Origin of the sequence: Haloarcula mannanilytica (assembly GCF_005406125.1) — an archaeon.
GTDB lineage: Archaea > Halobacteriota > Halobacteria > Halobacteriales > Haloarculaceae > Haloarcula > Haloarcula mannanilytica.
In genome coordinates this window covers 56,050-167,488 of the sequence record NZ_BIXZ01000004.1, presented here as the reverse complement: position 1 = coordinate 167,488, position 111,439 = coordinate 56,050, and the positions used below count along the sequence as shown (strand labels likewise).

Annotated in this window: 113 protein-coding genes and 3 tRNA genes (2 of these 116 running past the window's edge); 60 read left to right on the top strand and 56 right to left on the bottom strand. The window is 61.6% G+C overall.

What is annotated here, in order from left to right; genetic code table 11:
* Window positions 1-1,372 carry the 5' portion of a hypothetical protein gene (locus tag Harman_RS12970; RefSeq protein ID WP_137684214.1) on the bottom strand. Its footprint begins 8 nt before the window's first position, so only the first 1,372 of its 1,380 coding nucleotides appear in the window; the start codon lies at window positions 1,370-1,372; its stop codon lies beyond the left edge, outside the window.
* A gap of 136 nt (window positions 1,373-1,508) precedes the next feature.
* Here Harman_RS12970 and Harman_RS12965 point away from each other — a divergent pair, with 136 nt between their 5' ends.
* The 4 genes from Harman_RS12965 to Harman_RS12950 all read left to right on the top strand — a co-directional run bounded on the left by Harman_RS12965 (window position 1,509) and on the right by Harman_RS12950 (window position 4,481).
* Complete coding sequence (locus Harman_RS12965) at window positions 1,509-2,372, top strand: cytochrome c oxidase subunit 3 (RefSeq protein WP_137684213.1); 864 nt, start codon at window positions 1,509-1,511, stop codon at window positions 2,370-2,372.
* Window positions 2,373-2,413: 41 nt separating this feature from the next.
* Window positions 2,414-2,656 (top strand): DUF7385 family protein, encoded by a 243-nt coding sequence (locus Harman_RS12960; protein ID WP_137684212.1) that lies wholly within the window; start codon window positions 2,414-2,416, stop codon window positions 2,654-2,656.
* 54 nt (window positions 2,657-2,710) lie between these two features.
* Window positions 2,711-3,346: a PGF-CTERM sorting domain-containing protein gene (locus tag Harman_RS12955; protein WP_137684211.1), complete on the top strand. Its 636-nt coding sequence runs from the start codon at window positions 2,711-2,713 to the stop codon at window positions 3,344-3,346.
* 94 nt (window positions 3,347-3,440) lie between these two features.
* Window positions 3,441-4,481: an NAD(P)-dependent alcohol dehydrogenase gene (locus Harman_RS12950; RefSeq protein ID WP_137684210.1), complete on the top strand. Its 1,041-nt coding sequence runs from the start codon at window positions 3,441-3,443 to the stop codon at window positions 4,479-4,481.
* 86 nt (window positions 4,482-4,567) lie between these two features.
* Here Harman_RS12950 and Harman_RS12945 read toward each other — a convergent pair.
* The 3 genes from Harman_RS12945 to Harman_RS12935 form a co-directional block, all read right to left on the bottom strand.
* A tRNA-Thr gene (locus Harman_RS12945) sits at window positions 4,568-4,641 on the bottom strand.
* A 78-nt stretch (window positions 4,642-4,719) separates the two neighbouring features.
* Complete coding sequence (locus Harman_RS12940; protein WP_137684209.1) at window positions 4,720-5,133, bottom strand: universal stress protein; 414 nt, start codon at window positions 5,131-5,133, stop codon at window positions 4,720-4,722.
* Between the two features lie 32 nt (window positions 5,134-5,165).
* A complete protein-coding gene (locus Harman_RS12935; RefSeq protein ID WP_137684208.1) occupies window positions 5,166-6,161 on the bottom strand; it encodes a class I SAM-dependent methyltransferase in 996 nt (331 codons plus the stop codon).
* Between the two features lie 75 nt (window positions 6,162-6,236).
* On the opposite strand from Harman_RS12935, the gene dph5 reads away from it, so the two are divergent.
* A complete protein-coding gene (gene dph5 / locus Harman_RS12930; RefSeq protein ID WP_137684207.1) occupies window positions 6,237-7,016 on the top strand; it encodes a diphthine synthase in 780 nt (259 codons plus the stop codon).
* A gap of 24 nt (window positions 7,017-7,040) precedes the next feature.
* On the opposite strand, the gene artA is transcribed toward dph5, so the two are convergent.
* Window positions 7,041-8,042, bottom strand: coding sequence for an archaeosortase A (artA, locus tag Harman_RS12925; RefSeq protein WP_137684206.1), 1,002 nt, complete (start codon window positions 8,040-8,042; stop codon window positions 7,041-7,043).
* A 146-nt stretch (window positions 8,043-8,188) separates the two neighbouring features.
* Window positions 8,189-10,885 carry a DUF7282 domain-containing protein gene (locus Harman_RS12920; protein ID WP_137684205.1) on the bottom strand — a complete coding sequence of 899 codons (2,697 nt, stop codon included), beginning with the start codon at window positions 10,883-10,885 and terminating at the stop codon, window positions 8,189-8,191.
* A 455-nt stretch (window positions 10,886-11,340) separates the two neighbouring features.
* On the opposite strand from Harman_RS12920, the gene Harman_RS12915 reads away from it, so the two are divergent.
* Entirely contained in the window at window positions 11,341-11,976 is a 636-nt protein-coding gene (locus tag Harman_RS12915) for a hypothetical protein (protein WP_137684204.1), read from the top strand.
* 95 nt (window positions 11,977-12,071) lie between these two features.
* Here Harman_RS12915 and Harman_RS12910 read toward each other — a convergent pair whose 3' ends face one another.
* From Harman_RS12910 to Harman_RS12895, 4 genes are all read right to left on the bottom strand, one after another.
* On the bottom strand, window positions 12,072-14,756 hold the full coding sequence (locus tag Harman_RS12910; protein WP_137684203.1) for a DUF7282 domain-containing protein: 2,685 nt from the start codon (window positions 14,754-14,756) through the stop codon (window positions 12,072-12,074).
* Window positions 14,757-15,172: 416 nt separating this feature from the next.
* Window positions 15,173-15,925 carry a VOC family protein gene (locus Harman_RS12905; protein ID WP_137684202.1) on the bottom strand — a complete coding sequence of 251 codons (753 nt, stop codon included), beginning with the start codon at window positions 15,923-15,925 and terminating at the stop codon, window positions 15,173-15,175.
* Between the two features lie 71 nt (window positions 15,926-15,996).
* On the bottom strand, window positions 15,997-16,437 hold the full coding sequence (locus Harman_RS12900; protein WP_137684201.1) for a TIGR04206 family protein: 441 nt from the start codon (window positions 16,435-16,437) through the stop codon (window positions 15,997-15,999).
* 107 nt (window positions 16,438-16,544) lie between these two features.
* Window positions 16,545-17,654, bottom strand: a complete 1,110-nt coding sequence (locus Harman_RS12895; protein WP_137684200.1) for an OBG GTPase family GTP-binding protein — start codon at window positions 17,652-17,654, stop codon at window positions 16,545-16,547.
* A 158-nt stretch (window positions 17,655-17,812) separates the two neighbouring features.
* Between Harman_RS12895 and Harman_RS12890 the strand changes: the two genes are divergently transcribed.
* The 5 genes from Harman_RS12890 (at window position 17,813) to rpl12p (ending at window position 20,924) form a co-directional block, all read left to right on the top strand.
* Window positions 17,813-18,013 carry a VNG_1110C family protein gene (locus tag Harman_RS12890; RefSeq protein ID WP_137684199.1) on the top strand — a complete coding sequence of 67 codons (201 nt, stop codon included), beginning with the start codon at window positions 17,813-17,815 and terminating at the stop codon, window positions 18,011-18,013.
* 127 nt (window positions 18,014-18,140) lie between these two features.
* Window positions 18,141-18,629 (top strand): 50S ribosomal protein L11, encoded by a 489-nt coding sequence (locus Harman_RS12885; RefSeq protein WP_137684198.1) that lies wholly within the window; start codon window positions 18,141-18,143, stop codon window positions 18,627-18,629.
* A 243-nt stretch (window positions 18,630-18,872) separates the two neighbouring features.
* Window positions 18,873-19,511, top strand: coding sequence for a 50S ribosomal protein L1 (locus Harman_RS12880; RefSeq protein ID WP_137684197.1), 639 nt, complete (start codon window positions 18,873-18,875; stop codon window positions 19,509-19,511).
* Between the two features lies 1 nt (window position 19,512).
* Window positions 19,513-20,559 (top strand): 50S ribosomal protein L10, encoded by a 1,047-nt coding sequence (locus tag Harman_RS12875; RefSeq protein WP_137684196.1) that lies wholly within the window; start codon window positions 19,513-19,515, stop codon window positions 20,557-20,559.
* Between the two features lie 17 nt (window positions 20,560-20,576).
* Window positions 20,577-20,924: a 50S ribosomal protein P1 gene (rpl12p, locus tag Harman_RS12870; RefSeq protein WP_137684195.1), complete on the top strand. Its 348-nt coding sequence runs from the start codon at window positions 20,577-20,579 to the stop codon at window positions 20,922-20,924.
* Between the two features lie 266 nt (window positions 20,925-21,190).
* Here the strand turns inward: rpl12p and Harman_RS12865 are convergent, their stop codons facing one another.
* From Harman_RS12865 to Harman_RS12855, 3 genes are all read right to left on the bottom strand, one after another.
* Window positions 21,191-25,000, bottom strand: coding sequence for a DUF7289 family protein (locus Harman_RS12865; RefSeq protein WP_137684194.1), 3,810 nt, complete (start codon window positions 24,998-25,000; stop codon window positions 21,191-21,193).
* A 387-nt stretch (window positions 25,001-25,387) separates the two neighbouring features.
* The gene (locus Harman_RS12860) at window positions 25,388-26,416 is read right to left on the bottom strand and encodes a tyrosine-type recombinase/integrase (protein ID WP_137684193.1); all 1,029 of its coding nucleotides are present in this window, start codon (window positions 26,414-26,416) and stop codon (window positions 25,388-25,390) included.
* Window positions 26,413-26,637: a hypothetical protein gene (locus Harman_RS12855; protein ID WP_137684192.1), complete on the bottom strand. Its 225-nt coding sequence runs from the start codon at window positions 26,635-26,637 to the stop codon at window positions 26,413-26,415. Before Harman_RS12855 ends, Harman_RS12860 begins: the two co-directional genes overlap by 4 nt.
* Window positions 26,638-27,049: 412 nt before the next feature.
* Between Harman_RS12855 and Harman_RS22145 the strand changes: the two genes are divergently transcribed.
* The 4 genes from Harman_RS22145 (at window position 27,050) to Harman_RS12830 (ending at window position 31,166) form a co-directional block, all read left to right on the top strand.
* Window positions 27,050-27,373, top strand: coding sequence for a helix-turn-helix transcriptional regulator (locus Harman_RS22145; protein ID WP_137684191.1), 324 nt, complete (start codon window positions 27,050-27,052; stop codon window positions 27,371-27,373).
* Window positions 27,374-27,777: 404 nt separating this feature from the next.
* On the top strand, window positions 27,778-28,878 hold the full coding sequence (locus tag Harman_RS12840) for a hypothetical protein (RefSeq protein WP_137684189.1): 1,101 nt from the start codon (window positions 27,778-27,780) through the stop codon (window positions 28,876-28,878).
* Window positions 28,871-29,800, top strand: a complete 930-nt coding sequence (locus tag Harman_RS12835) for a hypothetical protein (RefSeq protein WP_137684188.1) — start codon at window positions 28,871-28,873, stop codon at window positions 29,798-29,800. Before Harman_RS12840 ends, Harman_RS12835 begins: the two co-directional genes overlap by 8 nt.
* Window positions 29,801-30,101: 301 nt before the next feature.
* Window positions 30,102-31,166, top strand: a complete 1,065-nt coding sequence (locus Harman_RS12830) for a hypothetical protein (RefSeq protein ID WP_137684187.1) — start codon at window positions 30,102-30,104, stop codon at window positions 31,164-31,166.
* Between the two features lie 287 nt (window positions 31,167-31,453).
* Here the strand turns inward: Harman_RS12830 and Harman_RS12825 are convergent, their stop codons facing one another.
* The 10 genes from Harman_RS12825 to Harman_RS12785 form a co-directional block, all read right to left on the bottom strand.
* Window positions 31,454-32,443, bottom strand: a complete 990-nt coding sequence (locus tag Harman_RS12825) for a hypothetical protein (protein ID WP_137684186.1) — start codon at window positions 32,441-32,443, stop codon at window positions 31,454-31,456.
* Complete coding sequence (locus Harman_RS12820; RefSeq protein WP_137684185.1) at window positions 32,436-33,269, bottom strand: hypothetical protein; 834 nt, start codon at window positions 33,267-33,269, stop codon at window positions 32,436-32,438. The genes Harman_RS12825 and Harman_RS12820 overlap by 8 nt, the downstream gene beginning before the upstream one ends.
* The gene (locus Harman_RS12815; protein ID WP_137684184.1) at window positions 33,266-33,820 is read right to left on the bottom strand and encodes a hypothetical protein; all 555 of its coding nucleotides are present in this window, start codon (window positions 33,818-33,820) and stop codon (window positions 33,266-33,268) included. The genes Harman_RS12820 and Harman_RS12815 overlap by 4 nt, the downstream gene beginning before the upstream one ends.
* A 21-nt stretch (window positions 33,821-33,841) precedes the next feature.
* Entirely contained in the window at window positions 33,842-34,003 is a 162-nt protein-coding gene (locus Harman_RS21250) for a hypothetical protein (protein ID WP_160140692.1), read from the bottom strand.
* Complete coding sequence (locus tag Harman_RS12810) at window positions 34,003-35,838, bottom strand: hypothetical protein (protein ID WP_137684183.1); 1,836 nt, start codon at window positions 35,836-35,838, stop codon at window positions 34,003-34,005. Before Harman_RS12810 ends, Harman_RS21250 begins: the two co-directional genes overlap by 1 nt.
* Before the next feature lie 39 nt (window positions 35,839-35,877).
* Window positions 35,878-36,276, bottom strand: a complete 399-nt coding sequence (locus Harman_RS12805) for a hypothetical protein (protein ID WP_137684182.1) — start codon at window positions 36,274-36,276, stop codon at window positions 35,878-35,880.
* Window positions 36,273-36,644 carry a hypothetical protein gene (locus Harman_RS12800; protein WP_137684181.1) on the bottom strand — a complete coding sequence of 124 codons (372 nt, stop codon included), beginning with the start codon at window positions 36,642-36,644 and terminating at the stop codon, window positions 36,273-36,275. Before Harman_RS12800 ends, Harman_RS12805 begins: the two co-directional genes overlap by 4 nt.
* A gap of 476 nt (window positions 36,645-37,120) precedes the next feature.
* Window positions 37,121-37,942, bottom strand: coding sequence for a hypothetical protein (locus tag Harman_RS12795; RefSeq protein ID WP_137684180.1), 822 nt, complete (start codon window positions 37,940-37,942; stop codon window positions 37,121-37,123).
* 425 nt (window positions 37,943-38,367) lie between these two features.
* Window positions 38,368-38,745, bottom strand: a complete 378-nt coding sequence (locus tag Harman_RS12790) for a hypothetical protein (protein WP_137684179.1) — start codon at window positions 38,743-38,745, stop codon at window positions 38,368-38,370.
* Window positions 38,746-38,920: 175 nt separating this feature from the next.
* A complete protein-coding gene (locus Harman_RS12785; RefSeq protein ID WP_235007208.1) occupies window positions 38,921-40,738 on the bottom strand; it encodes a hypothetical protein in 1,818 nt (605 codons plus the stop codon).
* Window positions 40,739-40,890: 152 nt separating this feature from the next.
* Here Harman_RS12785 and Harman_RS12780 point away from each other — a divergent pair, with 152 nt between their 5' ends.
* Complete coding sequence (locus tag Harman_RS12780) at window positions 40,891-41,112, top strand: hypothetical protein (protein WP_137684178.1); 222 nt, start codon at window positions 40,891-40,893, stop codon at window positions 41,110-41,112.
* Window positions 41,109-41,312 carry a hypothetical protein gene (locus Harman_RS12775; RefSeq protein WP_137684177.1) on the top strand — a complete coding sequence of 68 codons (204 nt, stop codon included), beginning with the start codon at window positions 41,109-41,111 and terminating at the stop codon, window positions 41,310-41,312. The genes Harman_RS12780 and Harman_RS12775 overlap by 4 nt, the downstream gene beginning before the upstream one ends.
* 146 nt (window positions 41,313-41,458) lie before the next feature.
* On the opposite strand, the gene Harman_RS12770 is transcribed toward Harman_RS12775, so the two are convergent.
* Window positions 41,459-41,530, bottom strand: a tRNA-Ala gene (locus Harman_RS12770).
* A gap of 152 nt (window positions 41,531-41,682) precedes the next feature.
* Between Harman_RS12770 and Harman_RS12765 the strand changes: the two genes are divergently transcribed.
* From Harman_RS12765 to Harman_RS12745, 5 genes are read left to right on the top strand one after another with little or no spacing between them, the layout of a single operon-like run.
* Window positions 41,683-42,270, top strand: coding sequence for a DUF7287 family protein (locus tag Harman_RS12765; RefSeq protein WP_137684176.1), 588 nt, complete (start codon window positions 41,683-41,685; stop codon window positions 42,268-42,270).
* A complete protein-coding gene (locus Harman_RS12760) occupies window positions 42,271-42,855 on the top strand; it encodes a DUF7288 family protein (RefSeq protein ID WP_137684175.1) in 585 nt (194 codons plus the stop codon).
* Window positions 42,843-43,790 carry a DUF7261 family protein gene (locus Harman_RS12755; protein ID WP_137684174.1) on the top strand — a complete coding sequence of 316 codons (948 nt, stop codon included), beginning with the start codon at window positions 42,843-42,845 and terminating at the stop codon, window positions 43,788-43,790. Before Harman_RS12760 ends, Harman_RS12755 begins: the two co-directional genes overlap by 13 nt.
* Window positions 43,783-44,241, top strand: coding sequence for a DUF7266 family protein (locus tag Harman_RS12750; RefSeq protein WP_137684173.1), 459 nt, complete (start codon window positions 43,783-43,785; stop codon window positions 44,239-44,241). The genes Harman_RS12755 and Harman_RS12750 overlap by 8 nt, the downstream gene beginning before the upstream one ends.
* On the top strand, window positions 44,234-44,980 hold the full coding sequence (locus Harman_RS12745) for a DUF7289 family protein (protein WP_137684172.1): 747 nt from the start codon (window positions 44,234-44,236) through the stop codon (window positions 44,978-44,980). Before Harman_RS12750 ends, Harman_RS12745 begins: the two co-directional genes overlap by 8 nt.
* A 1-nt stretch (window position 44,981) precedes the next feature.
* Here the strand turns inward: Harman_RS12745 and Harman_RS12740 are convergent, their stop codons facing one another.
* Window positions 44,982-46,394, bottom strand: a complete 1,413-nt coding sequence (locus Harman_RS12740) for a DUF7289 family protein (RefSeq protein WP_137684171.1) — start codon at window positions 46,392-46,394, stop codon at window positions 44,982-44,984.
* A 247-nt stretch (window positions 46,395-46,641) separates the two neighbouring features.
* On the opposite strand from Harman_RS12740, the gene Harman_RS12735 reads away from it, so the two are divergent.
* The 5 genes from Harman_RS12735 to Harman_RS12715 all read left to right on the top strand — a co-directional run bounded on the left by Harman_RS12735 (window position 46,642) and on the right by Harman_RS12715 (window position 49,694).
* Window positions 46,642-47,112 carry a 30S ribosomal protein S15 gene (locus Harman_RS12735; protein WP_008313088.1) on the top strand — a complete coding sequence of 157 codons (471 nt, stop codon included), beginning with the start codon at window positions 46,642-46,644 and terminating at the stop codon, window positions 47,110-47,112.
* Window positions 47,113-48,237, top strand: a complete 1,125-nt coding sequence (locus tag Harman_RS12730; RefSeq protein ID WP_137684170.1) for a hypothetical protein — start codon at window positions 47,113-47,115, stop codon at window positions 48,235-48,237.
* Window positions 48,234-48,464, top strand: a complete 231-nt coding sequence (locus tag Harman_RS12725; RefSeq protein ID WP_137684169.1) for a KEOPS complex subunit Pcc1 — start codon at window positions 48,234-48,236, stop codon at window positions 48,462-48,464. The genes Harman_RS12730 and Harman_RS12725 overlap by 4 nt, the downstream gene beginning before the upstream one ends.
* Entirely contained in the window at window positions 48,457-49,098 is a 642-nt protein-coding gene (locus Harman_RS12720; RefSeq protein ID WP_137684168.1) for a 30S ribosomal protein S3ae, read from the top strand. The genes Harman_RS12725 and Harman_RS12720 overlap by 8 nt, the downstream gene beginning before the upstream one ends.
* A gap of 107 nt (window positions 49,099-49,205) precedes the next feature.
* Complete coding sequence (locus tag Harman_RS12715; protein WP_137684167.1) at window positions 49,206-49,694, top strand: universal stress protein; 489 nt, start codon at window positions 49,206-49,208, stop codon at window positions 49,692-49,694.
* Window positions 49,695-49,730: 36 nt separating this feature from the next.
* On the opposite strand, the gene Harman_RS12710 is transcribed toward Harman_RS12715, so the two are convergent.
* From Harman_RS12710 to Harman_RS12700, 3 genes are all read right to left on the bottom strand, one after another.
* Entirely contained in the window at window positions 49,731-50,174 is a 444-nt protein-coding gene (locus tag Harman_RS12710; protein ID WP_137684166.1) for a plastocyanin/azurin family copper-binding protein, read from the bottom strand.
* 77 nt (window positions 50,175-50,251) lie between these two features.
* Window positions 50,252-51,397, bottom strand: a complete 1,146-nt coding sequence (locus Harman_RS12705) for a 5-(carboxyamino)imidazole ribonucleotide synthase (protein ID WP_137684165.1) — start codon at window positions 51,395-51,397, stop codon at window positions 50,252-50,254.
* A 24-nt stretch (window positions 51,398-51,421) separates the two neighbouring features.
* Complete coding sequence (locus Harman_RS12700) at window positions 51,422-53,395, bottom strand: flippase activity-associated protein Agl23 (protein ID WP_137684164.1); 1,974 nt, start codon at window positions 53,393-53,395, stop codon at window positions 51,422-51,424.
* A gap of 136 nt (window positions 53,396-53,531) precedes the next feature.
* Here Harman_RS12700 and ribH point away from each other — a divergent pair, with 136 nt between their 5' ends.
* A complete protein-coding gene (ribH, locus tag Harman_RS12695; protein WP_137684163.1) occupies window positions 53,532-53,945 on the top strand; it encodes a 6,7-dimethyl-8-ribityllumazine synthase in 414 nt (137 codons plus the stop codon).
* Window positions 53,942-55,102: a pyridoxal phosphate-dependent aminotransferase gene (locus tag Harman_RS12690; protein WP_137684162.1), complete on the top strand. Its 1,161-nt coding sequence runs from the start codon at window positions 53,942-53,944 to the stop codon at window positions 55,100-55,102. Before ribH ends, Harman_RS12690 begins: the two co-directional genes overlap by 4 nt.
* A 95-nt stretch (window positions 55,103-55,197) precedes the next feature.
* On the opposite strand, the gene Harman_RS12685 is transcribed toward Harman_RS12690, so the two are convergent.
* Entirely contained in the window at window positions 55,198-55,464 is a 267-nt protein-coding gene (locus Harman_RS12685; protein WP_235007207.1) for an ATP synthase subunit C, read from the bottom strand.
* Between the two features lie 222 nt (window positions 55,465-55,686).
* On the opposite strand from Harman_RS12685, the gene Harman_RS12680 reads away from it, so the two are divergent.
* The gene (locus Harman_RS12680; protein WP_235007206.1) at window positions 55,687-56,112 is read left to right on the top strand and encodes a hypothetical protein; all 426 of its coding nucleotides are present in this window, start codon (window positions 55,687-55,689) and stop codon (window positions 56,110-56,112) included.
* Here Harman_RS12680 and Harman_RS12675 read toward each other — a convergent pair whose 3' ends face one another.
* Both Harman_RS12675 and Harman_RS12670 read right to left on the bottom strand, forming a co-directional pair.
* Window positions 56,113-56,544 carry an adenylyltransferase/cytidyltransferase family protein gene (locus tag Harman_RS12675; RefSeq protein WP_137684160.1) on the bottom strand — a complete coding sequence of 144 codons (432 nt, stop codon included), beginning with the start codon at window positions 56,542-56,544 and terminating at the stop codon, window positions 56,113-56,115.
* Entirely contained in the window at window positions 56,541-57,038 is a 498-nt protein-coding gene (locus Harman_RS12670) for a Mov34/MPN/PAD-1 family protein (RefSeq protein ID WP_137684159.1), read from the bottom strand. Before Harman_RS12670 ends, Harman_RS12675 begins: the two co-directional genes overlap by 4 nt.
* 94 nt (window positions 57,039-57,132) lie before the next feature.
* On the opposite strand from Harman_RS12670, the gene Harman_RS12665 reads away from it, so the two are divergent.
* Complete coding sequence (locus Harman_RS12665) at window positions 57,133-59,046, top strand: DHH family phosphoesterase (protein ID WP_137684158.1); 1,914 nt, start codon at window positions 57,133-57,135, stop codon at window positions 59,044-59,046.
* A 38-nt stretch (window positions 59,047-59,084) separates the two neighbouring features.
* Here Harman_RS12665 and Harman_RS12660 read toward each other — a convergent pair whose 3' ends face one another.
* Both Harman_RS12660 and Harman_RS12655 read right to left on the bottom strand, forming a co-directional pair.
* Complete coding sequence (locus Harman_RS12660; RefSeq protein ID WP_137684157.1) at window positions 59,085-60,710, bottom strand: phospholipase D-like domain-containing protein; 1,626 nt, start codon at window positions 60,708-60,710, stop codon at window positions 59,085-59,087.
* Between the two features lie 42 nt (window positions 60,711-60,752).
* Complete coding sequence (locus Harman_RS12655) at window positions 60,753-62,027, bottom strand: HEAT repeat domain-containing protein (protein ID WP_137684156.1); 1,275 nt, start codon at window positions 62,025-62,027, stop codon at window positions 60,753-60,755.
* 133 nt (window positions 62,028-62,160) lie between these two features.
* On the opposite strand from Harman_RS12655, the gene Harman_RS12650 reads away from it, so the two are divergent.
* From Harman_RS12650 to Harman_RS12585, 14 genes are all read left to right on the top strand, one after another.
* On the top strand, window positions 62,161-63,783 hold the full coding sequence (locus Harman_RS12650; RefSeq protein ID WP_137684155.1) for a uracil-xanthine permease family protein: 1,623 nt from the start codon (window positions 62,161-62,163) through the stop codon (window positions 63,781-63,783).
* A 2-nt stretch (window positions 63,784-63,785) separates the two neighbouring features.
* On the top strand, window positions 63,786-64,205 hold the full coding sequence (locus Harman_RS12645; RefSeq protein WP_137684154.1) for a hypothetical protein: 420 nt from the start codon (window positions 63,786-63,788) through the stop codon (window positions 64,203-64,205).
* Window positions 64,206-64,251: 46 nt separating this feature from the next.
* A complete protein-coding gene (locus Harman_RS12640) occupies window positions 64,252-64,902 on the top strand; it encodes an AIR carboxylase family protein (RefSeq protein ID WP_137684153.1) in 651 nt (216 codons plus the stop codon).
* A gap of 159 nt (window positions 64,903-65,061) precedes the next feature.
* A complete protein-coding gene (locus tag Harman_RS12635; RefSeq protein ID WP_137684152.1) occupies window positions 65,062-65,475 on the top strand; it encodes an NADH-quinone oxidoreductase subunit A in 414 nt (137 codons plus the stop codon).
* Entirely contained in the window at window positions 65,468-66,160 is a 693-nt protein-coding gene (locus Harman_RS12630; RefSeq protein WP_137684151.1) for an NADH-quinone oxidoreductase subunit B, read from the top strand. Before Harman_RS12635 ends, Harman_RS12630 begins: the two co-directional genes overlap by 8 nt.
* Before the next feature lie 3 nt (window positions 66,161-66,163).
* Window positions 66,164-67,846, top strand: coding sequence for an NADH-quinone oxidoreductase subunit D (locus Harman_RS12625; protein ID WP_137684150.1), 1,683 nt, complete (start codon window positions 66,164-66,166; stop codon window positions 67,844-67,846).
* Window positions 67,846-68,889, top strand: coding sequence for a complex I subunit 1/NuoH family protein (locus Harman_RS12620; protein WP_137684149.1), 1,044 nt, complete (start codon window positions 67,846-67,848; stop codon window positions 68,887-68,889). The genes Harman_RS12625 and Harman_RS12620 overlap by 1 nt, the downstream gene beginning before the upstream one ends.
* Before the next feature lie 43 nt (window positions 68,890-68,932).
* A complete protein-coding gene (locus Harman_RS12615; protein ID WP_004518194.1) occupies window positions 68,933-69,394 on the top strand; it encodes a NuoI/complex I 23 kDa subunit family protein in 462 nt (153 codons plus the stop codon).
* Between the two features lie 246 nt (window positions 69,395-69,640).
* Window positions 69,641-69,910: an NADH-quinone oxidoreductase subunit J gene (locus Harman_RS12610; RefSeq protein ID WP_004591678.1), complete on the top strand. Its 270-nt coding sequence runs from the start codon at window positions 69,641-69,643 to the stop codon at window positions 69,908-69,910.
* On the top strand, window positions 69,907-70,305 hold the full coding sequence (locus Harman_RS12605) for a proton-conducting membrane transporter (protein WP_137684148.1): 399 nt from the start codon (window positions 69,907-69,909) through the stop codon (window positions 70,303-70,305). Before Harman_RS12610 ends, Harman_RS12605 begins: the two co-directional genes overlap by 4 nt.
* Window positions 70,302-70,604, top strand: a complete 303-nt coding sequence (nuoK, locus tag Harman_RS12600; protein WP_004518191.1) for an NADH-quinone oxidoreductase subunit NuoK — start codon at window positions 70,302-70,304, stop codon at window positions 70,602-70,604. The genes Harman_RS12605 and nuoK overlap by 4 nt, the downstream gene beginning before the upstream one ends.
* 3 nt (window positions 70,605-70,607) lie before the next feature.
* Window positions 70,608-72,704, top strand: coding sequence for an NADH-quinone oxidoreductase subunit L (nuoL, locus tag Harman_RS12595; protein ID WP_137684147.1), 2,097 nt, complete (start codon window positions 70,608-70,610; stop codon window positions 72,702-72,704).
* Window positions 72,705-74,240, top strand: coding sequence for a complex I subunit 4 family protein (locus tag Harman_RS12590; protein ID WP_137684146.1), 1,536 nt, complete (start codon window positions 72,705-72,707; stop codon window positions 74,238-74,240). It begins immediately after the preceding gene.
* A complete protein-coding gene (locus Harman_RS12585; RefSeq protein ID WP_137684145.1) occupies window positions 74,241-75,791 on the top strand; it encodes an NADH-quinone oxidoreductase subunit N in 1,551 nt (516 codons plus the stop codon).
* A 52-nt stretch (window positions 75,792-75,843) separates the two neighbouring features.
* Here the strand turns inward: Harman_RS12585 and Harman_RS12580 are convergent, their stop codons facing one another.
* Complete coding sequence (locus Harman_RS12580; protein WP_137684144.1) at window positions 75,844-76,791, bottom strand: MBL fold metallo-hydrolase; 948 nt, start codon at window positions 76,789-76,791, stop codon at window positions 75,844-75,846.
* A 148-nt stretch (window positions 76,792-76,939) separates the two neighbouring features.
* Between Harman_RS12580 and Harman_RS12575 the strand changes: the two genes are divergently transcribed.
* The 5 genes from Harman_RS12575 (at window position 76,940) to Harman_RS12555 (ending at window position 79,516) form a co-directional block, all read left to right on the top strand.
* Window positions 76,940-77,209, top strand: a complete 270-nt coding sequence (locus tag Harman_RS12575) for a DUF7553 family protein (protein ID WP_137684143.1) — start codon at window positions 76,940-76,942, stop codon at window positions 77,207-77,209.
* A gap of 48 nt (window positions 77,210-77,257) precedes the next feature.
* A tRNA-Val gene (locus Harman_RS12570) sits at window positions 77,258-77,332 on the top strand.
* 230 nt (window positions 77,333-77,562) lie between these two features.
* Window positions 77,563-78,312, top strand: coding sequence for a pirin family protein (locus Harman_RS12565; protein ID WP_137684142.1), 750 nt, complete (start codon window positions 77,563-77,565; stop codon window positions 78,310-78,312).
* 135 nt (window positions 78,313-78,447) lie between these two features.
* Complete coding sequence (locus Harman_RS12560) at window positions 78,448-79,008, top strand: NAD(P)/FAD-dependent oxidoreductase (RefSeq protein ID WP_137684141.1); 561 nt, start codon at window positions 78,448-78,450, stop codon at window positions 79,006-79,008.
* A 94-nt stretch (window positions 79,009-79,102) separates the two neighbouring features.
* Window positions 79,103-79,516 carry a DoxX family membrane protein gene (locus Harman_RS12555; RefSeq protein WP_137684140.1) on the top strand — a complete coding sequence of 138 codons (414 nt, stop codon included), beginning with the start codon at window positions 79,103-79,105 and terminating at the stop codon, window positions 79,514-79,516.
* A gap of 24 nt (window positions 79,517-79,540) precedes the next feature.
* Here the strand turns inward: Harman_RS12555 and Harman_RS12550 are convergent, their stop codons facing one another.
* The 4 genes from Harman_RS12550 to Harman_RS12535 all read right to left on the bottom strand — a co-directional run bounded on the left by Harman_RS12550 (window position 79,541) and on the right by Harman_RS12535 (window position 82,344).
* Entirely contained in the window at window positions 79,541-80,155 is a 615-nt protein-coding gene (locus Harman_RS12550; RefSeq protein ID WP_137684139.1) for a TetR/AcrR family transcriptional regulator, read from the bottom strand.
* Between the two features lie 94 nt (window positions 80,156-80,249).
* Window positions 80,250-80,600 carry a TRAM domain-containing protein gene (locus Harman_RS12545; RefSeq protein WP_137684138.1) on the bottom strand — a complete coding sequence of 117 codons (351 nt, stop codon included), beginning with the start codon at window positions 80,598-80,600 and terminating at the stop codon, window positions 80,250-80,252.
* Window positions 80,601-80,651: 51 nt separating this feature from the next.
* Window positions 80,652-81,029 (bottom strand): hypothetical protein, encoded by a 378-nt coding sequence (locus Harman_RS12540; protein WP_137684137.1) that lies wholly within the window; start codon window positions 81,027-81,029, stop codon window positions 80,652-80,654.
* A gap of 73 nt (window positions 81,030-81,102) precedes the next feature.
* A complete protein-coding gene (locus Harman_RS12535; protein ID WP_137684136.1) occupies window positions 81,103-82,344 on the bottom strand; it encodes a hypothetical protein in 1,242 nt (413 codons plus the stop codon).
* Window positions 82,345-82,465: 121 nt separating this feature from the next.
* Between Harman_RS12535 and Harman_RS12530 the strand changes: the two genes are divergently transcribed.
* Window positions 82,466-82,909 carry a DUF6653 family protein gene (locus Harman_RS12530; protein WP_137684135.1) on the top strand — a complete coding sequence of 148 codons (444 nt, stop codon included), beginning with the start codon at window positions 82,466-82,468 and terminating at the stop codon, window positions 82,907-82,909.
* A gap of 90 nt (window positions 82,910-82,999) precedes the next feature.
* Here Harman_RS12530 and Harman_RS12525 read toward each other — a convergent pair whose 3' ends face one another.
* A complete protein-coding gene (locus Harman_RS12525; RefSeq protein ID WP_200830892.1) occupies window positions 83,000-84,046 on the bottom strand; it encodes a phytoene/squalene synthase family protein in 1,047 nt (348 codons plus the stop codon).
* A gap of 111 nt (window positions 84,047-84,157) precedes the next feature.
* Between Harman_RS12525 and Harman_RS12520 the strand changes: the two genes are divergently transcribed.
* Window positions 84,158-84,427 carry a hypothetical protein gene (locus Harman_RS12520; protein ID WP_235007205.1) on the top strand — a complete coding sequence of 90 codons (270 nt, stop codon included), beginning with the start codon at window positions 84,158-84,160 and terminating at the stop codon, window positions 84,425-84,427.
* 145 nt (window positions 84,428-84,572) lie between these two features.
* Window positions 84,573-85,907 carry a glycoside hydrolase family 68 protein gene (locus Harman_RS12515; RefSeq protein WP_137684133.1) on the top strand — a complete coding sequence of 445 codons (1,335 nt, stop codon included), beginning with the start codon at window positions 84,573-84,575 and terminating at the stop codon, window positions 85,905-85,907.
* Window positions 85,908-85,964: 57 nt separating this feature from the next.
* On the opposite strand, the gene Harman_RS12510 is transcribed toward Harman_RS12515, so the two are convergent.
* The 3 genes from Harman_RS12510 to Harman_RS12500 all read right to left on the bottom strand — a co-directional run bounded on the left by Harman_RS12510 (window position 85,965) and on the right by Harman_RS12500 (window position 90,856).
* On the bottom strand, window positions 85,965-88,076 hold the full coding sequence (locus Harman_RS12510; protein WP_137684132.1) for a GH32 C-terminal domain-containing protein: 2,112 nt from the start codon (window positions 88,074-88,076) through the stop codon (window positions 85,965-85,967).
* Between the two features lie 954 nt (window positions 88,077-89,030).
* Window positions 89,031-89,165 (bottom strand): hypothetical protein, encoded by a 135-nt coding sequence (locus Harman_RS21975; RefSeq protein WP_268812801.1) that lies wholly within the window; start codon window positions 89,163-89,165, stop codon window positions 89,031-89,033.
* Between the two features lie 194 nt (window positions 89,166-89,359).
* Complete coding sequence (locus Harman_RS12500) at window positions 89,360-90,856, bottom strand: hypothetical protein (RefSeq protein ID WP_137684130.1); 1,497 nt, start codon at window positions 90,854-90,856, stop codon at window positions 89,360-89,362.
* 210 nt (window positions 90,857-91,066) lie between these two features.
* On the opposite strand from Harman_RS12500, the gene Harman_RS12495 reads away from it, so the two are divergent.
* Complete coding sequence (locus Harman_RS12495; protein ID WP_137684129.1) at window positions 91,067-91,252, top strand: hypothetical protein; 186 nt, start codon at window positions 91,067-91,069, stop codon at window positions 91,250-91,252.
* Here the strand turns inward: Harman_RS12495 and Harman_RS12490 are convergent.
* Entirely contained in the window at window positions 91,249-92,343 is a 1,095-nt protein-coding gene (locus Harman_RS12490; protein WP_137684128.1) for a rod shape-determining protein, read from the bottom strand. The genes Harman_RS12495 and Harman_RS12490 overlap by 4 nt on opposite strands.
* A gap of 139 nt (window positions 92,344-92,482) precedes the next feature.
* Window positions 92,483-92,968 carry a FlaD/FlaE family flagellar protein gene (locus tag Harman_RS12485; protein WP_137684127.1) on the bottom strand — a complete coding sequence of 162 codons (486 nt, stop codon included), beginning with the start codon at window positions 92,966-92,968 and terminating at the stop codon, window positions 92,483-92,485.
* 173 nt (window positions 92,969-93,141) lie between these two features.
* Between Harman_RS12485 and Harman_RS12480 the strand changes: the two genes are divergently transcribed.
* Together Harman_RS12480 and Harman_RS12475 are read left to right on the top strand one after the other, a co-directional pair.
* Window positions 93,142-94,044: a ParA family protein gene (locus Harman_RS12480; protein WP_137684126.1), complete on the top strand. Its 903-nt coding sequence runs from the start codon at window positions 93,142-93,144 to the stop codon at window positions 94,042-94,044.
* A complete protein-coding gene (locus tag Harman_RS12475) occupies window positions 94,041-95,018 on the top strand; it encodes a chemotaxis protein CheW (RefSeq protein ID WP_137684125.1) in 978 nt (325 codons plus the stop codon). Before Harman_RS12480 ends, Harman_RS12475 begins: the two co-directional genes overlap by 4 nt.
* Window positions 95,019-95,046: 28 nt before the next feature.
* Here the strand turns inward: Harman_RS12475 and Harman_RS12470 are convergent, their stop codons facing one another.
* The 4 genes from Harman_RS12470 to msrA all read right to left on the bottom strand — a co-directional run bounded on the left by Harman_RS12470 (window position 95,047) and on the right by msrA (window position 98,621).
* Window positions 95,047-96,192 (bottom strand): NAD(P)/FAD-dependent oxidoreductase, encoded by a 1,146-nt coding sequence (locus Harman_RS12470; RefSeq protein WP_137684124.1) that lies wholly within the window; start codon window positions 96,190-96,192, stop codon window positions 95,047-95,049.
* A 66-nt stretch (window positions 96,193-96,258) separates the two neighbouring features.
* Window positions 96,259-97,233, bottom strand: a complete 975-nt coding sequence (gene mvaD / locus Harman_RS12465; protein WP_137684123.1) for a phosphomevalonate decarboxylase MvaD — start codon at window positions 97,231-97,233, stop codon at window positions 96,259-96,261.
* Window positions 97,234-97,337: 104 nt separating this feature from the next.
* Window positions 97,338-97,874, bottom strand: a complete 537-nt coding sequence (locus Harman_RS12460) for a cob(I)yrinic acid a,c-diamide adenosyltransferase (RefSeq protein ID WP_137684122.1) — start codon at window positions 97,872-97,874, stop codon at window positions 97,338-97,340.
* A 78-nt stretch (window positions 97,875-97,952) separates the two neighbouring features.
* The gene (gene msrA, locus Harman_RS12455) at window positions 97,953-98,621 is read right to left on the bottom strand and encodes a peptide-methionine (S)-S-oxide reductase MsrA (RefSeq protein WP_137684121.1); all 669 of its coding nucleotides are present in this window, start codon (window positions 98,619-98,621) and stop codon (window positions 97,953-97,955) included.
* 90 nt (window positions 98,622-98,711) lie between these two features.
* On the opposite strand from msrA, the gene Harman_RS21545 reads away from it, so the two are divergent.
* The 3 genes from Harman_RS21545 (at window position 98,712) to Harman_RS12445 (ending at window position 99,561) form a co-directional block, all read left to right on the top strand.
* Window positions 98,712-98,882, top strand: a complete 171-nt coding sequence (locus tag Harman_RS21545) for a DUF7838 family putative zinc beta-ribbon protein (RefSeq protein ID WP_004591646.1) — start codon at window positions 98,712-98,714, stop codon at window positions 98,880-98,882.
* Window positions 98,883-98,950: 68 nt separating this feature from the next.
* Window positions 98,951-99,154 (top strand): DUF7511 domain-containing protein, encoded by a 204-nt coding sequence (locus Harman_RS12450; RefSeq protein ID WP_137684120.1) that lies wholly within the window; start codon window positions 98,951-98,953, stop codon window positions 99,152-99,154.
* A 38-nt stretch (window positions 99,155-99,192) separates the two neighbouring features.
* The gene (locus Harman_RS12445) at window positions 99,193-99,561 is read left to right on the top strand and encodes a response regulator (protein ID WP_137684119.1); all 369 of its coding nucleotides are present in this window, start codon (window positions 99,193-99,195) and stop codon (window positions 99,559-99,561) included.
* On the opposite strand, the gene Harman_RS12440 is transcribed toward Harman_RS12445, so the two are convergent.
* From Harman_RS12440 to Harman_RS12405, 8 genes are all read right to left on the bottom strand, one after another.
* Window positions 99,558-103,442, bottom strand: a complete 3,885-nt coding sequence (locus Harman_RS12440; protein ID WP_137684118.1) for a PAS domain S-box protein — start codon at window positions 103,440-103,442, stop codon at window positions 99,558-99,560. The two genes, Harman_RS12445 and Harman_RS12440, sit on opposite strands and share 4 nt — an antisense overlap.
* Window positions 103,443-103,518: 76 nt before the next feature.
* Window positions 103,519-104,940 carry an aminomethyl-transferring glycine dehydrogenase subunit GcvPB gene (gene gcvPB / locus Harman_RS12435; RefSeq protein ID WP_137684117.1) on the bottom strand — a complete coding sequence of 474 codons (1,422 nt, stop codon included), beginning with the start codon at window positions 104,938-104,940 and terminating at the stop codon, window positions 103,519-103,521.
* 160 nt (window positions 104,941-105,100) lie between these two features.
* Complete coding sequence (gcvPA, locus tag Harman_RS12430) at window positions 105,101-106,444, bottom strand: aminomethyl-transferring glycine dehydrogenase subunit GcvPA (protein WP_137684116.1); 1,344 nt, start codon at window positions 106,442-106,444, stop codon at window positions 105,101-105,103.
* Between the two features lie 108 nt (window positions 106,445-106,552).
* Entirely contained in the window at window positions 106,553-106,936 is a 384-nt protein-coding gene (gene gcvH, locus Harman_RS12425) for a glycine cleavage system protein GcvH (RefSeq protein WP_137684115.1), read from the bottom strand.
* A complete protein-coding gene (gcvT, locus tag Harman_RS12420) occupies window positions 106,933-108,024 on the bottom strand; it encodes a glycine cleavage system aminomethyltransferase GcvT (protein ID WP_137684114.1) in 1,092 nt (363 codons plus the stop codon). Before gcvT ends, gcvH begins: the two co-directional genes overlap by 4 nt.
* A 109-nt stretch (window positions 108,025-108,133) precedes the next feature.
* Window positions 108,134-109,051, bottom strand: coding sequence for a metal ABC transporter permease (locus tag Harman_RS12415; protein WP_394347821.1), 918 nt, complete (start codon window positions 109,049-109,051; stop codon window positions 108,134-108,136).
* 107 nt (window positions 109,052-109,158) lie between these two features.
* Window positions 109,159-109,896, bottom strand: a complete 738-nt coding sequence (locus Harman_RS12410) for a metal ABC transporter ATP-binding protein (RefSeq protein WP_137684112.1) — start codon at window positions 109,894-109,896, stop codon at window positions 109,159-109,161.
* Entirely contained in the window at window positions 109,893-110,924 is a 1,032-nt protein-coding gene (locus Harman_RS12405; RefSeq protein WP_200830891.1) for a metal ABC transporter substrate-binding protein, read from the bottom strand. Before Harman_RS12405 ends, Harman_RS12410 begins: the two co-directional genes overlap by 4 nt.
* 280 nt (window positions 110,925-111,204) lie before the next feature.
* Here Harman_RS12405 and Harman_RS12400 point away from each other — a divergent pair, with 280 nt between their 5' ends.
* On the top strand, window positions 111,205-111,439 hold the 5' portion of the coding sequence (locus tag Harman_RS12400) for an NYN domain-containing protein (protein ID WP_137684110.1). 212 nt of this gene lie beyond the right edge of the window; only the first 235 of its 447 coding nucleotides appear in the window; it begins with the start codon at window positions 111,205-111,207; its stop codon lies beyond the right edge, outside the window.

Sequence of the window (111,439 nt, the reverse complement as noted above, 5' to 3'; positions counted from 1 at the left end):
GTGGTAGTGCTACCTCCGGCTGGGAGACAACCCAGAGACTCGTCATCGTGTAGAACACCATAACCGCAATGAAGGGGTACTGCGACCGGATCGCCTGTAGCCGCGCGGGAAACAGGTCGTAGGCTGCGGCGTGGGCCACCCAGATGGCGACCAGGTGGCCGACGATGACCGACGTGAGCGCAATCGCGCCGAACCACTCGGGCAGTTCGAGGGTCGGCACCGTCGCCGGGTCGGCGAACGGCGACGCGAGCGCGACGGCCAGCGAGGGCGCAAGTACGAGGAAGTACCCGAGGTAGTGCGCGAAGTGGTAGCCGACGGCGATAGCGATAAGGGGCGGTGCGAACCGCTGAGCGAGGACTGCCGGGGTGAGGTACGTGTCTGATATGTCACTGGAGAGCCGGACCGCGAGCCGGTACACGCCGAGGAAGAAGCCGAAGCCGATTGCGAGTGCGACCGGATACAGGAGGTGCGGCGGGACGCCGGGCTCGACGAGTGGCGTCGTCAGGTCACGCCAGGCGGGCGTCGTGACCAGCCCGTCGTAGGTGGTGACCCACAGCAAGGCGACCACGAACGCCACTTCGTCCGGGCCGTCGACCAGCCGCGGCGTCGAGAGGTCCATGCCGGGGAGCCGAAGCCGAAGCCCGTCTTCGCCGCGGCCGATGGGCGCAAACCGGCCGTAGTAGCGGAACACTCGTTCGACGGGATCAGCCTGGGTGAACCAGTCGTCGGGGCCGAACACGAGCGCGCCCGCAAGCGTCACCACGGAATAGCCGGCGACGGCCGACGCGAGCAGTCGCGGCTGGTCGGCCAGCGGGCTGACGACCTCAAGCCAGACCAGCACGAGCAGCCCGGCGACGGCGGGCCAGGAACCGACGCGGTCGGGATAGGACCGGTCCAGCGTCGGCAGGAGGTCGGCGAGCGTTTTCAGTGGATTGAGTGTCGCCCAGGCGTTGCCAAGGAGGTACGTCGTCATCGCAAGCCCCGCCCACCAGCCGACCCAGACGAGCAGTATTGCGAGGTTCGTCCGGGCGGTCGTCGGGCCGACGAAGCCGATTACGAGAACCGCGGCGAGTCCGACGACTCCGATGAGTTGCCCAACGAGTCCCAGGACTCGCTCGAACTCACCCGACAGCGGCCGCCCCCAGCCGTGAATACGCTCAATAAAGGCGCGGTCGGTGACGAACGAGGCCAGCAAGAACGACGCACCGACGGCTGCGCCGCCGGTACTCAGGAACAGCCACGTCGGGATGGTCAGTGACTCCCGACCGCCGCCGGCGAGACTGCCGCCGTGGGCACTCGCCGTTCCCGTCGCGGCCAGCAGTCCCAGCCCACACACCGCCAGCGCGGCCCTGTGACGCCTCCCGAATGTCATCGTCGGCAGTTGGGCCTTCGCCCCCGTGTAGCTTCCGGGATGTCCGCGAGTCGCCCGGCCAGACACCGGGCCAGTGGCGGGACACGCCGCGGAGAATTGGATGGGCTTTTAGTATTCCATTCGTAAGGTGGCTAGTATGAGTGTCTCCGATGAACACGCGGACGACGGGCACGGGGAGCATCACCTCCCGGCGACGGAGGACTGGCCCCACGGGTTCGGCGAGGCCAGCTGGTGGCCGTTCGTGACGGCGATCGGCGCGTCGGGTATCTACGTCAGCGCGGCCCTGTTCGTGCTCTCGATGGGCGAGAACGCACTTGTCAGCCAGACGGTTGGGGCGGGAGCGACGGCCGGGAGCGTCGGTATCTTCCTGGTCGGCCTCTACGGCTGGCTCTACCACGCCTTCGTCTCGGACTTCTGGGAACGCGGCACGGACTATCACTCCGATAAGACGCTGAAGTTCGCGATGCTGTTGTTCCTCGGAACAGAGATCGCCACTTTCGGCGCCGGTTTCGTCTACTACTTCATCGTTCGCGGCGGCGAAGTCTGGACGCAGGCGTCCATTCCGCACGTGTTCGGCTCGCTGGTCATCATCAACACGCTGATCCTGATCGTCAGTTCGGTGACACTCCACTTCAGTCACATCGCGCTCCGGAACGGGAACCGGAGCCGGTTCATGCAGCTACTGGGTGCGACGCTGCTGCTTGGCATCGTCTTCATCGGCGGCCAGGTGTACGAGTACTACGAGTTCATCGTCCACGAGGGCTTTACCATCACCGGCGGTATCTACGGCTCTGCCTTCTACGGCCTGACCGGGCTCCACGGCCTGCACGTGACGATGGGCGCCGTCCTGCTGGGCATCGTCTTCGTCCGCTCGTACTACGGCCAGTACTCGGCTGAGCGACACACGTCCGTCTCGACGGCCTCGATGTACTGGCACTTCGTCGACATCGTCTGGATCTTCCTCGTCGTCGTCCTGTACATGGGCGCGAATCTGGTGTAAGTCGCCGACGAGTTTTTGCCGGCCGACGCGTGTGCACACGCATGGAGGAGTTAGATGTCAGCGGGAGCTTCGATGTCCACGAGTACCGACACGGGCTCAAGCTCCTGAAAGACGACCGCGGGACCATGACGTTGTCGAACCGATCGGGGTTCGGCTGTCCGGCCTGTGGCAACGAGTTCGAGACGCTCTTTATCAGCGAGAAACGGACGAACACGTTCGGAAACCCCGATTCGCCCTTCTGTCTGGTCCGGACCGACGATCAACTGCTGGTCCTCACACACTGAACGGCGTATCTGCGGGTAACAAGGCTTATCCTGCCTGATCCGATTCGAACACGTATGCGAAAAGCGATCCCTGCAATCGGTCTCGCCGTCCTCGTCGTCCTGTCGGGCTGTGTGACAGCCACCGTCGACTCGACGGTCGCTGCCGACGGCACGGTCTCGGAATACGATCTGACGCTCGAGATGTCCCCGTCAGTGTACGACGGGTTCCAGAGCCAGGCCCAGCAGGAGGGGTATGATTCAATCGAAGGGTATCTCCTGGCCGACGTGAACACCAGCCGGATGGAGAACCACACGTACGACCAGAACTTGGAGGGCGAGAACGTCACGCTCTCCCTGACGTTCACGAATTGGACCCCCGGCCCGGAAAGCGACGTGTCGACCAATGTCAGCGATGGAAACGTCACTTACGAGGACCGAACGTTCCTCACTGCGGATGAAGAGTCAGACGTGGCCTTCGGCGACGGCGTTGCCGTCGAGTACCGACTGACGATGCCCGCCGACATCACGTCCTCGAACGCCGACCTCGTGCGGAACGACACCGCTGTCTGGGAGTACGCGTCCGACGAACCGGTCGACGAACCGATTCGCGCGACCAGCCCCGCGCCATCGTCGGCCTTCGGCCCCGGTATGGGGATTCCTGTCGCCGTCGTGGCACTGCTCGGGGCTGCGCTGTTGGCCCGTCGGGACTAAACTCCGCCGACGATAGCAGACCAGAACACTGGCGGTCGATATATTCGATTTTTTATACTGTACGTTTATTGCCGTTTCGCCCGGACACAGAACGATGCGCGCAGCCAGACTTCACGAATACACGCATGACATGTCGAACGGGCTCTCGATAGACGAGGTGGATGCGCCACAGGTCACGTCGGGGGACGATGTCATCGTCGAGGTCGAAGGGGCCGGCTGGTGCCAGACTGACAATCACATAATCGAGGGGATGTGGGAGGAGTACGTCCCACAGGAGCTCCCGATGACACTGGGCCACGAGAACGCCGGAACAGTCGTCGAGACCGGCGACGACGTTGATATCGTCTCTGCGGGCGACCAGGTCATCTGTCACCCGGTCCAGACCTGTGGGACCTGCCGCCCGTGTCGACAGGGCGAAACGATGTACTGCGAGAACGACGCGTTCAACGGCCTGACGACCGACGGCGGCTTCGCCGACCAGTTGCTGACCAGCGACCGGTCGGTGATTCCGCTGCCCGAGGGCGTCGACCCGGCGGATATCGCACCCCACGCCGACGCCGGCATCACGGCCTACCACGCAGCGAAGAAGGCCGTCGACGGGCTCAATCCCGGCGACACCGCGGTCATCATCGGTATCGGCGGCCTCGGCCACATCGGTCTCCAGTGCCTCGATGCGATGTGTGCCGCCGACCTCGTCGCCGTCGACATCAAACAGTCCGCCCGCGATCTCGCAGCGAACCTCGGTGCGCACTACACCATCGATCCCGAAAGCGAGGACGTAGCCAGCGAGGTTGAGACCATCAGCGACGGTGTCGGAGCCGCGCAGATACTGGATTTCGTCGGGGCCGACGAGACGACGGCACTCGCACCCGACATCTGTGCCGCGGGCGGCGACCACCACATCATCGGGTACGGGGGCCACATCCACGAACCCGCGCAGGCACTCGTCAACGGCGAGTTCGCCTATCAGGGCAACATCGTCGGCCAGTACACCGAACTCCAGGAACTGGTCGCGCTCGTCGACCGCGGCGCGGTCGACCTCCACACGACCCGGTACGACCTCGACGACGTGAACACCGTTGCACAGAAACTCGAAGACCGAGAGATCGACGGCCGCGCGGTCATCACGCCCTGAGACGGGCTTTTATCGGTCGCTTCGGTGGTGCCCGTGTGGACGCGGGACACCGGACAGTTGTCGCTACTCGTGTTGTTCCAGTAGAAAGCCGGTGGAGGGATTTGAACCCTCGGCCTAATCCTTACGAAGGATTCGCTCTGCCAGTCTGAGCTACACCGGCGCGTCGCTCGCGTACATCACTGTTTGGACGCATAACCGCAATAAGGATTGCGAATCGGGGCCACCGAGGGGGACGTTCTCACTCCGCTCGGGACCCGACGACGGTGACCGGGTCATCCGCCTCAAGCAGGACTTGCTGGGAGACGCTCCCGAACACCGCTTTTCCGGTCGGCGACCGCTTTCTGGACCCCATAACGATCTGGTCGACATCGAACTCGTCGGCCAGGTCGGTGATGCCGTCCGCAGGCGGCTGCTGGCCCTCGGCCAGTTCGACCTCGACATCGTGGTCTCCGAGGTAGTCACGCACGAGACGGACCGTGGAGATGCGCTCGACGTTGCGGATTTCCTCGGGCGCTTCCGCCTCCTCCTTGGTCAGGGCGTGGGTGATGATAGCCTTGATCTCGGTATCGGAGGCCGGTAGCTCCGCGACGAAAGCGGCCTGGCCGCGGGCGCGGTCTTCGTCCGCGTCGACGGGGACAAGTATCGTGTACATACTCCGGTTGGATATATTCGCAAGGCGTATCGTTAAGCAGTTCGGTCCGTGCGTGTCAGCCGAACGTCGAGAACGACGTTGTGTTCTTTCGGAGCGTACGACCGGACGGTGTGTCTCGTCTCGACCGTCACGTCGTAGACCGGCTCCGCGGCCGCCCTGATCGCTCGCTCGCCGGGACCGAATAGGTCCTCTTCGTGCTGGATGTCGTAGTAGTGGAGGACACACTCCTCGCCCGCCAATCGGACAGCGGTCTCAAGGAATTCGTCTGCGCTATGGGGGAGATTCATCACGACACGGTCGGCCCACCCCTCGTAGTTGTCGACGACCTCGCGCACGTCGCCACAAATGCCGGTCACGCGGTCGGCGACGCCGTTGCGTTCCGCGTTCGCCCGGAGATACTCTATCGCCGTCTCGTTGATGTCGGTGCCGACGCAGGTCGCCCCGCGCTTGGCGAACGGGATCACGAACGGACCCACACCGGCGAACATATCGAATGCCTGCTCGCCCGTTACGACCTGCTCAGTGACGCGATGGCGCTCCGTCGCCAGTCGCGGCGAGAAATACACTTCTGCGAGGTCGAGATCGAACGTACAGCCGTACTCCCGATGGGTGACTTCCGTTCCGTCGCCAGCCAGCACGTCCCAGTCACGGACCCGCTGTTCGCCTTTGATCTTCGACGCGCGGTTCAGCACGGCTCGCACCGGCAGGTCCGAGTCCATGATCGCATCCGCGATCAGCTGCGCCCGTTCGTCGTTGTCCTCGTCGATGATCGTCACATCGCCGATGCGCTCGTAGCTTGGGTCGAAGTCGAGCCCGTCGGCAGGCATCGTTTGGCCCTCCCGAACCGGCGGGTCGAACTCCACGACGGTAAGGTCCGACGGCACCGCTGTGGGGTCAGTGACGGGGACGTACAGTTGCCCCTCGACGACCGTGATGTCGTAGCCGTCGTCGACGAGGTTTGCCTCGGCGAGGCGCTGGCGCGTCTCCTCACCGGCCTCGCGGGGAACGCGAACGCAGGGAACGCCCATACACTCTCTCCCCGACCGCGGGCGGTAAGCCTGACGCTTCGCGCCCTTTATCCCCGACGGCGACCCACACCGGATATGCTCACATTCGTCGGGCTGGGCCTCTACGACGAGCGCTCGGTCACGGTCGCCGGCCGCGACGCCATCCGGGACGCCGACCGCGTGTTCGCCGAGTTCTACACGAGCCGGCTGGTCGGGACCGACCTCGAAACGCTGGAGGACGCGCTGGAGACGACTATCGAAATCCGGGACCGGGCCGGAATCGAGCAGGACCCAGAGCCGATTCTTGCAGCCGCTGAGAGCGAAGATGTCGTCTTCTGTACCGCCGGCGATACGATGGTATCGACGACCCACACCGACCTCCGGCTTCGAGCTGCCGACCGCGGCATCGAAACCAGAATCGTCCACGGGACGACTGCGCAGACGGCCGCCGGATCGTTGACTGGCCTGCAGAACTACCGCTTCGGGAAGGCCACGACGCTGCCCTTCGAGGACGCTCATGGCGGCGACGGCGTTCCCGATAGCGTCGTCGCCACCATCGAGGACAACCGAGACCGGGACCTGCATACGCTCGTGTATCTGGACATCAAGGTCGACGATCCCCACTGGGACGACAGCGACGACACGTACATGACCGCCAGCCACGCCGCCGACCTGCTGTCGGAGTCGTTCCCGGACACGCTCGGCGTCGTCGTCGCCAGGGCCGGCAGCCCGGACCCGCTAGTGGTCGCCGATACGCTCGATGAACTCGCCACCCAATCGTTCGGGGAGCCACTGCACCTCCTCGTAATCCCCGGCTCGCTACACCCGCTCGAAGCCGACGCCTTAGAGTCACTCGCTGGGGCCGATCTAGAATAGCGTCGGCTGGTCCTTCGGCGCAGTTCAGTCGTCGCCGGGTGTCGCGGTGTTTGGCTCAGACTGGTTTTCGTCAAATGCTGTCCCGAGGTCGTACTCCGTGCCAGTCACCAGAAACAGGAGGTCCTCGACAATCACGGTGAGTTCCGGTAGCTCCCGCATCAGGACCCACGTGAGGGCGACGAGGACGATGACGGACCCGAACTGAGCGAGCATCCGGTCGACGATGTAGTACGACACCAGCTGAGCGTCGCTGAGACCGAACAACGTCATGACCGTCTCCGGGAAGAACTGGGCCTTCTGGAGGCCGAACGCCAGCGCGATCCCGAGGTTCCGGATCAGATTCAGCACGTAAATGATACCGACAGCAGCGACCAGCACGCGGAGCTTCCGCCGCCACGGGGCCGCGACCGCCAGTATCCCGCCGGCGAAAATTGAGATGCTGCCGATACCTGTACACGCCAGGATGATGGTGTACGTTATCGGGCGGTCAGTCTCGTCGAACCAGAACGTGTTCTCGTAGGGGTACTGCTTCGACGTGATCTCGACGCCGTTGTACGAGAGTCCGTCGACGACCACCGGGTCATGGCCGACCAGCGTCATCAGGAACGCGACCTGGTCGGTAACGACCTCGATAATGGTCTGGCGGAGCGGGCCGATAGTGAGGAAAGGGACGTAGATGACGCCCATAATACCGATAGCCCGGGTCAACACCAGCAGCGACTCCCGGCCGTTCCAGAGCAGGTAGCCGGTGTACAGCGACAGCGGCACCGCGATGACGCTCCCCAGCCCCTCGACGACGCTTTTCTGTATCAGTATGAAATGGGGGGCCAGGACGAGCCAGTACGCCGCAAACAGCACCCAGCCGACCGTCCCGACGGGACGGGCCAGCCGTGCGTCGTACTGGGCGACGGCGACGCTTCCCAGAAATGCCGCGAGGACGAGCCACATCAGCGGCTCGGAGACTGTGACCGGGTCAAACGACAGTCCAGCGATATCGACGCCCGCTTGCAGGACTGTCTTACTCATTGCCCGTACGTAAGCCAAACCGTCGTATATGTTTTGTCGTTGCGCTACTGTGCGGTGTCGTCGTCAGACCGCCTGTCGGTAGCGCCGCCGCTATCGACGTAGCGCGCGAAAGAAAGAACGGTGTTCAGGGACCGGAGCTGTTCCGGTTAGTTGTTGCGTCGGACGGCGAGGAGTGCAGCAGCGACCAGCGCGACGAGCGCCAGGACTGCCGTGAAGCCGGGACCGTCTGCAGCGGTGGTGGTCGCTTCGTCCGTGTCTGCGGGCGTATCCGCAGGCGTGTCAGTGTCCGCGGGCGTGTCCGCAGGCGTGTCGGTGTCTGCGGGCGTGTCGGTGTCCGCGGGCGTGTCCGTCGGCTCCTCAGCGGAGACGGTCACGTTCGCACTGTCCGTCACGGCAGAGCCGTTGGCAGTGTACGGACCGTCAGTGGATCCGCCGGAGAACTCGTACTCTTCGTTGCCGTTGGTGTCGAGGTGCGGCATCGCAACCGCAGTGAAGTTCTCGTCCATCGGCTCGTCGAGCGTGATCGTGATGTCTTCCTGGCTACCCTGGTTGAGGTAGTCGGAGTTACCGATGACATCGCCGCCTGCGTCACCCTCGTGGATGGCGATGAAGCCACCGCTGGACAGCTGTACGCTGTCAACCGTGACTTCACTACCGTCGGACTCCTGATCGCTGATGCTCACGGTGGCCGTCGGACTGTCAACGAGCGTGCCACCGATGTCGTCACCGATGTCATTCCCGTTGGAACGGGTCTGTGCCGTGAAGTTCGTTCCAGGGCTACGTTCGCTGAAGTCAGCCGTTGCGGTGAACGTACCGTTCGACGTGACGGCTGTCTCCGGCTGGAGCAGGAACGGACTGCTGCTCGACTGGCTGCGGAAACGGACCGTCACTTCGGTACTGGGTGCGACGTTCGTCGTCCCCGAGAGCTGCTGACCAGCAGCAGCCTGGAGCGTGATGTCGTCGTCGTTGTTCAGTGTCGCCTCGGCGTCGAGGAACTCAACGCTGTCGTTGACGACTTCGCTGTCGTCGTCGTCGTCGACAAGGTCACTGGTTTGGTCGTAGACAGTGAAGTTTGCCGCGTACTCGTCTTCGTCTTCAAGGTCAAGACCACCATTATCTGCGTCAGAGAGAGACGCTCCGTCGATGGCGACGAAGTGCGTGTCGTTGGCCTCGTCGTAGATGACCTTGTATTCATCATTGGCAACGGCGTCGCTGATGTCCGTAATATCGGAATCAGTGTTTGCGCCAGGGTCATCATCCTCAAACCCGAGCTGGAACGGATTATCAGTTAGGTCACCGTCACTGTCGGTCTCGGCGCCGGATGCGTCACCGTAGGTACTCGTGTCGATATCACCGTCATCGCTGAGCACACCTTCGAGACCGGATGCCTCGACCTGGACGATGATGTCATCGTTGACATCATTGATCGCTGCTTCGTCGGTCTGCGTGATGTTACCGGCTTCGATCAGGTCGTAGATCGGTGCAGTCTCATCGGATTCAAGATCGCTGATCTCGTCACCGTACGCGTCGCTCGGAGCGCGCCACACTTGGACGTTCTCAGTGGACCGCTCTCCGAGGGAGAGCGTCCCGACGTCGTCCTCGTTTTCAACCTCTGCGTTCTCCGATTCATTAGCTTCGACGCCAATGTGGCCATTAACGACGAGCATGTCGTAGTCCGTCGCCTCAAGGATGTCCTGGCCGGCGTTTGTATCGCCGAAGTCACCATAGTTATGCTGTTCAGCATAATCGACGGTGGTTTCGTCGTCACCAGGGGTGATGACGTTATCGGCGGCGACACTGGTGGCGCCAGCTTTCCAGGTGTTGAACTTGACGTGTGCTACGCCGTCTTCGTTGTCGTCAGTCACTTCGGCGATAGCGAAGTAGTTGTCGTCATCCTTGTCACCGATCTGCACGGTCGCTTCGTCGGTGTTGTCGAGTTGGATGCTGATGTTCGCCACGTCACCGCGTTCCTCAGAGACGACGCCGTCCTCGAAGGACGCTTGGTCGTCACCGGTGTCAACAACCTCGATGTCGTCCGAATCCGAGGCGTTGGCGTCAACTACGCTAGTCTCGACAGTGTAGTTACCTTCGTCGATATCCGTGAAGTCCAGCGTGAATTCGCCTTCCGCCGCGTCGGCGACAATCTGGATCTTCTCGGTGTCAGCGAAGAACTCGTCTTCGGCAGCATCGCGGTCGTCGTCGTTGATACCAACGAGGTCATCCTTCTCGGTGTCCGGGTCGTCGATAACATCGTCCTCGGAAAGATCGCCCGACCGAGTGAAGATGTCCGAGAGTTCGTCCCGGTCGAGGTTATCGGACGAGATGTTGACCGCGTATCCGTTCCGGACATCGGACGCGATCTCGAACTCGACTTCAGCCGAGTCGCCCTCCGTGCCGACGGAACTGTCGTCGAAGTCAGCGGTCAGGTCCTGCGGGACGACTTCGAACGTGTTACGGGCTTTGAGGTCATTCGCAGTATCTTCTTCGCCCCCGGTGTTCAGGTTGACGACATCGCCGGTCTCACCGTTCTGGATGACGAAATCGCCTTCACTGAGGCGTCCGTCAAGGTCGAACGAGACAACCTCGTTGTCGCCAGAGTTGACCGTCCGGCGGAGCGCGCCGACTTGATCATTGTCACTGCTCTGATCGACGGTCCGAACCTCATAATCAGTATTGGCGTTGTTTGCGGTAAACTGTACCTCTTGACCGCTGTAGAATGTCCCAGCGTTCAAATTGGATGCAGCAGCAGCACTGCCCGCGAAGCCGGTCGTCATGGCGAATACCGAGAACACCATGATCGCGGCCAGGAACAGGCTGCGCATTTTTTCGTTTGTATCTGTCATAGTTTGTTGTTGCTATCGGGCGACCCCAGCAGTTTTCCGCGTGGTCGGAACGCAGTCACCGCGACCACGCGTAGACCGGACCGGCGTACTCACTTCTGGCGTCATGGGTAGGGGTATCGGTACATTACCCGAAGTGTGGTAAATGCTTTGTGGAATAAAGGTGGTAAGTATATTACAAGTAATAGTCACTCAATAATGTTTTCTGAAGTGTATGTAATTTTGAAATGGACATCTCATTGACTAATCCTCGGATGCATATCGGAGAGAACCAATCGAAACACCGCTCTGTCCGGCAGTCTGGGAAAATACCGTTCTGGTCGTTTCCCCCGACTAAAGAGTTTCTCCGTAATTCTGTGAGATTACAGCCTGTCGTGACGAACGTAAACCAGATACAACTATCGATAACTGGTAAGTAAGTAATATACAACTGAACTCAGAATGAGATAGCCAAGAGGATGACACAGTTGTATGACAAACTCAAAGAAGCGCCACAGACCGGCGTCTCCCGGGCTGCGTTGAACTTCGACGAGCGAGCCGAGGTGCGGGCGATTCAGGTCACGGGTACCGCGGGGCTGACACAGGCCAACAATCCGGGGAAGTTCACCGACGTGTTCTATCTCGAAGGGGATGAACAGGCGGCCGCGGAGACGTTCGCCGAAGTAAACAGTGCGCTACTGGCCCAGGTCGATTTCAACGCTCGAAACGTCCTCCAGACGAGTCTTTCACGAGAGTTGTACGACCTGCTCCTCGATGCCGCAGGCGACCGAGATATCACGAAGTACCCCACCGTTGTCGTGGAAACACGAGCCGATGGGACACGGTGGGTCATCAACCGCAACCGGTACGAATCGCAGGTGGACCGACGGTATACGACGAACGAAACGGGGAGTGCCCGTGTCCCACCGACGACATCGCCCCGAGCGATCTACGAACAGCAGGGCCAGACGATCGCCGAATCGGATCTCATGTCGACAGCTATCGAGGGAGATATCCGCCAGGTGTTGGATTACTTCCGCGTCGCTCCAGCATTCGACTGTGACCCAGTCACGACTGACGACCAGCAGTTAGGCGTTCAGAAGCGAACGGAGTAGTCGACGGTACTATTAGACCGGTGTGGACTTCTGTCGGCACTATTAGCGTAGCGCGCGAAAGAAAGAGCGGTGTTCAGGGACCGGAGTAGGTCCGGTTAGTTGTTGCGTCGGACAGCCAGCAGTGCAGCAGCGACCAGCGCAACGAGCGCCAGGACTGCCGTGAAGCCGGGACCGTCTGCAGCAGTGGTGGTCGCTTCGTCCGTGTCTGCGGGCGTATCCGCAGGCGTGTCAGTGTCCGCGGGCGTGTCCGCAGGCGTGTCGGTGTCTGCGGGCGTGTCGGTGTCCGCGGGCGTGTCCGTCGGCTCCTCAGCGGCGACGGTCACGTTCGCACTGTCCGTCACGGCAGAGCCGTTGGCAGTGTACGGACCGTCAGTGGATCCGCCGGAGAACTCGTACTCTTCGTTGCCGTTGGTGTCGAGGTGCGGCATCGCAACCGCAGTGAAGTTCTCGTCCATCGGCTCGTCGAGCGTGATCGTGATGTCCTCGTGGCTACCTTGGTTGCGGTACTCGGAGTTACCGATGACATCGCCACCTGCGTCACCCTCGTGGATGGCGATGAAGCCACCGGCGGACAGCTGTGCGCTGTCGACCGTGACTTCACTGCCGTCGGATTCCTGATCACTGATGCTCACGGTGGCCGTCGGACTGTCGACGATCGTTCCGTCGACGTCGTCACCGATGTTCGAGCCACCGATACGGGCCTGTGCCGTGAAGTTCGCACCGGGACTGCGTTCGCTGAAGTCAGCAGTCGCAGTGAAGTTCCCGCCCTCAGAGACGGCTGCCTCCGGCTGGAGCAGGAACGGACTGCTGCTCGAAGTGCTACGGAGACGGACCGTCACTTCGGTACTGGGTGCGACGTTCGTCGTCCCAGAGATCTGTTGCCCAGTTGCAGCCTGGACAGTGATGTCGTCTTCGTTGTTCAGGGTTGCATCGGCCTCAAGGAACTCAACGCTGTCGTTGACGGTTTCGCTGTCGTCATCGTCGTCGACAAGGTCACTGGTTTGGTCGAAGACAGTGAAGTTTGCCGCGTACTCGTCTTCGTCTTCAAGGTCAAGACCATCTGCGTCAGCGAGAGCCGCTCCGTCGATGGCGACGAAGTGCGTGTCGTTGGCCTCGTCGTAGATGACCTTGTATTCATCATTGGCAACGGCGTCGTTGATGTCCGTAATATCGGTATCGGTGTTTGCGCCAGGGTCATCATCCTCAAACCCGAGCTGGAACGGATTATCAGTTAGGTCACCATCACTGTCGGTCTCTGGGCCGGATGCGTCAGCGTATGCACTCGCACTGATGTCACCGTCATCGCTGACCACACCTTCGAGACCGGATGCTTCGACCTGGACGATGATGTCATCGTCGACATCGTCAATCGCCGCTTCGTCGGTCTGCGTGATGTTACCGGCTTCGATCAGATCGTAGACCGGTGCGGTCTCATCGGCTTCGAGGTCGTCGATTTCATCACCGTACGTGTCACTCGGAGCACGCCATACCTGGATATTCTCAGTAGACCGCTCTTCGAGGGAGAGCGTTCCGACGTCGTCCTCGTCTTCAACCTCCTGGTACGGTGCTTCCGAACTATTGTCAGCGATGCCAACGTGACCATTAACGACGAGCATATCGTAGTCCGTGTCTTCGAGAATGTCTTGGCCGACGCCCTCGTCGCCGAAGTTGCCGTAGTTATGCTGTTCAACCTCGTCGATTGTAGTTTCGTCGTCACCGGGGACGATGACATCGCCAGCACTACCGGCGCCAGCTCGGTAGCTGTTGAACTTGACGGAGGCTTCGCCGTCGTCGTTGTCGTCAGTCACTTCGGCGATGGCGAAGTAGTTGTCGTCATCCTTGTCACCGATCTGCACGGTCGCTTCATCGGTGTTGTCGAGCTGGATGGTGATGTTAGCTACGTCACCGCGTTCCTCAGTGACGACGCCGTCCTCGAAGGACGCTTCGTCGTCACCGGTGTCGACAACCTCGATGCTGTCCGAGTCCGAGGCGTCAGTGTCGGTCACGTTGGTTTCGACGGTGTAGTTACCTTCGTCGATATCCGTGAAGTTCAGTGTGTACTCGCGTTCTGCATCGCCAACAATCTGGATCTTCTCGGTGTCTTCGAAGAATTCGGTTTCGGCTTCGGCGCGGTTGTCGTCGTTGATGTCAACGAGGTTACCGCTCTCGGAGGACTCGTTGATAATCTGGAAGTTGTCATTCTCCTCTACACTCGAGAAGATGTCAGAGAGTTCATCTCGGTCGAGGTTATCGGACGAGATATTGACCGCGTACCCGTTCCGGACATCGGAGCTGATCTCGAAGTCGACTTCAGCCGAGTCACCCTCCGTGCCGACGGAATCGTCGTCGAAGTCAGCGGTGAGGTCCTGCGGGATGACCTCGAATGTCTGAGCGGCTGTAAGGCCATCACTACCAACCGGAGCTTCGTCCCCGGTGTTCAGGTTGACGACGTCACCGGTGTTACCGTTCTGGATGACGAAATCGCCTTCGCTGAGGCGTCCGTCGAGATCGAAGTCGAAGTTTCCGTCCTCGTCAGTTTCGATCGTCCGGCGAAGCGCGCCGACTTGATCATTGTCACCGCTGTCGTCCACGGTCCGGACTTCATAATCAGTATTGCCGTTGTTTGCGGTAAACTCTACCTCTTGGCCGCTGTAGAACGTCCCAGCGTCCAAATTAGCTGCAGCAGCACTGCCCGCGAAGCCAGTCGTCATGGCGAATACCGAGAACACCATGATCGCGGCCAGGAACAGGCTGCGTAATTTGTCGTTTGTATCTGTCATAGTTTGTTGTTGCTATCGGGCGACCCCAGCAGTTTTCCACGTGGTCGGAACGCGAGGATCGCGCATAGACCGAACCGGTGTACTCACTTCTGGCGCCATGGGTAGGGGTACAGTCGTAACGTTAGCTGTCTATTATAAATGTTTTGTGGTTTGAACAATTGAGTGTCATGAACTACTGCGTGCGGAAAACGCTGATATTCGGGGCTAGAGTGTGTTATATGGGTTTTGTGGATCGTAGCAAACAGCTGTCATTCGGGCGTCTGACAGCTGGATTTAGATGACCCCGGTGCTATCGACGGTCTGATAGTTCAGGTTTCGGGAGAACGAAGGCTGGATCGAGAACCACTACGAGAAGTGCCACTAATTTGCTATCCCGTGCATGCGGGCGTGTACCGCAAAGACGGTGACCGATACCCTCAGTTCGTTACGATTTCGATTTCGCGGCCGTCGGGGTCTTTGGTGAACGCGTAGCGGTCGTCACAGCTCTCGGGATCGCGATAGTCCTCGGCGTGGCGGGTCATCAGCGTCTCCCAGGCCTCGTGGAGGTCGTCGGTCCGGACCGCCACGTGGCCCCACGCATCGCCGAGTTCGTAGGACCGACCGTCGTAGTTGTAGGTGAGTTCAACCGACATCGCCTCGTCGGGCGCGTCCTCGGGCTTGAGGAAGTACAGCGCGAAGTCGTCGAACTCCTCGCGGCGGAACAGCTCGTAGTCGAGCTTTCGGGTGTACCACCCGATGGCCTGTTCGGCGTCCTCGACCCGGATCATCGTGTGATCGAGCGACCACTTCGCGCCGTGGTCTCGCTCGACGATCTCGATCTCGTGGCCGTCGGGGTCTGTGACGAAGGCATAGGAGCCGCCACAGGAGTCCGGATCGCGGTAGTCCTCGACACCGGCGTCCATCAGTTCGTCGTAGGCGTCGTACACGTCATCACAGCGGACGGCGATGTGTCCCCACGCGTCGCCCATCGTGTACGTGCGGCCGTCGTGGTTGTATGTCAGTTCCAGCAGCGCGCCCTCGTCGTGTACGTCCTCAGGACCGAGGAAGACGTTCGTGAAGGTGTCGGCCTCCCAGCGGCCCTTTTCCTCGTAGTCGAAATGCGTCTGGTACCAGTCCAGCGATGCGTCCAGATCCTCGACACGCATCATCGTATGATCGAGTGACCACATACACGGTCCATAGTGCGAGCGGGCGAAAAGGCTACCGCCACAGGTGGTACCGTCCGGCTTCGATGCCGAACTTATCGTGTCGCCGAGCCGCGACGGATTACCGGGAGATAGTACCACCAGACGACGGCGAGCAAAACGATGGAGCCGACCGGGACAGCCACGTAGTTGAGTCGCCGGTTGAATCCCAGAATCACGGGAATCTGGGAGAGACCTGCGCCTGCCAGGGCAAGGGCCGTGAGCCGAACATCCTCGCGCCAACGAACACCGACAGCGGCACTGGTCAGGGCAAATACGTACAACAGGACGCCCGATCCCCACGATTCGATGAACTGCGGGAGCTGAGCAGTGAACCGGAGAAAGTAGTCGTAGACGGGGAGTAGCTCCGGCGGGTTCGTGTTGAACAGGCCAAACGAAAACACGAGCGTCAGTTCTGTCCCGACCAGCACCGCTGTCCAGGGGATGAGCCCGGCAACGACGACGGCGACGAGGCGGCGTCGGGGACTGTGGTCCATACGGGGTGGCAGGACGCCACACCCATGAACGCGTCTACTTATGCATGAGACGAAGCCAAGCAACGTGGTGTTGTTCTCGCGCGTGCACGCGAGCGCTTGCGGACGAGTTACCGATTGGCGACGATGCGCAAGATGTCTTCGTCCGCGAGCTCGTGATCGCGACCGACCTGCTGTTCGTCGTGTTTGGCGCTCGGCCCGGTCACGCGAGCGAACCGGAACCGCTCGTCGAAGCTCCCGCCGAGCTTCTCACAGGCGTCATCGACGGTATCGCCTTCCCGGAGTATCAGCGGCTCCTCGCGGTCGACTCCTCGACCGGGTTTGTCCATGTAGATGCGGATGAGGCCGAGTTCTTCCCAGATGCGTTCGGTCAAGCTATCGAGCCCTTTCTCCTCCTCGGCGCTGATAAAAATGGCCTCGTCTGGGTCGATGTCCCGCTCTCGAAGCTCGTCTTCGACTTTGGGAAGGTAGTCGGGTTCGATGAGGTCGGCCTTGTTGACGGCGACGAGGGAGGGAAGATACACGCGGTTGTCCATCACGCCGTCGATGAGCTGGTCGATGTCTATCTGCTCGCCGATGGTCACGTCAGCGTTGACGTAGCCGTGCTCTCGCAGGACCGCCTTGACAGTCTCGTCGTCGAGTTCCACGTCGCTGGCGGTGTTGACGGAGATACCGTCTTTGCCCTTCTTTCGGACGTTGACCCACGGCGGGTCCTGGTCGAGTCGTATCTTGTTCTTGTACAGCTCTTCGCTGAGTCGATCATACTGGTCGATCTCGAAGACAGAGATGAGGAAGACGATGAGGTCGGCGGTCCGGACGACGGACAGCACCTCCTTCCCGCCACCGCGGCCGCCAGCGGCTCCCTCGATGAGGCCGGGAACGTCGAGAATCTGGATGTTCGCCCCCTTGTACTTGAGCATTCCCGGGTACACGTCCAGCGTGGTGAACTCGTAGGCACCGGTTTCGGACTCGGCGTTGGTCAGCGCGTTCAGCAGCGTCGACTTGCCGACGCTGGGGAATCCGACGAGCGCGACGGTCGCGTCACCGTGCTTTTCGACGCCGTAGCCACCGCCGCCGCCAGAGGAGGCCTGCTGTTCGAGCTTCTCCTTTTTCTCCGCGAGCTTGGACTTCAGCCGACCGATATGGGCCTCTGTGGACTTGTTGTAGGGAGTGCTGGCGATTTCGTCTTCGAGTTCCTGAATCTCCTCTTCGAGCCCCATTAGGTGTATGTCGGCCCCTCACACCGAATAAGGCTTTCCTCCCTCGCCGACGCTCGCGATTCGGTATGGATGCCGATGACCGCCGGTTGTTCAGAATGGACAAACGACACTCATGTACTTCGACACACCTATAATGTACCCTCCGTCATATGTCGATAATGGGAGCGGCGAGTCGGTTCCGCGACAGTACGCAGATACTGTTGCCAGCGGGTGCGCTGGACGGCATCCGCGAGGAGTTAGAGCAGCGGTTTACCGTCAGTGTTCACCACGAAGGCGACCAGGTCCGGATTCTCGGCTCGCCGGTCGAAATCAAGGACGCGAGTGATTTCCTCGCGATGAACGGCGTGACACTCGCCTGAGGGAAAAGCCGTTTTTGTCGGATTCTCCCCCGAGCCAGCCGCATCTGGGTCGCTGTGGCGTGTGGAGGACTCACGGGGCGGCCGATGAAACGCAATCCTTTAAACTGCCGCGGGGGTTCTCGTATGTATGGCTGGAACTATCGAAGTCCTCGTTCCCGGTGGAGAGGCCAACCCTGGCCCGCCGCTCGGTCCGGAGCTCGGCCCGACACCGGTGGACGTGCAGGCAGTCGTACAGGAGATAAACGACCAGACGGCAGCGTTCGACGGCACCGAAGTCCCCGTCACCGTCGAGTACGACGACGACGGCTCCTTCGAAATCGAGGTCGGTGTCCCGCCGACGGCCGAACTCATCAAGGACGAGGCCGGCTTCGAGACCGGCAGCGGCGAACCCCAGGAGAACTTCGTCGCCGATCTCACCGTCGACCAGGTCAAACAGATCGCCGAGCAGAAGCATCCCGACCTGCTCTCCTACGACCTCAAGAACGCCGCGAAGGAGGTCGTTGGGACCTGTACCTCCCTCGGTGTCACCATCGAAGGCGAGAACCCACGCGAATTCAAGGAGCGCATCGACGCGGGCGAGTACGACGACGTGTTCGCGGCCGAAGCACAAGCGTAAGTCGGACTGGCTTGCTTGTCGACTGGTGCGCGTTTTCCTTGCTTTCGGCGTGTCCCAGCCACTGCACAGTCGACGGAACCCTCCATCGGCGACCGGACCCTGAGAACCGGAAACACGCCCGTTAGCGCCCCTTGTGCTGGTTCGACGGGTTTAAGTGTCGCATTGGCGTCTACCCCTACGAGACAGGCATCCGCCTGTTTCACTGACCCGTAGAAGCCGATTGGCGTACTACGGAGGTGAACAATGGCAGATCAGGAAATAGAGAACGCAGTCTCGCGCGCACTCGAGGACGCACCTGAGCGGAACTTCCGCGAAACGGTCGACCTCGCTGTGAACCTGCGCGACTTAGATCTTAACGACCCGTCGAACCGCGTTGACGAGTCCGTCGTGCTTCCTGCTGGCACCGGTCAGGAGACCACTATTGTGGTCTTCGCCGAGGGCGAAACCGCCCTCCGTGCCGAGGAAGTCGCAGACGACGTACTCGACGAGGACGAACTCGAGGAACTGGGTGGCGACGACGACGCCGCCAAGAACCTCGCCGATGACACTGACTTCTTCATTGCAGAGAAGGGGATGATGCAGGACATCGGTCGCTACCTCGGGACCGTCCTCGGTCCGCGTGGGAAGATGCCGGAACCGCTCGACCCCGACGACGATGTCGTCGAGGTCATTGAACGCATGAAAAACACCGTGCAGCTCCGCAGCGGGGAACGGCGAACGTTCCACACGCGGGTCGGCGCGGAGGACATGTCCGCCGAGAATATCTCGGACAACATCGACGTTATCCTCCGCCGTCTGCACGCGGACCTCGAGAAGGGCCCGCTCAACATCGACAGCGTCTACGTGAAGACGACGATGGGGCCTGCGATGGAGGTGGCCTGATATGAGCGCCGAATCCGAACGCAAGACCGAGACCATTCCCGAATGGAAGCAGGAGGAGGTCGACGCCATCGTGGACATGATCGAGTCCTACGAGAGCGTCGGCGTCGTCAACATCGCCGGGATTCCGTCCCGACAGCTGCAGGACATGCGACGTGACCTGCACGGGACCGCCGAGCTTCGCGTCTCACGGAACACGCTCCTGAAGCGTGCGCTGGACGAAGTCGACGATGGACTCGAAGACCTCAACGGCTACATCACCGGGCAGGTCGGTCTCATCGGGACCGACGACAATCCGTTCTCGCTGTTCCAGGAACTCGAGGCCTCGAAGACGCCTGCACCCATCGGTGCCGGCGAGATCGCCCCGAACGACATCGTGATTCCGGAAGGCGACACGGGTGTCGACCCCGGACCGTTCGTCGGCGAACTCCAGAGTGTGGGCGCTGACGCACGCATTCAGGAAGGCTCCATTCAGGTTCTCTCTGACTCGACGGTGCTTTCCACCGGCGAGGAAGTCTCCCAGGAACTCGCGAACGTCCTGAACGAACTCGGTATCGAACCGAAGGAGGTCGGTCTCGATCTCCGCGCTGTCTTCGCCGACGGCGTCCTGTTCGAACCCGAGGAACTGGAACTCGATGTCGACGAGTATCGGAACGACATTCAGGCGGCTGCCGGCCGAGCGTTCAACCTCTCGGTCAACGCCGACTATCCGACCGCGACGACGGCCCCGACGATGCTCCAGTCCGCTCGTGGCAACGCCAAGAGCCTCGCGCTCCAGGCAGCCATCGAGGACCCCGAGGTCGTGCCTGACCTCGTGAGCAAGGCCGACGCACAGGTCCGTGCGCTTGCCTCCCAGATCGACGATGAGGAGGCGCTCCCGGAGGAGCTTCAGGGCGTCGAGGCCGACGCGACCACCGACGAACCGACTGACGACCAAGACGAGGACACCGCATCCGAGGACGAGGCGGACGCCGAGTCCGACGCGGCCGAGGAGGCCGACGAGGACGACGATGACGGCGACGCCGGCGACGCGCTCGGAGAGATGTTCTAACAACTCACACTACAACAATGGAATACGTATACGCTGCACTCATCCTGAACGAATCGGGCGAAGAAATCAACGAAGACAACCTCACCGACGTGCTCGAAGCCGCGGGCGTCGATGTCGAGGAGTCCCGCGTCAAGGCCCTCGTCGCCGCCCTCGAGGACGTTGACATCGAGGAGGCCGTCGACCAGGCCGCTGCGGCACCGGTGCCGGCAAGCGGCGGCGCGGCCGCACCCGCTGAGGGTGACGCTGACGAGGCCGACGAGGCCGAGGAAGACGCCGAAGAAGAGGCTGCCGACGACGGCGGCGACGACGATGACGACGAGGACGACGAGGCAAGCGGCGAAGGCCTCGGCGAACTCTTCGGCTAAATCGGCGACACACAGACCCGCTTTTCTTTTGGTGGCTTCCCCCGACGAGTGACCGCTGTGTGCAGTTTCGTCCGAAAACTGTGAGTTACAACTGACCGTCCTGAGCGATCCCGTACAGCGAGAGCTACCAGGCAGTTCCGGACCCATTTGAAACGGTTCACAAATCAGGGTCTGTGACCGGATAGACGACGTACAACCGCCACGAGACGCACGGGTGACACCGTCTGACCGACCACCGATCGACGCAACATCGCGGAAGCGAACGCTCAGTCGCCGATGGTCACCGTCTCGGAATCAACCGAAATCGGTGAGTCATTGCCAGTCGCGCCACGCTCGTCGATCTCTTTGAGATATATCTCACCAGTTGCGGTGTCCTCGGGGTCGCCGGACGTGTCGTTGTACACGGCAACCTCGTAGGTGTAGTAACCGGCGTCGAGATCGACATCGTAGCCAGCCCACGCCGGGTACTCCTCGACGCCAGTCAGGTCGCCGCTGCCGGCTGTGACGGTCGTCGACCCAGTAAACACTTCGCCCCCATCGCTTTTGTTCTCGACGGTGAGTTTCACTTTTCGGTCGTCGCCGACTGTGCCTGTATTGAGGACTTCGACGGTCATCCGCTGTGCGCCCCCGCGGCGTTCGATGAGTGTGGAGGTATCGTAGGTCTCTGCGCCGATGTTGACACCTCGCGTGTCGTTCACGACGACGGTGGACTGGCCGACGAAGAACGACTGCTTGGCCGACGTGCTGTCCCGAGTCGTCACGTAGTACGTGTAGTTGCCGCGGTCAGTCGGCAGACCGAGGGTGAGTTGCTCCGTGTCACCGTGATTGAGGGTTGAAATAGTTGCAGAGTCATGTCGGGAGAACGTCGAACTGGTGTGGTCCGTGTTTTTCGTGTAGAGTTCGATTTCGGCGGTTCCATCCGCGTCACCGACGTTCGCGATGGTGACTGTTGCGTCTGCGGACTCATCGTTGTCGATTGCGCCCGGGGCCCGCACCGAATCGACCTGCATGAACTGTCCGTCTTTCTCGCCGACGTAGACGTTTCCGCCCCATTCTTTCCCGCCTGCGGTCGCATTACTGTCGGGATTGGTAAGGTTGAGCTTGTACTGGTACGATTTCCCCGGGGTCTTACTCGAAGTCGCCAAGTCGATATCGAATTGCTGTATTGAGCCGGTTTCGATAGTTTCAGTCTTCACACTGTATGGGCTGCCGTCGAAAGTGGTGGAGATTGCCGCGGTACCGCTGGCGTTGCCGACGTTTTTGATAGTCGCTGTTACCGTCGCGTCTGTGTTCTCATCAACGCGGGCCGGAGCGTCAACGTCGAGTATCTTGAACCGCGGCTCCGTGACATCCCTTTCGAGAGCGTTCGTTCGGAAGAGAACGACCGCGTCGTTGTAGTCCGGGTCATCCAACCCCCCTGCATTATCGGGGTTCGCGTTCCGTTCCGAGAGTTCATAGAGGAACACGCGTTCCCCGTCAGCGAGGTTCAGCGACGCGCGGTCGCTGTCTTCGGTCTCGTTAAGCCGCTGCTCACCGAGCATATCCTCAAGACTGCGCTGTTCTGGCTCTGCTTGGCCGTACCCGGGTATCTGTTCCCCGTCGCCCAGTATATCGACGTTCCGATTGTTCTCAGGATCGCTAATCGAGATACGGTCTTCGGCTGGGTCGCTGCATCGTATGGTGTCGTACCTGCTTCCATCTATTTCGAATTCCACGTCAGTGTACGCATAGTCTTCACAGTAATATGAGGTGGCGACAACAGAAAAGCTCGAATTCTTTTCGAAAGTTTTCGAGTATTCGTACGGATCGGCATACGCATCATTAATGAGTCGCCGCTCGGCATATGGGCCGTTCACGTCCCCGTTTTCGAAGTCGTATCCGACATCGTGCCACAATGGAATTGTGTAATCTCCAGACTGGTTTTGGACATCTAGCGACATGTCCACATGAGCGTGTGAAATGTAACCGCCTCGACTCCCCTCAAGCTCGGCCCCTTTCAGTTTAATTGAGGCGTTAACTCTCTCTCTGGTGGTGAGTTCGGAGCCGTCTCGTTCGACAACCAAATCCGACTGGACGTTCAATATCCGCCAGGTGGTCTGGTTTTCGGTGGTGAAGTTCAGGCGGTAGAATCCCTCTTCAGACGGCGCAGTAACCGTTTGCGTGACTGTCGTACTCTCGCCAGGATCGAGTTGCTCATCCGACGATGTATCGTCCGTCCAGTCGCTGCTGATGCGAAGTGTCTGACTATCCGACGTTCCACCGGTGTTCGTGACTGTGAAGCCGACCTCGGTTTCGTTCTCCGGTCCGACTGGGTTATCCACGGAGACGCTGGTGACATCGAACACCGGCGGGGCCGACGCACCGACGGTGAACGTTCCGTTGACAGTGTCGTCCGGTGTCTCGACAATATACGTGTAGTTGCTGTACGACGGTGCAGTGAGCGCACCGCTGGTACTGGATACCGTCTTGCTTTCAGTTCCTTCGCGGGTCCCATCGAGCGTGAGGGTTGTCGACTCCGAGTACACCACAGTCCCGGACTCGTTTTCGATAGTTATGGTAGCAGACCCTGATTTCCGGATGTCACCGGTATTTTCGATGGTGGCGGTGATAGTTGCTTTATCACCGCTCTGTAGCCCCCCCGGTGGCGAGACTGACGTAATCTCGTAGACACCTGAATCACCGACAACGAAGTAGTGGCCGTCCTCACTGGACTGGGAATACGTATCGTCCTCGGTCTCGACTTCAAGGTCGTAGGTCCCGTTCTCGCTGGTCGGCATCGCCGACCCGAAGTCGACCGTCTGCTCGTTGCCCGGATGGACCGTCACGCTCCGTGTGGCGTTGACCGATCCGTTAACCAAGAACGTGACGTTCTGATCGGCCGTCATAGTGCCATTGTTCTTGACTGTAACGGTAGCTGATGGGACCTGATTTAGCCGCGCTGTTGCGGGTATCGAGGCGTTAGTGATATTCAGCGACGGCGACCCGGGGACAGACGTGTAGGTGATTCTCTTGTAGGCTTCGTGGTCGTTGGATGCCACGGTGAAGTTGTGCGTACCGCTATCGGCGTTTAGCGACTCGCTTACAGTGGTCGATTCCCCCTCGGCGAGTGTGACTTCGACCGTTTCGTTATTCGATGCGCCCGACCGATTAAAGTGAATCGTCTGTGTGTCCTGCAAGCCACCAGTGTTCCGGACCGTCGCGGTTACCGGTGCTTTGCCCGACGGATCCGCGTTGACTGACATGCGATCTACCTCGAACTCCGGATCGCTCACGTCACCAAGTGCGAATCTGATGTGGATCGTCTCGCCCGGTTCGACCGAGTTCGGCGTCACTTCGACGTACCTGTCGTCGTATGTACTCCGTGCCCAGTCTGCCCACGCACGAGCGTAGTTACTGTTCGTGATCGTTAGATTCGCCTCGGTGACTCGCCGCGGGTCACATTCCCGCGTCCCCGAGAGCGTGTTCCCCTTGTCCAGTTCGGTCCGGGCTTTCGTGTAAGACCAGTCGGTGTACAGGGCCTCTTCGAGCGCCTGTTCGTGCCTGTGTGTAGCGTTCCTATCCGTGTGAACAGTCACGGATTCCCCGTTAATTTGCTTCCCCGAGATGTTCGCAAACGAGAGTGACAGCGCCCCTTCGTCGTAGTTCACCGCGGGTGGCGACGACATCGTAGCTCCCGACTCGGTCATCCGCCACACGCCCCCGCCCTGGTAGCCGACCTGTTGCTCGTCTTTCTGATACCGAATAGTCTGCAACGAACGGTTCCCCGTCGAACAGGCCGAGCGTCCGTTCAGCGTCAGATTGTACGTCGCCTCGCTTGAAACGTCGACATCGGACCGCACACGATCCGGGATCTCGACTGACTCGTCGGAGTCCGACCGCTGGAAGCTCTGATCGACCGACAACATCACCTCTTCTGCGAGTTCGACATTCGCATCGTTGTTGACATCGCCAATCGTCTGCTGACCCACCTGGACGATCAGTACGGCACCGACGATAACTGCACTTGCCAACAACACCACGCCCAAAACGTGCGATACACCCCGGTCTCCAGCCCCCCGGCTGCCCCACTCAAACATATTCAATTACATACCAACTATTACACATAAATGTACTGTTTCACCTCGTACCGATAACAGCTTTATCAAAGGTATACTGATCTTAAACTACAGATATTCACTCTCAACGAGCACCGCTCCCCGCTACAGACTACCGTCTCCGTGCTCTGTATTCTGTGTTCTATGCATCCACAACCAGGAGAGTAAAAAAATGAAAGACTACTAAGGAAACTAACGCGGAGTCACAACATTACGGGGCAATCGACCCCTGTCCGGAGAAAATGGGTTGTCTGCAAGGCTACGGCTCCCTGTTTACGACGGTAAAATACGGATGGACTCGCCGGGTTGTTAGCCTATTCGAGGATGCGCCTTTCCTAGATTCATCCGCTGGGGTGTACTGGTACTGAATCATGCGTCGTCGACGAACTCCCGTCGAACCTCCATTTTTTCGCGCTCGCTACGCTGGTCGTAGTGCTGGTCGAGCACGTCGCTGGAGACGTTCATCCGATCCGAAACGACCTCTTCCGGCGTGCCGTCTCGAAGGTGCTTCGTGATCGAACCGCGACGGATACTGTGTGGAGATCGGGACGACGGGCAACCGCTTGCAGTGTCCCGAGTCATGTACTCACAGCTCTCCGGGTTCTCTCCGTGTGGACACTCGCCGACCATACAGGGTCGGGTCCACTGGTAGACAGCACTCCGAATAGGTGTCTCGCTCAGACGACCTCGGTCGCTGGTGATGAGCGGTTCCCGACCGTATTCGTCGGTGACCGAGTCCCGGTGATTCTCGATGTACTCCTGAATCACTTCGGTGTAAAAATCACCGACAGCTATCGACCGCTCGGCAGCTCGTCCGTTCTTCAGGGGAGTTCCTGTTTCCGGTCGGTGGCGCAGCTGCAAGTACTGTCCATCAGCATCGAAGTCGCGCAGGTCGAGCGACCGGAGGCTACCGAGTCGGATACCAGTGTGCCAGAGGGTTCCGAATATGACGTGTTCCCGGGAGGCGTACTGGTAGCGGTTCAGGTGATCGAGGATGGCTTCGGCGTGTTCAGTATCGAGTTTCTCGTCTTTCGAAGCTTCCTCGGGGTTGACCTCCGGCAGCAACACCCGTTCACGCATACCCTGTTCGACCGCATCGATGCTGGCACAGAATTCGAGGAACTTCCGCAGCGTAGCGAGGATGCCACGAAGTGTGACCTTTGATACCTCACCGTACTCGCTCCCTTTGCCCTGTCGACGCCAGACTCGGAACTCGTGGAGATCGCGCCCAGTCAGCTCGTTCATGTTCTCGATTCCCTTCGACTGGGTCCACTCGATGAACGAGTTCAGCCGATACCGCTGGTTTGTGAGAGACTTTTCAGATAGCTCCGGTTCTCGGTGATCGAGGTAGAGGTTCACCGCAGTCGCCGGAGCTATCGGTTCGAGGTCGTCGCTCACACTTCCACCCCGTCAGTGAGGAGCTGGCGAGCTGCTTGGTGGGCCGAGAGTTCCTTCGGTCCGTCACCGAGGGGGTAGCCGCCTGAATCACGCCCCATCTCTTCGAGGATTCTCGAAACCGAAGGTGCAGGTCCGTCCTGAATGAGTGCGTGCCGAACCTGTTGTGCAGCAGCCACTGCTTCGGCAGCGTCAAGGGAATCATCCGGAGTTCGACGAGTCACTTCCGACAGTCCAAGCATCCGGTCACAGTGCGGGCAGGAGTGACGACGTTGGTGGGAAGTTGCGTCGGCATAGGAGTCGTACCGCTTGGAGAAGTTACAGTCAGGACACCGGACGCGGTACTCCGTACGCGGGCGAACAGCGGATTTTTCAGCGGGCGATTCGACTACTTTCGTGCGGGGAGTAGCCCCCGTATCGGTTCCGTACGACATTGGTTTGCCGGGCGGAGCCACCTTCTGGGCCGTGTCCCAGCACGGCCCGGTTCTCGATGGCCGAGAGCCATCTACGGGCGGCCCGCAGCTACACTGTTACTCGGAGAGTGCATAAATGTATCGAACAGCTATATATGCTTAATTGGTAAGTAATTGTAGAAAAGAACTGAATTAGGTAGGAAGGGTAGAATACGTTATTCAAATGCGCTTATCGGGTTCGTGGCAGAGTGTATGGGACGACCGTATCCTCGAATGGATGCGAGAGAACGAGGGTACAGGGACACCCAAGGAAGTCCATGACAGTGGGTTAGTCCGTGTTTCGAGAACCCAGATCGGCCGCCGAATGAAGAAACTCGCCGAGCATGGACTTCTGACTCACGTCGGCAACGGAGCCTACGTGATTACCGAGGAAGGGAAAGCGTACCTCGACGAGGAATACGACGCCGAAGAGGGTGTCTACATTGATAGCGAAAACGGTGTTTCCGAGCCGTCGTCGCCAGCCGAGCCAGAAACGAACGACGTGTAAACAGTCCTCCACCATGACGATACGAAAGACCGCCCGTTGGCAGCAGTCTATCGATGACCGAATACTCGAACATCTACGGGATGATTCGTGGTCCACGGCCAGTCAGATGGCGAAAAAAGACGGTATTCATGCGACAGAGGCCCAGATTCAGGACCGCTGTCGGGTCTTAGCCGATGCAGATTTGGTGGCGTTCCTTACTGAAGATCAAGACCTCATAGAGTTGACTACAGAGGGGCAGCAGTATCTTAAAGGCGAAGTTGATGTAGAGTTGTATCCACGTCCGCGCCATCCAAGTCTTATGCAATAAAATTTGATTCCCTTAGCGGAATATTTCACATGATTTTATTCCTGTAATGAAGAAATTTGGATAAAGTATTTTATCCTATCATCTCAAACGGTCTATAATGATTTCCTCAGAGCATATGGATGATTCAGAAATAAAAATTGAGGATTCTTTCTTCGCTCCATGGGGATTAGCGAGTGAAGAGTTGCCTATGCACATTCTATGGGAGGGAAAACCAGAAAAAATAATTCTAAATTATCCTGAGGAATTGGAAATTTTGAATATATACAATGTAGAGGGGGAGCAGTTTGAGAGTCCTCCAAACGGAAAAATAGAAATCAAATCCCAGAGTCTAATCACACCGGGATATTTGAATATTATATTTAAAGATTCAAATATATACGAAAATAGTGTCGAAGAGAAAGATATAGAAGTGAAATTTTTGAAGGATAGCAAAACTAAAAGAGAATTAATAAAGAAAACAAGAATCATTCGGCCACAGATACGGGTTCAGAACGCACCTGATAAAATCCTATTGACTGACGAGGATGATCCCAAGCCTATCGAAATTGACATGGAATACGTCGGGTTTGGTATGGCTCAGGTGGCTGTAGAAGCAGAAGCTGAAGGTGAATTCGTGTCACAAGGAGCGAGCTTCCTGCACGATCTTCTTGAGAGTATGCTAGAAACAGAAGTCCATAAGCAGGATGTAGAAAAGTTAGGAGAACCACCTGAAGACTGGAAGAACGACTCAGATATAGAGGTCCCACAAGAAGAGATTGAAGGTATTGTTGATGAAATGAGAGAGGTCGTTCAAAATGGTGGACTTGGTGATGAATATGAAACTGATGAAATTGAAGAGATTGCAGAGGCTTTGGAGGAAGCAGAGCAGAAGTCTACAAATGATTCGGATATTGCCGCAGTCATTTATCGGTTTATTGAGACAGCACTGTTGTCATCAATACTAAATGTAGTAGACAGACATCCAACGGAGGGGGTTTCTCTATCTAAGCCAACGACAAAAGTCAAGACTGAGGCAAAAGCTAGAGAAATAGAGGTAATTGTCCATTTAAAAGACAACTTGGATAATGAATATGATGAAACAAGAATTAGTATCGATATTGATGATAGAAGGGACAAGGGAGGAGTCTATGAAACAGAAATCCATACAAACTGGGAAAATTACCAGGTAGATCCTGACGAGGTGTTCACTGATGAATGATTTTAGCGGGAATGTGACAGCAAATTTGGTGGATGTAGTTAGAAATGCATACAACTATATCGATGATTTTCGACCACAGACTAAATCTATTCGCTATAATTATCGAGAGTCAACTAGCGAAATGACCTTTCTTATTGAAGTTCCAGATAGCCGGAAGCGACTTTTTGGAGATGTTAAAATACCTATTTCTGAAGGTTATCGAGTAAAGGAAATGTTTGCGTTACCAGATTACACTCCTGTTAGAGCTGTATATGATGTCAAAGACGGGTATATAACATTCAATCCGTCTGAACTCCCCAGTCAGGATGAATATATATTGACTTTGAATGGAGACGTTGAGCCTGAAACACTAAAAGAAATTGTTCATTTGAAAGCACCAGAGGACCCAAAGAGGAAAGAGGAGGAGGATGCATATTGGGTCCACTCAGCAATTAAAAAGCCGGGCCTTATGAAAGACATTTATGATGACATGAAAGTCGACAATGTAGATATATCAATGCAGGTGGGAGTCCAACGGTGCTTTTCCAATGCAATTCCTGACGATGTATTAGAGGTCTTTGACCGTACCAGAGAACTTCTTGATGCCAGTAACGAGGACGATAGAAATCAAGTAATTAGTGCTTCCCGAAGAAGATATCAAGCGAGGCGCGATATCAATACCTCCCCAGCTGAAGCTGCAGAAATAATACGATCGCTCGCTACCGCAGATAATATTCAGGATTATATAACTGTCGATGATCCCTTTAGAGAACGGAATATTAACCCAGGACAGCCAGAACAAAATATTTTCCCAGAAAATATCTCAGTAGATGTTACGACTGATCTGAGCTTAGACCAGCAAGCGGTTGATGGAAATATTACGTTCCGTAAAAAGAGCTTCCAGAACTTCGTTGAGGAAAAGACAGATAACGAAATATTGTAATATAATCTATCTGGACTGAGTGTACGCTCTCTAATATTTTTGATTTGAGGATAGTCGTTTATACTAATACTGGACTCTCCGAACATGTATATTCATAAAATAGACTGCAGAGTGAGATCAGCTCTGTCAATCCGAACCGGGTTTCTGTCCTGCTTCGTATCGTCATAAAATCTGCCCATACTTGGCCATTTAGTGTGATGTGTTACGATGGGTCTTGATTCTGTAAATCAAAGACATCAACTTATCACTATAACGACGAAGCACTTATTTAGTATACGGTTATTATCAAATTACTCTCCAGATGAGATTTGAGATTGTATCAATCGCATTTATACTGGTCCTCATAGCTGGTTGTAGTGGTGCATTAGAGACAACAACGCCAACTCCTGAACCAACCGAACCGGCCTCAGAAAATACCGAACTAACAGAAGAACAATTTAAATGGGACGATTCACCGTTCGGGGCAGAACGTATTATTGTCGGAATCAATGATACCACAAACTCGTCTAATAATTTCACTTATGCCGCATCCGCTGCATTGCAATATTGGAACGAACATGTGGATGAATACGGTAGATATGACGCTCACTTTGTTCTAAAACCCAATGCTACTAACCCTGATATTGAGATTCGACGTGCGAAGCAGATAGATTGCCCAAAACAGAAGTGGTCGGGGTGTGCTCCCATACCCCGCGAGACAACTGAATTTAGCAACTCTGACAGTGAGTATGTCGAGAATAGCACTGTCATTGTGAGAAGCGAATACTCCTCGTACAAAAACTGGAGGATAGATAGGAACAATGTTGTTCACGAGATAGGTCATGTTCTTGGATTAAATCATAACCATCGCCCGATCTGGGCCTTGGCTCCTGCTGGGAAAGGAATCAGGCAACCCGTTCAGGATGTATCAGAGGCTTCGTACCCATGGCGTGATGCTAAGTTGAAGGTATATATAAATAATTCGAGCATTCCTAAAGGCGAGCGGACCAAAATAAGAAATTCGACTCAGTCAGCCTTAGACTATTATAATTCAGGTGCAGAGGGAACTCGAATCCAGAATTTAAACCTCGAATTGGTGGACTCAGAGTATAATGCCGATATAGTCATTAATGCTGGTACGGATAAGAATTCGGGGCTCAATAGATGGGGACGAAGTGTCGATAGAGATGATAATCTGGAATTTTTTGTTAAAGGGGTTATCTACCTGAACTCTGAGGATATCGACCAATCGTACGAAGTTATTGGTCGGATGTTAGCATACCTAACTCGGCCTGATGCAATCCCCCCAGAGTTTGACCATGTAAGTGTAAATAATCAACAAGAGCGAACGTCAAACGAACATATAGCTAACAATAAGAAGGGATAATTAGCAAAGAAGTTAAAAAATACGTAGTCCTACCAAAGAGTTCTCAATAACGCTTCTAATTCCGATATTTAATATACAAGTATTTACTGATCTATCGTACTGGGATTGCCCCCATCGCTCCGCTCGGGGGCGTGCGCTCGCGGGCTCGCTCGGCCCCCCATGTGAGGGGGGCGCTTCGCATCGCCGCTCGCTTGTGATGTTAGAGTAATCTGCAGAGAAAACGCACCCAACCACTGAAAGTGGTGGGTCGGTGGATGGGTGGGCGACGTGATTGAGGAGGTTGTCGGCTACGTCGTCGGACCGAGTTCTTCCAGTCGGTCACCAAAGTGATTCCAGTCGTCGAAGCCATGCCACACGTCAGGGTCGAGGTTCCACTTCCAGGAGGCCACGTCGTCAGGGTCGTAGTTGTGTAGCGTTGGTTCGAGGTCGGTCAGGTCAGCATCAAACAGAGGGGAGTCAGGACGGTCGGCGTCACCATCCCAGTTGGTGTAGAACTCGACGACATCCGGGGCTGATTTCCAGAAGGCCAGATTGGTCAGACGCTTGCATTCGGGAACGACGTCTTTCCCGGTGTGACCGACCGCACCGACGACCTCGACGCCGAGTTTGCTCATGGCCTTCAGCGCAGGGGCGTACTGCGTACTGACCTCACGGCTATAGACACGGGCATCCATGTACCGGCTGGCTTCGTCAAGGACGAACGTTTTCGGTACGTCGCGGTTCTCGACGAGGAGAACCATCAGCTCGTGCATCGAAGAGACGTAGCGGTCAGCACCTTCCCACGTATTGGAGTTCGAGATTACCAGCACGTCGTCCCACACGGCGCGGGCCATGTCCGAGGCGAGCAGGAACATCGTGTTCGTCTTGCCGGTGTTGGGTCGACCCGCAGCGAGAACCGTCGTCAGCGTCCCGTCGGCGTCGAGCCGATCCATCAGGCGAGCGGTCACGGTCAGTGACGACGCATCGAGTTCCTGTTCGGTGATTCCGACGAGGAAGGAGGCGAGCGAACTGTTCCCGTCCTCGATGGCGCGGGTAGCCGCTTCAGTCCGGTATTTGGACTGGAGAACGTCGGATAGGGAAGTCTGTCCAAAGGTCCGGGAGCCGTCGACCTCCGCGCCAGTGTCGAAGATCGAGGAGACGAACGACAGGGTCGCACGGTCAGCGTCATCAGCCACGACGCCGGTATGTTCGTGAAGGGACTCGCCACCATCGAGGTTCCCGTCCACGACCTCGTTGAGTTTGGCCGCTGTCAGTAGTCTCTCATCGGAATCAGTCATCTGCGGAAACACCTCCATCGCCAGCGCCAGCGAGATCGGCAAGATCCTGGTCGAGGTCGATTTGGACTCCAGGTACGTCCGACTCGGGGGCTTCGTCGTCCTCGGCCGCTCGAATCTTCCGATCAAGGCCAAACTGCTCGATGGCCGAATCTATCTCGTCGGTCAGGCCTTCACCTTCATCGGGAAGCGTCCCGCGCTCGAACGTCGAGACGATTCGTAGCACTGCTTTCCGGGTAGCATTGCGGATGATTGTGAACGCCTGTGCTTCGATGGCGAAGCCGCGCTTCGCGTCCTCTTCGAGCTGGCTGCGACACTCTTCGACGGCCTGGAGCGTACGCATCAGCTCGCGGTCCGAAAGTGTCCCGCGCCAGCAGCCGTCGACGGTCTGTGCTTCGAGGTTGACGTGCTTCCCGAATGCGAGATTCGGACTCACCCAGTCCAGTTGGCCGTCCTCGACGGACCACTCGCGGAACCGCTGGCCTGGCATTCGGAAGATGCCGCCTTTCGTGTGGCGCGCGTCGATGTCGACGAGCCAGACGTAGTTTGGGTCCCAGAGCAGTGACCGGACTTTCTTCCCGGTCGGTCGACCAATCAACGGAATCGTAATCAACGCACACAGGCCGATCAGTCGGAGGTTCCGCGGGAGTTCGTAGCCGATGACCGACGCCACGACGAACAGGCCGATTCCGAAGCCGGAGGCGATCAGCAGCAGGTTGTCAGTTAGCCACCGGAACAGTCGGTAGGTCCGGCTGTAGTCCGGTCCGGGGTCGGCGTTGTGCGCCATTTCGTCCCGGTCGAGATCCGGGTTGTCTTGATCGTCACTCATGCCAACCGCTCACCTCGTTGGGCCGAGCCGACCTTGGCGGAGACCGCTTCGTATAGGACGGCAATCACGACGCCGAGCGCACTGCCGAGTGCGGCGTTACGAACGTCCTCACCACTCCATGGACCGGTAATAATGAACGTATTCGGCTTTCGGAGGTAGTGGAATCGTTGTTGTTCGATAGACTGCTCTGTCCACAGTGTGACGCCGCCGCTGGAAGGGACACGTACTGTGGTCGTCGTATCTGCATCAACGACAGCAGCACGGAACGTGACGCTGCCAGCCTCCGAGCTGCTGTCGGCCTGTGGTGCGACACTGACGACGGTGTACTCGTCCGACCAGAAGTCGATAATCATCTGGCCGTCCTCGTAGCGGTAGTCTGTGACGACTACGTTCTCGTCGACGACCAGCTCGACATCGTTGGGTGCATCAGCTGGGGCCGAGACGTTCGTCAAGGTCGCCGTGGCGTTTGTGGTTTCCTGGGCTGCCGCTGGAGCAGCGAAAGCGATGCAACTGGCTATCAGAATCAGGAGTATAGGCGTTCGTGGGTTCATGCTCGAAAAATCCGGTTCAGTTCACCAGACCCAGGACAGCGACGGGTCCGGGAGCCAGGACGATACTAGATCAATGGCTGGCCCGATCACGTCGACAGCTCCCGAGAGTTGGAGTGCAACGAGTGCGAGTAGCACCAGCCACACGTCTCGGGGAACGAGTTTCAGAGCCAGCCAGTAGACCATCAGTACTTTCCTCCCGACCGGCGCTGACTCACGGCGTACAGTGCGCCAACACCAATGAGTGCCAGCACAAGTGAACTAGACGAGCTGCCGAGCAGGCCACCGCCTGCCGAGCCACGAAGGTTCTGCTCACGCGCCTCGATCTCCGCTCGCTTCCGTGCCAGGTCCTCGTACTGCTGTTTCAGTTCGGTAACGTTCGAAGTTTCGTAGGTGGTTTTCTGGATAGTGACGTTCTGGACGGTCTGGCCGTCCTGAGTCGAGATGCTGTCGATAGTAAACTCACCATCCAGTTCGACAATGCGGTCACTGGTGACGACGTACTGCGTGCCGCCGATGTTGGACGTGTCGTAAGTCGTCCCGTTCTCGAACTGTCCGCTGGCAGGGTTCTCTGGGGAGAACAGGACGCCTTCGTACTGCGTGCCGTCCCCGGTGGTGACGTTGAAGCTCCCGATCTGGTCGAAGTTCTCCGGAGAGTTTGTCCCGAGTAGGGTGAGCTGGGCAGCGGTCCAGCCCTGGAAGTCCTCACCTGCGGACTGTTGGTTTGCCAGCACGTAGGGATCAACGAGGTCGCTACTGTTGATTTCGCCCTGCTGATAGGCGCTGTAGGTGTTTTCAGCCAGCGTGTCCATGTCGTTCTGGACCTGCGTGTTTTGAGCCTCTATTTCAGCCCATTTGGTTTCGTACCGCTCGAAATTGAGGATTTCGAGATCCTCATAGTTGCTATTAGGGGCCTGGATTTTGAGGGCCTGAGCGTTATATCCTCCGTCAGCCGATTTCGTATGGTTAACCTGCCCAGTCGTGGGGCCAACTTGTGTGGTGGCAGGAGTAACACCGTCATAGAACTCCTCATGTTTGACGTATATGGTCCTGTACTCGGTGGTGTCTCCGTTTACCAGCGATAGCGTGTCCGTCTGCGAACCAGACGGGTCATAGACGACATACGCATCTCGACCGCCGCCACCGGGTCCCTTGGTAGTGAGGTCCGGAGTCGTATCTGCACGAGTCTGGGGCGGTGAAGTTAGACCACTCTCGTTTGCCATAACGCTCGCAATGTACTCGGCGTTTGTGGCCTGCTGAGTCCATTCAGCGGCCAGGTTCTCTTGTTTCGTGGCGTAGTAGTCTGCCACAGCGGACTTGGCTTTGGTTTTGGCCGCAGCCTTGCTACTGCCGTTGTTCAGCGCCCGGATATAGGCGTTCTTGCCGATAATGCGGGCCTGAGTCTTTGTATCCGACAGGTAGTTATCCAGCGTCGTGTGGTAGTTGTCCGCCTGTGCCTTGCTGTTCTGGGCGGACTGGTAAAGGTCGATATGCGTCTGTTGGGCGTCTGTGCCGGTGGTGTTGACTGTCGTACTGTCCGGTAGTCCGGTCCTGTCAAGTTGAACTATACTAGGCATCACCGACTCGCCGATACGCTCACTCATATCGTAGGTGAAGCCGGGGTCACCGCCGGTGTCACCAAGGAATTTCCCGGAACTTCCGGGCGTCCACGCAGCAGTTGGGCCACCCTTGCTGAATCCAGGCTTGGCGTCAGCTCCCGAGACCTGTATGGTGAACGTCTCGTAGGCTCCCGCGTTGCGGAAGTGGGCGGACGGTTCAGACCCGCTAACTGTCTTCTTCATGATGGTGGCATTGTCACCAGCCGGAGACCCGGAGGTAATCACGGAGATCGTCGTCTCGGTGGTAACGTTCGAAAGGTCAATTTCGACCTTGTGCGGGCCGGTCGTAAACTCCTGTGCGTAGGTGTCCGTCGTCGACTGTGCAAGCGCGGGGCCGACACCAGTAACGACTGTCGACAAGACAAGGAGGCCGGCCAGCAAGATCGAGCGTGCGTAACTCATCGTAGTTCACCTCCGAAAGAATAGCGTCGAGTCATCGGTTTACTGAACAGCGACTCCCCAGGAGACGACCGTGGCGATGAACGCCAGCTGCATCCCGAGCGGGTCACCGAGGGAGAACAGGAAGTCGTTGATCTGTGGAATGTACTCGTTGCCGAGGATTACCACGGGGCCGAGCGCGATAGCGACTTTCTCCCAGTCCTCGTAGTACTGGAATTCCTTGGTCTCGGAGCTGGCAAACGCCGCAGCGAAGGCCCCGAGCGAGATCACCAGCGAGTGCTGGGTCGTCAACGTGTACGATAGCCACGGGAGTTCGACCGTGGTGATCCCGCCGAACTGGTAGAGGCTGGCCGCGATGAACGCCACCGACAGCATCGCGGGCAGACTCCGGATGTTCATGTAGTCGCTCACCATGTCGCTCGCCCGGTTCTGGTAGCTCATTCAGGCCCTCCGGCAGGGAGTTCCCGCACCTTCCAGATGTCGTACTCCTGTTCCTCGCCGTCCTCGTTCGTGAACATGCTGGTCTGTTCAGTGTGCTTGATGCCGACCACGTCGCCCTCGCCGAGGTCGTTGTCGTCGAGGGCGTTGTCGATCTGGCCGTTCGACCACATGGCGACCACGTCGCCGATGCCGCGGGCCAGCTCGATGACGGTCGTGTCGTACTTGCCGCAGTTGGGTGAGAGTTCCCGAATCTCACCGACGACCGATTCGCCGGGTTCGAGTTCGATCCACTCCGAATCGTAGTCGTCGTCAGTGCTGTTGTCAACCGGTTCGAGATCGTCGAAAGATGGCGTTTCCTGGGTTGCCATACACAGAACGATTCGGAGGATATGGACTTAACTAGGGGTCGGAGGCTCGGTGAAAGTGAAAAGAAGGGTTTGAGGCATCGATAAAATACTATAAGTACGATAGCACCAACTCAGATTCCTCTCATCTTGTTCAAAATTGGAGCCGACTGTATTAGATTAGATCATCAATTCTGTCATGGCAAGGGTGAGAAACAATTCAGCCAACAGTTAGTTGAGAAGTCTGAAGAGAGAAACTAGCTGGTAGGTAATCAATCTATCCAAATATCTGAGTTGTAGTATTTGAACAAACTCGTCTAACTCAGAATAGAAAAGCTGGGTACCTATGGATTAGGCGGTTAACTGCCCTTCGAGACTTTTTGACCATCGAAGATGATTCGTGAAACCCGCTCACGTCGTTCTTCATCATCTTCGTTTTGTTGTGGGGGCATACTTACTACATGTTTGCGGCTGGTAGGGTAAATAGGTTGGGTAAGAAATTAGCCGATATCACGCTCCAGCTGTCTACCCACTTCCTTGATTTGGGATAAATATCCAGAGGCCAGTGTAATTGCGAACAAAGCAAGCATGGCTATTATATTCAGAAAGAGTGGGACATCGTCTATAAGAGCAGAGTATGTTCCGAGCGCAAGATAAGTTAATGCATATATTAAAAAGAGCAACATTGATGTCGAATAGAATGCATTCAAAGTTTGAGTTGAATTATTATCGTTTATCCACTTGGCATAACTTTTAATCAGTACTCTGTCAAGTTCTTCCTTATTCAGATCTTCCTCAAGTGTAGTTATTATATTCTGCTTCCCGATTCCTGGTTTAAAATTAGATGCGGTGTATGTGAGTCCTGCAGAGACCGTTGATAGTATCAGTAGGAGTATACCATTTCCTAAATAAATATTTATAAAAGCATCTAAATTAAGAGAATTAGTCCTCGTTGAAAATGTTAACGCAGATATGAAGAGTCCGACCAGTAAAACATTCACTCTCAAAACACGGATTGCTTTAGTGTCTATATCATTCAGCGTCTCTATCTGCGCATCAATGGTCTCTCTTGCTTCACTAATGCCTGTCTGAAGAGCAGACTCCCCTGTCGGATCATATCGAATACTCGCTAGTTCTTGCGATAGGTCAGAGTCGTTTCCAAAAGAAAGAGAGAAGAAAATTAGTAAAATTCCGATGGAACCTGAAAGGAGAGCAGAGACAGCTACGCCCTCATTGAATGGGAGAGTGGATGAGATAACAGGTGCTACAAAAAAGAGAGTGAATAATCCGAAAAAGAAGGATTCACCCTGTGGGGATTCCATTTTGATACAGAAACTCACTGTGGGATATTATACTTAGGGTATCAGTTATTGAGAGAATCGTACTGACGAAAATGACAGATAAATAAAATGTGGTAACACCTATGTTACTGTGACTCTGTATGCGCGATTGTATCTCCAAGAATTAGTATAAGCAGACAGCTTGCTGGATTGTATTCACACTACATCTCACTTTTATTGTAATCATTCAACCGGCCGATATGAATTTAAGATACGATTTCATTATCTAAACAAATGGGTGAATTAACAATTGGTAAATTGAAAGACTATTTCCAAGTTAATATGTTGAGGGATAGCTTTGCAGCAGTATTTGGACCAATTACTATCGTTTTGCTTGTGTTTTCTGCTGAACAACTTTTTGAACATTTCCATCCATATGTGTCACCAAATGGGATTGATGGGATCGTCTACCTGTGGCTGCACACTATTTCGCTCTTTTTCATTCTTGGTTTCGGAGGTGTAGTATTATTGCGATCTTTATCAGTCATTCGTAAGTCTGTGAGAATCTTGTGGAACATGAGTACTCCGCCATTTTCTACATCAGCGAACAAATCAACATCAAAAATAAGCCCTTCTATTGTTGAAAAAGCTAAAATAATAAGTATTGCTGGACCTTCTATTGGTGCATATTTAGCATTCCTTCTCCAGATCATCGGGTTTGTTCCATATAGACAGGGGATGATCCTGACAGGGCCACTTGGAAGGTCAGCACCAAATGTGACGGTTCCAAGGGCTATTTCTGAGATGCCTATCATAAATGATCTCGTTATTCTTGGTGATTTCATCGCTAGTCCACATACTTTTGGCTATATAATGATCTCTATATCTGTGGCACCGATTGTTGTCGGATTCTGGAACCTCACGTACTTATTTTTCAATTATCGCAAGATTGAGAATCAAAATCCGAACGCAATCAAACAGGACAGAATCTTATTTAGATGGATGCCTTATGTTGGATTGCTAGAATTCGTCATTATTACGTGGATGTTCGGAGCCTTCTGGTTCCTTCACTGAATCCTCAATTTCTCCGAGGCTACCAAACCCAGACTCCAACACATTAGTCGGAAGGTCCCAGTAAGAATAAGCACCAACATAGTCAACAATACATCGGAAAAGATTATCAGAGGGCAATGTTGAACAAACCTGCGGTTGTTCCACATCGGAAATCGCCCGCTCTATGGCAGCATCGAGATCGTCAATGTCGTCCCAATGCCGACGCGCGAGGCTGTCACGTATCTTGCTCTCGCTCGCGGCTTGGACTGAGTCGACCGAACACCACCGAACTGACTCACGAACGTTGGGATCTTGCAGGTGGTCATTTGGGTCAATACCCTCCGTAATCGGTTTTGAGCAAGACCAGAAGCGCCGGTTTGTCGCCCAGTACAGTGCCAGCTTCCAAGTAGACGCCTTATCAGCGTACGTCTCTCGGTCATCGTCGGCCTGCTCGAAAGATTCTGTGGCGTCAAGCAAAGAGCCGAACGTCGCGCTCAGGTACTTGCCAAGATACGCGCCAGCAGTTGATTCTTTCTCGTGGCTGTCGTCGCCGAATTCTATCAGCTCGTGCGACCGGGTACGCTCGCGTACCCAGTCTTCGCCGTGATCGTGGTCGCCGAAGCGATACCAGTCGACGAAGCCTTCGTCGCTCTGGAACTCCGGCTCTAGATCGTCAAGGTCGTCGCGGTAGGTCAGCGGGTACACATCGACGATCTCGCCTTGGCCGTAGTCAGCCCACTTCGTAGCTACCTCCGGTTTGTCACAGAGCCAGGGCATACCGTCTTCGTCACGGGTCGGTACGTCGAAGAACAGGACGTGCAAGTGCGGATAGCCTTTCTCTGTGAACTCTAGGGCCTTGATGTAGTCCGGTCGGTCACGCGGTCGCCCGGTCACCTCACTATCGAGATCGTGCCGCCAGCCTGGAACAGCGGAACGTCGGGTATTGTCTTTCGTCGAAGGGTCGGAATCGAAGTACGACAGGAGTCGATTAAAGTTCTCGTTGATAGAGTCGATTCCGTCGAGCAGCGAGTCTTGACGCTTCGGGTCGGTCGTCAGTGTGACCAGTACAGCGTTATCGGCGTTCTCGTAGCCGTATTCGAGTGCATCGTTGAACCGTGCGAACTGTTTGGAAACACGGCCTTGGTCGTTGAAGCGGGTCTTGTAATCCTTCGTCATCCGCTTGGTGGACTCGCCACCGCGTCGGTCGACGAAGTGGACATCGAACAAGAGCTTGTAGTCTTTGATGCGATTCAGATAAGATGTAAAACCGTCCTTCAGTAGTTCCCGGAGGTCATCGTCAACAGAATCGACCTTAGCGAGGTAGTTCCGGAGAAACTCTCGGTCGTACTTGATGCCCTCTTCGTTGGCTGTTTGAGTAATGCCTTCTGTAATCAAGTCAAGAAGGCGGAGGGTCGGGGTCACCATCAGAACGCCTGCAGACTCGGATTTCCGCACGTAGGGGTCTTCAGGGGCTACGAGGTCATCGACGAAGCGGTATGCAAACTGGTAGTCGGGGTCGGAGCCTTCGACGCGCTCGCAAATCTCGGGCGAGACGCCTTTGACAGCGTACGAAACAACGTGTGACAGCGGCGTACCCTCTGGATGCGCCGCAATGAACTTGGCTACGCGTACGCGATCTTCGTCGCGTTCCGTAAGAGTTCCATCGAGCAGCTGGCCGTGACCGAGCAGGTCGCGCTCCTCCAGGAGGTCTGCTAAGACGGGAGTGTTACATCTATCGGCGAGGTCGAGACCGCCCAGGTGTCCCGGCGGCTCGACGACACTCATTTGGGACCATCAGAACGGGCGTCCGTTCGTCGGCTGCCCAGTGTGTCGCTGTTGGGAGTCCCCTCACCCTCCGGGTTCGGGGGACACGTTCGGGCTTCCGGGTCGCCCCGCGTGGGGGCGCTGCCAGTTGGTCGAGCTGGTGCGGACGGCGATTGGCGCTCGCCGATCGGTCCGGGATGCTCACTCCGTTGCGCTTCCGGGCGTACCAGCTCTCCCGCTCCCTCACTGGTGGTGAGTGCGTCACCAGTTTCAGGGGCGTTGTCGAGTTCGAGAAGAATACAGGACTTGCAACGATGGCGTTGCGCTGGGAGACTATCGGCGTGATTTATGCACTCTTCGTGGCAGTGGCTACAGAAGTATTGAGTATAGGATGACCAGTCCGTCACCGCTGATCACCGTCCTCGACCTGCTGGATAGCTCGACGAACATCGTCGTCGGTCGCCTCCAGGAGGCGAGACGCACGGACGAACTCATCACGAGCGAATGGCCAGTCGGTGGGCTGGGCAAGGTCGCGTTTAGGCGACACGCCGACCACCTCCGAGAAGTGTTAGAGAACTGTCCTCCCTCGGAATAATCGCGTGACTGCGAGGGGTGCATCCGGATTCCCGATGAACTCTCTTTCTCCGGGGAGGGTTATCGAAACCCGATTGTGCCGAAAACAGGGAGAAACGGCGCTCTCGCCGTGTTATTAATTCCCCGATTACGACGGTAAAATACGGATGGACTCGCCGGGATTTGAACCCGGGGCCTCTCCCATGCCAAGGGAGTGATCTACCCCTGATCTACGAGCCCGCGCTGCACCTATTCGTATCCAGTGGCTTTTGATAAAGGCATCGAACCGTTGCGGGGGTGTGAGTCAGTAGCGTCCGTCGCACCTGGGGGGCCACAATGTACAAGAGTATCCAGTGTGAGAGACAAGCAGACAGTACCAGGCCGGAGTGAGTATGCAACGGGACAGGACACGTACGCGTTCAAACGAGGAGCCACGAGCGGGTGCTGCGTTGCGGGGACAGACGAACCTCGATTTCGCCATCGGGATTAGCCTCTTTCTCGGAGTCCTCATCTTCATCTTCCTGTTCGTTCCGGGGCTGTTGTCGCCGTTCACTGCCAGCGCACAGGCACAGACCGTCACCGCAGACCGGGCCGTCGACCACCTTACCAAGTCGGTACTCGGGTCGCCACGGAGCCCGTACTCGCTGCGGACGGACTGTACAGTCCAGTTCTTCGACAACACGACCGCGTGTGCATTCGAGAAGACACCCCTCGCCGAACAGCTCGGCCTCGATCCCGCCACCCAAAACGTCAACGTGACCGTTGTCGGGAACGCCTCGTCGACAGCGACGGCCCGTGACACGCTCTGCTGGGACGACAGCGGCGACTCGCTGGTCGCGGCGACGACCTGCTCGAACGCAGATGATGTAGTCCTGACACGGGGACAGCCGTTGCCGGCGAATAACGAGGCAAGCGTGACGGCGTTGCGGGTCGTCTGGTTACATGGAAAAGACGTGACCGTCGTCGTGGAGGTGTGGTAGATGCGGGGGCAAGCACACACGTTGGAGGCTATCGTCGCCAGTCTCGTGCTCCTGACGGGACTCATCTTCGCGTTGCAGATGACGGCAGTGACGCCGTTGTCTGCGAGCACGTCGAGCCAGCACATCGAGAACCAGCAGCGAGCGATCAGCGACGGGCTGTTAGCGACCGCGGCGGAGCGGAACGCGCTCAAACCCGCGCTGTTGTACTGGGACAACAGCAGCGCTCAGTACCACAACGCGAGCGAGACGGGGCTTGGCGTGTACGCCAGCACGCCGCCGGACAACACGTTTGGGGCGATGCTGGAGCGGGTCTTCGACGAGCGGGGCGTCGCGTACAACGTCTATATCAGGTTCCGTGGCGACCGGAGCCAGAGCCCGATCATCTACCTGTACAACGGTCGCCCGAGCGACAACGCGGTGTCGGCCTCATACACGCTCACATTGACGGACGACGATCACCTGTACGACACTGACGGAACACAAAACGAGACGACGCTGTCCGAAGCGTCGGAGTTCCCCGTCCCGGATAGAGGGGACACCGTCTACAACACAGTCCGTGTGGAGGTGGTTTCGTGGCGCATCTGAGCGACGACAGCCGTGGACAGCTGTTGCTGGTCGCTGGGCTTGCGCTCGCGCTTGTCTTCATCGGGCTGGCGCTGGTGGTCAATTCGGCTATCTTCACCGAGAACCTCGCAAGCCGGGGCGAGACAGCCGGGGCCGACGGAGCGCTGGCAGCGAGGGCAGCCACCGAGGCAAACGCCGGCACGGCCATCAGGCAAGCGAACTACTACAACCCGTCCGCCCCGGTCGATGCGTTTAACCGAAGCCTTCGGAATGTGAGTACCCAGACTGAAGCCCTGTCAGCCACCTCCGGAACGCTCAGCAACGTCACGTACGTCGACCATCGGAACGGCAAGCGCGTCAGCGGCGCTATCGACAGGGCGGATAACGACTACACCGTCGCCGACGGCGCAGAGCGGGTCCCGGGTGCAAACGGGACTCGTGGACTGGTGTTCAACTCCTCCGACCTCCCCGACGAGAGTACCCCGCTGGTCGTGATGGCTAATGACACAACGGTCACCGGTGACCGGAACAGCTGGCGGGCGCGAATCTGGGAAACTTCCGGTGAGGTACACATCAAAACGTTTCGAAACGGAACGACAGCGTCGGAGAACCGGACCGAACACTGCACAGTCCCGTCGTCGGCAGCGAACCGAATCGAGGTGACAGCCGGACTGGTAAACGGCCAGCCCTGCGATGCCCTGCGGCGGAACGACAGCGGCGCGAACTTCTGGTTCGGGAACGGTGCCGGGGACGAGTACGACATCGAGTTCAAGAACACGAACGGCGTGAGCGGTGAGTTCGAGATGGTCGCCTACTCCGATGGAGGCCTGTCGATCCCACTGACAACCCTGTCTGACGATGCCATCTACGACGCGGAAGTCCGGTTCGTGTACGATGGACCGGACGTGTGGTACAATACGACGGTGCGAGTCGCACCGGGTGAGCCGGATGCGTGAGACCCGTGCCGTCTCGACGCCGCTCGGGTACGCCCTCACGCTGGCGATAACGGCCATTCTGGTGACCGGGCTGTTGGTAGCCGGGACCGGCTTCGTCGAGCAACGACAGGAGAGCGTCATCAGAGAGGAGCTGTCAGTCATCGGCCAGCAGGTGGCCGCGGACTTCGCCCGCGTCGATAGACTGGTGGTAGCGGCGGACAGCAGCGGCACGTCGCTGACAGCCACCACCCGACAGACGTTCCCGGAACGGGTGTCCGGAAGCAGCTATCGGCTGTCTCTCGATCCGAGTGCGGAACGGCTCGTTCTGACATCGGCTGCTCCCGAAGTCAGGGTCACGGTGAGCGTGACGAACCGAACGACCCTCCGAGAATCGACCGTCGATGGCGGGACCGTCGCAGTCACCTACAACGGGACACACGGCAGCGACGCCTTAGAGGTGAACGATGCTTGAGCCGACGGACGCTCGGGCGGCAAGCGAAGTCCTAGGATACGTACTCGTGTTCAGTCTCATCATCTCCGCGGTCGCTGTCGTCTCCGTCAGCGGGCTCGGTACGCTGGAGGACGTAAAGCAAACCGAGCAACTCGACAACGCGGAGCGGGCCTTCGACATCCTCGCCGACAACGTCGCCGACGTGTACATGCGAGGTGCCCCAAGCAGAGGGACGGAGGTCAGCGTGGGCGAGTCGACGGTGTACACCGCCGAGGGGACGACGCTGAACGTGACTGTTAACGAAACTCCCGTTCTGAACCGGACCTCAAGGCCCATCGTCTACCGTAACAACCGCGATCAGCGTCTGGTGTACAACATGGGGGCCGTCTTCAGGACGAACCCAGACGGCGGACTCGTCATCCGGGAGCCACCACACGTGGTCCGGAACGAGCGCCTCCTGCTCAATATGGTCGTCCTCCGGGCGTCGAATCAGACCAGCGTCGGCGGGTCGACCGCGCTCATCCGGACGCTCAACGACGGCTCTGCGGTCCGGTATAACGACACGGGGGGCGCAACGAGCAACGTCTCCGTCAGGATCGAGTCGCCACGAGCGCCGCTATGGACCGATTACTTCCTCGGACAGGGCTTTGACTGCCCCACCCAGACACAGACGATGCTGCGCTGTGAGTACCCGGCGAGTGGGTCAGTCGAGCGCGTCTACGTCGTCAGCCACGACATACAGATCGATATCGAGCGGTAGATCAGCCGTCAGTCACGTTCACGTCGTTGACAGAGACGTGGAGATACGTGATCTGCGTGTCACTGGGGTCCGTCAGATCAAGCCCCATTTCTTGAATAGCAGGGTTGTAATCGAATGTGTTCGACGGGTTTCCACGGATACTGATCTGTTTGCAGATGACGCCCCCCTCCACGGTTCCGGACCCGCGCTGTTCGCAGGTCGAGCCCGGCGCGATCAGAACACCGACGTACGTCGTACTCCCCTTTAGTTCGACAGCCCCGTCCGAGTGAACGAGCGTTTTGAGGTCAGTCGGGTCGCCGTCGTTTTTGTTCATCTCATTAGTGAGCGTGAAGCTCCGTCGCACGTAGACGGTCACGACTTCGTCGTCACCGACGCCGTTTATCTCGACAGTATCCGACGTGAAGTCGTCGTTTACCACAATCGTGACGTTTCCACCGGGATTGTCGACTGTCAAACTCCCCGGATCAGTGTCGTAGTAATACGTGCCTGAACTGCTGATCGTCGATGGTTCTGAGTCGTCACACCCCCCACCGCTTTCACAGTCCTCGACCTTGCCTTCGATTCTGGAATCGACGGAGGGGAAACTGACACCCTGGCTGTACGGCGAGGGCGGGGACCCCGCTCCCTTTACCGACAACCCGCTAGGGTCTGTCGTGGCGGCGACGTTGTCGAAGGATGCGTTGAACGGGATGACGAGCTCGGCGGTCACCGTCTCTTTCGAGTGGTCATACGTGACTGTCCCGTCGGTCCGTTCCTCGAAATAGGATCCCCAGGCGCGATAGTAGTCGCTCTGGACGGTGACGTTGATATCGCTCCCGTTGAGCGGGTTCCGCAGGGCCTCGTCCCGGGCCGTGTCGGGGAAGTACTGGGTCGTGTCGTTGCGCGTGACGGTAGCTCGCCTCTCGATGGTCTCATCTCCGGAGACCGTCACAAGAGGGAGCGTCAGCGTTCGACTCCGGTAGTGGAACTCCGGCGGCGAGATCATGACCGCCTGGCCGTCGGCGTCGGTCCGCCAGACGCCGCCGCCCTGATACGCGATCTCCGACCCGTCGCCGTCGTAGACGACCGCCCCGAGGGAGCCGTTCCTGATGATCGTCACGTCCCCGGACGCGTTCGTGTAGGTGATGTTCATCCACCCCGCGTCCCCTCGAACGTCGTACGCGGAGTCGCCGCTGGCTGGCAAGTCGACCTGCTGGACGCTCGACTGACCGAGGGCAACGAGCGCGACCTTCGAGTCGAACTGCGTCATCGTGTTCTCGGTGCGTTCGAGATCCAGTCGGCCCTGCGTGGTGGTGATGGCCTCTGCACCGACGACGACAACAGCCGTCGTCGAAGCAATGACGAGGGCGAACACGAGGATGAGCCCGAGCGGGCCACTTTGTCCTCGGTTTGGTGCCCGACCATTACCGTGCATACCCTGTGGAGCATCTCTTGCCGTATAAGCTGAATGGCCAGGCTGTCGACGGGCTGACGGTCCAGCGGAGATGAAAACGGTTTAGTCGCGTGACCGCCGACACCACAACGGGAACTGCACGACCGCAAATCTGACTCGCCGTGGACTTTCACGGCTTGGGATTGCGGCCGTGTTCGGCGCACCAGCGCCAACACCGCATCGAAACCTGTTGCAGCACAGCGGTCTGTGCCGTTCCAACCAGATTACAATGGCACGAATGCATACACGCCGTCGCGGTTCGTCCGACTCGGACAAACCGGCGGCAGACGAACCCCCGGAGTGGAGTGATGTCGACGAGGACGCCATCGAAGAGCGCGTCGTCGAACTGGCCGAGCAGGGCCACTCGCCAAGCGAGATCGGCCTGAAGCTGCGCGACGAGGGCGTTCAGGGCACGCCGATCCCTGATGTCTCACTCGCGACCGGCAAGAAAGTCACCGAGATCCTCGAGGAGAACGAGGCCGAGCCGGACCTACCGGAAGACCTTCGGAACCTGCTCGAGCGGGCCGTCCGCCTGCGCGACCACATGGACGAGAACCCCGGCGACTACCAGAACAAGCGTGCGCTCCAGAACACGCAGTCGAAGATTCGCCGCCTCATCGACTACTACCGCGGCGACGAGGTCGACGAGGACTTTACCTACAGCTACGACAACGCCGTCGAAGCCCTGGGTCTCGAATAGATGTCGGCGACCGGTCGGGAACCGACGCCAGCCACGTCGCCCGGCGACCTCGCCGGGTCGCTCCGCGAGGCCGCGTTTGTACGCCTCGTCAGCGACGCGACTGGCGAAGCGCTCGCCGCGACTGGCCTGCTGGCACGGGCATTGGATGACACGCCGTTTCAGGCGAGCGTCGTCCGCCCGTTCGAGGACCCCGACCGGACCACGGAGACCGACATCACTGTCGCCATCGGTCGCACGCAGCCAACCGCCGACGTGACGCTGACCGACCGCGTTGCCGCGACCGCCTTCGAAACCGCCCGCGAACTCGGCGGGACGGTCGACCCCGCGCTCGCCCTGGCTGGCACCATTGCCGCCGGCGAAGTCGACGGGACCGTCGCCGAAGCCGCAGAGCAGGCCGGCCTCGAACGCCGGCCCGGCGTCGCCGTTCCGACGTCGGACCTTGCGGACGGGCTGGCCCACTCGACGCTGTTCGTCGCGCCCTTCTCGGGCGACGCCGACGCAGCCCGGGCCACGCTCGCCGACCTGGGGCTCGACGCGGACCGGGCCCAATCTGTGGATCTCTCGGCCGACGACCACCGACGCCTCGCGTCGCTGGTTGCTCTGGTCGTCACCGCGGACGCACCGCCCCGGGCCGCCGACGCGATCCAGCGTGCGCTCCGCCCGACAGTGGGTGGCCCCTTCGAGACGGTCGGCGGCTACGCCGACGTGCTCGATGCCGTCGCTCGGGAACAGCCAGGCACCGCCGTCGCGCTCGCGCTTGGCCACGAGGCCGTCCGCGAGGACGCGCTGACCGCGTGGCACAGTCACGCCACGCGCGCCCACGAAGCAGTGTCCGAAGCGACCACGGGCCGGTACGACGGCCTGTTCGTCGCCCGGGGCGACGCGATGCCGACCGGCACCGTCGCCAGACTGCTCGCGGACTTCCGCGCGCCGGAGCCGGTGACGCTCGTCGTCACCGACGACCGGGCCGCGGCCCGCGCCACGGACGGCCGGGACGTGTCCGAGACGATGCACGCAGCCGCCGAGACGGTCGGCGGCGACGCCATCGGGACGGGTGACCGGGCACGCGCCCGGTTCGACGTTTCGACGGCGGGTTTCATCGAAGCGTTCCGGGAGGCAGTATGAAACGGGCCGAAATTCGGACGACACACGACGCGCCCGAACGCGTCGCACGCGCGGTACAGCCCGACAACACCGACGAGATGACCACACGCGTCGAGGGCGATGCGGTGGTCACGACTGTCGAGCGGGATTCGACCAGCGGCCTACAGGCGACCGTCGACGACTACGTCGTCAACATCCGGGTTGCAGCACAGCTCGCAGACCAACACACAGAATCCAACCATGAGTGAACGAAGCGTTTCAAAACGCGCAGAACAGAAACGGTGGTACACCGTGCAGGCTCCCGAGCAGTTCGACCGGGAGGTTCTCGGTAAGACACCGGCAGACGAACCGGACAAGGTGCTCGGACGCACCATCGAAACAACGCTTGGCGAACTGACCAACGACGCCAGCGAGAACAACACCAAGCTGACCTTCAAGATCAACGAGGTCGCCTCAGACTCGGCGTACACGGAGTTCATCCGCCACGAGCTCACGCGGGACTACCTCCGCTCGCTCGTCCGTCGTGGCTCCTCGAAGGTCGAGGCCTACGTCACCGTGCTGACCACGGACGACTACCGCGTCCAGGTCCAGCCCGTTGCCGTGACGACGAAGAAGGCCGACGCCTCCCAGGAGAAGGCCATCCGCCGGACGATGATCGACCTCGTCCGCGAGACGGCCGAGGACCGCACCTTCGAACAGCTGATCGACAGCGTCGTCGAGGGGCGGCTCTCCTCGGCCATCTACGGCGAGGCCAAGGACATCTACCCGCTCCGACGCGTCGAGATCAAGAAGACCACGCTCGAAGCGCGGCCCGAAGAAGTCGCCGCCGAAGAGGAGACGGCTGTCGACGTGGACGAAGAAGACGTAGACGTCGAAGCCTAACGCGGTTCAGCACCGACGCTCGAACTTTTTCCGTCGTAGTGAGCGAACGAGCCAGATAGCCATGTGTCAGACATGGGTTTATACTGCGGGACATGGTAACATAACACATGTACGAGTCAGTGCTGATTCCGACCGATGGGAGCGGTGACATGAGCGTGGTCGCCGATCACGGCGTTGCACTGGCCGAAAAGTTCGGGGCCGATGTCCACACGCTCCACGTCGTCGACGACCGGGCGTACGGGTCGGTCCCCGACGACGTGCAACAGCGCGTGGAGGAAACGCTCACCGCGGACGGGGAGGACGCGACGAAAGCGGTCGCCCAGCGGGCGCTTGAGGCCGGACTCGACGCGGTTCGGGAGGTCAGATGGGGGAATCCGCCGGCCGGCATCGTCGCCTACGCCACGGAGAACGACATCGGCCTCATCGTCATGGGAACCCACGGGCGGACCGGATACGACCGGTACCTCCTGGGTAGCGTCACGGAGAAAGTCGTCCGCGTCGCCCCGATGCCGGTGCTGACGGTCAGTGTCAGCGACGAACGCGAGGACGAACCGGCGGCCGGTATCTCGGTGCCAGATCCCATTCAAGAGAACTGAGACGGGCGATCTCGCGGCCGGGCGACAGCACAGACCCTACTCGCCGCTTGTCGCCGTCTCCGGGTTCTCGGTCACGACAACGGTCCCGACCATCCCGGCCCGCTCGTGTGGAATGCAAAAGTAAGGGTACTCACCGAGTACCTCGAAGGTGTGGGTGAAATCGTCGCCCTCGAACATCGTCCCGCCGGAGGAACTCCCCCAATTGTCGCGGGCCGCCTGCTCGGTGTCGAAGCCGCCGGAGGCGAAGTAGTCGGCCTCGTCCGGGATTTGCTCCTCGTAGGCCGTGACCGAATGGCCCTGCTTGCTCGTGTTGAGCCACCGGACGGTCGTGCCCGGTTCGACGGCGATTCGAACCGGGCGAAACGCCTTCGCGGACATCCCCACGTCGTAGTCACCCTCAGCGGTTCCGCCGCCGATACAGCCTGCCAGCCCGGCGGCGGCCGCCGGCCCGACAGCCCGGAGGAAGGCCCGTCGTTCCATACTCCGACTCTGCACTGAACGGCCAAAGACCGCTCGGTTCCGACTCGCGGCCCCTCCCAAAAGTCAGTCCGTGCCGCTCACTCGAAGGTCAGGCCGTCGCGGAGTTCGCGCGCGTCGGCGAGCAGGTCATCCTCGTCGTCCCCGGTCAGCGTCACGTGGCCCATCTTCCGGAGGTCGTACACCTCGCGCTTGCCGTACCAGTGCAAGTGTGCCCGCGGCGTCTCCAGCACACCGTCTTCGCCCGCTAATTCTGCGGGCTGGCGCTCCGCAACATCGCCGAGAATGTTGGTCGAGACGGTCGGGAACCGCTGGTCGGTCGACCCCAGCGGCTTGCCGGTGACGGCCCGCAGGTGTTGCTCGAACTGGGAGGTGTGACAGCCCTCGATAGTCCAGTGCCCGGAGTTGTGCGGGCGTGGTGCGATCTCGTTGAGCAGGATGTCGCCGTCGCTCGTCTCGAACAGTTCGATACCGAACACGCCGCGGCCGTCCATCACGTCGAGCACATCATGGGCAACGTCCCGTGCGCGCTCGCGGACGGCTTCCGACGCTCTGGCCGGCGCGACGGACTCTCGGAGGATTTCCTCGCGGTGAATTGTCTCGGTAACCGGGAACGTGTCCCGTTCGTCGGCACCGCGACAGCCCATGACCGCGAGTTCGCGCTCGAAGTCGACCATCTCCTCGACCATCGCAGGGCCGGCGATGGCGTCGATGGCGTCCTCGACATCCTCGGGGCCTTCGACGGGGACGTTCCCGCGGCCGTCGTAGCCGCCGGTCCGGGCTTTGAGCATCGCGGGGTAGCCCAGTTCCTCGCAGGCCTCGCGGAGGTCCTCGGCGGTGTCGACAGCGCGGAACGCTGGCACTGGCACACCGGCCTCGGCCAGCCGGCGCTTCTGGACGAGCTTGTCCTGAATCGTCCGGAGCGTCTCGGGATCAGGGTGGACCGGCGTCCCGGTCTCCTCGGCGACCCGCTCTAACACGTCGGGATCGGCCAGTTCGATTTCGAACGTGAGGTAGTCGGCGCGCTCGGCGAGTTCCCGCAGGGTCGATTCCTCGTCGAAGTCGCCAACGAGCTGGTCGCGGACGACCGGCGCGGCCGGGCAGTCCGGCGTCGGGTCGGTCACGAGCAATTCGAGGCCAAGCGGCGCGGCCGCCTCGCCCAGCATCCGGCCGAGTTGGCCACCGCCGACAACGCCGACAGTCGGTCCTGGTGACGTAAGCGTCATACGCGCGCTTTCACAGCGGCGGGGTTAAGCGTTGGTTTCTCGCCCGTATGACTCGTGAACCCAGACGGTCATATCGTTCGAACTGTACTTCGTCCGCATCCGGTGGGTCCGGGGCTCGTACCCGGCGTCTTCGAGTCGCTGGGTGGGCACCGTGCTGTCGACCTGCTGGGTGATGAGTATCGGTGGCTGCCCCGCCTGTGCCTGCTCAACGAGGACACCGGGACGGTTCTCACAGGTGACGTTCACGTCGTCGGCCGCGAAGTACCACGGGAGCGGGAGCGAGTTGTGCCACTGCAGACAGGTCGGTCTGGTGTCCCACCACGAGTCGTTCCACTCATCGCGGTCTTCCTTGACGTACGCGTCGCCGCCGTCGTAGGCGTCGCCGCTCTCCCCGTGGTACATCACAACGTCGGTACCGTTCCCGTGGGCTGTCGCGATGCGGTCCATCTCCGCTAAGTCGGCACGGAGTGACTCCTGTGGCTGGGCGTACTGGACCAGCGGATTCCCCTCCAGATGTTCGTTTGCGTACACCTGCGTGGCGGCGGTGTTGCCGACGAGCGCCGTCACGAGCAGGAGGATGGTCGCAGCGATAGCGACTCCAGTCACGTCCTCAGCCGACAGCGATTCGCTCCCCCACCGAACCACGGCAGCGAGTCCGACGGCGGCCGGAACCGACAGCGGAACGACGACGTGGACAGCGAGCCACGGCGCGCCGATGTCGGTCCCGATTGGGTAGCCCAGAATGGAGACGTAACCGCCGTAGGCCAGGAACGGGATGAGGTGGCGCGGCTCGACGGTGCCGAGCCGGTCGAGCGCGTACCCGAACGCCGAGAACAGGAGCAGCGGTGCCGCAGCGTAGCCCAGCGCTTTCAACAATACCTCGTAGTGGCCGTCGACGCTCTCGTAGAACGTCTCGATGGATTCGATGAGGCCGGTGTCCGTCGTCGTCGCCTTCTCCGAAGCCGGCGAGAACCATTCGGTGTACTGGTCGACGACGCGCTCCCAGGTGGTCTGGACGAGTTCGGGAAACAGCGACAGGTTCGTCACGCCGGACCAGAAGTTCACGTCGCCGCTTGCCGCCGGCGCGGGCGGGTGTTCGATGCCGGCGACGCCGGCTCCGCGAGGGGCGTAGAAGAACAGCGAGACGAAAGCGAACACCAGTGTGGCGAGGACGATGTGACTCGCGTACGCCGCGAGGACGGAGGCGGCGCTATCGTGGCGGTCACGGAACGAGCGGCCGATGTCGCGGACCCGACGGATGTCCGCCCAGAAGCGGCCCCGCAGTCGGCCCCAGATTGCGCCGGCGCTCGGGACGCTCCGGAGGAAGCCGGCCGCGTCGCGGTAGCCATTGGGGAGGACGAGCACCTTCGCCAGCAGGAGGCCGGTCGCGCCCAGCCACGTCAGCACGTAGACGATGGCGTTTTCCTTCGAGGCGAATCCCAGCGCCATGAACGCCCCGACGCCGTAGAGATACCGCGGCTTGCGGGTGTCGACAAATCGGACGAGCAGACCGAAGGCGGTGAACATGAACGCCGCGACCAGCACGTCGCTACGCATGAACCGCGAGAAGTAGAGGAGGACCGGATTGAGCGCGAGAAACGCGGCCGTGAGAACGGTCTCGTCAGACCGGAGGTGCTCCCGAAAGAGCAGCGCCGTCAGCGGGAGCAGGCCCCCGACAATCGCTACCGGCAGCCGCATCGTGAAGTCGGTCGGCGCGGCGACGGTGAACACCCAGCTATCGACGTGCTGGATGAACGGGCCATGGATGATATACCGATAGGCAAAGGACCCCGAGTCACGCAGATTGAGCGCCCAGTAGGCGACACGCCCCTCGTCGAAGTGGGCGACGCGGCTCCCGAGGGCCGCGACTCTGAGGACGAGCCCGAGAAGCGTCACGGCAACGACAAGCTTCACCGTAGCGAGAGGGTCGTCCGCGAACCAGGACCGGCTCCGGTCCCGGATATCGTGGAGGGCAGACAGCAGGGACGACTCAGCCATACCTGGCTCAAGCACATGGGGCATTAGAATCCTTCTGGTTTCCAACAGGTGTCATACGGCTGACGGGCTGTGGCTGTCACCGGCGCGAGCGAGACGGAACGGTAGTTCTTTACTTGCCCCTGCCCGGGAGTCAGGTATGGTGCAGCTCGGGCTGGTTGTCGCCCAGTACGACAAACACGGGGCAGTTATCGAGGCGATGGAGCGCGGCGCACGCGAGACGGCAGCCGACAACGACGCCGACATCGTCGCGTCGCTCGCCGTTCCAGGGTCCTACGACACGCCGCTGGCGGCCGACCGGCTCGCACGCCGGTCGGACGTTGATGCCGTGGCCGTCCTCGGCGCGATCATCAGCGGCGACACCGACCACGACGAGGTCATCGGCCACGCCGCCGCACAGGGGCTGACCGACGTGTCCCTCGACCGCGACACCCCCGTCACGCTGGGCATCATCGGCCCGGGCATGAGCCAGGACGAAGCCGAGGCCCGAACCGACAAAGGGGCCTCGGCCGTCCAGAGCGCAATCGACCTCGCCACGGAACTCGAACAATGACTATGGACTTCGCTTCCCGCGTCGAACGTGTAGAACCGAGCGCGACCCTCGCGATCAGCAACAAGGCCGCAGAGCTGGAAGCCGAGGGGAAAGATGTCGTCGACCTGAGCGTCGGCGAACCCGACTTCGACACACCGGAGAACATCAAAGACGCCGCCAAGGACGCACTTGATGCCGGCCACACCGGCTACACGTCCTCCAACGGCATCCCCGAACTGAAGGAGGCCATCGCCGACAAGCTTCACGACGATGGCCTCACCCAGTACGGCCCGGAGAACCTCATCGTCACGCCGGGTGGCAAGCAGGCCTTATATGAAATCTTCCAGACAGTTATTGACGACGGAGACGAAGTCGCCCTGCTTGACCCGGCATGGGTTTCCTACGAGGCGATGGCGAAGCTCGCCGGCGGCTCGCTGACCCGCGTCGACACCGCCGCCCACGACTTCCAACTGGAAGGCGCGCTCGATGACCTCGCCGACGCCGTCTCCGACGAGACGGAACTGCTGGTCGTCAACTCCCCGGGCAACCCCCACGGCGCGGTGTACTCCCGCGACGCGATGGAAGGCGTCCGGGACCTCGCCGTCGAACACGACATCACGGTTATCTCGGACGAAATCTACAAGGAGATTACCTACGACGGGGCAGAGGCCATCTCGCTTGGCACGCTTGAGGGCATGGAAGACCGAACGATTACGCTCAACGGCTTCTCGAAGGCCTACTCGATGACCGGCTGGCGACTGGGTTACTTCGCCGGGCCGGAGGAACTGATCTCGCAGGCTGGGAAGGTCCATTCCCATTCGGTCTCGTGTGCCGTGAACTTCGTCCAGCACGCCGGCGTCGAAGCGATCCGGAACACCGACGACGCCGTCGAGGAGATGCGCCAGGCCTTCGCCGAGCGCCGCGAGTTCCTCATGGGCCTGTTCGAGGACCACGGCGTCCACGTCCCCGAACCACAGGGTGCGTTCTACATGATGCCCGAGATTGCCCCCGATGGGGACGATACCGAATGGTGCGACCAGGCTATCTCGGAGGCGCAGGTCGCTACCGTTCCCGGCACTGCGTTCGGAACGCCCGGCTACGCCCGCATTTCTTACGCCAACAGCAAGGAGCGCCTGGAGGAAGCCGTCGACCGACTAGCCGAAGCTGACCTCATCTGAGGAGCTTGCGGTACTCGTTCTCGTTGACACCGTCTGTATTCCAACGTTTGAACGCGGCAAAAAATTGGAATGGGCCGCGGAAACGGGTAGTTTTGCTACGTTACGACGAACACGGTCACCAGCGTGAGGATAACGAGCGTCTCGGGCAGGACCGTGAGAATGAGTCCCCGGCCGAACATATCGGGGTCCTCGGCGATGGCCCCGACCGCCGCCGCGCCGATACCGCGTTCAGCGAAGCCCGAGCCCAGCGCCGCTAATCCGACGGCGAGGGCCGCGAGGCCTCCGGCGAGATATCTGGCTGCCTCGGCGGAGATCGCGGGACCGCCTGTCTGTACCACGACCGCGCTTGCGGTGGCTGACATGGCAGTTGACTGTTCGACGGCGGGGCCAATCACCTGACCGATGACTTCCAACCCCCGGTATTCATGGTCGTCTTTTAGGATGATCGGCAGCGAACAAGCACGGATGTGCAGTTTTCGTGTAGGAATACCGTCTCTTTCCGAACAGCGCCGGCGTTCAAGCCAGAGGTGGTTTCGAACTGTTCCCGTGCGAATCGTTTTGCCCCGGCCGCCGGAACAGCCGGTATGCGAACCCGAAGAACGATGCTCGCGCTCTCGGCTGGCGCGCTCTGTCTCGCCGGCTGTGGCGCGCCCGGCGGCGGCTCGGGCGGCAGTCTGTCAATCGACACGTCGAACGCGACCGCCGCACCCGGTGAGACGGCGCGGATCGAAGTACAGGCCTCGTCCGTCGGCGTCATGACCTGGCAGCTGGCCGAGATTCCCGAGAGCTGGCAGGTGACATACGAGGACTTCGAGCCCGAGCCCACCGCTGTTCGGGAGTCCTACCCGCCCGAATTAGTTTGGGACCCCGTCGCCGATTCGGTGACGGGAACGCTGGCCGTCGCCGTCCCGGACGACGCATCATCTGGCGAGTACACCGTGGCGGTGGAAGCCGGCACTGACGCCTCGGACGAGCGCGTCGTCTCGGAAGCGATGGTCACCGTCGAATAGTTACTCGCTACGTTCGTCGAGAATCCGATCGATAATCCGGCCCGTCGAGAGGAGCCGGTCGGCCACGTCAGCTTCCAGCGGACTGGCACGCCGGATGTCACAGTCGAGACCACGAGCGGACAGCGCCGCTTCCAGCTGTTCGTCGTCGTGGTGCTGGTCGTAGCCAAGCGCGATGATGTCCGGTTCGATGCGCTCGATTGGGACGAAGATGTCTTCCGGGTGGCCGAGATGGGCCTCGTCGACCGGCTTGAGCGCGCCGACCATCTCCCGGCGCTGCTCGTCCGGCACGACCGGCGGCTCCTTGTGGGTGACGTTGACCGAGCGGGCGACGATGACGTGCAGTTCGTCGCCCATGTCGGCTGCGTCCTGCAGGTAGTGGACGTGGCCCGGATGGAGGATATCGAAGGTCCCCTGCGCGACGACGCGGGTCACGAGTCGAACTCCTCCTCGCGCAGTTCCGCGTCGATGTCGGCCTGGTCGAAGTCGAAGAAGGACTCCTCCGGCGGTTCCACGTCGAGTACCGGAAGGTCCACGACCGAGCCGTCACTGTCGAAGGCCTTCCAGTCGTCGCGGCCGTACGGATAGCCGACGATGATGTGTACGTCGCCGCGACCGAACGTAGCGAGATCGGCGTCGCTGGGCTTGAGGACGCCGTTCGGATGGGAGTGAATCGACCCCGCTGCCCGCATGTCATTGGGGACCATGCTCGTTTTGACGGTCGCGCTGACCGGGTTCGATTCCGTCCCCGGGATGACCAGCACGTCGGTCAGCACCGTGCCGTCGTCGTCAAGCCCGAGCTTGCTGGCGTCATCGCCCCGGAGAAGGCCCATGTACTCGTTGGGATGGGCCTCTTCGGAGGCTGCGAGCGCGAATTCGAGTGCGGACTCCGCGATCCCGAGTATCCCGCTCGTTCGGAACAACCCCATACCACGCAGTCGGGCCGGCCGCTTTTTACGCGTTGTGTTCGTCCCGCCACCGATTCCGAAGAGTACAAACCGGGGAGCACCGAAGAACTGGCAAATGTCTTCGCCAACTGGCACCGGCGACGGTGCCACGGTCCCCGACGGCGGGACCATCGTCTACGATCTCGCGGACCAATGTACGTCCGATGATCTCGAAGAAGGCGCACTGTATCATGCAACTGTCAACGGCACCGTCGAATACGGCGTGTTCGTCGACCTCTCCGACGCTGTCTCCGGGCTCGTTCACGACTCGAATCTCCTGGGGCAGTACGACGTGGGCGACGACCTCATCGTCGAACTCGGCGAGATCCGCCCCGACGGCGATCTGAGCTTTGAAGAGGTGCGGGTCGCCGACTACGAGGAGCAGCGCGTCGTCCACGGCGACGCGACCACCGTCGCCGACCTCGGCGACGCCACCGGTAACACGGTCGTCATCGAGGGCCAAGTCGTCCAGATCAAACAGACCGGCGGCCCGACTATCTTCCAAGTCCGCGACGAAACCGGCATCGTCCCGTGTGCCGCCTTCGAGGAGGCCGGCGTCCGTGCTCACCCCGACATCGAAATCGACGACATCGTCCGCGTCTCCGGGCGCGCCGAGGAACGCGACGACGGCCTGCAGGTCGAGGCCGAGTCACTGACCGTCCTCGACGGCGAGGAAGCCGCCGACATCGAGAGCGATCTCGAGGCGGCGCTGGCCGAGGCCGCCGAACCGGCCGACGTGGAACCGCTGGTCGAGTGGCCCGCCTTCGAGAAGCTGTGGGACGATCTCCGTGACGTTGCGACGGAACTCCGCAAAACTGTCCTTTCGGGCCGCCCGATCCGGATGCGCCACCACGCCGACGGCGACGGCCTCTGTGCGAGCGTCCCGCTACAGGTCGCGCTGGAGTCGTTCATCGCCTCCCAGTACGAGGATGCCAGCGCGCCCCAGCACCTCCTCAAGCGCCTGCCGAGCAAGGCCCCCTACTACGAGATGGAGGACGTGACCCGGGACCTCAACTTCGCGCTGGAGGACCGCACCCGCCACGGCCAGAAGCTCCCGATGCTCCTGATGCTCGACAACGGCTCGACCGAGGAGGACACGCCGGCCTACCGCAACCTCCGGCACTACGATATCCCCGTCGTCGTCGTCGATCACCACCATCCGGACCCGGAAGCCGTCGAGCCGCTCATCGAGCAACACGTCAACCCCTACCTCCACGACGAGGACTACCGCATCACCACGGGCATGCTGTGTGTCGAACTCGCCCGGATGATCGACCCCGACCTCACCGAGGACCTCCGACACGTTCCCGCGGTTGCGGGCCTGTCGGACCGCTCGGAGGCCGAGGCGATGCGGGACTACATCGACCTCGCTGCCGAGAAGGACTACGACGAGAGCGACCTGCGCGACATCGGCGAAGCGCTTGACTACGCAACCCACTGGCTCCGCTACAACTCCGGCGAACAGCTCATCACCGACGTGTTGAACGTCGACTGCGACGACCGGGACCGCCACGGGGAAGTCGTCGACTTCCTCGCCGAGCGCGCCGAGCGCGATGTCGAGGACCAGCTCGACGCCGCCATGAGCCACGTCGAGCACGAGCGCCTCGACAACGGCGCGCACCTCTACACGATTGACGTGGAGAACCACGCCCACCGCTTTACCTACCCCGCGCCGGGCAAGACGACCGGCGAAATCCACGACCGGAAGGTCGCCGAGACGGGCGACCCCGTCATCACCATCGGCTACGGCCCGGACTTCGCCGTCCTGCGCTCTGACGGCGTCCGGCTTGATATCCCGCGGATGGTCACCGAACTGACCGAGGAGGTCGACGGTGGCGGCGTCTCCGGCGGCGGCCACCTCGTCGTCGGCTCCATCAAGTTCGTCAAGGGCCGACGCGAGTCGGTTATCGACGCCCTGGTCGAGAAGATGGCCGAGGCCGAAATCGACGAAGAACTCGGCAGTTCGACGGCGCTGCCCGAAGAAGTGTAAGCCTGCGACGCTGCGCCAGCACATCGTCACGCTGGATTCTACCGCTCGAATACGAGCCGCCGAGCGGCGAGCCCGGCGACCACGAGGACGCCGAGCAGGGCCGCAAGCACGCCGACAGGTGTGTCGAACCCGCCGGCCTCCCAGTCAGCGTCGAAGACAGCTCCGAAGTAGTCCGCCGCGTCGCTGCCGTGCAGCACCAGCACGACCTCCCGGTTTTCGGTCGCCGCCTGCTCGTTCCAGTTGAGACTGCCGACGACGACGCGCTCGTCGTCGATGACGGCCCCCTTCGCGTGGATCTTCTCGTACCGGCCGTCGGGGTTTGCCACCGCCGCCGTCAGCGGCGCGTCGTTGCGCTCGGCCCACTCCTGAAACCGCTGTGCCGTCTGCGAGTTCTCCTCGCGGACGTACCATGCATCACTCAGAAGCAGACGGACCTCGACACCGCGGGATGCCGCTCGGCGGAGCGCTCGAAGCAGTGGGCTGTCCCAGCTTCCGACCGTGGGCTGGATAACATCGATAGATTCGTCGGCACCGTCTATCGTCTCGACGAGAACACCCTGCGCGTTGTCCGGAGTGACAAGCAGATCCGTCCGCCGGACAGACACCGACGCTGTCCGGTACTCACTCGGGTACGAGCCCGTCGCTGGCTCCCCTTGCTCGAACTGTCGGCCCTGCCGGTACTCCTGCCACCGCTCGCTGTCCTGCCACCCGGCATCGGTTCGGAACGTCTGATTCAGCCCGTCGACGACACGCGGCTGTGCCGTGATGACGCCCCAGCCGCGGCTGCTGTTGCCACCAGTGCCCGCGGGTTTCCAGTTCTCCGTCAGTACGACGGCCTGCTCGTCGGCGACGGCGTACTTCGCGTGGTGGTACCGGTATCTGGCGCGCGAGCCTGTCAGTACCCGAACCGAGACGCCGGCGTCGGTCAGCCGGTCGAGCGTGCGGGCTTCAGTGGCGGTGCGACTGCCGACCGGCTCACCTTCGAGAAGGACGCGGACCGTCGCACCGCGGCGCTGGGCAGCGATAAGAGCGTCGGCGACTCTGGCCGACGAGAGCGTGTAACCGGCCAGGTACACCCGATCGCTGGCGTTCCGTATCGGCCGGAGCGGGGCAGCAGGCGCGTCCGGTAGCGCGAACGCACGGACCTCGCCACCGGCGGCACGGACGACCGGGCGGTCCGTCGCGCCCAGCGGCCGCCAGCGGATGACCGACCCGTTCACGACGCCGAGTTCGCCCTCAACAGCGTCGGTGTACCGGACGGCGTCGACGGTCTGGTTGGCCCGCTGGAGTCGAACCCGCTCGCCGCCGTTTGCCAGCGCGAAGTGCCCGTCGAGGCCGACGACTGGCCGGTCGGTGAGTTTGCGCGTTCGGTTCGGTGCCGTCGAGAAGACGACCTGCCCGCGTGCGGTCGTATTTGGAACCCCGGCAGTGCTATCGCCGTCGGTGATAGCGTACTGTCCGATGTCGGTCCTGTCGGGAACGTCGAGAACGACGAACTCTCCGTCGTCGCCGCCGGCGACCGGGTCCGGATACACCGCGTGAATCGACGGATCACCGGGGGTACTGGCTGTTGTGGCGGGTGACGACACCTGACCAGTACCGATCTGCGGGGCTGTAGCGACGAGGACGAGCACGCAGCAGACGAGTGGAGCGAGCGACCGCATCGGGGCGTCTGGCCGCCCGTTCGTATAAAAACCTTCTCGGCTTCAGGGGCTCGCGGCCTTCTCGGCTTCGGCCTGGACGAGATACGCGCGGTCGTCGGTGTAGCGAGCAGCTTCATCGAGTGCCGTCTCGGTTCCGATCTGTCGGAGCGCCCACGCGGCGGAGGCGCGCACGGAGTCGCTGTCGTCGGATTCGAGCACGTCACTCAGCGGGTCGATAGCGCGGGTGTCACCGAGCAGGCCGAGCGCGCGGGCCGCGACCGAGCGGACTTCCTCGCTGTCGGCGTCGAGTCGGTTGGCGACCGGCTGGGCCGACTCCGCGCTGCCGATAGCGCCCAGCGCGCGCAGCGTGACCTTCTGGAGCGCGGGGTCGCCGTCGCCGTCGATGTAGTCGTGCAGCGTCTCGGTTGCGCGCTCGTCGCCGATCTTGCCCAGGACCTCGATTGGCCCTTTCTCGCGTTTCTGTGCCTTCTGATGCATCGCGTCGAAGGCCGGCTCGGCGTCGCTGCCGAGGTTGTAGAGGATGTCGACGATGTAGCCGTCGAAGAACTCCGACCCGAGCTTGTCGTAGGCGAACAGGACCTCCTCGAAGTTCCCGTTCTCGGCGTGGAGCTTCGCGGCGTTCCACTCCGGAGGGAAGTCCTTCCGGTTCTCGTTGGTCAACACGTCGTAGAACCCGCGGGCGTCCAGTTGCTCCTGGACAGTCAGGTCGTCCCAGACTTCGGCTTCATCGAGCCCCGTCTCTAGGGCTTCCGCCGCTTCGAGGAGGCCCTCGATGGTCTCCGTGTCCTCGTCGGGGTCGAGATCTGCTGCCTCGATCGCGTCAGCGACCGTGCCCAGCGCGTCCCCGGCAGCGACGAACTCGCCGCCCGTGTTGGCGTCGTGGTCGACGAACTCCGCGCTCGCGTCGAGGAACGTCTCGACGGCCTCCTGCGCATCGTCTTCGCCGTCGTCAGTCCACTCGCTGTCGGTGACAGTGTCCTGCGCGTCGGTGACGATGGTAACCACGTCCTCTGCGTAGGGGCCACGCTGTGCGTCGAGATCGTCACGGAGGTCCGAGAGCTGGGACTCCAGTTCCTCGCGCGGGTCCTCGGCTTCGTCGTCGTCCTCGTCGGGCTCGGGCAGGTCAGCGGCTTCGAGGTCGCTCTCGATGTCGTCGAGGGACGACTCCACGTCGTCGAGGTCGGCCTCCGTCTCTGCGGCCTCCAGGTCATCGCTGGCTTCTGTGAGACGCGATTCCAGTTCTTCGGCGGTCACGTCGATCTCGTCTGCTGCCTCGGCGTCGTCTGACGCGTCGGCATCGTCGTCCCCGTTGCTCATGTCCAAGTCTGTGTCGGAGCGGGCCAAGAGCGTTTTCCTTTCGAAGCGGGTCCGAACTGTCGCAGTGCTGTCGCTCGCTGGGCCAACGAGCAAAGAATATGTATCGGGAGTTGCAGTGCCACGGGTAGCGAGCATGACTGACGAGACACCGCCGGATGACGGCCAAAACGGTACCACACCGGAAGAACCGACGACCGCCGGCTTCGTCGAGTACGGCATCGACGACAAGCCGCCGCGAAAGCAGGCGATACTGCTCGGCGTCCAGCACTACCTGACCATGATCGGTGCGTCCGTGGCCATCCCGCTCGGACTCGCGGGCGCGATGGGGATGGTCGAGGCCGCGCCGGACCAGGTCGGCCGCCTCATCGGGACGTTTTTCGTCGTCTCCGGCATCGCGACGCTCGCCCAGACGACGCTCGGAAACCGATACCCAATCGTCCAGGGCGGGACGTTCTCCATGCTCGCACCCGGGCTGGCGATAATCGGCGTGCTCGCCCAGCAGGGTGCGGACTGGCAGACCATGCTCGTCGAGCTACAGGGGGCCGTCATCGTCGCCGGCATCGTCGAGGTGGTAATCGGCTACAGTGGTCTCATGGGGAAACTGAAGCGGTACGTCGGTCCGGTGGTCATCGCGCCGGTCATTGCGCTCATCGGACTGGCGCTGTTTAACGTCCCGGAGATAGCCAATCCGAACATGACCGACCCCGGGACCGGCCAGAACTGGTGGCTGCTCGGGCTGACAATGCTCTCGATTGTCGCGTGTTCGCAGTATCTCGACCGTCGCCACCGTGCGTTCAAGCTCTTTCCCGTTCTTCTGGGCATGCTGTTTGCGTGGAGTGTTGCGGCCATCCTCTCGGTCACCGGCGTCTTCGCCGCGGGCTCGGTCAGCTACGTCTCGCTCGGGTCGGTCACGAGCGCGCCGCTGGTCCAGCCCGTCTACCCGTTCCAGTGGGGGCTCCCGCAGTTCACGCCGGGGTTCATCGTCGGGATGTTCGCCGGGATGCTCGCCTCCGTTATCGAGAGCTTCGGCGACTACCACTCCGTCGCCCGCATCGCCGGCCGCGGCGCGCCGGGCGGCCGCCGAATCAACCACGGCATCGGCATGGAGGGTATCGGAAATATCTTCGCCGGCATCATGGGTACCGGCAACGGCTGTACCTCCTACACTGAGAACGTCGGTGCCATCGCTATCACCGGCGTCGCCTCCCGCTATGTCGTCCAGATCGGGGCCGTCGTGATGATTCTGGTCGGCTACTTCGGACCGGCGGGCCAGTTGTTCGCGACCATTCCCTCGCCGATCATCGGCGGCCTCTACATGGTCATGTTCGGACAGATCGCCGCCGTCGGCCTCTCACAGCTCAAGTACGTCGACCTTGATGCCAACCGGAACGTCTTCATCGTCGGCTTCGCGCTCTTTGCCGGCCTCGCAGTGCCGGAGTACATGAGCCAGCTTGGTCAGGGAATGGATGTTGGCGGCTCGACGGCGCTCCAGCAGGGTCTGGCGGTCGTCCCAGCACTCGGCGGCGTTCTCGGGACTGATGTCGTCGCGACCACGCTGTTTGTCATGGGCGGCACCGGGATGGTTGTCGGCGGCATCGTCGCCTTCATCCTCGACAACACCGTGCCCGGGACCCGCGAGGAGCGCGGTCTCGCGGCCTGGGCCGCGCTCACGGAGGACGACAGCGAATACGTCTCAGCGATAGACCGCATCCGCGGGCGCGGCGGCGACCGTCCGCCCGCCGTGAGCGACGACTGACCGTGGACGACGATAGCGACAGCGCGACTGCAGACACCGCGCCTGTTAACACCGAGCGGTACACCGGCAGACTCCGAACCGGCGGAACTGTCGTCCTCGGTGCTGACCGACTGGTAGTTGACCGCGGCGACGGGCCACTGGTCGTCGACCTTGACGACGTGGTCGAGGTCAGTCTGCAGGACATCGACTGGTTTCTCGCAGTGATGAGCGCCGCGCTGGTCGGGTTCGGCCTGCTGTCGCTCGATCGGTCTGTCCTGCTCGGCGGGGCCTTCGCTGTCGCCGGCGCAGTCAGCCTCGCGCTCACGTACCGCAAGCGGAACGCGCTCAGGATACAGGTCACCGGCCGTACTGACCCTCTCAAATGCTTCCCCGCAGAACCACAGACGCTGCTTGCCGAACTGGAATCGGCGCTGGCCAACTAATCGGAAACCGCCCACACTTACGCCGGTCCCGGTTCCAGTCGGTCGTATGCCCGCAGACAGCGTCCAGTCGCTCATCGACCAGTTGCACGAAGAGGCCGAGATGGACCGACCGAACGACCTGACGCCCGACGTCGGCATCATCATGGGCTCGGATTCGGACCTGCCGACGATGGCCGGCGGGCAAGGCAAGCGGCCCGGGGCCTACGCGGCGCTCGCCGACGAACTCGGCTTCGAGGAGCAGACCGACTACACCGACGCGCCCGAGAGCCGCTTCACGTTCGAGACGTTCGTCTGCTCGGCCCATCGGACGCCCGAATTGATGTACGCGTATGCAGAGACGGCTGCCGACCGCGGCATCGACGTGATAATCGCCGGTGCCGGCGGTAAATCCGCAGACCTGCCGAACATGACTGCCAGCATCGCCTACCCCCTGCCGGTCATCGGCGTTCCGGTCCAGGAGAAGTCCGTCGACTCTGTCATCGGGATGCCACAGGGCGCGCCCCTCACCGCGGTCGATGCCGGCAAGTCGTTCAACGCCGCGCTGTCGGCGGCCCAGATTCTCGCGCGACAGTATGACGACCTCCGTGACCGCCTCGTCTCGTATCACGAGGGCCTCCAGACTGAGGTCGGCGAGGTGTCGCGTGACCTCCACGAGCTCGGGACGCCGGGATTCAAAGACGAGTACTGGGAGGAGTAACGGACGAGAGTGTCAAACTCCACAGGAAATATAGGAGACATAGTGACACTTCCCGGCTGCTGTATCGTCGGCTCTTAAACGACCCACAGGGCCGAAAAACCGAACAATGAACCCTTATATGCGAGTACTTCTAACCGGCAGACGATAGGAGATACCGGAATGAGTAATCCATGGATCGCCATCGGCGCGCTCGCGGTCGTGGCGCTAGCCATCCCACTGACGATGATGGCAGTTTCGAGCCTCTTGCGGCCCAGCGTGCCGGAACAAGGCAAACGCACCACCTACGAGTCCGGTGAAGTGCCGACTGGCAGCAGCCAGCAGATCAAGTTTAATATCCAGTACTACATGGTCGCGCTGCTGTTCGTCGTCTTCGACATCGAGACCGTCCTCATCTTCCCGTGGACGGTCATCTACAGCGACGCAGTCGCTGAAGTCGGGATGACCAAGGCACTGCTGCCGATGGTCGCATTCATCGGCATTCTCGTCGTCGGTCTCGGATGGGCGTGGCGTAACGGCGCAGTCCAGTGGGTGCGCAGTCCGCGCGCCACGAAGGGGGCAGACACATATGAGTAGTGACCAGACACCACCGGCCGTCGAAGACGTATCGACACAGGAGGCCCGCATGGGTGACGGGGCCGACGACCGCTTCAACTCGACGCTTCGCGAGGCGTTCGGATCGACGCCGTTCATCCTGACCAAGTTCGACAAGTTCATGAACTGGGTCAGGGGGTCGTCGATGTTCATGCTGCAGTTCGGCATCGCCTGCTGTAGCATCGAGATGATCCACACCTACGCGATCAAACACGACCTCGACCGCTTCGGGTCAGGGGTCCCACGCGCGTCCCCGCGCCAGGCGGACGTTATCATCGTCCCGGGGACCATCGTCTCGAAGTTCGCGCCGCGGATGAAGCGCGTCTACGACCAGATGCCCGAGCCGAAGTTCGTCGTCTCGATGGGGTCGTGTACCATTTCCGGCGGGCCGTTCCAGGAAGGGTACAACGTCATCAAGGGCGCAGAGGAGGTCATCCCGGTCGACATCCACGTTCCGGGCTGTCCGCCCCGTCCCGAAGCGCTCATCTATGGCGTCGCCAAGCTGCAAGAGCGCATCGCCGAGGGCGAGTCCTCGCCGGTGACGGTCAAACCCTACGAACTGGAGCAGTTCGGCGACCTCGAACAGGACGAGCTCGTGGACAAACTCGCCAGCGAGATCGACGAGGACGACCTCGTCATGCGGTACAACTGGAACAACTCTCCCTAACCCATGAGTTTAGAGAAACCATCACGCGATACGGCGCTCGATGTCGGCGTAACAGAGGACGGCCTCGATTACGACGCGCTCGCGGACCTGCTCGGGGGCCACGTCCTCGACCGCGAACAGCACGTCAACGCCGAGGGGTTCGTCATCCGTCCCGACGAGGTTCAGGAAGTCCTCTCGACGCTGAAAGAGGAGGCCGGCTTCGACCACTGCTCCTGTGTCACTGCACAGGAGTACGACGACCGGTACGAATCGATCTACCACCTGCGAAAGTACAACGACCCGACACAGGAGCTGTCGATCATCGTCCCGTCGCCGAAAGACGACCCGCACAACGAGTCGGCTGCTCGCGTCTACGACACCGCGGACTGGCACGAGCGGGAGGCCTACGACCTCGTCGGCATTGACTACGACGACCACCCGGACCTGCGGCGCATCCTCCTGCCCGAGACGTGGCAGGGCCATCCGCTGAGTCAGGACTACAACCAGGACCAGCCACAGATCGTCTCCCTGCGCGAGCACGCGAACCCGCTGGACGAGGACAAGCGTAGCGAAGACGACCCGGACACGATGTTCGTCAACATCGGTCCACACCACCCCGCAACTCACGGCGTGCTCCACGTCGAGACGGTGCTTGACGGCGAGCAGATCGCCGACATCGAACCCGATATCGGCTACCTGCACCGCTGTGAGGAGCAGATGTGCCAGCAGGGTACCTACCGCCACCAGATCATGCCGTACCCGGACCGCTGGGACTACATTTCCGCTGGTATCCTCAACGAGTGGGCGTACGCGCGCGCTGCCGAGGATCTCGCCGACATCGAGGTCCCCGAGTACGCGCAGGTCATCCGGACGATGTCCGCGGAGATGTGCCGGATCGCCTCGCACGAGCTCGCGCTGGCGACGTTCGCGCTGGACGTGTTCGGCGACTTCACCGCCGTCTTCCAGTACGGCATCCGCGACCGCGAGATCGTCCAGAACCTGCTTGAGGATCTGACCGGCCAGCGGCTGATGTTCAACTATCTTCGACTTGGCGGGGTCGCCTGGGACCTCCCCGAACCCCGCGAGGAGTACTTCGAGAAGATCCGCGACTTCCTCGATGACCTCCCACACAAGCTCGAAGAGATTCACGACTTGGTCACCGGCAACGAGATCTTCCAGATGCGGTGTGTCGACACCGGCGTCCTCTCGAAGGACCAGGTCAAGCAGTACGGCGCGACTGGCCCAGTCGCACGTGGCTCGGGCGTCGACTACGACCTCCGGCGGGACGACCCCTACGGCTACTACGACGAACTCGACTGGAACGTCGTCACCGAAGAGGGCGGCGACAACTTCAGCCGCGTCCTCGTTCGGCTCCGCGAGGTCGAGGAGTCGGCCCGCATCATCGAACAGTGTGTCGACCTGCTGGAGCAGTGGCCGGAAGACGACCGCGAGATTCAGGCCAACGTCCCACGGACGCTCCGACCGGAGCCCGACAAGGAGATCTACCGCTCCGTCGAGGGCGCGAAGGGCGAACTCGGCATCTACATCCGCTCGGACGGGACGGACAAGCCGGCCCGATTCAAGATCCGCAGCCCGTGCTTCTCGAACCTGCAGACGCTGCCGGAGATGTCCCAGGGCGAGTACATCCCTGACATGATCGCCTCGCTCGGGAGCCTCGACATCGTGCTCGGGGAGGTGGACCGGTAATGCAGTCGGCGCCGTTACCCGAAACGCTCGCGAACCTGCTTAGGCTCGATCCCAACAGCACGGTCGTGATGATCGTGACGAGCCTCATCGGAGCCGCGCTCATCGGGACGCTCATGATGACGAACACGGCGCTTGCCGGTCCGTGGGCAAAACGGAAGATTACCGCCGCGTTCACTGACCGCATCGCCGTCGACCGGATCGGCCCGTACGGGCTGTTCATTATCGTGGCCGACGCCGTTCGCCTGCTGTCGAAGGAACTCATTGTTCCCGAAGGCGTCGACCGGCCGGCCTGGGACCTCGCGCCGCTCGTTATTGCCAGCACCGCATTGCTTGGCTTTGCCGTAATCCCGATGGGCAACGGCATCCAACTCGCTGACCCCGAGGTCGGCCTGGCATACGTGTTCGCAACGGCCTCGATGGCCTCTGTCGGCCTCGTGATGGCCGGATACGCGTCGAACAACAAGTACTCGTTCCTCGGCGGTCTGCGCGCGGTCGCACAGAACCTCGCCTACGAGATCCCGCTCATCCTGACGGGCGCGTCGGTGGTCATCTTCGCCGGCTCGCTCCAGATGAGCGAGATCGTCGCGGCCCAGCAGCAGTCCCTGATCGGCCCGCTGCCGTCGTGGTACGCGTTCGTGAACCCGTTCGCGTTCGTCCTCTTTATGATCGCGAACCTCGCGGAGGTCGGCCGGAACCCGTTCGACATTCCGGAAGCGCCGACTGAGATCGTCGCTGGCTACCAGACCGAGTACTCCTCGGTCTACTTCGTCCTCATCTACCTCGGGGAGTTCATCCACATCTTCCTCGGCGGGGCGATTATCGCCACGATCTTCCTCGGCGGCCCAGCCGGTCCGGTCCTGCCGGGCATCGTCTGGTTCCTCATCAAGATCTGGGGCGTCTTCCTGTTCACGCAGTGGGCTCGTTCGGCAGTGCCCCGTGTCCGGATCGACCAGCTCATCGAGATCGGCTGGAAGGGGATGCTGGTGCTCTCGCTTGCGAACCTGCTGCTGACCGCAGTTATCGTCGGGGTGACCGTCCAATGACGGCTACATGCACCATCCGACGAGCGACCGGAGGTGACCTCTCATGATTGGAATCCTGAAATCAATGGCGACGACGATGAAACACGCCCTCGACGGGGAGACGTTCACGGTGGAATACCCGGATGTCGCCCCCGAGGTGAGCCCCCGTTTCCGCGGCGTCCACAAGTGGAGCCAGGAGCGGTGTATCTGGTGTCGGCAGTGCGAGAACGTCTGCCCGAACAACACCATTCAGATCGTGATGGACGAACAGCGCAACGGCGAGCAGTACAACCTCCACATCGGCCAGTGTATCTACTGCCGGCTGTGTGAGGAGGTCTGTCCGACCGACGCCATCCTGCTGACCCAGAACTTCGAGTTCACGGCGGACACGAAAGACGAGTTCGCCTACGACAAAGAGCAACTCAAGAACGTGCCGTGGTACAAGGACATCGACCCGCTGGAGTCCCGTGAACCCGATCGGGGCGCATGGATCGGCGAAGGCGACGGCGAAGTCGACTACCAGTAACTGCGTCGGATACGTTTCGGCTGGGTCGTGGTACGGACGAACGCGCGGATCTGTTTCTCGATTGCCCGTAGGTCTACAGCACCTCGCACGCGTGCAAGTCCCTGCGACACACAGCACGGGTGACACATATTCGGCTGTGGACTGATACGCCCCCAGAATCGGGGGGTCATACCGGCAAACAGTGGCTCTACTGGCGAGACGAAAGAGGAATCTTCAAAGGGACGCCGCAAAGAGTCTCCAAGTAAGATGGCACTGGCAGAGTCAATTGCGTTCGCGCTGTTCGCTATGGTAACGGTGGGCAGCGCTGCGGGCGTCGTGTTAGTCCGGGACGTCTGGCACTCGGCGCTGTTACTGGGCGTGTCACTGGTCAGCGTCGCAGTGTTCTACGTAATGAACCAGGCGGCGTTCGTCGCAACGATGCAGATCCTGGTGTACGTCGGCGGCGTCCTCGTCCTCATCACCTTCGCGGTGATGTTGACCCGTGAGGACGAGTCGGTGATCGAGGTGACACCATGACCAACAAACCAGAACTGCAAACGGAGGGGAGTTTCGTCGCTGGACTGGCCGCAATCGCCCTGTTCGTCGTCCTCGGCGCGGTGTTCGTGGGCGCCTCGTTTCCGACGCCGGCAGGGTTCGGCGAGGGCGCGGCGATAACGAAGAGCCTCGGGGCGGCAATGTTCAATATCGATCCCAGCGTGATTATGGGCGAAGGAGAGACAGCCGTCCCCGGTGAAGGCTTCCTCGTCGCCTTGGAGATTATCGATATCGTCCTCGTGGCAGCCCTCGTCGGGGCCGTCATGCTCGCCCGACGAGAGGTCGCCGGCGAGTCAGTAACGCTCGGTGTGGAAACCACGGACGACGACGACATGGCCGTTGCCGCTGACGGTGGTCCCGGAGGTGACGACTCGTGATTCCGGCCGAGACGTACCTCTTGCTGTCGGCCGCCATATTCTGTATCGGCCTGTTCGGCATCCTCACGCGACGGAACGCGCTCATCTTCCTGATGTCCGTCGAGCTGATGCTGAACGCTGCGAACATCAATCTCGTCGCGTTCTCGCTCCAGCACGGGAACCTCACCGGCCAGGTGTTCAGCCTGTTCACGATGGCACTCGCCGCCGCGGAAGTCGCCATCGGCATCGGTATCATCCTGGTCCTGTACCGCAACTTCACAGACGTGGACGTGACGAAGGCGACGACGATGAGGTGGTAACAGATGGCTGCATTCACATACGCTCCGGCGATTGTCCTGCTGCCGTTCGTATCGTTCCTCGTCGCGCTATTTGCCGGCGACCGCATGCCGAAAGGCGGCGCGCTCGCTGGTATCACCGCGACGGGCGGGTCACTCCTGCTATCGATCTGGGTCGCGCTGACGGTGGCCGGCGGTTCAGTCCACAACGAGATACTGTACCAGTGGACCACGAGCGTCGAATCGCTCCAGCTTAACTTCGGACTCCTGCTGGACCCGCTGTCGGCGCTCATGCTGCTTATCGTCTGTCTCATCTCGTTCCTCGTCCACATCTTCTCGCTTGGCTACATGAACGACGAGGGCGAGACCGGCCTCCCGCGCTATTACGCCGGCCTCGGCCTGTTCACGGCGAGCATGCTCGGGTTCGTCGTCGCCAACAATCTCCTGATGGCGTTCATGTTCTTCGAGCTGGTGGGCCTGTGTTCGTACCTGCTCATCGGCTTCTGGTTCCGCGAGGACGGCCCGCCAAGCGCCGCGAAGAAGGCGTTCCTGGTCACCCGCTTCGGTGACTACTTCTTCCTCATCGGCGTCGTCGGCATCTTCGCCACCTTCGGGACCGGCCTGTTCGCCCCGATCACAGAAGGCGGCGAAGTCGTCGCCGAGAGCTTCCCGATGCTGGCCGAACATGCCATCGTCGACGGCGAAGTCGAAGGCATCGCAATGCTTGAGACGGTCGGCATGGGCCCACAGGCCTGGTTCACCGTGCTCGGCCTCCTCGTGCTGGGCGGCGTCATCGGCAAGTCCGCACAGTTCCCGCTGCACACGTGGCTGCCCGACGCGATGGAAGGCCCGACGCCGGTTTCGGCGCTTATCCACGCAGCGACGATGGTCGCGGCCGGTGTCTACCTGGTCGCACGCATGTACGGCTTCTATGCAATCTCTCCGACGGCACTCGCCGTTATCGCGCTCGTCGGTGGCTTCACCGCACTGTTCGCGGCGACGATGGGCCTGGTCAAACAGGAAATCAAGCAGGTTCTGGCGTACTCGACGATCTCACAGTACGGGTACATGATGCTCGCGCTGGGGTCGGGTGGCTACATCGCCGCGGTCTTCCACCTGACGACCCACGCCGTGTTCAAGGCGCTACTGTTCCTCGGCGCGGGGTCGGTCATCATCGCTATGCACCACAACGAGAACATGTGGGACATGGGCGGTCTGAAAGACCGGATGCCGGTGACCTACTGGACGTTCCTCGCTGGCTCGCTCGCACTGGCCGGCATCGTTCCCTTCGCCGGCTTCTGGTCGAAAGACGAGGTGCTGTACGAGGCGCTCATCCACGGCTTTGGGACCGAGGGCGGCCTCGGAACGGCCTACCTCGCCGCGTACGCCATGGGCCTGCTGGCCGTGTTCTTCACCGGCTTCTACACCTTCCGGATGGTGTACCTGACCTTCCACGGTGACGCGCGCTCGGACACCGCACGCGACCCCGAGCCCGTCCACTGGAACGTCAAGGGCCCGCTGACGGTGCTTGGCATCCTCGCAACGACCATCGGCTTCATCAACATGGCCCCGGTCGCGAAGCTCACCGGTGCCCACATCGACTTCCTCCACAAGTGGCTGACCGGCCCCGAAGAAGGCGGCTGGCCGGCCCTCCTCTCGACGGACCTGCACCATTACGAGGAACTGCTGCACGAGGTGCCCCACGTCGACCCGGCCTATCCGCTGGGCGGTGAAATCGGCACACTGCTGGCTTCGGCGGCTGTCTCGCTCGGGCTGGCACTCGCCGGCGTGCTCGTCGCGCGGAGTCTCTACGGCGGTGCCGACCCGGTCGAGCACACGGACAAACTCGGTGGTCTGAAGACGCTACTCATGCACAACTACTACCAGGACGAGTATCAGGTGTGGCTCGCGACGGGTGTCACCCACCCGCTCGCGCGTGCGATGGACAAGTTCGATCAGGGCGTCGTCGACGGCGTCGTCAACGGCGTCTCCAGCGTGAGCCTGTTCGGCGGCAGCCGCATCCGACGCATCCAGTCCGGCGTCGTCAGCAACTACGCGACACTACTGACGCTTGGACTCGTGCTCTTGCTTGCCGCCTTCGGCATCATGGGAGGGTGGTTCTGAATGTGGGTCGCTGCACTCCTGCTGGTGACCCTGCTCGGAACCGGCGTCGTGTTCCTCTCTCCCGATAAGTACGCCGGGAAGCTCGCGGCTGCGATTAGTGTGATCCCGGCGCTTGGCAGCCTCTACATGTACTGGGTGTACCTCACACAGTACGGCGGCACGGGCAACGCCTTGCTGTCGCCCGCCGATATCGCCTTCAGCCAGCAGATCCCATGGCTGACGCTGGGCGAACTAGAAGTGTCGTACTTCGTCGGCCTCGACGGCATTAGCATGCCGCTGCTGGCGCTGACGACAGTACTGACGACGCTCGCCATCGTCTCGGCGTGGACGCCAATCGACGAGCGACAGTCCCAGTTCTACGGACTAATGTTGTTCATGGAAGTGAGCCTCATCGGCGTGTTCTCCGCGCTCGATTTCTTCCTCTGGTTCGTCTTCTGGGAGGGCGTCCTCATCCCGATGTACCTGCTCATCGGTGTCTGGGGCGGCCCGCGCCGGAAGTACGCCGCGATCAAGTTCTTCGTCTACACGAACGTGGCGTCGCTGGTCATGTTCGCGGGCCTGTTCGCGCTCGTGTTCAGCACTGACCTCACGTCGCTGTCCCTGCCTGCGATGGCCGAGGCGTTCCGCACCGCGAGCGGCCTGCCGACCATCGCCGGGGTGAACCTGATGACGATTTCGTTCATCCTGATGTTCTTCGGGTTCGCGGTGAAGGTGCCCGTCTTCCCGCTGCACACGTGGCTGCCGGACGCCCACGTCGAGGCCCCGACGCCGGTGTCGGTCATGCTGGCCGGCGTCCTCCTGAAGATGGGGACCTACGCACTGCTGCGGTTCAACTTCACGATGCTCGCTGACACAGCGCGACAACTCGCGGTTCCGCTGGCAATCATCGGCGTCGTCAGCGTCATCTACGGCGCGATGCTCGCGCTCGCACAGCGTGACCTCAAGCGCATCGTCGCTTACTCCTCGATTTCCTCAATGGGCTATGTCATCCTGGGCCTGGTCGCGTTCACGCCCTACGGTATGGGCGGGGCGACCTTCCAGATGATCGCTCACGGCCTCATCTCGGGGCTGATGTTCATGTGCGTCGGCGTCATCTACAACACGACGCACACGCGGATGGTCGGTGACATGTCCGGGCTGGCGGACCGGATGCCCTGGACGGTCGGCATCTTCGTCGCCGCCGCCTTCGGCTACATGGGCCTGCCGCTGATGGCCGGCTTCGCCGGAGAGTACTTCATCTTCCAGGGTTCGTTCGACGCGCCCACGCTCGGCGGGGCCGCGCCGGTGCTCACGTCGCTGGCGATGTTCGGCATCGTCATCGTCGCCGGCTACCTGCTGTGGGCCATGCAGCGCACGTTGTTCGGGGCCTTCAGCCTGGAAACCGACTACGAGGTCGGCCCGGCTGCGCTCCACGACGTTGCGCCCCTGGCAGTGTTGCTGCTGCTGGTCATCGCACTCGGTGTCGCACCAGACATCTCCTTTGGAATGATAACGGACTCGATTTCACCGGTTCTCGAACTCGGAGGTGGTGCATAGATGGTCGCACTCCCTGACTGGATGGCACTCGCCCCGGCACTGTCGCTGGGCCTTGCCTCTCTAGTGTTGCTGCTCGCTGACTCCATCGACCCGGATACGACGAACACGGGTGCCATCGCCGGCATCTCGGTCGTCGGCTCCCTGGTTTCCTTCGGGTTCGCCGGCTGGTTTATCTCCGCCGGCACCGGGATCGCCGACAGCACCGGCGTCGCGCTGTTCAACAACCAGCTCGTCGTCGACCAGATGGCCCTGTTCTTCATGGCTATCGTCGCCAGCGTCACCACGCTGGTCGTCCTCGCGAGCTACGACTACGTTGCCGAACACAGCTACCAGGCGGAGTTCTTCGCGCTGGTCCTGCTGTCCGCGACCGGGATGAGTCTCCTGAGCGCGGCCAACAGCCTGGCATCGGCCTTCGTCGCACTGGAACTGGTGTCGCTGCCGTCGTACGCGCTCGTCGCCTTCCTCAAGGAGAACAAGGGCAGCGTCGAGGCCGGACTGAAGTACTTCCTCATCGGCGCGGTGTCCTCGGCGGTGCTGGCCTACGGCATCTCGCTGGTGTACGCCGCGACGGGTGTCCTCCGGTTCGACGGCATCGCGACGGCCATCTCCAGCGGGACGGTCCAGACCATCGTCAACGGGTCGATACAGGCACAGGCCGGTGACCCCGCCGTTCCGATGGCCATACTCGGCGTCGGTATCCTGATGATTATCGGCGGCGTCGCGTTCAAGACCGCCGCCGTGCCGTTCCACTTCTGGGCACCGGAGGCCTACGAGGGCGCACCGGCCCCGATTTCGGCGTTCCTCTCCTCGGCGTCGAAGGCCGCCGGCTTCGTGCTGGCGTTCCGTGTCTTCGCCGTCGCGTTCCCCATCGGTGACCTGCTTGCCACCGGCGGCGCGATCAACTGGGTGATGGCGTTCCAGATTCTCGCCATCGCGACGATGTTCATCGGGAACTTCGCCGCCGCGACCCAGGAGACGGTCAAGCGGATGCTGGCCTACTCCAGTGTCGGCCACGCCGGCTACGTCCTCATCGGGCTCGCCGCCGTGTCCAGTTCCGGCGAGGGGCTGAGCCTCAGTATGAGTGCCGGCATGTCCCACCTGATGGTGTATGGCTTCATGAACACGGGCGCGTTCCTGTTCATCGCGCTGGCGGAGTACTGGGGCGTTGGCCGCACCTTCGAGGACTACAACGGGCTCGCAAAGGAGGCACCGATTGCCTGCGCGGCGATGACGGTGTTCCTCTTTAGCCTCGCCGGCCTGCCGATCGGCGGCGGCTTCTTCTCGAAGTTCTACCTGTTCTCGGCGACGCTTGAAGTCGGTGCGTGGTCGCTGGCCGCCGCGCTCATCATCAACAGCGCGCTCAGCCTGTTCTACTACTCCCGTGTCGTCAAGGCGATGTGGATCGAGGAGCCAAACGGCAGTCAGACTATCGAATCCTATCCGATGGGGCTGTACACCGCTGTCGTCGGTGCTGCTATCGTAACGGTGCTCCTGCTGCCCGGCTTCGGCCGCGTCTACGACGTTGCGTTCCAGGCCGCGCAGTTGTTGTAAGCACGATCTGACGCGTCGGTTTCCTTTTTCACACGCTCACATAGAGCGGACTTTACGCCGACTCGTAGACGAACACGCCACCGCTCTCGCGGTTCTCGACGCGTCCAGTGGCTTCAAGCACGTCCAAGTGGCCGACGGCCTCGCTCATCCCGGCAAAGTACTCCGTGGCCGGGAGGTCGCCAAACAGCGCCGTCATCACGTCGCTCGGTGTCGTCGCGCCGCCGGAGACGATGTCGGCGACCTCCGCAGTGCGCTGGTCGTGTTCCGCGAGGATGTCGTCGATACGCTCCTGTGGCGACTCGACCGGCTCGCGGTGGCCGGTGAGAAACCGGTCGTGGCCCTGCTCGCGCAGCCACCGGAGCGAGTCGTTAAACGCCGGCAACACCCGCGGGCGCGTCCCGCTGTCGTCGGGTATCTGGAGGAACGGATTCGGCGTGATATCGCCAAGCACGTTGTCACCGACGAGCGCTTCGCGGTGGCCCTGGGAGTCGTACGAAAAAATGATTTCGCCCGCGGCGTGCCCGTCGACAGTGTCGACCGTGAGTTCGGTATCGTCGACGGTCACGGCGTCTCCCGCGTCCAGCACGCGGTCGGTGTCAACACTCTGGGCGTAGGGCAGGAACGCCTCGGGCAACTGCGTCACCGTCTCAGCAGTCTCCCGAGAGACCCCACAGCGCTCGAAGAAATCCGCGAAGTACGACTGCTCGGCGTGGAGTTGCGCCGCGAAATCAGTCATTATCTCCGCCGCCGGTCCGCTGGCGAGGACGCGTGCGCCCCGCTCGGCGAAGCGGTTCGCCATGCCGAAATGGTCCGGGTGTGGGTGTGTGACCAGAACTTGTTCGATGTCACCCGGCGAGAGTTCGCGGGCCTCAAGCGTCTCGACCAGGCGCGACCACGCTTCCTCGCTGTCAGGTCCCGGATCGACGAGCGTTCGCCGCGCGATATATGCGTTGACTGCCCCGACCTGGAACGGCGTCGGAATCGACACCCGTGTGAACATGTCTCCCCGTTGCAGGTGGCGGCGCAAAACAGTTCGTACCCGCCCGGCACGTTTATCATCGTGGCCGCTCGCCGTCCCTCGATTAGCCGCGGTTTTTCATTGTTTTCCGGGCACAAGAGATATATTCGTCCTTCGCGTAGGGACAGATATGAACAAACACTTCGAAGACGCACGATACTACCTGAAACGCGCCGGCAAGACCGCCACGAAAGGCGTGAAAGAAGAACTCGAACCGGTCGAGGAGCGGTTCCGCGAACTCACCGGCAAGGAAGCGGAGCCAGAACCCAGCCGACTGGAGGCTGTCAAGGCCGACCTAAAAGAACTGCAGGAGAAGGCCGAAGGCGAGGCTGAGGAAGCGATCGCTGACGCCCGCGGGAAGATCGGCGACTACCGCGGCAAGGAAGAGACGGAAGCGTAGTCGGAAAGCAATTCTTAAGGGATGCGCTCGAATAGAGTCGAGTGCATCGGGTTGGTGATCTAGTTCGGTTATGATACCTCCTTCACACGGAGGAAGTCGGCGGTTCGAATCCGCCCCAACCCATCCGCTCGCTGCACGCTTTTGAAGGATAGTCCCACTGTAGTAGGCGACCCTGTCTACACTGTATCTACGCCGAAAGAGCAGTAGCGTGAGGCAGTTGCCCGTCTGCAAGGCTGGACTACTTCCGCTGTCACAGATTCGCTCCCGGTGAGAAAAGTGCCACCGAATCAGGGCCGGAGATCAGTCGCACTTCACTCCCGATAGTTTTTACCGCTCGGTAAACAAGGAGAGGTATGACCGAGAACGAGTCACGGGCGTCGGCTGACGGGCCGATTTCCGGCGAGATGGTCCAGCACGGAACGGGCGTGAACTCGAACCGTGCGTTTCCCACGGATAGCTATCCGAACAACTTGGATCCGTTCGTCCTGTTCGAGCAGTTCTATATCGACCCCGACAAGGGGTTTCCGATGCATCCCCACCGGGGGTTCGAGATCGTCTCGTACATGATCGAGGGCGGCATGGAGCACGAGGACTCGCTCGGCGTCACAAACACCGCTTACGAGAACGACGCGATGCGAATCACGACCGGGAGCGGGATCCGTCACTCCGAGTTCCCCGCGGACGGACAGGCCTGTACCGGACTGCAACTCTGGGTGAATCTGCCACAGGCGGAGAAAGACGCGGACCCGGACTACGTCGATGCGACAGCCGACGAACTGCCCACGGCGGAACGTGGCGGCGCGACAGTCACGACGGTTATCGGCGACGGGTCGCCAATTAGCCTCTATACGCCGATGGAGTATCTGGACGTGTCCGTGGCCGACGCGTGGACGTGGTCGGTGCCCGAGGAGTGGTCGGGATTCCTCTATGGTGTCGCCGGCGATGGAACGGTCGAGGGGCAGTCGTTCGCCGCTGGCGATGTAGTGCCAGTCACCGACGCGCAGTCCCTGACACTACGGAGTGATGAGTCGCTTCGTGTGGTCGCCGTCTCGGGACGCCCACACGGGGAGCCGATTCGACAGCGCGGGCCGTACGTTCTGTAAATTGGCGGCGTCAACTGGCTCCGAGTCCGTGTGAACGAGCTGGCTGACAATCGGCCGTCCGTCTCTGTTTCTGCAATCCGGGCGATATTTTACCATATGGTAAGACTCTTTTATACGCGGTCCATGCTGTGACACATGGCAGATGTAGCAGTTGTCGGCGGCGGTCCCGCCGGCTTGAGTGCGGCACAGTACGCGGCGAAAAACGACCTCGAAACGATTGCCTTCGACACCGACGAGTCTTGGATGCACAAGGCGCACCTGTTCAACTACCCCGCTGTGCGGTCCATCAGCGGTGAGGAGTTCCTCACTATTGCTCGCGGGCAGGCCCGCGACCGAGGTGCGACGCTGCACGAGGCGGAAGTCACCGACATCGAACAGACCGACGACGGGTTCGTCCTGTCGACGGACGACGACGAGTACGCCGCGGACTACGTCGTCCTCGCAACGGGTGGCGACCGCAGTCTCGCGGAAGACCTCGGCTGTGAATTCACCGATGAGGATGTCGTCGACGTGACTGTCGACATGGAAACGTCGGTCGAGAACGTGTACGCGACCGGGGCCATGGGACGAGCGGAGAAGTGGCAGGCCGTCATCGCGGCCGGCGACGGCGCAGCCGCCGTGCTCGACATCCTCTCGAAGGAGAAAGGCGAGTACTACCACGACTTCGACATGCCGTCGGACGTACCGGAACTCTAACCACGCGGTCACCATCTACTATTCCAATGAACTCCACTAGTCCCCAGATCCGTTCCGTTGAAAGCTATCGTACAGTCTCGGTGGTGAGCGCCTGATGGCACCCGAACTCAACGTCGTGTTGCTCGTCGTCGGCCGCGTCCTCTTCGGTGGCGTGCTCGCGTACACCGGGCTGAGCCACTTCACGCAGACTGAACAGATGGCCGGTTACGCCGAGTACAAGGGCCTCCCCGCGCCGAAGCTCTCCGTCCTCGCGTCCGGCGGCCTCCTCATCCTCGGCGGGATCGGTGTGACCGTGGGGGTCTTCCCCGTCGTCGCGGCGGTCGCCCTCGCGGTGTTCCTGGTCGTCTCAGCCGTTGCGATGCACGACTTCTGGGCCGTGCCGGACGAGGACCGACAGGACGAGCTGAACAGCTTCCTGAAGAACGTGACGCTCGCTGGCGGCGCGCTCGTCGTCGCAGCATCCGCTACCGGCACGTGGGCGCTCAGTGTCGGTATCAGTCCCGTCTAACGCTGTTTTACGGCCGCTACTTCGCTACTGCGGCGGGTACAGCGAGTCGAGAATGAAATCGTCGATGGCTCGCTTGGCTTCCGCGGGGGCGTCCTCGTGCCCGAGGGCGATCCGCCGACCCCGAGCCGCGTGAATCACGTCGGTGATGAGCTGGCCCATCAGTTCGGCGTCGACATCGCGAAACGTCCCCTGCTCGATGCCCTCTTCGATAGCCGCGACGATACTTTCCCGGAGCCGGTCGTAGTGTTCGTTGAACAGTTCCCGGTGTTCATCGTCGTTCTGGGCGTAGGCGTACAACTCGTGGTACACTTTCATTCGGTCCCAGTGCGAGAAGTCGTCGAACTCCGGGCCGAACAGGCAGCGGTCGATGCGCGTATCCAGCTCGGATCGGGGGTCGGTTTCGTCGTCGACTTCGACGCTGCCCTCGTACTGGTCGATAATATACTCCAGAAACGAGGAGATGAGATCGTACTTGCCGTCGTAGTGATAGTGAATCACCTGCCGGGACATGTCCATCTCCTCGCCGATGTCCCGGACCCGCAAATCCTTGTACCCGTGCTTGCTCAGCGCTCGAAACGTGGCCTCCATAATCACGTCGCGAGTGTCCTGTTTCGCACCCGCCCCATCCGATTCGCTCATTGTGACTGTCTTATCGGGGTGGACACATATCCGTTTCTCCATGGCCATCGGGACTGTCGGGGTGCCGTGTGTCCCAGTTCCCTGCTGTAACCGCTCAGGCGCGCTCAACGAACCGGGCGTCAGCGGAAGTGTGGTCTCTGTTGAACGACAGTACCTTCGCCCGGATCACGTCACCGGCTGACACTGACGACGGCACGTCCTCGGTGAACAGGACGAATCCCTCGACTTTCCCGACGGCCACGCGGTCGCCGGAGTGGTGGTCGGTGAACTCACTGATACCGAACTCGTATGTCTCGCCGAGTTCGACCGGTGGCTCTCGCTCCTGTGCGGCCTCATGAGCGCGTTTCGACGCGTTGCTGTCCGAGGTCCGCCGGTTCACTGCGAATGCCAGCACGAGGCCCACAGCGAGGGCGGCCCCGCCGGCGGCGAGCCAGATTGGTTCCATGCACGGGATTGCAGCACGGACGGATTAATAGCTTTCAGAGTCCGTCGACGCTCACAGACCGAGTCGGTCCCGGAGGCCGCCACCCGAGCCGGAATCCCCGTCATCAGCGTCCCACTCCGTCGGGAGTTCGGCCGCGAGCGACGCGACCTCGTCGTCGCTGTAGCGAGGATCATCCGTCGCGTCGTCCAGCCAGGTCGCCCACTCCTCGGCGGTCATCCGACCCTGCGAATCGACCTCCCACTGATCGACGAGCGCCTCGCGGTCCTGAAACGGGATGTCCATGCCGCTGTCGCCCCAGTACAGCGGCGAGAGCGCGAACTCGTGGGTGTCGCTCTCCAGCCAGACGAGCCGATAGGGATAGTCGTTGTAGCAGAACACGTCGTCCGGTGAGACGACATCGCCGTTGGGGAGTTCCAGGGTTCGGGGCATTGTGCTACTGTAGGGGCTACCGAGGCTTCAGGGTTATGCGTCGGTAGAAAGACAACGAACCAATCCGGCGTCGCTACGCGAGCGGGTCACTCAGCGCCCACTCGTCGCGCTCGGGGTCGAGATTGGATGGCTCCGCGCCGCGGTCGGTCACAATACCGGCGTGGTAGTAAATCGCCTTCAACTGGAAGACAGTAGGGGAGTGGTAGACGCTGCCGTCAGTGAGTTCCGAGCGGCGGAGGTCGCCGTCGCCGGTCAGTACCCGCTGGCGAACAGCCTCGTCGCCGCGGAGGAACAGTTCGACGGTGAACTCGGGGTGGAGCGCGTGGAGGTACTCGACGAACTCGACCAGTGACGGGGAGCCGTAGCCGTCCCGGTGGCAGGCGTAGAGTCCGTCGACGAGCAACTCCGTGGCCGGGTAGTCAGAGACCACGCGGCGGACGAGCTGACCCCACTGCGGTGCGATATCGATGAACCGCTTGCGGGAGCGCTGCCAGTCCTCGAACCGACGCAAGGCGGCGTCGAGGTCGCCGACCGTCCGGAGTGCGAAGCGGACGACTTCCCGGCCCAGCGGCGTCAGCGTGAGCGAACCCTGGCCGGTATCGACGAGGTTCAGGAACTGCGCCCCGGCGAGAGCGCCGTCGACGGCCCCGACGACGTGAGTGGCGAGCAGGTCTCGCGTGTCGCCGTCGTGGTGGACGGCCAGCGGCACCGCGATGTAGTTCTTCGGATGGTTGAGCCCGAAGTTCTGGTCGGCGACGCCCTGGGCGCTGGCCTGGAACCGGATAGCCGAGGCGGCGTCCATCGAGCCGTGGCCGACCACGCGGGGCTGTTCGAGCACTGCAACCGTGCCATCGCGTTCGACGCCCAGGACGCCGACGTTCAGTTCACGGGCCATCGTCCGCGCGGCGGTGGAGATACCGCTCCGAGGTGCGGTCAGGAAGGCGACGTTGGCCTCGTTGAGCCGGTCGTAGGCCTGGACGACGCCGCGCTCGGCATCGACGGCACCGTTTTCAGTGTACCCCTTCGCCTCGACGGCGATCAGCGGCGGCCGGTCGCCGAGCCGGTCGACGGACAGCAGGTCCGTCGAGAGCGTCTGCACGCCCACGAGGTCGGGATAGCCCGTCCCGACCCGGACGTGGTTGAACGGCGCGAGCGTCGCCTGCACGCTCGCCTCGATTGGCGTCTCGTCCAGCCAGCGCTGCTGTGCGAACTGTGTGTCCGCGACGACGTAGGCGTCCTCGCGGTCCGCGAACAGCCGGTCTTTCGTCCGGGCGAGTACCCGTGGCTCGGAGAGCCCCGACGCCGCTGTGGCCATAGGCGGCGTTCACACAGGGCGGACATGAGTGTTCTGTCCCCGGACGAACAGATCCGGGCAGGTGCTCTGGGCCACAGCGCCCGGCGGCAGTGTTATACTTTGACACGATTGATAGATAGACATGACAGTACCGCTACCGGACAGCGTCCGGGACTGGTTCTGGGCCCGCCATTCGAATCCAAAGAGCGGCTGGTCGCGGGTGCCGACCGGCGCGGTCATCGTGTACGCGGTGTATCAGCGGCGCTGGCGGCTCCTGGCCGCAGCCCTCCTGTGGACGGTCATCAATCCGGTCCTGTTCGCGCCGCCGGACACCGAGGACGCCTGGATGACCCGCGCCGTGCTGGCAGAGCGGTGGTGGCTCGGGGAGCAGGACAACGGAACACTGGGACTTGACCACCCAAACGTCTACAACACCGGCGGCGCGCTGGCATCGGTTGTCGCACTGTGGGCGGCCTGGCGTCGTCGCCCGGGCGTCGCGACGGCCGGCACGCTGGCGATGGTCGGATTGAAACTTCAGTGGCTCAGGAAGATTGTGCAGCGATACGACGCGCGTGACGCGGCGTGACCTGCGGGTGCGGAGAGAGGGACACGTCCGGGTGGGAGTCGACGTGACTCCGGCCGCGGACGAACGCAGAAGGGAATGTCTCGGTCGTCGTCAGTACTCGTGGAGCGGCTGCTTTCGGATCTTGGCCCGTAACTCCCCAATCGAGGGGTCTCCGTCACCGCCAAACTGCTGTGTCACGGAGTGAACCTCCTCGCGGGAGATCTTGACGTTGCCCTGCTCGATAACGTCTGCGGGCCGCTCGCGGAGTTCGCGGATCGTTCCGACGGCAAGCAGGAACGGAATCGCCCACGCCGAGAGGGTGTTCCCGCGAGTCTCGGGCATCGCTTCGAGCCACGCCTGGGCATCGTCGAGGTAGCTCTCTGCGCGCTCGGTGACCTGCTCGATGACCGGGACCAGCGACTCGACGTTGTCGGTGTCGCTCACGTCGCTGTGGTCCAGGCCCTGTTCGTGGAGCAGTTCAAGCGGGAGATAGACGTTGTTCTCCTCCTCCATGTCCGTCGCGGCGTCTTTGGCGACGTTGACGAGCTGGAGCAGGAGGGCAAACGAGCGGGCGTTTTCCTCCATCTGAGCCACCTGCTCGTCGGTGGCCTCGTGGGAGACCAGCCCGGTCACCAGCGTCCCGACGGTGCCAGCGGCGTACCAGCAGTACTCTTCGAGTTCGTCGAGGGTCTTGATTCGCAGTCCGCCGGCGTCGGCGTAGCGGTCGACGAACATCGCCATCCCGTCGACGAGTTCCCGGACCGGCCCGCGAATCGCCTGTGTGGAGTGGTCATCGAGGGTGTGAAACACGTCGACGATGCGGCCCGCATTCTCGACAACTTCCCAGTCCGCGTCCGTCGTCGCGGGAATCCACTCTTCAACGGCGTCGTGAAACGACGAGACGGTCGTCCCGCTGGAGGGTTCGAGCGAGCGGCTGTACGTCTGCAGAAGTTCGGTCTGTACCGCTGGAGGGAGGTGACCGGCGTCCTCGACCGTGTCAGCCACACGGCAGAGCAGATAGCCCAGACAGATGTCCCGGGCCATCGGTTCGTTGAGTTCCGAAATCGTGAGACTAAACGTCCGCGACACACGATGGACGGCATCGTAGCACCACTCGATGTCTTCCGAAGACGACCGGTCTGTGTGGTTCTGAGACATTCCCGACATCCGGGGTAGGGCATACGATGATAAAAATGGGACGGCTACGGCGTCGGCGTCAAGACCAGTCACGGCTTGGCGTTTCGACAGACTCACCAGTGTCCACGCCGAATGAAGGGGTATGAACGTGCGAGCAACGGGGAGGCCACGGCCGTGAACAGCCAGGACGCAGTCGTGTTGGCGCTGACGGTCGTCGCAGCGATCATCCTCCCGGGTCTCGCAAACTGGGGGTTCAGTACCCTCGGCTATCCCTGGATCGGGAGTGCCGCCTGGGCGCTGGGGTACGGCCTCGGTGTCGTCTTCATCTGGTATGAGTGGATCCGGCCGCTCGATATCACCGGTCCGGAGGGCGTCGGCCGGAGCGAGGATTCCGGCGAGTAGCGGTACTGGCTGGTCGTTTTGACGACGCTCCTTCGGTCGCCGTTGTCATCGCCGCCGCGAAAACGAACCCATAGGAAATTTTTCATACAACAGCAGTAGTACCCACCTGCCAAGGTTTATACCCGTGGTCGACCCAACGTGGGACATGGCAAAGGAGTCGCTCGGCGAGGGTCATTCCGGAACAGGGGCCCGCGCCGGCTGGACACACAAGCAGGCGGAACGGATCGAGCGGACCGACGACACCGTCGCCCCCATCGTCTACCCGCCCGCGACCGAACAGATTCCGGAGGTCCACATCTGGGACACCTGGTTTCTCCGCAACCGCGATGGCACATTGGCTGAAGTCGATGGCTACCGGGTCTGTTTCTCGCTGACCGCCCCGTCGGACCTGCTGCCCGGCAAGCGACACGACGTGGCGACGATTCGCTGTTTCTACTCCGACGACGGCCGCACCTGGCACAACGCCGGTCCGGTGTTCGAGGACGCGCTGGGCCAGCGCCAGTGGGCCGGATCCGCGCTGTACGATGACGACGGCAGCGTCTACCTGTTCTACACCGCAGCGGGCGAAGACGGAGCCGACGACCTGACCTACACGCAGCGCATCGTCGGCGCGGAGGGGGGCAGCATCGATACAACAGACGGGTTCGAGCTATCGGGGCCGTGGACCCACCACGAACTGCTGACGCCTGATGGCGAGCGCTACGAGCGCGAAGACCAGTCCCGCGGGATGATATACACCTTCCGTGACCCGTGGTTCTTCGAGGACCCCGAGACGGGCGAGACGTGGCTCCTCTTCGAGGCGAACACGCCGGTTCCGGAAGGGAGCGATGTCTGCGGTGGCGACGACGCGCTACAGGAGTTCAACGGCAGCGTCGGCATCGCTCGCTCGCCGACGGGCGACCCACTGGAGTGGGAACTCGAAGACCCGCTGCTAGACGCCGTGGGCGTCAATCAGGAACTTGAACGGCCACACATCGTGTACCGCGACGGCCTGTACTACCTGTTCATCTCCAGCCACCTCCACACGTTCGCGCCGGGACTGGAGGGATTCGACGCACTGTACGGCTTCGTCGCCGAGGACCTCCGGGGCGAGTACGTCCCGCTGAACGAGTCCGGACTCGTCGCCACGAACCCCGAAAACGCGCCGTTCCAGTCGTACTCGTGGATGGCCTTCCCCCACGGCGAGGAGGTGCTGGTCCAGAGCTTCTTCAACTACTACGACTTCGACGGCGAGACGCTGGACGAGATCGCCCATCTGCCCGAGTCCGAGCAAATGCGCCGGTTCGGCGGCTCGCTCGGTCCGACGCTCCGGCTCGATGTCGAGGGGAGCCGAACGCACATCATCGGGACGCTCGGGCACTGGCACATCCCGCTGGCGGGCGAAACGCTCCCGCCGACGGACCGCGAACTGATTCGGCGCGGGAAACAGGACGCCGGGTCGGGAAGCTACCACACGCAGACCGAATCTGAGTCGCAGTAACGAACACTGAAACCATCTTTTCGCAGGACTACAGCCGACGAAAGGTCACCAAGACCCTTACCAGACGCCATCCAGTTCCCAGACATCCAGTGACGCGATAGTGGCACGGCCGCCGTCGGCCGACAGCGAGATGCCGGTCGCGTCCTCACGGGTCGGATACACGCGGCTGGTCAAGCAGTGGCGTTCGTTGGCGAACACCTCGACGACGCTCCCGTCGACGAAGACACGCAGCGACAGCGGCGCGTCGTAGGGTTGGACCCGCATCGACTGGACATCACCAGTCGCCTGTGGGTCGGTGCTCGATTCCGACCGGTCGACGGCGATTTCGCTCTCGTAGGAGTACCGAATCGGGGTCCGCTCCTCGCCGTCCGGCGATTCGAGGACGGACAGCTCGACGGCTTCGGCGTCTTCCAGACGGACGGTCGCGCGGAACTCGAACGACCGGCTCTCGACCGGCAACTGCTCGGTGTCGCCGGGGCCGAGACGCACCACATCGTAGCTGGTGTTGTCGCCCCGTAGCTCGGTGAGTTCGGAGGCCGGCCGCTGGCAGAGGCCGCCGTCGTCGGCCAGGGACAGCTCCCGGGGCAGCGACATCGCGCCCGACCAGCCGGCGTCCCACTGCCCGCTCACGTCGCGGGCCTCGGGGAGCCATCCCCAGGTCAGGATGCGGCCGTCGTCGGTCCACATCGACTGCGGGGCGTAGAAGTCGCCGTGGTCGAGCTTGTCGCGGCGGTCGACATCGAACTCGCCGTCGTCGTAGGTTCCGAGGAAGTACACCACGTCCTCGTAGTTCGAGACGTGCAGGAGCTGTCTGTCGCCGAAATCCAGCAGTTCCGGGCACTCCCAGACCGTGCCGGCAGTGTCGCGGTCGCCCGCGAGAATGGGGCCTTGATACTCCCAGTCCCGGAGGTCAGACGACTCATACAGCAGCGCCGCCCCGCCGCCGCCCTCCATGCCGGCCCCGATGAGCTGGTACCAGGTCCCGTCCTCGCGCCAGACGCAGTGGTCCCGGAACTCCCCCTCCCAGTCCTCGGTCCGGAGCACCTCCGGTTCAGTCGGCAACTCCTCGATGATGGGGTTGTCAGGGTCCTTGTTCCAGGCCGTGAGGTCGTCGTCCGCGGCGGTGGCGATACACGGGAGCTGGCGCTTGTCCCGACCGCCCGTGTACAGCACGGTCGGAACCCCGTCGTTGTCGACCGCACAGCCGGACCAGCAGCCGTCCCGATCCGGGCCGTCGGGCGAGGGCGTGAGCGCGACCGGCCGGTCTTCCCAGTGGACGAGGTCGTCGCTGACGGCGTGGCCCCAGTGGATCGTGTTGTGGAACGGCCCGGCCGGGTTGTACTGGTAAAACAGGTGATAACGGCCGTTCCAGTGGATGAGCCCGTTCGGGTCGTTGAGCCAGTTCGCCGGTGGCGTCACATGATAGGACGGTCGCTGCGGGTCCTCGGTGAGTCGCTCGCGCAACCGTTCGAACGTGTCCACGCCCTTCGGGCGGCCCGTCAGCGGGTGTCGCTCGTCCGTCGCCAGAAACGCCAGCCCGTTCTCGATAAGCGTCTCGCGGTTGCCCTGACACACGTCGTGGGTCGGCTGGGCGAACGCCACCGAGGAACCGATGCCCAGCACTTGCCCGTCCCCGGGTTCCCAGGAGACAATCGCCATCTGCTTGACGACATCTGTGTCGCCCCGGACGGTACTCGCGAGCACGTCCCCGGACTGGGGCGCGATGGACTCGTATCTCGCGTAGGGAATCGTCACGCCAGAGCCACGGGTGTGAACGCGCAGCGTGTCGTAGTCCGCGTGAATCGGATGATCGTCGTACAGCGCCTGCCAGAGGTGCCCGGTCGGTTCGGGAATTTCTTCCCAGCCGACGGCGTCGGGCGCGACTTCCTCGAACCCCAGCGGCTCGACGGCGGCCATCGCGCTCAGTGTCAACAGGAGCGACCCACCGTCCCGGACGTACGCGGCCAGTTCCGGCGCGCTATCCAGCGCTTGCTCGTCGAACTGCTCGTCCCGATGCCACCAGAGGACATCGTACTCGGTCGGGTCGATAGATGAGAGTGCGCATCGCTCGGCATCGTCAGCTATCTCCTGACACCAGTCGTAGGCCGCCGCCTGCTCGTCCGTACAGGAGTCGGCATAGAGACAGCCGATGCGTAGCGAATTTGCCATTGCTCCGGAATCATCTCCTGAAATATAAAAACATTCGCCAATCGTTTCTGCACGAATATGAACGGTCTTGGTAGGGTGTCATAGACCAGTTCACTAAGTTATTTATTTCGATATTATTTTTAATGAATTATATGATCAGTAGACCTGCGGATTTGTCAAACCCGCTCGCTCGCGCTCAGCCCCATATCGATTCTGGACGCAATATGAGGAGAACAATGAAGACACCGAGGATACCGAGACCAAGTATTCGCAGTACTCCTGCCGAACGGTGTCGGTTCGGCGGCAGAGATTCGGCTAACCCAGAGAACGCAAACGCAATACCCAAAAAGAGCAGGTTGTGAGGGCCGTTAAGTACAATACCGAAATATACCCATCCAAGGATGCAAATGAACGAGATGAGTGAGAATAAGAGGCCCTTCCGTCGGCCATCTGGCTCACGAAACAACAGCCGTTGAACTGCCTCCATACGTCCTAACAGAAGTTTGGTCCAGTAAAAGATTCGTCTCTACTGACTGGAAGAGGCTTGTCTAAGAAGTCGTTACTCTGTCATTGAATCACTACCTGAACACTCGGGAAATTAATATAAACTTTCAAACAGTAGCTCACGTTATGGACTTACCCGGACGCCGATCTCATCTTGGATTGTTGCTTGGTTCTATACTTCTCATTTTGGTGGCTCTAATTGAGGGTCACACACTCATTGCAGCAGGATGGGGAACCGTTGCAGTACTCTACTTCGGTGCGTGGTGGGGTAGAACTCACTCTCAGCCAGGGGACGACTCACTGAGATAGGTTACAAACAAACCCCGCTACGATTGACAAGAGGCCTCATCTTGCCCTATAAGCAATTCTTCTCGTGTTTATCGAACTTAAGACGTGCGCCAAGCCACGGTAGTCAGTCGGCGGGCCAGTGGCTACACGCGAGAGTAGCGACGAAAAAACGGTGTGAACTGCTCAGTGGACGCGGGCGTTTCGGGCCTCGGCCTTCCAGTCGATGACGGTTTCGTGGCAACTGGGGCAGACGAACTCTGTGAGCTTTGTCGTCTGGTCGTTGTAAGACATCCGTGTGCCGCAGTTGGTGCAGTTCATTATAATTGTGCATACTTCATTAAAGAATATAAATCTTCTCCCGTCCATAGTCGATGTCGGCGGGAGACGGGCTGAAGCGGCTGATTATGGTATATTTTCACATACCGCTGTACAGAATTCTCGTTTCATGGCGGAACGGCCACTACGACACGGTAGATTCAGGAACCGAATCAGCAATAGACAGTGGTCGAAGATTACTGGCCGCCGTGGCCCGTCGGGTCAATTTTTGTATCGGGTCCGTCGACACCGCTCTCGATGTCCGAAAGCTCAGTCGCATCAGCCGGTGACGGCGAGCGGTCATCGGCCGTCGCTAGGCCGAGGTCCGGCGTCGGCTCGGTATCACCGAAGCGGTCGTCGACATCGACGGGTTCGCCGTCGGCTCTTGCTTTTGCCCGCGAGAGCCGCTGTTCGACGGCATCGAGCTCCGCCGCCAGGTGGTCGGTGGCATCCGGATAGCAGTCTCTGGCTGCGGCCAGCGCGGTTTCGAACGCCGCCCGTGCCGCCTCATACTCTTCTATCGCGGCGTCGGGTTGGCTGGCATCAGCGTACCAGTCCCCGGCTTCCATCGCATCCGTTGCGACCGTCCGCCGCGCAGCGACGAGGTTTTCCGCGACGGTCCCCAGTCGGTCTCGGACCCTCTCGGGGTCACCGGCGAACCGGCGCTCGTCCGCACCCCAGTCGAGTTCGAGGACCTCGCGGTAGGCTTCCAGCGCCTCGATCCAGTGGTCGGCGGCGACAGCCGGGTCCTCCGCCGCGACGGCCTCGTTGTCGGCTGAGACCGCGACGCGCAGCGGCGACCGTTCGAGATCTTCCACCACGGTATCGAGTCGGTCTCGCTCGTCACGGATGTCGTCGCGTTCGGGGATGGCCGCTGTCGGGAGGGATAGTATCTCCTCGTATTCCGCTCGTGCCTCGTCGTAGGCGTCGTAGGCCGCTTCGAACTCGTTTCGTCGCCAGCGCTGCTCGCCGGTGTCGACCGCCTGCCGCGCGCGGCTCCGGCGGACCTCCGTGAGTGTCGCGATGTGGCGCTCTCGTACCGTCGCGACACGGCCTGCGAGTGCGTTCGTCTCACCGGACGGACCAAACTCGGCGGCCGTCTTGCTAGCCGCATCAAGCCGCTCACCGGCTTCCAGCACCGTCTCCAGTGCCGCGTCGTGGTCCCCCCGGTCGCGCTGCTCGGTCGCTGTGACGAGCATCCGCTTGACCTCGTCCAAGATGTTCTCGACGCGGACCCACGCCTGCGAGGCGTGTGAGAGATACGCCGTCAGGTCCACGAGCCCCTCCTTGCCGCAGTGGACTCGCCACTCCGTGTCGCCGCACCGCCGGAACGTGATGCGGCCGTGTCCCAGCGACCGGTCACCGGCTATCTGGTCGATTTCGACGTGCGGGATCGCGAACCGCGTGTCGCCGTCGTCGCTGCCCACCAACAAGAGGAGTCGCTTGTCCGTCACGACGCCGATCATGCGGTAGTCGCTCCCCGGTCGGACCGTCTCGCCTGACGCTTCCGGCCCGATTTCGATGCCGTGCTTACTGCTCGTGAGTGCAAACCGCGGCGTTTCGTCGCCGTCGACGGCCGCCAGCGCCGGCTCGTCGCGGAGATAGCCTGTCGAGAGGAACCCGCCCGAGCCGGTGCTCGTGAGCACGTCGGGCGGAGCGGTATCTGAATTATCTAAATTGATAATTTTTCCCATTATCGGAACAAAACACTCCTTAGGACTTGAGATTCACTTATCTATTCTGATACTGGAAGTATAAATTAATATCTCCCGGGAGCAGATCATACCGCTACCGCTCGCAGGTGGCTGCGTCCGCCGATCTGCCGTCGCTTCACAGGTTCGTCCGTCGACCGGCAGACGGTTGTCTGACTTGGATTTAGGTATCATGCTGCCGTAGCCGGCCACATGCCACGTATCCGTCTTGGCGGCCAGCCAGCCCGGGACCTACAGGGTGGGGGAGTTTCGGCCGACAGGGTCCGCCTCGGAATCGATACTGACGTGTTCGAACTGCTATCGAACGACACCGAGCACAAGATGGCCCAGTCCGAACCCGTAATCGAGCGGTGGCTGGACTGCTGGCGGAACCCCTAGTTGGTATCTACGAGACGGGCCGCGATTCGCTGTGCGCCGATAGTCGGAGCGATATCCGGTTCGTCGGCGGCGATAACGTCGATGTCACGGTTCAGCTCCGCGCTGAGTCGCTCCTCGAACTCCTCGACGATGCCGGGGATACAGGCCATGCCGCCGGTGATGGCGATGGGCCGGTCCAGCGCCAGCTGGTACACCTTCATGTAGTCGTTTGCCAGCTCCGGCAGGAACGTGTTCGCCAGCTCGTCGACGGCGTCGTCGAGGTACTCGTCGAGCGCGTCCATCACCGAGCGCTCGATAGTGAACTCGTGTGAGCCGCCGCCGGGCTGCTGGATGATGTCCGTGAACGGCTCGAAATCGACGAAGTCGGCGTGCTCTTCCTTGTATTCGCGGGCGGTCTGGTTGTCGATGTTGACACGGCCCTGGGTCTCCTCCTCGACGTAGTTGGCGATCATCCGGTCGACTTCGTTGCCGGTCACTGCGCCCGTCGTGAACGGAGACAACTGCTCGCCCCGTCGGTACGCGGAGGCTTCGAGGTTCGTCGACCCCATGTTGACGGCGACGAAGATCTCGTCGATGGCTTCGAGATCATCGCCAAAGGCCGGAATGGAGCCACACAGCGACTCCGGATAGCTCTCGACGAGATCCAGCCCGATCGAGGAGTTCTCGATGACGTTCTGCAGGTTCTCCAGCCCAGTCGGATTGTCGATGGTCGGGATGGCATACACCACGCCGCTGTTTGCCGGGATGTCGTTTTCCTCGATGATCGCCTCGAAGAACGTCTTGGTCATCTCGGCCCGGTCGGCGTCTTCAGGCAGTCCCGACCGAAGCATGTACTCGACGCGGTCCGGGTACTCGCGAGCCGCTTCCTCGCCGTAGAGGACCTTCTCCTCGCCGGTCAGGGCGTCCTCGTAGGTCGCCATGCACGTCAGCGTCTTGATGATTCGATTCTCCGTCCCGTGTTCGCCTGGCAGGGCAATGACGGTCCGGGTGCTTCCGAGCTTGACCCCGACCGGAACAGCCGCAGCGCCGCTTGACGACACACCGGCGTCCGATTCGGACCCGGCTCCGTCGTCCGCGTCGTCGTCACTCATGTACGGTCGTCTTTGTCGACCGGCCGGTATATATTCTCTCCCTAGTATTCAGGACTGATAGCCGCCCCCTCGGGGAGCCGGCGTCGACACCCGTCGCTATCAGGGATTTGAAACGGAGAATTGTTGCTGAAAATGAAGGTTACGTCATCGCGGTGAGCTTCGCGACGTAGACGAGACTCAACATGTGGTCGTCGACGCTCAGTTCGTTGTCGTCGTTGGTCGCGGACTCGTCGATACCGAGCAAGTAATCCGAGAGGTCGTCCTGTACGTCCTCGGTGATCCAGTCGATAGAGCGGTAGTAATCGAGCGCCTCGTCGGCCCCCTGATAGCCGGAGTGCATCAGCAGGAACTCGAGCCACTCGAAGATGACGAACTCCGCGGCGTACGTCTCGGGGAGGGTCCCGAGATAGGGCTTCTCCTCGGCCTCACCGCCGAGGAACGGGAGCAGTTCGCGGTACAGGCCGGAGCGAAAGGAACTCCCCGCAAGCACTTCCTCGTCGGCGTCGTCAAGCCCCATATCGAGGTTCGCCGGGTCCGGAACGTCCTCGTCGCTCACCCCGTTCCCCCGCTGGCGAGCCATCTTCCGTAACTCGTCTAAGTCGTAGTCGCGCGGGTTGATAGTCATGATACTACCCCTTCAATCTACACGATGATAAATCTTGCACACCGTCAGACTCCCGTCATGCACGCGCTCACGGGCATTTCCGAATCATTGTCTTCCCGCTCCCGAGTTGCGACGTTGATAATCGGGACCACATTTTTATAGTGGCTCGGGGTCGACCTGTGGACACTTCGACGATGAACCGGCAATCAGGAACCGGTCCAGCGCGCTTCTGCGTGACCAACGCGAAGGGCGGGACCGGAAAGACGACAGTTGCTATCAACGTAGCCGGTGCACTGAACGACCGCGGCCGGGATGTCCTCTTTATCGACCTCGACCCACAGGGCAACGCCACGGAGGGCGTCGGGCTGGTCGATGAGTACGACGCTGACCCGCCAACGCTGTTCGACGCACTGACCGGCGACCCGTCGGCGCTGGGCGACCTCATCTGTGAGGGCGAGGAGATGGATGTGATCCCCTCCAGCATCGACATGCTCCAGGCCGAACACGAACTGACTATCGCGGACCTCATCGCCCGGGTCAACACCCAGGGCGGAGATATCAACCAGGCCGCGCTGGCCTCGTTCGCGATCAACGTCACGCCGGAGATGGTCACGGGATCGCACGCGCTCGATACGCTCGACCGGGCGCTGTCGACGCTTGAGACCGACTACGACTACGTCATCATCGACTGCCCGCCCTTTTACGGGAAGCTGACCGACACCGGCATGTACGCCGCACAGAACGTCCTCATTCCCGCACTGACTGAAGCCACCTCCGAGCGAGCCATCGAACTGCTGATGGACCAGATGGCTGCGATGGAGCGCCAGACGGACGCGTCGATCAACACGCTCGGCGTCGTCGCCAACCGCGTCGAGACCACGTCCGAGGACGAGACGATGCTCGAATGGTTCAACATGGCGTTCCCGGACAGCCCCGTCTGGGAGGTCCGCAAGCGGGTCGCGCTCCAGCGCGCGTTCAGCGCCGGCCAGTCTATCTTCGCGACCGAGGAATCGTGTGACATGGCGGCTGTCTTCGAGGACATCGCCACGGAACTCGACGAGCAGTTCGGCTTTACCGACACAGAGGTACCAGCATGAGTGACGACGAACGTATGGACAGGGCGGAACGCATCCGACAGATGCGCGAGGGGAACAAGGCCGAAAGTACCGACGACGCCGAGGAGACAGACGAAACCTCCGCGGACGGCTCCGGTGAACAGCCTGACGACGAGAGCGGAGCCGAGGGTGGAGCGACAGAAACGACCGCGACGGAGGCGACCGACAGCGACGAGACGGACGACGCCACGGCTGCAACCGACGGGCAGGCTGCTGAAGGCAACGACAGCGGTTCTGATTCCGCCGATGCAGCTGGTCAGGGCGACGCTGACGCTCTCGCCGCCGCACAGCGGGCGGCCGAGGCCTCCGCACAGGTAGCGACCGGCGACACCGACGCCGGCGCTGTCGACCAGCCGACCGACGATCTGTCGGCGACGGCCAACCCGATGCAGGGACCGACCGGTGTCGAACTGCCCGACCAGGAGCTCATCGAGGAGGCGATGGAGTCGAGCAACGCCGCCACCACCGAGGGCGGCGCTCGCGCCGCGGCTATCGACGACGAGTCCACCCAGACAGAGGAACTGGTTCGGGTGCTCGAATTCGCGCTCGGCGACGAGTACTACTGTCTCGACATCGACTACGTCGAGGAGATCGTCAAGCGCGAGACGGTCACCCGCGTCCCGAACACCGACGACTACGTCGAGGGTGTCGTCGACCTCCGGGGCCAGATTACGACGATTCTCAACCCCAAGGCGATGATGGACATCGACAGCGAGGGCACGCAGAACCTCATCGTCGTCTTCGACGCGGACGTGTTCGAGGAACAGGGCGCGATGGGCTGGATCGTCGACGAGGTCCGGCAGGTCGTCCCCGTCGCCGAGTCCGAGGTGAACACCGCCCCGGTCGACGGCGAGTACATCAACGGCGTCGTCGACCGCGACGACGAAGACGAGTTCGTCATCTGGATCGAACCAGACGACGTACTCGCCAACGCGACCGAAGACGACGAGGACTGACGCGCTGTTTTCCTGTTTTCCCGTCCTTCTACTCCCCTTCTGGCTCCTCCTCATCGAGGTCCAGTTCATCCCTGACGAGGTCGACCGCATTCTCGACGGCACCCACCGTGCCCAGATAGCCCGCGCCGACGGTCGTCTTCAGCGCCAGCGCGGCCCGCCCGGTGAGGATAGAAGGGCCGACCTTCGCCACAGCGTCGTCGCCGACCGAGACGAGCCACCCCGGTACGTCGAACTGGTACTGGGTGAGTCGGGGCTGGAACTCGCCGGAGTTGCCCCGTCTGTGGTCGACCAGCGTTGCGATGTTGTCGGCGGCGACGCGGGCCTCGCGGATGGCCGCCGATGCGCTTGCGGGCACGGCCTCGCCGTCGCTGTCGACCACTTTGGCCGCGTCGCCGACGGCAAAGGTCGACTCGCCTAGTCGGAGGTCCGCCCGGACGACAGGTCGGTCGGCATCGAGCGCCAGCGACCCCTCGATACCGCCGGTCCAGACGAACTGGTCCATCGCCAACTCCGAGCCGTCATCGAGGGTGAGCGAGTCAGCGTCGGCTTCGGCCACGCCGGTCCCGGTCTGGACAGTGACACCGACACCGACCAGCGCGTCGTGGACCGCCGACTGGAACGATGCCGGGAACGACGGCGCAACGGCGTCCTCCTGTTCGAGCAGCAGGACCTCGATGTCGCTGTCCTCGCGCATTTCGGCCAGTTCGCCGGCCACCTGGATACCCGACAGGCCGGCACCGCCGACGACAACGCGGTCGCCGTCATCCAAGTTGAGGAACCCCTCGCGTATCTCGCGGGCGTCCGCAAGGCGCTTCAGCGGCGTCGCGTGCTCGCGCACGCCCGGAAGACCGTAGAAGGCCGTTCGTGCGCCGAGACACACCGCACCCACGTCGTAGGACAGCGTCTCCGAACCGTCAAGCGTCGCCGTCCCCGCGTCGGGGTCTACGTCCGTGACCGTCGCCTGTCGGATCTCACAGTCGAGGACAGCGTCGAGGTCGACAGTTATCTCCTCGGCCAGCGACGGCCGCCGGACGACCCGATGGAGTTCGTGCTGGACGAGGTGTTCAGCCTGCTCGTCGACGACGACCAGCGAGACGCTGTCGGGAAGTGTCTGTTCAAGCTTTCTGGCGAGCGTGAGCCCGGCGTATCCGGCTCCGAGAACGGCGACGCGCATTGTGTCCGCCGGTTAGGACGGCATCCGGTTAACCCTGTGCTCGGCTTCGGACCGGTCGCTAGCCGCTCAGAACAGCGCCTCGTCCGAATCGAGTATCTGTGCGGGACCGCCGACCTCCCAGACACGGGTGTCGACGCCGCAGTCAGCGACCGTCTCCTCGACGCGGTCGACGTACGCTTCGGTCGTGTTGATGTAGACGCTCGCGCCAGTGTCGACGGAGAAGTACACCGGCACGTCCTCGCTGTTGCGGAGCTCTCGGACGGCGTTGAAAATCTCGATGGTGCGTGGCTGCCAGTACACCCAGCCGGCGGGGCCGGTCATCGTCGCGGCGGCCAGCGACAGGGAGTCCTTCTCGGCGAGGTCGAAGACGGCGTCGAAATCAGCCTCGTACAGTGCGTCGCGCATGTCCGAAATCTGGCCGTGGATGTGGGCCATCCGGGATTCGAACATGTGACTTTCGGCGGCCTCCTTGTGGGCCTCCTCGGTTTCCTTGTAGGAAGGGACCATGCCGGCGACGATGCGGAGGTCGTCTTCGAGGTCCGTCTCGATGCGCTCGCTGCGGCAGTCTTTGTCGTTCATGCCGGTCCGGAGGTGGGAGAACGCGCCCGTCACCGCGCGGGCGGCCGAGGAGGAGCCACGGCGCGCAACAGTCGAAATTTCGGGTCGAGTCATGTCCAGCCCGGCCGCCTCAACGAGGGCCATCGCCGCGGCGGCAAAGCCCGACGAGGAGGAGCCAAAGCCGATGTTCGTCGGGAAGTTGTTCGCCGACTCGAAGCGCACACCGTGGTCGATGCCCGCGAGATTGCGGACATGCTCGACGACAGCGTCGATGCGTTCGGCCCCGCGGCCGGTGACTTCCTCGCCGTCGATGACGTACACGTCCTCATCGCGGTCCGGGTCGAAGGCGGCCGTCGTCTTCGAGTGGCTCGGCGCGGTACAGACAGAGATGCTGTCGTGGTACGGCAGTCGCAGTTCCTCGTCGCGCATCCCGTGGTACTTGACCAGCCCCTGAATCGGATGTGCCTTCGCGGTCGCTTTCATACCTCACCCTTCCGGGCCGGTCACTTTGCTATTGCGAACCGGCGTCGCCGGCACGGCATCGAGTCTCAGACGGCTACCTGCCAACGAAAAAACGTCCTGCAGCGTCAGTAGTCGGGGTTCTCCTCGCGGACGCCCTCGCGCTTGTTGACGAGGCGGGCAAGCGTAAACAGGGCGTCAGAGAGCCGGTTCAGGTAGATGATGGCCGTTTCGTTGACGCCGGCTTCCTCTGCGGCGAAGGAGACACAGCGACGCTCTGCGCGCCGACAGACCGCGCGTGCGTGGTGAAGCTTCGCCCCCGGTTCCGACCCGGAGGGGAGGATGAACGACTCAAGCGGGTCCAGTTCCGCGTCGGCCTCGTCGATGAGGTCCTCAAGTGTCTCGACGTGGGACTCCTGTATCCGCGGGTCGTCCTCGTCCGGGCTGGGGTTGGCGAAGTCCGCCTGAACGATGTGGAGGTGGTTCTGAATCACGCGGAGCTTCTCGTCGATGTCGTCGTGGCCGGTCGGCCTGACGACGCCGACCAGCGCGTTCACCTCGTCGACGGTGCCATAGGCCTCGATGCGGCGGCTGTCTTTCGACACCCGCTCCATGTTTCGGAGGTCCGTCTGGCCCTGGTCGCCACGGCCGGTATAAATGGTCATACGAAATGCTGGCACTGCCAGCGCCTTATAAGCGTGGGCGAATCGTTGGGGCCGGAGCGGGACAGGGTATGCACGTGTTCAGAGTCGGCGGCGGACTTCCGAGAGCGCGGCCGGCGGGAGGTCCAACTGTGCGAACAGCGCCTCGCGCTCATCGCTGTCGCCGTGGCCGGCGACGAAGCCGTTGAGCCGGGCGGCGACGGTCGAATCGACGAACGCGTCGCCGTAGATATCTTCGAGTTCGTCGGCGACTACTGGCGTCGACCGGAGTTCGTACTTCTGATGGTAGTCCTCCGCTAGGTAGAACCGGTCGAGGGACTCGATGGGCGTCTCGACGGATTTCCCCGTCCTCGCTTCGAGAGCGTCCCGCGACTCCGCGGCGATCTCGCGCTGGCGGTCGTCGTGGACCAGCACGACGCCGCGGTACTGGCGCTTGTGCGGGGCCGAGAACGGGTCGTGGTTCGCCCAGACCACGTCCAGCAGGTCCTCGTAGCTCACCGTGTCGAGGTCGTACTCGACCTGCACGACCTCGGTGTGGTCGCCCAGCGAGTAGTAGCTGGGGTCGGGTTCGGTCCCGCCGGCGTAGCCGACCCGCGTCCTGACCACGCCCGCTATCGCGCCAAAGCGGGCGTCCGGCCCCCAGAAACAGCCCATGCCGAACGTTGCCGTCTCAGTTGCCGACGGCGGCAGTGATTCGGCATCGACGGCCAGTTCCGACGGCTGGGCCGGCTCGTACGCACCCTGTGTCATACTGGACTGTAGGCGTCCCAGCGGTTTGCCCCCTTCGACGCCCGGGCGGAACCGGGAAATTCAACTGTACCCCCGCGGAAACAACGCGATATGGGCCTCGAACTCGAACACTACTGTCCCGAATGCGAAGAGTACCGCGATTTCTGGAAGGTCGCGAGCACGACAATGCACCTGGGGACCAAGATCAAGTGGCACTGTCCGGAGTGTGACTACGGGTTCGTCCGCATCGACGGCGAAGTCGACACTGGACAGGCAGCATAGCTCTCCGGAGCGGTATAGAGACCTCTTAGCAGCCGTTTTAACCTGGCCCGGAGAGGTATCTGATACCGATGAGTCTCGATCCGGACGGTGCAGGAAACGCGACCGCTCAGCGATCACCGGACTCCCACGAGCTATCGATGACCGTCGTGGAGTACACCGACGAACCGGACCGCTGTACCGTGTCGCCGCGGGGGCTCTCCGGCGTCGCCAAGCTGTCGACGTGGATCACCGTCGACAGGGCGGTCGTCGTCGATCTGGACACGATGCGGTGACCGAGAGTTTTTACGGGGGTATCACGGATTTAGAACCGATGAGTATCGAGGTCCTACTGGTGGATGAGGACGTAGATGTCCTGGATATCGTCGGCACGTTTCTGGGACAGGAAGACGGGTTCGAAATCACGACGGAGGCCGACCCCGAGACGGCGCTGGACCTGGCAACCGATGGCGATTTCGACGCCGTCGTCAGTGACTACAAGATGCCCCGGCTGGACGGGATGGAGCTGTGTGCCGCGCTCAGGGACAACGACATCGACATCCCGTTCCTGCTGTTTACAGCCCGCGAACACGACGATGTCGCAGACGCCGCCGCGGAACACGGCGTGACTTCCGTCGTCCAGAAAGGGACTGGCACGGAGCAGTACAGTGTTCTCGCCGACCGGATCCGCGACGCGATCTAGGTATCGATCCGCGGTAGTTCCAGCGTGACGACTGCCCCGTCGTCCGGGCCGTCGGCGAACTCGACGGTGCCACCGTAGGTTTCAGTCACCCAGACGACCAGCCACAGGCCGAGGCCGGTCCCGTGACGGAGTTGCGTAATCGGTTCGTCGCCGGTCACCACGTCGAGTTCGTGCTGTGGAATCCCCGGTCCGTCGTCGGCAACTGTGATTGAGACGGTTCGCTGGTCCGCCTCGATATCGATGCGGACGGATGGATCCTCGCCGGCGTGTTCGAGGCTGTTTTCGAGGAGTTCGCCCAGAATCCGATGGAGTCGGCCGTCGCCCGCCGCGACCGGCGACTCCGGGAGGTCGGTCTCAATGTGGGCGGCGTGTTCGTCGCGATACGAGGACACGATATCCGAGACGGCCGCGGTCACATCGACCGGGTCCGTGCCGAACTGGTCGCGGCGAACGGACCGCTCCATGTCACGTGCCCGCTCGCTCAGGGACGCCACCTCCTCGGCCTTCCGCTGGAGCCTGTCGAGAATAGCGGTGCGCTCGTCGTCGTCGATGCGCTCTGCCAACGCGTCAGCCATCCCGAGGATGACAGTCAGGTCGTTCCGCAGATTGTGCCGGAGGACGCGGTTGAGCAGTTTCAAGCGGCGCTCGCGCTCCCGCTGGTCGGTGATGTCAGTGTAGATACCGAACCCGCGGACACTGTCACCGTCCCGGCTGTACGGCACGCCCCGGAAGAGGAAATCACGGAACCCTGTCTCAGTCATCAGTCGGAGTTCGGTCTGGAAGGGATCGCCGTTCGCCTGTCGGTCGTCGAACCGGGGCAGCGCATCGTGTGTGGTGTCCGGCGGTCGGAGCAACTCGGAGAGTGGCCGGTCCACCGCGGTGTCCTCGCTGTATCCGAACACCTCCGAGAAGGCCGGATTGACCGATCTGACGACCGACTCGTCCGCGACTGTCTCCGTCTCGATGACGGCGTCGGGTAGCGTGTTGAACAGGTACGAGAAGCGGTCGCGCTCGTCTTCCAGTTCCGCCCGCGCCTGCTTGAGTTCAGTCAGGTCCCGGACGACGCCGACGGTGCCACGGAACCGATCCGCATCGAGCAGTGAGACCTCGATTTCGGCCGGTCGCTGCTCCCCGGCGGCCGTTTCCAGCGTCGTTTCGAGCTGGACCGCTCCGGTCCCGCCCTGCCGGCAGAGGTCGCCGATCCGACAGTTGAACTCGTCGATAGCGTCCTGGTCGAGCACGAGACGGGGATGCTGGCCCAGCAGCGACGACTGCTCGTAGCCGAGCCACTCTGCCAGCGGCTCGGTGACCAGTTGGACTCGCCCCTCGTCGTCGAGGACGTACACCATATCACGGACGTTCTCGACCACGGATTCGTACCGAAGTAGGCTCCGTTCGCGCTCGACGCGGTCGAACGCGGCGGCTGCGTTGGACGCGAGAATCTCCGCGATAGAGACATCCGAATCGGTGAACTCGTGGCCCTGTCGCGCCCCGATGCTCACGACCCCGTGGTCGCCCATCGGGAGGTACATCGTCGCCGCGATGTCGTCGGTATCGTAGTTGTCGACCCGGTCGAACTCGTCGACGACCAGAGGCTCACCGCGCTGGAATGCCTTCCCGGGGAACCTCTCGTCAGCATCGTACACCGGCCGTTCCGGCACTTCGTCGCTGGCGGCGACCGGCCGGAGCGTGTCCGACTCCTCGTCGTACAGCCGGACCAGCGAGTGGTCGAATCCGAGATCCGACTCGGTCGCCTCGATGACCGTTTCGGCGACCTCTTCGGGCGTATGGGCCTGCATGAGTGACCGGGTCGTATCTAAGAGTCCGGATAGCGCCTCGTCGCGCCGTTTCTGTTCCGTGATATCTCGAATGACACCCGCGGTTCCGTCGAACCGTCCGTCGTCATCGTACAGCAGCGTCATATGATCCTCAGCGGGGAACTCGTTCCCCGATGCCTGCTGGATCGCCAGTTCGAACGACTCCTCGTCGTCGCGGTCCTCGAAAATCATCTCCTGGACGATGGATTCGGCGCGCTCGACGACGGCGTCGTCCTTGATGAAGCCGGTGTAGGAGCCGAGTAGCTCCGACTTGGAATAGCCCGTAAGCGCCGTCATCGCCTGATTGACGAACTCGAAATGGCCCTCGGAGTCGAGCGCGTACACGCCGTCATCCACCGCTTCGATAATGTTCTCGTACCGTTCGAGTTCGTCCTCGCGGTGGCGGCGTTCGAGTTCGCGGTTCACCCACTCGACCAGCAGTTCGATGAACGCCGTTTCGTTCTCGGAGTAGGGCGTTGCCCGCGGCGTTTCGTCTCCGAAACACAGCGTCCCGTAGGGCTCGCCGCCGACGGTGATGCGCCCGCCCACGTAGCAGGCGACACCGCTTTGCTCGTGGAGAGTGGCCCAGCCCTCGTCTTCGGCGTCAGCGATAGTAAGTAGCTCGCCGGTTTCCATGACCCGTCGACAGTAGGTGTCATCGAGGGCGGTTTCCAGGCCTGGTTCGAGCGCAGGGTGTTCGCCGGCCGTCGTTACTATCTCGTGGACTCCATCCGAAACACGGCTCAGGTAGCCAAACGAGAGGCCCAGCCGTTCCAGTCCGATTTCGAGCACGCGTTCGACGATTTCGGACTCGGAGAGTCCGCCCTCCATGGCGAGTTCTGTCAGCGCCCGGAGTGACTCATTGTTAGTTTCCAGCGCGCGCTCGCGCTCTTTCCGGTCGGTGATGTCCGTAGCGATAGCCACGATCCGAGGTGCCTGTGCGTCCCGTTCCTGAACGACACCGCGGGTGAGAATCCACCGCGTCTCGCCGTCAACGACGGTCCGGAACTCCGTCTCGAACTGGGCCTCTGGACCGCGGATCCGCTCGAACGCCGCGTGGAGCGACGCCACGTCGTCGGGGTGAACGAGCGACTCCAGTGCTTCGATATCGCCGTCGAACGCCGCTGTCGTCGTGCCAAGCAGTTCTGCAGCCGATTCGTCCAGCGCCACCGCGTCAGTCCCGAGGTTCCACTCGTAGACGCCGGTGTTCGTTCCGTTGAGGACTAGGTCGAGTCGCTGGTTCGTCTCTTCGAGCGCGCGCTCGCGCTCCTTCCGGTCGGAGATGTCCCGAAGCACGCCCGTACAGTACCAGCGGCCGTCGCGCTCGAAGTCACCGAAGGAGACGGCGACGGCCAGTTCCTCGCCGTCGGCGGTCACGAGCGGGAGTTCGAGGTACTCCCAATCGACGTTTTGCTCGCCGGTCCGCAGGTATCGGTTCAGCCCCTCGTGGTGGGCGCTGCGCAAGTGTTCGGGGATGAGTTTCACGAAGTCGTCGCCGACCAACTCAGCGCGGTCGTAGCCCGTCAGGTCGGCGAGTCCCGCGTTGGCGTAGACGATTTCGCTCTCGGCGTCGATAGTGACGACGGCGTCGGAGATGCTGCCAGCGATAGCGTCGAAAGAGTCGGCCAGCTCCGGGGGTAAGTCCGAGGACGAGGCACCACTGGTGGTCGCTAGCTCGTTCGAGCCGGTCGCAGCCCTGCCCGGCCGCTGTCGGCCCATCACGTCGAACACTCGGTCAGTTAGGTCAACGTCGCTCCGCGGGACGTACTCGGTGGTGTCCAGTTGCGTCGCGCGCGCGGCGACCACGCCGTCGGGGGCAGCAGTGGTGAGCACCACCGGGAGCGCGGCGTCCCGCTCGCGTATCGCCGCCAACACGTCCAGACCGGTTTCCTCGCCCGGTAAGTCCTGTTCACAGACGACAGCGTCGTAGGTTCGGTCGGCCAGTTCCGCCAGCGTGGCAGCCGCGGTGTCGACCCGCGTTACTGTGAACGACTCGTCACGGAGTGCTGTGTCCGCATCCCCGGCGGCACGGCCAACAGACAACAGGCTCGGCGTATCGGACATAGCGTAGTCTTGTGGGTGCTATTCGGTGGGTTGGCATATACGCTCGGGCGGAAGTATCAAATGTCGAAACGCGCGGCTACGTGTCGTCAAGCGCCTGCCAGGAGAGGCGAGGGTTTCGAGCCGCGGTCACCTGGTCGATGCGTTTCGCCGCCGGACGGGACGGGGCCTCGGCCAGTTCGGCGTCTGAATCGCCGGCGACAGCGTTGAACGCGGCCGCGAGCTGATCCAGCGAGCGTTTGGTCTCGCCCTCCGTCGGCTCGGTCATCAGCGCCTCGTCGACGATTTCGGGCCACTTCGTCGTCGGCGGGTGGACGCCGTAGTCGAGCATCCGCTTGGCCGCGTCGGCGGCGTCTTGCTCGCCCGCGCTGGCGACGAACTCGTGGTGGAACGGGCCGAAGGGCACCTCGTACTCAATCTGTTCGGCGAGGTAGTTCGCGTTGAGGACGGCCTTGGCGCTGGCGTCGCTGAGACCCTCGTCACCGAGTCGGGCGATGTAGGCGAAGGTCTTGACCAGCACCGGCCAGTTGCCGTAGAAGCCATGCACCTTCCCGATGGAGCTGTCCGGCTCGTAGTGTTCGTAGTTGCCGCCGCGCTCTCTGACGTGTGGGTTCGGGAGGAACTGGGCCAGCTCCTCGCGGACGCCGACCGGGCCGGCCCCGGGGCCACCGCCGCCGTGGGGCGTCGCGAACGTCTTGTGGACGTTGTAGTGCATCACGTCAAAGCCCATGTCACCGGGGCGAGCGCGCCCGAGCAAGGCGTTGAGGTTCGCGCCGTCGTAGTACAGCAGGCCGCCGGCGTCGTGGACGATATCGGCGATGTGTTCGATGTCGCGCTCGAACAGCCCCAGCGTGTTGGGGTTTGTGAGCATGAGCGCGGCGGTGTCATCGCCAACGGCCGCCTCCAGCGCCTCGATGTCGACACAGCCGTCGTCGCCGCTTGGCAGTTCCACGACCTCGTAGCCGGCCATCGCCGCCGTCGCGAAGTTTGTGCCGTGTGCCGAATCCGGAATGACAACCTCCCGTCGCTCGTCATCGTTGTGTTCGTGGTAGGCCTTCGCAATTTGAACCCCGGTGAACTCGCCGGCTGCGCCGGCCGGTGGCTGCAAGGTCACCGCGTCCATGCCGCCGATGCGACCCAAATAGTCCTGCAGGCGGTGACACAGTGCCAGCGTCCCCTGAACCGTTGAATCGGGCCGATCCGGGTGGATAGCAGCGTCCGCCCGCGCAGCCACGTCCTCGGTGAAGGAGGGGTTGTACTTCATCGTACACGAGCCAAGCGGGAACGGCCCGCTCTCGACGCCGTAATTCATCTGTGAGAGGCGCGTGTAGTGCCGTGCCAGTTCAGGTTCGGCCGGGTCCGGCAAGGAAAGGGCGTCCCGCGTCAGGTCATCGGGCAGCGGCGAGTCATCGACCTCGACGGTTTCGCTCGCTTTCTCCGAGAGCAACGGCTCGTACAGGTCGTCGCTGTCGTCGGTCCAGCGCGCCTGGTCGTATTTCACGCGAGACACCCCCGTGTCGAGCGTGACGCTCGTGGGACGCGGTTTGTCCCACGGTGTTTCGCCGAGTATTGCGAGGCGAAGAGACACCCCCGTGTCGAGCGTGATGCTCGTGGGACGTGGTTTGTCCCACGGTGTTTCGCCGGGCGCAGTGCGGCGAGTGTCATTTCGCCACCTCTCGGAACGCCGCCACGAACTCGTCTTCGGCCTCGGCTGTCGTCTCGGTCGCACACACCTGCACGAGGTGGTCGTCGACCGCGTGAACCGCGAAGCCCTCGTCCGTGAGGTCCCCGACGATGGCGCTGGCCGGCTGGTCCGTGCGGGCAAGGAACTCCCGGAAGTGGTGGTGGTCGTGGACCGGGGCCTTCACGCCGACGATGCCGTCGAGGCGGTCGGCCAGGTCGCGGGCGCGAGTCACACAGTCCTCCGCGAGGTCAACCAGTCCGTCCGGGCCAAGCCACGCGGCGTGCATGGCGGTCCGCAACGCGACCCACGCCTGGTTCGTACAGATGTTCGACGTGGCCCGCTCCTTGCGGATGTGCTGCTCTCGCGTCTGGAGCGTGAGCGTGTACGCGCGGCGGCCAGCTGCGTCCTCACTGGCCCCCACGAGGCGACCGGGCACCTGCCGCAGGTACTCCTCGCGGGTGACGAACATCCCCAGCCCGAAGCCGTAAGCGGTGCCGGTCCCCAGCGACGCGGCGTCGCCGACAACCACGTCGGCTCCGACATCGGCCGGCCGTTCCAGCAGGGACAGCGCAATCGGGTCCGAGCCGAGACAGAACAGCGCGTCGTGGTCGCCTGCGAGGTCACCGAGCGCGCCGAGCCGCTCCTCGATGACGCCCCGGACCGTCGGCGTCTCGGCGTACACCATCGCAGTGTCCCCGTCCACCTGTTCAGAGAGCGCTCCCACGTCGGCGACACCGTCCGTCATGGGATACGACTCGACCGTGAAGTCCGGCCCGTCGGCGTAGTTCGCCAGCACGGCGTGTTTGCCGTCCCGGAGGTGTTCGGGAACCAGAATCCGGTCGCCCGAGACCGACCGGACTCGCTGGGAGAGGGTCGCCGCCTCGCCCAGCGCCGTCGCGTCGTCGTACATCGAGCAGTTGGCGACATCGAGTCCTGTGAGTTCGACCAGCATCGATTGAAACTCGAAGAGGGCCTGGAGGAATCCCTGTGCGACCTCGGGCTGGTACTGCGTGTAGGAAGTCAGGAACTCAGAACGGCTGGCGAGGTCGTCAACGACGCTCGGGACGTAGTGATCGTAGTGGCCGCGGCCCAGAAATTCGGTGAGATCGGCGTTGCGCCCCAGGAGGCTGGCGACTTCCCGACGTGTCGCTCGCTCGCTCCGGGCGTCGATACCGAACTCGCCGTCGAAGGCGACAGCGTCGGGAACGTCGAACAGCGAGTCGATATCGTCGACGCCTACTGCCTCAAGCATCGCCGCGGTTTCTGTGGCCGTCTGCGGTGCGTACGGACTGCCTGTCGCGTGTGAGTCACTATCGCTCATTTGAGATCCACCCAGCAGCGCCGGGGTGACATGATAGAAGCAGCTAACGACCGTGTCCACATTAGAGTACTCCTTTCGGGCCTCTCGGAAGCCCACCGCGACCGACAGTCACTCGATCTGGTCGCGGTACTCGGCGGGTGAGAGCAGGTCATCGGGTTCGCTCTCGTCGTCGAGTTCGACTTCTAGCATCCAGCCCTCACCGAAGGGGTCCTCGTTCAGCAGTTCCGGTTCGTCGCGGAGTCGGTCGTTGACCGCCGTGACGGTTCCGGAGACCGGGGCGTACACGTCCGACACCGCTTTGATCGACTCCACCACGCCGAAGTCCTCGCCCGCAGTCAGGGTCGCCCCTTCGTTGGGCAGTTCGACGAACACCACGTCGCCGAGTTCGTCCTGTGCGAACTCGGTGATGCCGATTTCGGCGGTGCCGTCGGCGACGCGCACCCATTCGTGTGACTCCAGATATCGCAGGTCGTCGGGAACGTCGAAGCTCATCTGTCAAGGAATGGCGTGCTCCTGGTACGTGCTTTCTTCGGTTCACCGCGGACGACGACGCGAACGGACTCGTCGGGTTCGGCATACGCCGCCGGGACGTAGGCAAGTGCGATAGGCTTCCCGAGTGTCGGGCTCATCGTCCCGCTGGTGACGTGTCCGATAGCTTCCCCGTCCGGTGTCGTCACATCGTAGCCGTGGCGCGGAACACCGCGGTCTACGAGTTCGATACCGACGAGTTTCTCTTCGGGGCCGTCGGCGGCGACGCCTTCCAGCGCGTCCCGGCCGACGAACTCCGTATCGAGTTTGACAGTCCACCCGATGCCGGCCTCGTGGGGCGTTCGGGGCTCGTCGACGGGGTGGAACTCCTGGCCCGAGAGCAGAAACCCCATCTCCAGACGGAGGGTGTCGCGCGCACCGAGCCCGCAGGGCTGACAGTCCAGCGCACTCCAGACCGCCTCGGCGTCGTCCCACGGACAGAGTATCTCGAAGCCACGCTCGCCCGTGTAGCCGGTCCGGGCGACCAGCGAGTCGACGCCGGCGACAGTCCCGTCAGTGACCTCAAACTGGGATAGCGACCGGAGGTCGGCGTCCGTCTCGGCCGCCAGCAGGTCCGGCGCTTCGGGACCTTGAACGGCGAGCATCGCGTACTCCTCGGTCCGGTTCGTCACCGTGGCGTCGAGGTCACGGTCGTCCCGTTCCGTGAGCCACCGCTCGGTCATCTCCCCGTCGTGGCCGGCATTGGGAACGAACAGGAACTCGTCGGCCGCGTCCACCGGTAGGCGGTAGACCACGGTGTCGTCGAGCATAATCCCGTCCGCGTTAGTGATAGCCGCGTACTGGGCCTCGCCCGGGTCCAGCGCGGTCACGTCGTTGGTGGTCAGGCGCTGTGTCAGCGTCGCCGCGTCCGGCCCGTCCACGGTTATCTGTCCCATGTGGGAAACGTCGAACTTCCCGACCTCGCTCCGGACCGCCTCGTGTTCCACGCGAATCGACTCGAACTCGACTGGCATCTCCCACCCGCCGAAATCGGTAAACGAAGCGTCGGCACGTTCATGCACCGCCGAGAGCGGTGGTGACCGCAGTGACATACGCGGATACCTCGCGCCGCGTCGTCTTACCGTTTGGCCATCGCCGGCTCGATAAACCACATATCACGATAGCAAACTCCATCTCACGAGCACGACCGGCAAGGCCGGCTCAGTCGGTATCGTCGCCGCGGTCCGTCGATACGGGCGCCGGAGCCCGGTGATTCGAGCGCATCTGCCCGACCGATCGACGGGCTCGAACAGCGACTGTCACGGCCAGATACACCGCGATAGCGACCAGAACGATCGTTCCACCCGCAGCAACGTCGAAGAGGTAGGCCATCGTCACGCCGGTGATCGTGGCGAACTGGGCGGCAGCGACGGCGGCGACGACCGACCGCTTGAACCCTCGGGCTGTCGTGGCGGCTGCGACGGGGATTACGAGCATCCCGGCGACGAGAATGACACCCATTATCTGCATTGCCCCGACGACCACTACTGCGGTCAGGACCGCGAGTAACTGGTTGTACCGTGTCACGCTCAGACCGGCGGCGCGTGCCCCTATTTCGTCGAAGGTAACGTAGACGAGCGGGCGGTACGCGGCAGTGACACCGAGAGTGACGAAAACGCTCATCGCGAGCAAGATTGCCGCACTAGCCCTGGAAACGGTAGCGAGCGAGCCAAAGAGGTAGGCGTTGATACCGACGGCGATACCGCCGTCCGTCGCGGTCACGAGCACGCTCCCCACCGCGAACGACCCCGTCAGCACGATAGCCAGCGACGTGTCCCGGTACGCGCCGGCGTAATCGACGAGCGTCTGGACCAGTAGCGCGGCGACGCCGGCGACGATGAGCGCCGTCAACAGCGGAGGGACAGTGACCGCGAAGGCTGCGTTAACGAACAGGCCTGCGGCGACCCCGGCGAAGGCGGAGTGGGCCAGCGTGTCACCGATCATTGCCATCTCCCGGTGGACCAGAAAGCTCCCCACAAGCGGACCGATGAGCGCGATACACACCGCAGCGAGATACGCCCGTTGCATGAACGGTGACCCGAGCATGTCGATACCGGTCAGCGCGGACAGCGCGTCCATGCTCGTTCCCCACAGGTCATCGAGGACAACACCGACCAGTCGGTCGACTGTGCCGACCAGGACAGACACGAACACGACCAGGGGTTCGGTGGCTGGGAGGAACGCCATCAGTGGTGGTGTTGGACGACGGACTGAGAACCGCCGTACGCGTCAGCCAGCGCGTCGGTTTCGACGAAGGCCCCGGGATCGCCATGGAAGTACAGCTCCCGGTTGAGACAGGCGATCTCCGAGGCGTGGGTCGTGACGACGCCGATGTCGTGCTCGATGAGAACGACGGTGATGCCGTCAGCGTTCAGTTCGCACAGGAGGTCATAAAACGCCTCGCGGGACTCCGCGTCGACGCCGACGGTCGGTTCGTCGAGGGCGAGCAGGTCGGCTTCGGCCGCGAGCGCACGGGCGATGAACACCCGCTGGCGCTGGCCGCCGGAGAGCCGGCCGACGCGACGATCGGCGAGGTCGGCGATACCGACTCGGACCAGTGCACTGTCGATAGCCTGACGGTCGTCCTCGGTGAACCGCCCGAGCAGTCGCCGTGGATACCGCCCCATCCGGACTGCTTCCCGAACCGTCGTCGGCATCTCGCCGTTCGAAGCCGAGACATCCTGGGGAACGAAGCCGATCCGTTCGCCATGTGTCGATTCGTGGGCCGGATCCCCGAACAGCGTCACCGATCCGCTGTCGGGCCGACGCAGTCCGATAAGCAGTTCGAGCAGAGTCGTCTTGCCGGAGCCGTTGGGTCCAACGAGCCCCAGAAACGCCCCCTCGTCGACGCTGAGTGACACCCCGTCGACGACCGGCCGGTGCCCGTAGGCGAAGGTCACGTCAGTGGCTTCGATGACACTCATTGGGCTCCCAGTGCGCGCTCAAGCGTCGGAACGTTCACCTGTTCCATGACATCGACGTAACCCCAGTTCTGCGTGTCCCACTCGTCGGTCAACCCGGGCATTGCCGTCAGCGGCAGGACCGCCTCGGCGTCAGTATCCGCCACCAATTGTTCGGCGGCTTGCTGGGACTCCAGGGGGTCGGCACAGATGTACTGGAGGTCGTGTGTCTCGATGACCGCCTGTGCGTGGTCGATGTCCTGCGCTGTGGGCCGGTCGTCCGGGGAGAGTCCGGTGAGGGCCACCACCTCGATGTCGTAACGCTCCCCGAGATACCGAACCGAGTTGTGGCCGGCGACCAGCACGACGTGTGTCGTGGCCTCGGCGACTGTCGATTCGAGACGCTGGTGGAGGTCATCCAGGTCACTCCGGAACGCCGCGGCGTTGGTCTGATACGCGCCACCGCTGTCCGGGTCACTGTCGGCAAACCCGTCCCTGACCGTGCCAACGGCGTCTTTCACCCGAAGCGGGTCCATCCAGAAGTGCGGGTCCGCGTCCGAGTCGTGGTCGTGGTCGACATCCGCCGTCGCTTCCCCGTGGTGTGTCTCCTCGTCGTGGTGTGCAGTGTGTTCTCCCTCGTGGCCGTCGTCGTGTCCGCCGCCCGCTGACAGCAGGTCCACCTCGGCGGTCACGTCGATGGTCGACACGTCCGCGCCGTCGGCTTCGAGGTCGCCGGTGATGTCGTCGACCCACGGCTGGAACCCGTCCATACCGTGAACCAGCAGGTCCGCTTCGCGGATGTCCGTCCGCACGCTCGGTCCCGGTTCCCACCCGTGGCCGTGCTGTCCAATGGGAACGAGCAGGTCCGCTGTAGCGGCCTCGCCGGCCACTTGCGAAGCGATGTCCCCGAACACAAAAAACGTCGCCTGAGCGCTCACGGCGGTCGATTCCGGCTCGGAGCTGTCCGCTTCGCTACCGGTACACCCTGCAAGTATGCCTGTGCCCGCGGCTCCGACCGTCGCGGACAACAGCTGTCGTCTGGTGAATTCCATGCGCAGTTATTAATCTAGAACTCAGTTATAATAACTTTGGGTTTTTCAGTTGATGATATTATTAATTGTGTGGGGACGGCCACACTCGGAGACAGCGCGACCTGTTCGGGTACCTGTCGATCCCCACGGCCGGTACTGGCGAGTCCCCGCTGTTCGACCAATCGGGTGAAACTGCGTGGGACTACCGACCTGTCGAGGCTGTGACCGAGTTTGATATAGCGGATACCGATTTACACTCCGAAACGGCACTGATAAACGGACCGAGCAGGGAGTGGGGCGCATGGAGCTGTTTCGTCGGATATTCGGGGAGATAGACGCGCGGCGGCGCGTCGGCCTGTTCGTCGACGGCCCGAACGTGCTCCGGGAGGAGTTCGATGTCGACCTCGACGAGGTCCGGGACATCGCGGCCGAGTACGGTCCGCTGGCGATCACGCGCCTCTACGTCGATCAGAACGCGTCGCCGGGACTCATCCAGGCCGCCGAGGCCCGCGGGTTCGAGGTCGTGACGACCAGTG

Excerpts from the sequence above, each read along its gene's own strand:
- rpl12p (WP_137684195.1), top strand. The coding sequence starts at position 20,577 with ATGGAATACGTATACGCTGCACTCATCCTGAACGAATCGGGCGAAGAA.
- Harman_RS12880 (WP_137684197.1), top strand. The coding sequence starts at position 18,873 with ATGGCAGATCAGGAAATAGAGAACGCAGTCTCGCGCGCACTCGAGGAC.
- gcvH (WP_137684115.1), bottom strand. The coding sequence starts at position 106,936 with ATGAGCTTCGACGTTCCCGACGACCTGCGATATCTGGAGTCACACGAA.
- Harman_RS12750 (WP_137684173.1), top strand. The coding sequence starts at position 43,783 with ATGCGTGAGACCCGTGCCGTCTCGACGCCGCTCGGGTACGCCCTCACG.
- Harman_RS12800 (WP_137684181.1), bottom strand. The coding sequence starts at position 36,644 with ATGGCAACCCAGGAAACGCCATCTTTCGACGATCTCGAACCGGTTGAC.
- Harman_RS12745 (WP_137684172.1), top strand. The coding sequence starts at position 44,234 with ATGCTTGAGCCGACGGACGCTCGGGCGGCAAGCGAAGTCCTAGGATAC.
- Harman_RS12640 (WP_137684153.1), top strand. The coding sequence starts at position 64,252 with ATGCCCGCAGACAGCGTCCAGTCGCTCATCGACCAGTTGCACGAAGAG.
- Harman_RS12510 (WP_137684132.1), bottom strand. The coding sequence starts at position 88,076 with ATGGCAAATTCGCTACGCATCGGCTGTCTCTATGCCGACTCCTGTACG.
- Harman_RS12565 (WP_137684142.1), top strand. The coding sequence starts at position 77,563 with ATGACCGAGAACGAGTCACGGGCGTCGGCTGACGGGCCGATTTCCGGC.
- Harman_RS12900 (WP_137684201.1), bottom strand. The coding sequence starts at position 16,437 with ATGGACCACAGTCCCCGACGCCGCCTCGTCGCCGTCGTCGTTGCCGGG.
- Harman_RS12650 (WP_137684155.1), top strand. The coding sequence starts at position 62,161 with ATGACTGACGAGACACCGCCGGATGACGGCCAAAACGGTACCACACCG.
- Harman_RS12680 (WP_235007206.1), top strand. The coding sequence starts at position 55,687 with ATGCGAACCCGAAGAACGATGCTCGCGCTCTCGGCTGGCGCGCTCTGT.
- Harman_RS12460 (WP_137684122.1), bottom strand. The coding sequence starts at position 97,874 with ATGACCATTTATACCGGCCGTGGCGACCAGGGCCAGACGGACCTCCGA.
- Harman_RS12630 (WP_137684151.1), top strand. The coding sequence starts at position 65,468 with ATGAGTAGTGACCAGACACCACCGGCCGTCGAAGACGTATCGACACAG.
- Harman_RS12875 (WP_137684196.1), top strand. The coding sequence starts at position 19,513 with ATGAGCGCCGAATCCGAACGCAAGACCGAGACCATTCCCGAATGGAAG.
- Harman_RS12890 (WP_137684199.1), top strand. The coding sequence starts at position 17,813 with ATGGGAGCGGCGAGTCGGTTCCGCGACAGTACGCAGATACTGTTGCCA.
- mvaD (WP_137684123.1), bottom strand. The coding sequence starts at position 97,233 with ATGAAAGCGACCGCGAAGGCACATCCGATTCAGGGGCTGGTCAAGTAC.
- Harman_RS12575 (WP_137684143.1), top strand. The coding sequence starts at position 76,940 with ATGAACAAACACTTCGAAGACGCACGATACTACCTGAAACGCGCCGGC.
- Harman_RS12475 (WP_137684125.1), top strand. The coding sequence starts at position 94,041 with ATGAGTGACGACGAACGTATGGACAGGGCGGAACGCATCCGACAGATG.
- msrA (WP_137684121.1), bottom strand. The coding sequence starts at position 98,621 with ATGACACAGGGTGCGTACGAGCCGGCCCAGCCGTCGGAACTGGCCGTC.
- Harman_RS12580 (WP_137684144.1), bottom strand. The coding sequence starts at position 76,791 with ATGTTCACACGGGTGTCGATTCCGACGCCGTTCCAGGTCGGGGCAGTC.
- Harman_RS12670 (WP_137684159.1), bottom strand. The coding sequence starts at position 57,038 with ATGGGGTTGTTCCGAACGAGCGGGATACTCGGGATCGCGGAGTCCGCA.
- Harman_RS12585 (WP_137684145.1), top strand. The coding sequence starts at position 74,241 with ATGGTCGCACTCCCTGACTGGATGGCACTCGCCCCGGCACTGTCGCTG.
- Harman_RS12775 (WP_137684177.1), top strand. The coding sequence starts at position 41,109 with ATGACCAGTCCGTCACCGCTGATCACCGTCCTCGACCTGCTGGATAGC.
- Harman_RS12915 (WP_137684204.1), top strand. The coding sequence starts at position 11,341 with ATGACACAGTTGTATGACAAACTCAAAGAAGCGCCACAGACCGGCGTC.
- artA (WP_137684206.1), bottom strand. The coding sequence starts at position 8,042 with ATGAGTAAGACAGTCCTGCAAGCGGGCGTCGATATCGCTGGACTGTCG.
- Harman_RS21975 (WP_268812801.1), bottom strand. The coding sequence starts at position 89,165 with ATGAACTGCACCAACTGCGGCACACGGATGTCTTACAACGACCAGACG.
- Harman_RS12605 (WP_137684148.1), top strand. The coding sequence starts at position 69,907 with ATGACCAACAAACCAGAACTGCAAACGGAGGGGAGTTTCGTCGCTGGA.
- Harman_RS12765 (WP_137684176.1), top strand. The coding sequence starts at position 41,683 with ATGCAACGGGACAGGACACGTACGCGTTCAAACGAGGAGCCACGAGCG.
- Harman_RS12795 (WP_137684180.1), bottom strand. The coding sequence starts at position 37,942 with ATGGAATCCCCACAGGGTGAATCCTTCTTTTTCGGATTATTCACTCTC.
- Harman_RS12905 (WP_137684202.1), bottom strand. The coding sequence starts at position 15,925 with ATGTGGTCACTCGATCATACGATGATGCGTGTCGAGGATCTGGACGCA.
- Harman_RS12450 (WP_137684120.1), top strand. The coding sequence starts at position 98,951 with ATGAGTCTCGATCCGGACGGTGCAGGAAACGCGACCGCTCAGCGATCA.
- Harman_RS12660 (WP_137684157.1), bottom strand. The coding sequence starts at position 60,710 with ATGCGGTCGCTCGCTCCACTCGTCTGCTGCGTGCTCGTCCTCGTCGCT.
- Harman_RS12810 (WP_137684183.1), bottom strand. The coding sequence starts at position 35,838 with ATGAGTTACGCACGCTCGATCTTGCTGGCCGGCCTCCTTGTCTTGTCG.
- Harman_RS21545 (WP_004591646.1), top strand. The coding sequence starts at position 98,712 with ATGGGCCTCGAACTCGAACACTACTGTCCCGAATGCGAAGAGTACCGC.
- Harman_RS12920 (WP_137684205.1), bottom strand. The coding sequence starts at position 10,885 with ATGACAGATACAAACGAAAAAATGCGCAGCCTGTTCCTGGCCGCGATC.
- Harman_RS12885 (WP_137684198.1), top strand. The coding sequence starts at position 18,141 with ATGGCTGGAACTATCGAAGTCCTCGTTCCCGGTGGAGAGGCCAACCCT.
- ribH (WP_137684163.1), top strand. The coding sequence starts at position 53,532 with ATGGTGCAGCTCGGGCTGGTTGTCGCCCAGTACGACAAACACGGGGCA.
- Harman_RS12730 (WP_137684170.1), top strand. The coding sequence starts at position 47,113 with ATGTCGGCGACCGGTCGGGAACCGACGCCAGCCACGTCGCCCGGCGAC.
- Harman_RS12555 (WP_137684140.1), top strand. The coding sequence starts at position 79,103 with ATGGCACCCGAACTCAACGTCGTGTTGCTCGTCGTCGGCCGCGTCCTC.
- Harman_RS22145 (WP_137684191.1), top strand. The coding sequence starts at position 27,050 with ATGCGCTTATCGGGTTCGTGGCAGAGTGTATGGGACGACCGTATCCTC.
- Harman_RS12470 (WP_137684124.1), bottom strand. The coding sequence starts at position 96,192 with ATGCGCGTCGCCGTTCTCGGAGCCGGATACGCCGGGCTCACGCTCGCC.
- Harman_RS12530 (WP_137684135.1), top strand. The coding sequence starts at position 82,466 with ATGACAGTACCGCTACCGGACAGCGTCCGGGACTGGTTCTGGGCCCGC.
- Harman_RS21250 (WP_160140692.1), bottom strand. The coding sequence starts at position 34,003 with ATGGTCTACTGGCTGGCTCTGAAACTCGTTCCCCGAGACGTGTGGCTG.
- Harman_RS12910 (WP_137684203.1), bottom strand. The coding sequence starts at position 14,756 with ATGACAGATACAAACGACAAATTACGCAGCCTGTTCCTGGCCGCGATC.
- Harman_RS12685 (WP_235007207.1), bottom strand. The coding sequence starts at position 55,464 with ATGTCAGCCACCGCAAGCGCGGTCGTGGTACAGACAGGCGGTCCCGCG.
- Harman_RS12445 (WP_137684119.1), top strand. The coding sequence starts at position 99,193 with ATGAGTATCGAGGTCCTACTGGTGGATGAGGACGTAGATGTCCTGGAT.
- Harman_RS12700 (WP_137684164.1), bottom strand. The coding sequence starts at position 53,395 with ATGGCTGAGTCGTCCCTGCTGTCTGCCCTCCACGATATCCGGGACCGG.
- Harman_RS12805 (WP_137684182.1), bottom strand. The coding sequence starts at position 36,276 with ATGAGCTACCAGAACCGGGCGAGCGACATGGTGAGCGACTACATGAAC.
- Harman_RS12825 (WP_137684186.1), bottom strand. The coding sequence starts at position 32,443 with ATGACTGATTCCGATGAGAGACTACTGACAGCGGCCAAACTCAACGAG.
- Harman_RS12515 (WP_137684133.1), top strand. The coding sequence starts at position 84,573 with ATGGCAAAGGAGTCGCTCGGCGAGGGTCATTCCGGAACAGGGGCCCGC.
- Harman_RS12965 (WP_137684213.1), top strand. The coding sequence starts at position 1,509 with ATGAGTGTCTCCGATGAACACGCGGACGACGGGCACGGGGAGCATCAC.
- Harman_RS12405 (WP_200830891.1), bottom strand. The coding sequence starts at position 110,924 with ATGGAATTCACCAGACGACAGCTGTTGTCCGCGACGGTCGGAGCCGCG.
- Harman_RS12790 (WP_137684179.1), bottom strand. The coding sequence starts at position 38,745 with ATGAAATCACCAAGAATAACGAGATCATTTATGATAGGCATCTCAGAA.
- Harman_RS12410 (WP_137684112.1), bottom strand. The coding sequence starts at position 109,896 with ATGAGTGTCATCGAAGCCACTGACGTGACCTTCGCCTACGGGCACCGG.
- Harman_RS12960 (WP_137684212.1), top strand. The coding sequence starts at position 2,414 with ATGGAGGAGTTAGATGTCAGCGGGAGCTTCGATGTCCACGAGTACCGA.
- Harman_RS12620 (WP_137684149.1), top strand. The coding sequence starts at position 67,846 with ATGCAGTCGGCGCCGTTACCCGAAACGCTCGCGAACCTGCTTAGGCTC.
- Harman_RS12495 (WP_137684129.1), top strand. The coding sequence starts at position 91,067 with ATGCCACGTATCCGTCTTGGCGGCCAGCCAGCCCGGGACCTACAGGGT.
- Harman_RS12950 (WP_137684210.1), top strand. The coding sequence starts at position 3,441 with ATGCGCGCAGCCAGACTTCACGAATACACGCATGACATGTCGAACGGG.
- Harman_RS12625 (WP_137684150.1), top strand. The coding sequence starts at position 66,164 with ATGAGTTTAGAGAAACCATCACGCGATACGGCGCTCGATGTCGGCGTA.
- Harman_RS12500 (WP_137684130.1), bottom strand. The coding sequence starts at position 90,856 with ATGGGAAAAATTATCAATTTAGATAATTCAGATACCGCTCCGCCCGAC.
- Harman_RS12480 (WP_137684126.1), top strand. The coding sequence starts at position 93,142 with ATGAACCGGCAATCAGGAACCGGTCCAGCGCGCTTCTGCGTGACCAAC.
- Harman_RS12725 (WP_137684169.1), top strand. The coding sequence starts at position 48,234 with ATGAAACGGGCCGAAATTCGGACGACACACGACGCGCCCGAACGCGTC.
- gcvT (WP_137684114.1), bottom strand. The coding sequence starts at position 108,024 with ATGTCACTGCGGTCACCACCGCTCTCGGCGGTGCATGAACGTGCCGAC.
- Harman_RS12935 (WP_137684208.1), bottom strand. The coding sequence starts at position 6,161 with ATGGGCGTTCCCTGCGTTCGCGTTCCCCGCGAGGCCGGTGAGGAGACG.
- Harman_RS12440 (WP_137684118.1), bottom strand. The coding sequence starts at position 103,442 with ATGTCCGATACGCCGAGCCTGTTGTCTGTTGGCCGTGCCGCCGGGGAT.
- Harman_RS12760 (WP_137684175.1), top strand. The coding sequence starts at position 42,271 with ATGCGGGGGCAAGCACACACGTTGGAGGCTATCGTCGCCAGTCTCGTG.
- Harman_RS12590 (WP_137684146.1), top strand. The coding sequence starts at position 72,705 with ATGTGGGTCGCTGCACTCCTGCTGGTGACCCTGCTCGGAACCGGCGTC.
- Harman_RS12740 (WP_137684171.1), bottom strand. The coding sequence starts at position 46,394 with ATGCACGGTAATGGTCGGGCACCAAACCGAGGACAAAGTGGCCCGCTC.
- Harman_RS12535 (WP_137684136.1), bottom strand. The coding sequence starts at position 82,344 with ATGGCCACAGCGGCGTCGGGGCTCTCCGAGCCACGGGTACTCGCCCGG.
- Harman_RS12865 (WP_137684194.1), bottom strand. The coding sequence starts at position 25,000 with ATGTTTGAGTGGGGCAGCCGGGGGGCTGGAGACCGGGGTGTATCGCAC.
- nuoL (WP_137684147.1), top strand. The coding sequence starts at position 70,608 with ATGGCTGCATTCACATACGCTCCGGCGATTGTCCTGCTGCCGTTCGTA.
- Harman_RS12840 (WP_137684189.1), top strand. The coding sequence starts at position 27,778 with ATGATTTCCTCAGAGCATATGGATGATTCAGAAATAAAAATTGAGGAT.
- Harman_RS12485 (WP_137684127.1), bottom strand. The coding sequence starts at position 92,968 with ATGACTATCAACCCGCGCGACTACGACTTAGACGAGTTACGGAAGATG.
- Harman_RS12635 (WP_137684152.1), top strand. The coding sequence starts at position 65,062 with ATGAGTAATCCATGGATCGCCATCGGCGCGCTCGCGGTCGTGGCGCTA.
- Harman_RS12830 (WP_137684187.1), top strand. The coding sequence starts at position 30,102 with ATGAGATTTGAGATTGTATCAATCGCATTTATACTGGTCCTCATAGCT.
- gcvPA (WP_137684116.1), bottom strand. The coding sequence starts at position 106,444 with ATGAGCGATAGTGACTCACACGCGACAGGCAGTCCGTACGCACCGCAG.
- Harman_RS12955 (WP_137684211.1), top strand. The coding sequence starts at position 2,711 with ATGCGAAAAGCGATCCCTGCAATCGGTCTCGCCGTCCTCGTCGTCCTG.
- Harman_RS12520 (WP_235007205.1), top strand. The coding sequence starts at position 84,158 with ATGAAGGGGTATGAACGTGCGAGCAACGGGGAGGCCACGGCCGTGAAC.
- Harman_RS12665 (WP_137684158.1), top strand. The coding sequence starts at position 57,133 with ATGTCTTCGCCAACTGGCACCGGCGACGGTGCCACGGTCCCCGACGGC.
- Harman_RS12550 (WP_137684139.1), bottom strand. The coding sequence starts at position 80,155 with ATGAGCGAATCGGATGGGGCGGGTGCGAAACAGGACACTCGCGACGTG.
- Harman_RS12815 (WP_137684184.1), bottom strand. The coding sequence starts at position 33,820 with ATGAACCCACGAACGCCTATACTCCTGATTCTGATAGCCAGTTGCATC.
- Harman_RS12415 (WP_394347821.1), bottom strand. The coding sequence starts at position 109,051 with ATGGACGCGCTGTCCGCGCTGACCGGTATCGACATGCTCGGGTCACCG.
- Harman_RS12710 (WP_137684166.1), bottom strand. The coding sequence starts at position 50,174 with ATGGAACGACGGGCCTTCCTCCGGGCTGTCGGGCCGGCGGCCGCCGCC.
- Harman_RS12940 (WP_137684209.1), bottom strand. The coding sequence starts at position 5,133 with ATGTACACGATACTTGTCCCCGTCGACGCGGACGAAGACCGCGCCCGC.
- dph5 (WP_137684207.1), top strand. The coding sequence starts at position 6,237 with ATGCTCACATTCGTCGGGCTGGGCCTCTACGACGAGCGCTCGGTCACG.
- Harman_RS12735 (WP_008313088.1), top strand. The coding sequence starts at position 46,642 with ATGGCACGAATGCATACACGCCGTCGCGGTTCGTCCGACTCGGACAAA.
- Harman_RS12690 (WP_137684162.1), top strand. The coding sequence starts at position 53,942 with ATGACTATGGACTTCGCTTCCCGCGTCGAACGTGTAGAACCGAGCGCG.
- Harman_RS12720 (WP_137684168.1), top strand. The coding sequence starts at position 48,457 with ATGAGTGAACGAAGCGTTTCAAAACGCGCAGAACAGAAACGGTGGTAC.
- Harman_RS12610 (WP_004591678.1), top strand. The coding sequence starts at position 69,641 with ATGGCACTGGCAGAGTCAATTGCGTTCGCGCTGTTCGCTATGGTAACG.
- Harman_RS12820 (WP_137684185.1), bottom strand. The coding sequence starts at position 33,269 with ATGAGTGACGATCAAGACAACCCGGATCTCGACCGGGACGAAATGGCG.
- Harman_RS12525 (WP_200830892.1), bottom strand. The coding sequence starts at position 84,046 with ATGTCTCAGAACCACACAGACCGGTCGTCTTCGGAAGACATCGAGTGG.
- Harman_RS12895 (WP_137684200.1), bottom strand. The coding sequence starts at position 17,654 with ATGGGGCTCGAAGAGGAGATTCAGGAACTCGAAGACGAAATCGCCAGC.
- Harman_RS12560 (WP_137684141.1), top strand. The coding sequence starts at position 78,448 with ATGGCAGATGTAGCAGTTGTCGGCGGCGGTCCCGCCGGCTTGAGTGCG.
- Harman_RS12615 (WP_004518194.1), top strand. The coding sequence starts at position 68,933 with ATGATTGGAATCCTGAAATCAATGGCGACGACGATGAAACACGCCCTC.
- Harman_RS12835 (WP_137684188.1), top strand. The coding sequence starts at position 28,871 with ATGAATGATTTTAGCGGGAATGTGACAGCAAATTTGGTGGATGTAGTT.
- Harman_RS12540 (WP_137684137.1), bottom strand. The coding sequence starts at position 81,029 with ATGCCCCGAACCCTGGAACTCCCCAACGGCGATGTCGTCTCACCGGAC.
- Harman_RS12715 (WP_137684167.1), top strand. The coding sequence starts at position 49,206 with ATGTACGAGTCAGTGCTGATTCCGACCGATGGGAGCGGTGACATGAGC.
- Harman_RS12655 (WP_137684156.1), bottom strand. The coding sequence starts at position 62,027 with ATGAGCAACGGGGACGACGATGCCGACGCGTCAGACGACGCCGAGGCA.
- Harman_RS12785 (WP_235007208.1), bottom strand. The coding sequence starts at position 40,738 with ATGAGTGTCGTCGAGCCGCCGGGACACCTGGGCGGTCTCGACCTCGCC.
- Harman_RS12490 (WP_137684128.1), bottom strand. The coding sequence starts at position 92,343 with ATGAGTGACGACGACGCGGACGACGGAGCCGGGTCCGAATCGGACGCC.
- Harman_RS12705 (WP_137684165.1), bottom strand. The coding sequence starts at position 51,397 with ATGACGCTTACGTCACCAGGACCGACTGTCGGCGTTGTCGGCGGTGGC.
- Harman_RS12545 (WP_137684138.1), bottom strand. The coding sequence starts at position 80,600 with ATGGAACCAATCTGGCTCGCCGCCGGCGGGGCCGCCCTCGCTGTGGGC.